Source organism: Planktothrix sp. PLAVEN19ND (genome assembly GCF_057220675.1).
This window is the reverse complement of the sequence record NZ_CM170132.1, coordinates 3,942,304-4,057,646: the sequence shown is the minus strand read 5'-3', so window position 1 is coordinate 4,057,646 and position 115,343 is coordinate 3,942,304. Positions and strand designations below refer to the sequence as shown.

At 39.8% G+C, this 115,343-nt stretch carries 82 protein-coding genes, 1 tRNA gene and 1 pseudogene (1 of these 84 running past the window's edge); 43 read left to right on the top strand and 41 right to left on the bottom strand.

Annotated features, from left to right (window positions below):
* Window positions 1-538 carry the 3' portion of a GGDEF domain-containing response regulator gene (locus AC2D3N_RS17365; RefSeq protein ID WP_079678373.1) on the top strand. Its footprint begins 1,370 nt before the window's first position, so 538 of the gene's 1,908 nt are visible here — the last part of the coding sequence; the start codon falls outside the window, past its left edge; its stop codon occupies window positions 536-538.
* Window positions 539-571: 33 nt separating this feature from the next.
* Here AC2D3N_RS17365 and hisA read toward each other — a convergent pair whose 3' ends face one another.
* On the bottom strand, window positions 572-1,345 hold the full coding sequence (gene hisA / locus AC2D3N_RS17360; RefSeq protein ID WP_079678374.1) for a 1-(5-phosphoribosyl)-5-[(5-phosphoribosylamino)methylideneamino]imidazole-4-carboxamide isomerase: 774 nt from the start codon (window positions 1,343-1,345) through the stop codon (window positions 572-574).
* 142 nt (window positions 1,346-1,487) lie between these two features.
* On the opposite strand from hisA, the gene AC2D3N_RS17355 reads away from it, so the two are divergent.
* On the top strand, window positions 1,488-2,045 hold the full coding sequence (locus AC2D3N_RS17355) for a Uma2 family endonuclease (protein ID WP_484691620.1): 558 nt from the start codon (window positions 1,488-1,490) through the stop codon (window positions 2,043-2,045).
* A gap of 3 nt (window positions 2,046-2,048) precedes the next feature.
* Here AC2D3N_RS17355 and AC2D3N_RS17350 read toward each other — a convergent pair whose 3' ends face one another.
* Window positions 2,049-2,669, bottom strand: a complete 621-nt coding sequence (locus tag AC2D3N_RS17350) for a Uma2 family endonuclease (protein WP_484691619.1) — start codon at window positions 2,667-2,669, stop codon at window positions 2,049-2,051.
* A gap of 251 nt (window positions 2,670-2,920) precedes the next feature.
* Window positions 2,921-3,763 carry a helix-turn-helix transcriptional regulator gene (locus AC2D3N_RS17345; protein ID WP_079678377.1) on the bottom strand — a complete coding sequence of 281 codons (843 nt, stop codon included), beginning with the start codon at window positions 3,761-3,763 and terminating at the stop codon, window positions 2,921-2,923.
* 91 nt (window positions 3,764-3,854) lie between these two features.
* Between AC2D3N_RS17345 and cas7d the strand changes: the two genes are divergently transcribed.
* Complete coding sequence (cas7d, locus tag AC2D3N_RS17340) at window positions 3,855-4,556, top strand: type I-D CRISPR-associated protein Cas7/Csc2 (RefSeq protein ID WP_484691618.1); 702 nt, start codon at window positions 3,855-3,857, stop codon at window positions 4,554-4,556.
* A gap of 121 nt (window positions 4,557-4,677) precedes the next feature.
* Here the strand turns inward: cas7d and hemH are convergent, their stop codons facing one another.
* Complete coding sequence (gene hemH, locus AC2D3N_RS17335) at window positions 4,678-5,841, bottom strand: ferrochelatase (RefSeq protein ID WP_079678379.1); 1,164 nt, start codon at window positions 5,839-5,841, stop codon at window positions 4,678-4,680.
* A 500-nt stretch (window positions 5,842-6,341) separates the two neighbouring features.
* Between hemH and AC2D3N_RS17330 the strand changes: the two genes are divergently transcribed.
* Entirely contained in the window at window positions 6,342-6,968 is a 627-nt protein-coding gene (locus AC2D3N_RS17330; protein ID WP_484691617.1) for a class I SAM-dependent methyltransferase, read from the top strand.
* A 217-nt stretch (window positions 6,969-7,185) separates the two neighbouring features.
* Here AC2D3N_RS17330 and AC2D3N_RS17325 read toward each other — a convergent pair whose 3' ends face one another.
* The 3 genes from AC2D3N_RS17325 to AC2D3N_RS17315 all read right to left on the bottom strand — a co-directional run bounded on the left by AC2D3N_RS17325 (window position 7,186) and on the right by AC2D3N_RS17315 (window position 9,742).
* Window positions 7,186-7,470, bottom strand: a complete 285-nt coding sequence (locus tag AC2D3N_RS17325; protein WP_079678381.1) for a GIY-YIG nuclease family protein — start codon at window positions 7,468-7,470, stop codon at window positions 7,186-7,188.
* A 345-nt stretch (window positions 7,471-7,815) separates the two neighbouring features.
* Window positions 7,816-9,030, bottom strand: coding sequence for an acetate kinase (locus tag AC2D3N_RS17320; RefSeq protein WP_484691616.1), 1,215 nt, complete (start codon window positions 9,028-9,030; stop codon window positions 7,816-7,818).
* Window positions 9,031-9,103: 73 nt separating this feature from the next.
* Entirely contained in the window at window positions 9,104-9,742 is a 639-nt protein-coding gene (locus AC2D3N_RS17315; protein ID WP_079678382.1) for a histidine phosphatase family protein, read from the bottom strand.
* A gap of 275 nt (window positions 9,743-10,017) precedes the next feature.
* On the opposite strand from AC2D3N_RS17315, the gene AC2D3N_RS17310 reads away from it, so the two are divergent.
* The 8 genes from AC2D3N_RS17310 (at window position 10,018) to AC2D3N_RS17275 (ending at window position 22,279) form a co-directional block, all read left to right on the top strand.
* Window positions 10,018-12,426 (top strand): phosphoketolase family protein, encoded by a 2,409-nt coding sequence (locus tag AC2D3N_RS17310; protein WP_484691615.1) that lies wholly within the window; start codon window positions 10,018-10,020, stop codon window positions 12,424-12,426.
* A 259-nt stretch (window positions 12,427-12,685) separates the two neighbouring features.
* The gene (locus tag AC2D3N_RS17305; protein WP_484691614.1) at window positions 12,686-14,107 is read left to right on the top strand and encodes an AAA family ATPase; all 1,422 of its coding nucleotides are present in this window, start codon (window positions 12,686-12,688) and stop codon (window positions 14,105-14,107) included.
* A gap of 1 nt (window position 14,108) precedes the next feature.
* Window positions 14,109-15,125, top strand: a complete 1,017-nt coding sequence (locus AC2D3N_RS17300) for a hypothetical protein (protein WP_484691613.1) — start codon at window positions 14,109-14,111, stop codon at window positions 15,123-15,125.
* Between the two features lie 426 nt (window positions 15,126-15,551).
* Window positions 15,552-16,997, top strand: coding sequence for a family 2B encapsulin nanocompartment shell protein (locus AC2D3N_RS17295; RefSeq protein WP_079678384.1), 1,446 nt, complete (start codon window positions 15,552-15,554; stop codon window positions 16,995-16,997).
* Complete coding sequence (locus AC2D3N_RS17290) at window positions 16,984-18,780, top strand: SufS family cysteine desulfurase (RefSeq protein ID WP_484691612.1); 1,797 nt, start codon at window positions 16,984-16,986, stop codon at window positions 18,778-18,780. Before AC2D3N_RS17295 ends, AC2D3N_RS17290 begins: the two co-directional genes overlap by 14 nt.
* A gap of 376 nt (window positions 18,781-19,156) precedes the next feature.
* A complete protein-coding gene (gene cysE, locus AC2D3N_RS17285; protein ID WP_234996661.1) occupies window positions 19,157-19,879 on the top strand; it encodes a serine O-acetyltransferase in 723 nt (240 codons plus the stop codon).
* Window positions 19,880-19,930: 51 nt separating this feature from the next.
* Entirely contained in the window at window positions 19,931-20,428 is a 498-nt protein-coding gene (locus AC2D3N_RS17280; protein WP_079678387.1) for a DUF1269 domain-containing protein, read from the top strand.
* A gap of 321 nt (window positions 20,429-20,749) precedes the next feature.
* Window positions 20,750-22,279, top strand: coding sequence for a carboxypeptidase M32 (locus AC2D3N_RS17275; protein WP_484691611.1), 1,530 nt, complete (start codon window positions 20,750-20,752; stop codon window positions 22,277-22,279).
* 161 nt (window positions 22,280-22,440) lie between these two features.
* Here AC2D3N_RS17275 and AC2D3N_RS17270 read toward each other — a convergent pair whose 3' ends face one another.
* The 4 genes from AC2D3N_RS17270 to AC2D3N_RS17255 form a co-directional block, all read right to left on the bottom strand.
* Window positions 22,441-23,376 carry a DUF1517 domain-containing protein gene (locus AC2D3N_RS17270; RefSeq protein ID WP_484691610.1) on the bottom strand — a complete coding sequence of 312 codons (936 nt, stop codon included), beginning with the start codon at window positions 23,374-23,376 and terminating at the stop codon, window positions 22,441-22,443.
* Between the two features lie 585 nt (window positions 23,377-23,961).
* Window positions 23,962-25,164 carry a DUF4336 domain-containing protein gene (locus tag AC2D3N_RS17265; RefSeq protein ID WP_484691609.1) on the bottom strand — a complete coding sequence of 401 codons (1,203 nt, stop codon included), beginning with the start codon at window positions 25,162-25,164 and terminating at the stop codon, window positions 23,962-23,964.
* A 54-nt stretch (window positions 25,165-25,218) separates the two neighbouring features.
* Window positions 25,219-25,944, bottom strand: a complete 726-nt coding sequence (locus AC2D3N_RS17260; RefSeq protein WP_484691608.1) for an HAD-IA family hydrolase — start codon at window positions 25,942-25,944, stop codon at window positions 25,219-25,221.
* A gap of 43 nt (window positions 25,945-25,987) precedes the next feature.
* Window positions 25,988-27,208 (bottom strand): NAD(P)/FAD-dependent oxidoreductase, encoded by a 1,221-nt coding sequence (locus tag AC2D3N_RS17255; RefSeq protein WP_079678391.1) that lies wholly within the window; start codon window positions 27,206-27,208, stop codon window positions 25,988-25,990.
* A 180-nt stretch (window positions 27,209-27,388) separates the two neighbouring features.
* Between AC2D3N_RS17255 and psaK the strand changes: the two genes are divergently transcribed.
* Complete coding sequence (psaK, locus tag AC2D3N_RS17250; protein WP_445260731.1) at window positions 27,389-27,649, top strand: photosystem I reaction center subunit PsaK; 261 nt, start codon at window positions 27,389-27,391, stop codon at window positions 27,647-27,649.
* 211 nt (window positions 27,650-27,860) lie between these two features.
* Here the strand turns inward: psaK and AC2D3N_RS17245 are convergent, their stop codons facing one another.
* Window positions 27,861-29,429, bottom strand: coding sequence for an NAD(P)/FAD-dependent oxidoreductase (locus tag AC2D3N_RS17245; protein WP_079678392.1), 1,569 nt, complete (start codon window positions 29,427-29,429; stop codon window positions 27,861-27,863).
* A gap of 376 nt (window positions 29,430-29,805) precedes the next feature.
* On the opposite strand from AC2D3N_RS17245, the gene AC2D3N_RS17240 reads away from it, so the two are divergent.
* Genes AC2D3N_RS17240 through AC2D3N_RS17230 form a run of 3 tightly spaced genes read left to right on the top strand, consistent with a single transcriptional unit; the run spans window position 29,806 to window position 35,907 of the window.
* Window positions 29,806-32,691, top strand: a complete 2,886-nt coding sequence (locus AC2D3N_RS17240) for a PAS domain-containing hybrid sensor histidine kinase/response regulator (protein WP_079678393.1) — start codon at window positions 29,806-29,808, stop codon at window positions 32,689-32,691.
* Window positions 32,688-34,529, top strand: a complete 1,842-nt coding sequence (locus AC2D3N_RS17235) for a two-component system response regulator (protein ID WP_484691607.1) — start codon at window positions 32,688-32,690, stop codon at window positions 34,527-34,529. Before AC2D3N_RS17240 ends, AC2D3N_RS17235 begins: the two co-directional genes overlap by 4 nt.
* Window positions 34,519-35,907, top strand: coding sequence for a hybrid sensor histidine kinase/response regulator (locus AC2D3N_RS17230; protein ID WP_484691606.1), 1,389 nt, complete (start codon window positions 34,519-34,521; stop codon window positions 35,905-35,907). The genes AC2D3N_RS17235 and AC2D3N_RS17230 overlap by 11 nt, the downstream gene beginning before the upstream one ends.
* A gap of 17 nt (window positions 35,908-35,924) precedes the next feature.
* Here AC2D3N_RS17230 and AC2D3N_RS17225 read toward each other — a convergent pair whose 3' ends face one another.
* Window positions 35,925-36,554, bottom strand: a complete 630-nt coding sequence (locus tag AC2D3N_RS17225) for a histidine phosphatase family protein (RefSeq protein ID WP_079678396.1) — start codon at window positions 36,552-36,554, stop codon at window positions 35,925-35,927.
* A gap of 67 nt (window positions 36,555-36,621) precedes the next feature.
* Complete coding sequence (locus AC2D3N_RS17220) at window positions 36,622-38,124, bottom strand: CHAT domain-containing protein (RefSeq protein ID WP_484691605.1); 1,503 nt, start codon at window positions 38,122-38,124, stop codon at window positions 36,622-36,624.
* 514 nt (window positions 38,125-38,638) lie between these two features.
* On the opposite strand from AC2D3N_RS17220, the gene tatC reads away from it, so the two are divergent.
* The gene (gene tatC / locus AC2D3N_RS17215) at window positions 38,639-39,427 is read left to right on the top strand and encodes a twin-arginine translocase subunit TatC (RefSeq protein ID WP_484693771.1); all 789 of its coding nucleotides are present in this window, start codon (window positions 38,639-38,641) and stop codon (window positions 39,425-39,427) included.
* 176 nt (window positions 39,428-39,603) lie between these two features.
* Here the strand turns inward: tatC and AC2D3N_RS17210 are convergent, their stop codons facing one another.
* The gene (locus AC2D3N_RS17210) at window positions 39,604-40,968 is read right to left on the bottom strand and encodes a hypothetical protein (RefSeq protein ID WP_079678397.1); all 1,365 of its coding nucleotides are present in this window, start codon (window positions 40,966-40,968) and stop codon (window positions 39,604-39,606) included.
* 446 nt (window positions 40,969-41,414) lie between these two features.
* Between AC2D3N_RS17210 and AC2D3N_RS17205 the strand changes: the two genes are divergently transcribed.
* Window positions 41,415-41,543, top strand: a complete 129-nt coding sequence (locus AC2D3N_RS17205) for a hypothetical protein (protein WP_255377581.1) — start codon at window positions 41,415-41,417, stop codon at window positions 41,541-41,543.
* A 45-nt stretch (window positions 41,544-41,588) separates the two neighbouring features.
* Window positions 41,589-42,470 carry an NAD(P)-dependent oxidoreductase gene (locus tag AC2D3N_RS17200; protein ID WP_079678399.1) on the top strand — a complete coding sequence of 294 codons (882 nt, stop codon included), beginning with the start codon at window positions 41,589-41,591 and terminating at the stop codon, window positions 42,468-42,470.
* A gap of 40 nt (window positions 42,471-42,510) precedes the next feature.
* Here AC2D3N_RS17200 and AC2D3N_RS17195 read toward each other — a convergent pair whose 3' ends face one another.
* Complete coding sequence (locus AC2D3N_RS17195; RefSeq protein WP_484691604.1) at window positions 42,511-42,795, bottom strand: NUDIX hydrolase; 285 nt, start codon at window positions 42,793-42,795, stop codon at window positions 42,511-42,513.
* A gap of 190 nt (window positions 42,796-42,985) precedes the next feature.
* On the opposite strand from AC2D3N_RS17195, the gene AC2D3N_RS17190 reads away from it, so the two are divergent.
* Window positions 42,986-43,057: transfer RNA gene (locus tag AC2D3N_RS17190), tRNA-Gln, on the top strand.
* Between the two features lie 133 nt (window positions 43,058-43,190).
* Here the strand turns inward: AC2D3N_RS17190 and AC2D3N_RS17185 are convergent.
* Together AC2D3N_RS17185 and AC2D3N_RS17180 are read right to left on the bottom strand one after the other, a co-directional pair.
* Complete coding sequence (locus tag AC2D3N_RS17185; RefSeq protein ID WP_484691603.1) at window positions 43,191-43,868, bottom strand: lecithin retinol acyltransferase family protein; 678 nt, start codon at window positions 43,866-43,868, stop codon at window positions 43,191-43,193.
* A 72-nt stretch (window positions 43,869-43,940) separates the two neighbouring features.
* Entirely contained in the window at window positions 43,941-45,824 is a 1,884-nt protein-coding gene (locus AC2D3N_RS17180) for a putative bifunctional diguanylate cyclase/phosphodiesterase (protein ID WP_484691602.1), read from the bottom strand.
* 141 nt (window positions 45,825-45,965) lie between these two features.
* Between AC2D3N_RS17180 and mutS the strand changes: the two genes are divergently transcribed.
* The 4 genes from mutS (at window position 45,966) to AC2D3N_RS17160 (ending at window position 50,891) form a co-directional block, all read left to right on the top strand.
* Window positions 45,966-48,629 carry a DNA mismatch repair protein MutS gene (gene mutS / locus AC2D3N_RS17175; protein WP_484691601.1) on the top strand — a complete coding sequence of 888 codons (2,664 nt, stop codon included), beginning with the start codon at window positions 45,966-45,968 and terminating at the stop codon, window positions 48,627-48,629.
* 151 nt (window positions 48,630-48,780) lie between these two features.
* Complete coding sequence (locus tag AC2D3N_RS17170) at window positions 48,781-49,137, top strand: SH3 domain-containing protein (protein ID WP_484691600.1); 357 nt, start codon at window positions 48,781-48,783, stop codon at window positions 49,135-49,137.
* Between the two features lie 193 nt (window positions 49,138-49,330).
* Window positions 49,331-50,134, top strand: a complete 804-nt coding sequence (locus tag AC2D3N_RS17165; RefSeq protein WP_484693770.1) for a MotA/TolQ/ExbB proton channel family protein — start codon at window positions 49,331-49,333, stop codon at window positions 50,132-50,134.
* 67 nt (window positions 50,135-50,201) lie between these two features.
* A complete protein-coding gene (locus AC2D3N_RS17160; protein ID WP_484691599.1) occupies window positions 50,202-50,891 on the top strand; it encodes an ExbD/TolR family protein in 690 nt (229 codons plus the stop codon).
* Window positions 50,892-51,069: 178 nt separating this feature from the next.
* Here the strand turns inward: AC2D3N_RS17160 and AC2D3N_RS17155 are convergent, their stop codons facing one another.
* A complete protein-coding gene (locus AC2D3N_RS17155) occupies window positions 51,070-52,323 on the bottom strand; it encodes a tetratricopeptide repeat protein (RefSeq protein WP_484691598.1) in 1,254 nt (417 codons plus the stop codon).
* A 60-nt stretch (window positions 52,324-52,383) separates the two neighbouring features.
* Here AC2D3N_RS17155 and AC2D3N_RS17150 point away from each other — a divergent pair, with 60 nt between their 5' ends.
* On the top strand, window positions 52,384-57,531 hold the full coding sequence (locus AC2D3N_RS17150) for an FkbM family methyltransferase (protein ID WP_484691597.1): 5,148 nt from the start codon (window positions 52,384-52,386) through the stop codon (window positions 57,529-57,531).
* A gap of 75 nt (window positions 57,532-57,606) precedes the next feature.
* Here AC2D3N_RS17150 and AC2D3N_RS17145 read toward each other — a convergent pair whose 3' ends face one another.
* The 7 genes from AC2D3N_RS17145 to ctpB form a co-directional block, all read right to left on the bottom strand.
* Window positions 57,607-58,581: a methyltransferase domain-containing protein gene (locus AC2D3N_RS17145; protein ID WP_484691596.1), complete on the bottom strand. Its 975-nt coding sequence runs from the start codon at window positions 58,579-58,581 to the stop codon at window positions 57,607-57,609.
* A 24-nt stretch (window positions 58,582-58,605) separates the two neighbouring features.
* Entirely contained in the window at window positions 58,606-59,580 is a 975-nt protein-coding gene (locus tag AC2D3N_RS17140; RefSeq protein WP_484691595.1) for a methyltransferase domain-containing protein, read from the bottom strand.
* A gap of 73 nt (window positions 59,581-59,653) precedes the next feature.
* Window positions 59,654-63,118 carry a tetratricopeptide repeat protein gene (locus AC2D3N_RS17135; RefSeq protein WP_484691594.1) on the bottom strand — a complete coding sequence of 1,155 codons (3,465 nt, stop codon included), beginning with the start codon at window positions 63,116-63,118 and terminating at the stop codon, window positions 59,654-59,656.
* 212 nt (window positions 63,119-63,330) lie between these two features.
* Complete coding sequence (locus AC2D3N_RS17130) at window positions 63,331-65,295, bottom strand: glycosyltransferase family 2 protein (protein WP_484691593.1); 1,965 nt, start codon at window positions 65,293-65,295, stop codon at window positions 63,331-63,333.
* A gap of 158 nt (window positions 65,296-65,453) precedes the next feature.
* Window positions 65,454-67,982 (bottom strand): tetratricopeptide repeat protein, encoded by a 2,529-nt coding sequence (locus AC2D3N_RS17125; RefSeq protein ID WP_484691592.1) that lies wholly within the window; start codon window positions 67,980-67,982, stop codon window positions 65,454-65,456.
* A gap of 155 nt (window positions 67,983-68,137) precedes the next feature.
* On the bottom strand, window positions 68,138-70,969 hold the full coding sequence (locus AC2D3N_RS17120) for a tetratricopeptide repeat protein (protein ID WP_484691591.1): 2,832 nt from the start codon (window positions 70,967-70,969) through the stop codon (window positions 68,138-68,140).
* 326 nt (window positions 70,970-71,295) lie between these two features.
* Window positions 71,296-72,594: a carboxyl-terminal processing protease CtpB gene (ctpB, locus tag AC2D3N_RS17115; protein WP_079678415.1), complete on the bottom strand. Its 1,299-nt coding sequence runs from the start codon at window positions 72,592-72,594 to the stop codon at window positions 71,296-71,298.
* A 483-nt stretch (window positions 72,595-73,077) separates the two neighbouring features.
* On the opposite strand from ctpB, the gene AC2D3N_RS17110 reads away from it, so the two are divergent.
* Window positions 73,078-73,923 carry a hypothetical protein gene (locus AC2D3N_RS17110; RefSeq protein ID WP_484691590.1) on the top strand — a complete coding sequence of 282 codons (846 nt, stop codon included), beginning with the start codon at window positions 73,078-73,080 and terminating at the stop codon, window positions 73,921-73,923.
* A 133-nt stretch (window positions 73,924-74,056) separates the two neighbouring features.
* Here AC2D3N_RS17110 and AC2D3N_RS17105 read toward each other — a convergent pair whose 3' ends face one another.
* The gene (locus AC2D3N_RS17105) at window positions 74,057-75,802 is read right to left on the bottom strand and encodes a protein kinase domain-containing protein (protein ID WP_484691589.1); all 1,746 of its coding nucleotides are present in this window, start codon (window positions 75,800-75,802) and stop codon (window positions 74,057-74,059) included.
* A 552-nt stretch (window positions 75,803-76,354) separates the two neighbouring features.
* Between AC2D3N_RS17105 and AC2D3N_RS17100 the strand changes: the two genes are divergently transcribed.
* The 7 genes from AC2D3N_RS17100 to AC2D3N_RS17070 all read left to right on the top strand — a co-directional run bounded on the left by AC2D3N_RS17100 (window position 76,355) and on the right by AC2D3N_RS17070 (window position 83,138).
* The gene (locus AC2D3N_RS17100; RefSeq protein ID WP_079678419.1) at window positions 76,355-77,785 is read left to right on the top strand and encodes a form I ribulose bisphosphate carboxylase large subunit; all 1,431 of its coding nucleotides are present in this window, start codon (window positions 76,355-76,357) and stop codon (window positions 77,783-77,785) included.
* Window positions 77,786-77,906: 121 nt separating this feature from the next.
* Window positions 77,907-78,311 carry a RuBisCO chaperone RbcX gene (gene rcbX / locus AC2D3N_RS17095; RefSeq protein WP_484691588.1) on the top strand — a complete coding sequence of 135 codons (405 nt, stop codon included), beginning with the start codon at window positions 77,907-77,909 and terminating at the stop codon, window positions 78,309-78,311.
* Window positions 78,312-78,376: 65 nt separating this feature from the next.
* On the top strand, window positions 78,377-78,712 hold the full coding sequence (locus AC2D3N_RS17090; protein ID WP_026786015.1) for a ribulose bisphosphate carboxylase small subunit: 336 nt from the start codon (window positions 78,377-78,379) through the stop codon (window positions 78,710-78,712).
* Window positions 78,713-78,877: 165 nt separating this feature from the next.
* Window positions 78,878-80,500: a glycosyltransferase family 39 protein gene (locus AC2D3N_RS17085; RefSeq protein ID WP_484691587.1), complete on the top strand. Its 1,623-nt coding sequence runs from the start codon at window positions 78,878-78,880 to the stop codon at window positions 80,498-80,500.
* A gap of 85 nt (window positions 80,501-80,585) precedes the next feature.
* Window positions 80,586-82,169 carry a peptide ligase PGM1-related protein gene (locus AC2D3N_RS17080; RefSeq protein WP_484691586.1) on the top strand — a complete coding sequence of 528 codons (1,584 nt, stop codon included), beginning with the start codon at window positions 80,586-80,588 and terminating at the stop codon, window positions 82,167-82,169.
* A gap of 163 nt (window positions 82,170-82,332) precedes the next feature.
* Window positions 82,333-82,698: a type II toxin-antitoxin system HicB family antitoxin gene (locus AC2D3N_RS17075; protein ID WP_484691585.1), complete on the top strand. Its 366-nt coding sequence runs from the start codon at window positions 82,333-82,335 to the stop codon at window positions 82,696-82,698.
* Between the two features lie 5 nt (window positions 82,699-82,703).
* On the top strand, window positions 82,704-83,138 hold the full coding sequence (locus tag AC2D3N_RS17070) for a type II toxin-antitoxin system VapC family toxin (RefSeq protein WP_484691584.1): 435 nt from the start codon (window positions 82,704-82,706) through the stop codon (window positions 83,136-83,138).
* A gap of 41 nt (window positions 83,139-83,179) precedes the next feature.
* Here AC2D3N_RS17070 and AC2D3N_RS17065 read toward each other — a convergent pair whose 3' ends face one another.
* From AC2D3N_RS17065 to AC2D3N_RS17050, 4 genes are all read right to left on the bottom strand, one after another.
* Window positions 83,180-83,887: a DUF1036 domain-containing protein gene (locus AC2D3N_RS17065; protein ID WP_484691583.1), complete on the bottom strand. Its 708-nt coding sequence runs from the start codon at window positions 83,885-83,887 to the stop codon at window positions 83,180-83,182.
* 13 nt (window positions 83,888-83,900) lie between these two features.
* On the bottom strand, window positions 83,901-84,977 hold the full coding sequence (locus AC2D3N_RS17060; RefSeq protein ID WP_484691582.1) for a protein kinase domain-containing protein: 1,077 nt from the start codon (window positions 84,975-84,977) through the stop codon (window positions 83,901-83,903).
* Between the two features lie 37 nt (window positions 84,978-85,014).
* Window positions 85,015-86,466, bottom strand: a complete 1,452-nt coding sequence (locus tag AC2D3N_RS17055) for a PP2C family protein-serine/threonine phosphatase (RefSeq protein ID WP_484691581.1) — start codon at window positions 86,464-86,466, stop codon at window positions 85,015-85,017.
* Window positions 86,467-86,605: 139 nt separating this feature from the next.
* Window positions 86,606-87,292 carry a vWA domain-containing protein gene (locus AC2D3N_RS17050; protein WP_484691580.1) on the bottom strand — a complete coding sequence of 229 codons (687 nt, stop codon included), beginning with the start codon at window positions 87,290-87,292 and terminating at the stop codon, window positions 86,606-86,608.
* 295 nt (window positions 87,293-87,587) lie between these two features.
* On the opposite strand from AC2D3N_RS17050, the gene AC2D3N_RS17045 reads away from it, so the two are divergent.
* The 3 genes from AC2D3N_RS17045 to AC2D3N_RS17035 all read left to right on the top strand — a co-directional run bounded on the left by AC2D3N_RS17045 (window position 87,588) and on the right by AC2D3N_RS17035 (window position 90,760).
* Window positions 87,588-88,094 carry a helix-turn-helix transcriptional regulator gene (locus AC2D3N_RS17045; protein WP_484691579.1) on the top strand — a complete coding sequence of 169 codons (507 nt, stop codon included), beginning with the start codon at window positions 87,588-87,590 and terminating at the stop codon, window positions 88,092-88,094.
* Between the two features lie 133 nt (window positions 88,095-88,227).
* Window positions 88,228-90,171, top strand: coding sequence for a DNA primase (gene dnaG / locus AC2D3N_RS17040; protein ID WP_484691578.1), 1,944 nt, complete (start codon window positions 88,228-88,230; stop codon window positions 90,169-90,171).
* 385 nt (window positions 90,172-90,556) lie between these two features.
* Window positions 90,557-90,760: a hypothetical protein gene (locus tag AC2D3N_RS17035; RefSeq protein ID WP_484691577.1), complete on the top strand. Its 204-nt coding sequence runs from the start codon at window positions 90,557-90,559 to the stop codon at window positions 90,758-90,760.
* Window positions 90,761-90,831: 71 nt separating this feature from the next.
* On the opposite strand, the gene AC2D3N_RS17030 is transcribed toward AC2D3N_RS17035, so the two are convergent.
* From AC2D3N_RS17030 to AC2D3N_RS17020, 3 genes are all read right to left on the bottom strand, one after another.
* Window positions 90,832-91,287 carry a WD40 repeat domain-containing protein gene (locus tag AC2D3N_RS17030; RefSeq protein ID WP_484691576.1) on the bottom strand — a complete coding sequence of 152 codons (456 nt, stop codon included), beginning with the start codon at window positions 91,285-91,287 and terminating at the stop codon, window positions 90,832-90,834.
* Window positions 91,271-95,671, bottom strand: coding sequence for an nSTAND1 domain-containing NTPase (locus AC2D3N_RS17025; protein ID WP_484691575.1), 4,401 nt, complete (start codon window positions 95,669-95,671; stop codon window positions 91,271-91,273). The genes AC2D3N_RS17030 and AC2D3N_RS17025 overlap by 17 nt, the downstream gene beginning before the upstream one ends.
* A 288-nt stretch (window positions 95,672-95,959) precedes the next feature.
* Window positions 95,960-96,304 carry a hypothetical protein gene (locus AC2D3N_RS17020; RefSeq protein WP_079678432.1) on the bottom strand — a complete coding sequence of 115 codons (345 nt, stop codon included), beginning with the start codon at window positions 96,302-96,304 and terminating at the stop codon, window positions 95,960-95,962.
* A gap of 371 nt (window positions 96,305-96,675) precedes the next feature.
* On the opposite strand from AC2D3N_RS17020, the gene AC2D3N_RS17015 reads away from it, so the two are divergent.
* Window positions 96,676-98,040 (top strand): FAD/NAD(P)-binding protein, encoded by a 1,365-nt coding sequence (locus AC2D3N_RS17015; protein WP_484691574.1) that lies wholly within the window; start codon window positions 96,676-96,678, stop codon window positions 98,038-98,040.
* A 170-nt stretch (window positions 98,041-98,210) separates the two neighbouring features.
* On the opposite strand, the gene AC2D3N_RS17010 is transcribed toward AC2D3N_RS17015, so the two are convergent.
* Window positions 98,211-99,095, bottom strand: a complete 885-nt coding sequence (locus AC2D3N_RS17010) for a calcium-binding protein (protein WP_484691573.1) — start codon at window positions 99,093-99,095, stop codon at window positions 98,211-98,213.
* 176 nt (window positions 99,096-99,271) lie between these two features.
* Here AC2D3N_RS17010 and gor point away from each other — a divergent pair, with 176 nt between their 5' ends.
* From gor to AC2D3N_RS16990, 4 genes and pseudogenes are all read left to right on the top strand, one after another.
* Window positions 99,272-100,618, top strand: coding sequence for a glutathione-disulfide reductase (gene gor / locus AC2D3N_RS17005; RefSeq protein WP_484691572.1), 1,347 nt, complete (start codon window positions 99,272-99,274; stop codon window positions 100,616-100,618).
* Window positions 100,619-100,820: 202 nt separating this feature from the next.
* Window positions 100,821-102,060 (top strand): annotated as a pseudogene (locus AC2D3N_RS17000) (J domain-containing protein); the annotation flags it as partial.
* A 618-nt stretch (window positions 102,061-102,678) separates the two neighbouring features.
* On the top strand, window positions 102,679-103,125 hold the full coding sequence (locus tag AC2D3N_RS16995) for an ARC6/PARC6 family protein (RefSeq protein WP_484693769.1): 447 nt from the start codon (window positions 102,679-102,681) through the stop codon (window positions 103,123-103,125).
* A gap of 241 nt (window positions 103,126-103,366) precedes the next feature.
* Entirely contained in the window at window positions 103,367-106,270 is a 2,904-nt protein-coding gene (locus AC2D3N_RS16990) for a DUF4912 domain-containing protein (RefSeq protein WP_484691571.1), read from the top strand.
* Between the two features lie 69 nt (window positions 106,271-106,339).
* Here the strand turns inward: AC2D3N_RS16990 and AC2D3N_RS16985 are convergent, their stop codons facing one another.
* From AC2D3N_RS16985 to tmk, 3 genes are all read right to left on the bottom strand, one after another.
* Window positions 106,340-108,580, bottom strand: a complete 2,241-nt coding sequence (locus tag AC2D3N_RS16985) for an FUSC family protein (protein WP_484691570.1) — start codon at window positions 108,578-108,580, stop codon at window positions 106,340-106,342.
* A gap of 126 nt (window positions 108,581-108,706) precedes the next feature.
* Window positions 108,707-109,669, bottom strand: a complete 963-nt coding sequence (gene holB, locus AC2D3N_RS16980) for a DNA polymerase III subunit delta' (protein ID WP_484691569.1) — start codon at window positions 109,667-109,669, stop codon at window positions 108,707-108,709.
* Between the two features lie 15 nt (window positions 109,670-109,684).
* Window positions 109,685-110,329, bottom strand: a complete 645-nt coding sequence (gene tmk / locus AC2D3N_RS16975) for a dTMP kinase (RefSeq protein ID WP_079678440.1) — start codon at window positions 110,327-110,329, stop codon at window positions 109,685-109,687.
* A gap of 108 nt (window positions 110,330-110,437) precedes the next feature.
* On the opposite strand from tmk, the gene AC2D3N_RS16970 reads away from it, so the two are divergent.
* Together AC2D3N_RS16970 and AC2D3N_RS16965 are read left to right on the top strand one after the other, a co-directional pair.
* Complete coding sequence (locus AC2D3N_RS16970; protein ID WP_484691568.1) at window positions 110,438-110,611, top strand: hypothetical protein; 174 nt, start codon at window positions 110,438-110,440, stop codon at window positions 110,609-110,611.
* The gene (locus AC2D3N_RS16965; protein ID WP_484691567.1) at window positions 110,583-110,786 is read left to right on the top strand and encodes a hypothetical protein; all 204 of its coding nucleotides are present in this window, start codon (window positions 110,583-110,585) and stop codon (window positions 110,784-110,786) included. Before AC2D3N_RS16970 ends, AC2D3N_RS16965 begins: the two co-directional genes overlap by 29 nt.
* 31 nt (window positions 110,787-110,817) lie before the next feature.
* Here AC2D3N_RS16965 and AC2D3N_RS16960 read toward each other — a convergent pair whose 3' ends face one another.
* The 3 genes from AC2D3N_RS16960 to AC2D3N_RS16950 all read right to left on the bottom strand — a co-directional run bounded on the left by AC2D3N_RS16960 (window position 110,818) and on the right by AC2D3N_RS16950 (window position 115,219).
* Window positions 110,818-111,417 (bottom strand): PPC domain-containing protein, encoded by a 600-nt coding sequence (locus AC2D3N_RS16960; RefSeq protein ID WP_484691566.1) that lies wholly within the window; start codon window positions 111,415-111,417, stop codon window positions 110,818-110,820.
* A gap of 68 nt (window positions 111,418-111,485) precedes the next feature.
* Window positions 111,486-112,976, bottom strand: a complete 1,491-nt coding sequence (locus AC2D3N_RS16955; protein WP_079678443.1) for a trypsin-like peptidase domain-containing protein — start codon at window positions 112,974-112,976, stop codon at window positions 111,486-111,488.
* Between the two features lie 380 nt (window positions 112,977-113,356).
* Window positions 113,357-115,219: a hybrid sensor histidine kinase/response regulator gene (locus AC2D3N_RS16950; RefSeq protein ID WP_484691565.1), complete on the bottom strand. Its 1,863-nt coding sequence runs from the start codon at window positions 115,217-115,219 to the stop codon at window positions 113,357-113,359.
* Between the last annotated feature and the right edge of the window lie 124 nt (window positions 115,220-115,343).

Genomic DNA, 115,343 nt, shown 5'->3' with positions numbered 1-115,343 from the left:
AATTAATGTTAATGTTTCACCTCAACAATTGATGATCCCTTGTTTCTCTGAACAAGTCCAAAAACTATTATTAGACTTTAAGATTAAAAGTGATCAAATCAAATTTGAGATTACAGAAAGCTCATTGCTGAAAACAGGATCTCATTATATAGAAGTCCTGAGACAGTTAAAAAAATTGGGGATTCAATTTTGTATTGATGATTTTGGCATGGGATATTCTTCTCTAAATCGTCTCCATGAGTTTCCGATTGATACCTTAAAAATTGATCGCTCTTTTATCAATCGTATTGGTTCAAATCAAAAAGAAATTGAGTTAATTAGAACAATTATTACCTTAGCTCATGGATTGGGAATGGATGTGGTAGCTGAAGGGATTGAAACCAAATCTCAACTGAATCAACTCTCCCTATTAGGCTGTGAATGGGGGCAAGGATTTCTATTCTCAAAACCTTTAAATACCATCGATGCCACTCAATATATTGCAGAGTTTTTCCCGTTTCAATGGCAACAAGAACGGGTTAAAGCCTGGCCAGTCTAAACCCGTTCTGTAGAAATATTTCAACCCTAAATTTTAAGCAAAAGTCGAGTTACCGAAATCTGGGGGAACATCTTGCCATCGTCCTTGACCGACGGCTTGAATTGCCTCCTTTAAATTAATATCTCCGGTATAGATCGCCCGTCCGACAATTACGTCCGTGACCCCTAACGGTTCCAGGGATAATAAACTTAATAAATCCGTAATCGAACTGACTCCCCCAGAAGCAATCACGGGAATTGCAACAATATTGGCAATTTCTCGTAACGCCTCCAGATTCGGCCCCGTTAGGGTTCCGTCCCGGTGAATATCCGTATAAATAATAGCAGCCACCCCTAATTGTGCCATTTGTTCGGCTAAATCCGTCGCTAAAACTTCCGAGGTTTCTAGCCATCCCTTCGTGGCAACTTTGCCATTTCTCGCATCAATTCCCACCGCAATATGACCCGGAAATTCTGCACATAATTCCGCGATTAATTTTGGATTTTCAACGGCAACAGTTCCTAAAATTGCCCGTTCCACGCCTAAATTTAAGAGGGTAGCGACGTTATCTCGATTGCGTAATCCTCCCCCGACTTGCACCGGAATTTTAATGGTATTAGCGATCGCTTCAATCACATGATAATTGGTGGGTTGTCCGGTTTTTGCCCCATCTAAATCCACTAAATGTAGACGGGTTGCTCCTTGTTCTACCCAGTCTTGAGCAACCGCAATCGGATCTTCATTAAAAGTTTGAGCTTGGTTATAATCTCCTTGATATAACCGTACACAGCGTCCGTCTAATAAATCAATGGCTGGAATAATATTCATCGGATAGCTTTATGATTGACAGTATCCAGTTTCCCACAGGTTAAAACATAAGGCTACACCAACAAAAGCCATTTGAAGTAGAATAATGAGTTAATTGAAGCGATCGCCAATTGAAGATAACTACTCACCTGCAAGGAAAACTATGATTCAAACAACCATTAAAAATCAACTAACTTTTGAAGAATATCTAATCTATGACGACGACACAGATAACTGCTATGAATTGGAAGATGGAGAATTAATTCTGATGAACCCACCCACATTTCGTCATGCGTTTATCGTTAGCTTTTTAACCGATGTGTTGACCACACAAATTAAACAGCTTAGTTTACCTTGGAAAACATTATCAGGGATTGGAGTTAGAACTTCTGTTAATCGTTCCAGAATTCCTGATCTTTGTGTGATTAACCGAGAGAAAATCTCCAATTTTGATCAATCTGCGGTGATCGAATCCGCTATCATAGCCGTAGAAATTGTAAGTCCTGAATCTCGAACCCGAGATTATCGGTTTAAGCGTTCGGAGTATGGTGTGGTCGGTATTTCTGAATATTGGATTGTTGATCCCACCGAGCAAAAAATAACTATTTTAACCTTAGTGGAGGGATTCTATGAACAGATAGAATTTAGAGGAAATGAAAGAATTGTCTCTCAGATATTCCCAGAATTAGTGTTAACGGTGGAACAAGTATTGGAAGCTTGATCTTCATTGTCTTGCCCAATTTCTGATCGCCCGCCGTACTGCCAGCTTCCCATCAAGACGATATTGCTCAATTATAGTTGGAATTTCTTGCACCCGCAGTATCGGAAATACCGAACTTGTTTCTACTTCTCTATAGGTTTCCTGTTGGAGTTGGTAAATTTTTAATTCGCCGGAATCATAACACCAAATTTCCGGTATTCCCAAGCGAGCATAAATCGGAAATCGATTTAAAGATTTATGGGTCATATCAATTTCTAAGGCTAAGTCTGGAGGGGGATCTTGATTCAAATTAAGCTCTAATCTGCCCCGAATTTTAGCTTCATTCTGAAAATAAAAGCAGTTGTCAGGTTCTATTCCGGCTAACCGTGCTTCCCGTTTCCAAGTTGTTGAACCATAACTTTCATAATTGATGTTTAGTTCTTCGGCAATATCTTGAATAGAAATTCCGATTGCTTCTTTATAATATTCGTGTTCGGGTAAGGGGGTCATAATTTCAAAAGTTCCGTTATCATAGGCAATTCTAGTGGCGCGAGTTTGTCCTAAATCAATCAGGAGATTTTCAAATTGCTGCCAACTAATATTGTATAAAACAACGCGATCTGCATGATGTTCAGTGAGTTGCATAGGTTTTTTTAAGCAAGTTATGAAAACTATAATTGTAGTATAACCCCGTAGTAAGCCCTTCAGGGCTTTCTTCCATTCCCAAAATTATTGTTAACACTAGAATATCCCTATTTCCGAACAAAAAAAATCCGAAAAATTCTGGCACTGGGATATTCTTCTATCCCCGTATCAGTGGAAGACCCCATTTCCACACCGGAACTAATATAAAAGTACGACGGGTGAAAGGAATCTCGCTTCTACCCGTCTGATTGCTAATCGTATTGTTGACAGATGGCCTGCGCTTCTTGCTTGAGGCGATCGCGCACACTTTCGGGGGCAACAATTTCACACAGGGAGCGATAGGCCAAAATCTCGCGGATCAGCCAAAAGGTGTTCGACACCTGACGCACCACAATCAGGATATCACCCTCTCGTTTTTTGCTGAGGTCGTCCCGTTTGGATTCGTAGCTATTCGCCAGTTCCCCCTTGAAGTGCAAGTACACTTCGATAAAATCTAAATCGTCTCGCCATGTCCCCTCCCCGGGGAGGATATTCAGATCCGTAATCCGATCCAGACGCAAAGAACGGTTATGAGCTAATTCGGGTAAATCCCGGTTGCCCTCGGTTTCCTCGCTCCAAATCTCCAAATAGAGGCGTTTTTCCCTGGGCCAAATTTTGGCATAACGGACGGTATACATCCAATCTCGCTGTTGGGCATCTCGGTAGAGGAGGCGAAAGGGTTGGCGACGGGCAATTTGCTGATCGAGTAACACCCGCCAAGCCGGGAGGGAGTGACTGATCTGTTGGACAAAGGACTGACGCAGGGGGGAAGCCAGATTTCCCCGTTCCAGGAGCAGGGCCATTAATGCTTGGGCTTCGCTAATGTAACCGGAATCAATTAGAGCTTTCGTCCCTTGCTCCAAAGATTGTACTTGCACTGAACTGAGGGTAAAGCGATCGCCGACTTCCAATTCTGAACGGGCGATCGCCACTAACAAGCCCGATATACTAGGGCGATCGCCCCATAGAATCTGAAATTTAGCTGCGATCGCCTCTAATTGCTCCTTCGTTCCTGGGGGAATAGACAGTGTAATGGTTTCTTTTTTCCGAGCCATTTTAATTTTTGTACTTGCACATTGAATAAGCCTGTGCCATAATCGGTCTATTAACAACTATAAACGACCCGTCACCATTCTAGGGGGAATCGTGAAAATTACCCTACTTCCTTTATATTCTCAGCAAAACACCGATGCCCAGGGCTGTCCCTTGGGATGCCGGGGTGAATGCAAAGTCGAACAGCAGGCCCCGAACTTTGGTAAAAATCCAGAGGTTCCCTGTCCTTTGTCCGTACACCAGGTGAAAACCTGCGCCCAAGTGCTTGATGGCCCCGCAGAGATTATTTTTAACACCTCAGCCACCGGAGATGGCAAGTCCCTGGCGGCTTACTTAGCAGGGCGTTTTCATTTTCCAAAATGCGATCGCTATCTTCAAAAAAAATCATCAAGTGAAGGGTTTATTTATGTGTTAGGAAACTTGTTAAGAACGCGGCGTTATGGCGCACAGGAATCGCGCACAGGAACCATGACTAATCATCTAGTGGGACTGGTGTTTTGTGATGGGGAAATTTTCAGCAATCTGCATTTTACCCAGGCAATTTATGATCAGTTAAAGCCAGATATTAATGCTCCGATTAGTGATATTTTGACCAAGGCGACGCAAGTGGCTGATACCTTACTTCAGGGGGAACCTGTGCGAAAAAGTCAAGTAATTTTGCGTCCTCCATTGGATGAGTTATTAACAGAAGTCAGTGCAATTTATCAGGATGAAACGCGCTTGCGGGAAACTTTGACGACTCTCTATCAACAGACGAAAAGTTATGCCGAAACCTATGGTGCTTTTAGGTTGTAAACTATTAATACGTTTCAATTAAAATAATCCCGCTTGCGGGACTGAAATTCTTAAACTAAGGCGGTTGTCAAAGATGAACTATCAACCGCCAACCCACAACAGCCAAACGCCCAAACCCCTTTTACAGCAACCCAATGAAATGTAAGGGGCCTTGTCCGGTAATAATTTCTAATAATATGCCGATCATTCCTAACATAGCTAACCGACCATTCCAAACTTCGGCGGTGGTGGTGAGTCCCCATTCCCAACGTTCTTGAGGATACATCTTGGTTTTTTTGCCCGGATGTGCCACATCGGAGAACTTAATATTAGGAGCATCTAAGGCTTCTATTACCATTTCTGCTAAATCATTAATAAATATGGGATGGGTATTTAATGCCGGAACTCGATGGAATTTTTCAATCCCAGCTTCTTCAGCCAGTTCTCGATATTCCATATCAATTTCTTCTAAAGTTTCGATATGTTCCGATACAAAACTAATGGGAACTACGACTAATTCCTTAACCCCTTCTTTGGCAAGTTCCAGAATAGCTTCCTCGGTATAAGGCTGTAACCATTCCACCGGGCCAACTCGACTTTGATAGGCGAGAACATGGGGGTTAGGACGGTTTAAAGTCTGCATAATGGCCGCCGTGCAGCCTTCTATTTCATCCCGATAAGGATCTCCAGCTTCCTCGACATAACTCACCGGAACACCATGGGCGCTAAAGAAAATGGGTACCTGTTCGGGTTGTTCACAATGTGCAATTTCCTGCCCAATTAATTCAGTCATGGCTTGTAAATAACCCGGACGACTATACCAAGAGGGAATCACTGTATAATCAATTTTTTGTAAACTGGGATCTTGTTGCCAAAGTTTTTCTAAAACTCGAAAACTAGAACCACTGGTACTAATTGAAAATTGTGGATATAAAGGTAAAATAACTAACTGTTCGATTTGATCCCGTTTGATTTTGGTGACCGCTTCTTCGGTAAAGGGGTTCCAATAGCGCATCCCCACATACACCCGGATATCGTGACCTTTTTCCTGTAAAGACCCTTGTAAGGCAATGGCTTGTTCTTCTGTAATTCGCCGCAGGGGAGAACCGCCCCCGATCGCCTTATAATTTTCTTGGGACTTCTGATAGCGCAGAGTCGAAATTATCCAAGCCAGAGGTTTTTGCATCCAAGCAAAGGGCAAACGGATAATTTCTGGGTCTGAAAATAGATTGTACAAAAAGGGGCGAACATCTTGCAGTTGCTCTGGCCCGCCCAGATTTAGCAGTAAGACTCCGACTCGTCCCATAGCGGATACTTCCTATCCTAAGATTTGTTAACTCTCTTAATAATATAGTGTCCTTGTGGGTTAGTCGATCTTTTCATTATCGAAAATTTTGGGTTTAAAACCCCGTCGTTCAACGACGGCTTTTTACTCGGTTTTGTGCTAGAGTAGTGTTGGTCTTAAAAAACCCGCCCAACTTTGCAGTCGATATACCATCTACAGAGATGTGAAACCGAGCCTGAAGGAGACTGGGGAAGCGGATGTAAGGCAATGGTAAGCCCAACCTTGAACGCATTAATCAACAAATTCAACAAAAAGTTTAACTTAGTGAACGAGGTTAAACTTAAGTCGCGGGAGGGCATTCCGAGACTTAAAACGGACGTGGAGACAGTGTAAGACTGCTTTTAAAGTAGCAACAGTCTGCGAAGCGTCAACCCCATTCAGCGACCATCCTAAAAAGGTGGCGTGGTGAGGAGTCCCCGTCCGTTTACGGCGGGGAGGATGTCAAAAAAATTGTTCTCAATATGGCAACTATCCTCAGAAGTCTAAGTTACCGCTATCAATGGCTCTATGATACCATTTCCCGACTGGCGGCATTGAGTGTGGGCGGTGAACGTCGGTTTCGGGAGTTAGCTTTAACGGGGTTGACCCTGACACCGGAAACCCAAATTCTGGACTTGTGCTGTGGAAGTGGGCAAGCAACGGGGGTGTTAGTTGAGTATTCCCGAGATGTCACTGGCTTAGATGCCTCTCCGTTGTCCCTCAAACGCGCCCGAAATAATGTTCCTCAAGCCCAATATGTTGAAGGGTTTGCGGAAAATATGCCCTTTACAGATCACAGCTTTGATCTCGTTCATACCAGCGCTGCGTTACATGAAATGAACCCGGAACAGTTGCAACAAATTCTCAATGAGGTTTACCGGGTACTTAAACCGGGGGGAATTTTTACCCTGGTTGATTTCCATTCCCCCACTAATCCAATATTTTGGCCGGGGGTAGCCATGTTTCTTTGGTTATTTGAAACCGAAACAGCTTGGCAATTGTTAAAAACAGATATGGTTCAATTACTATCACAAATTGGCTTTAATGTCAATTCTCCAAAACTTTATGCGGGGGGAAGTTTACAAGTTATTCATGGGGTTAAACCCTAATAGAAACCTGGTTTGTTGAACATAGATTTTATCTTGTTAGGAAAGATAAACCTTCATCTTTTTTTGAGAATATCATGCTTTGAGAATATCATGCTTTGAGAATATCATGCTTTGAGAATATCATGCTTTGAGAATATCATGCTTTGAGAATATCATGCTTTGAGAATATCATGCTTTGAGAATGTCATTCCCGCGAAGGCGGGAATCCAAAACAGGATCATAATTTTTCATACAGATCCTCCCAAGTTGGATTCATATTTTCAATCAGGGTAATTTTCCACTCTCTACGCCATTTCTTAAGTTGTTTTTCTCTAGCAATAGCAGTTTCTATACTTTCAGTTTGTTCATAATAAACTAGTCTATGGACTTTGTATTTCTTGGTAAAGCCTTCAATGAAGTCATTCTTATGTTCATAAATTCGCCGGATTAAATCGTTGGTTACACCTATATAAAGTGTACCGTTTCTTTTACTGGCAAGTATATAAATAAAGTAGTTTTTCATGGGTGTTTGTGGATTCCCGCCTTCGCGGGAATGACAGGATATTGGATAGTTGGGAATTGCAGGAGATTGGATAGTTGGGAATGACAGGAGATTGGATAATTGGGAATGATAGGAGATTGGATAGTTGGGAATTACAGGAGCTTGTTATCAAATATTATGTGATTTATTATGTCATTCCCGCGTAGGCGGGAATCCATCTGCATTTTGAGCGATCACGATAATTGGATTAGATTATCTCCTTATTTAATCAGCAATAAAAAATAGCAATTTTCAGGGAATTTAGGACATAAACCGATGCTCAAACCCATCGGTTAAAATCTTTTATTCCCTGTGGATTGTAGCCTACTATAAATTAAAAATATGCCAACATTCAGTAGCGATCGCCCAATCTTCTTCTGTATGAACTACTAATACTTTCACTTGTGAATCAGGGGTTGAAATCTCTTGATCTACCGGGTGAGAGGCATTTTTTTCTAAGTCTAATTTTAAGCCTAAAAACTCCCATCCTTGACAAACAACTTCTCGAACTTTTTCGGCGTGTTCTCCGACTCCGGCGGTAAAAACTAACGCATCTAAACCGCCTAAACTGGCTAACATTTGCCCAATTCCCATTTTTAAGTGATGAATATACATCTCAAAAGCAAGTTTTGCTTGAGCATTTCCTGCGTTGATTTCGGTTAAAATATATCTCAGATCTCCCGACTTCCCAATAATACCTTTTAACCCCGATTCTTTGTTTAAAATTTGATTAATTTGATCAATATCATATTGATATTTTCCCTGTAAATATAATACAATAGATGGATCAATTGAACCGCTTCGGGTTCCCATCATTAATCCTTCTAGGGGGGTAAATCCCATGGTGGTATTAATACTAATCCCATCTTGAATCGCGGCTAAGGAACATCCATTACCTAAATGACAGGTAATTAATTTTAAGAATTCTAAGGGTTTTCCCAGGATTTTTGCCGTTTGTTTAGCGCAATATTTATGGCTAGTTCCATGAAATCCATAACGTTTGATTCCCTCTTGAAAATATTGATAAGGAATGGGGTAAATCGTAGCATAATCGGGCATTTTTCGATGAAATGCCGTATCAAAAACCGCTACTTGGGGAACATTTCCTAATAGGGTTTCTACGACTTCAATTCCTTCTAAATGGGCGGGGTTATGACTGGGGGCGAGGGGAATTAAGGCTCGAATTGTTGACTTTACTTTTTGATCAATAAATGTTGCTTCTGAATACTCTGAACCTCCATGCACAACTCGATGACCAACTATTGTAATTTCGGAAAGATTATTTAAAACTTTTGTTTCTCCAGTAATTAGGGTATTAAACATTTGGGTGATCGCCTCTGGTTTAGATTTTAAATCTAAGGAATATTCTTGTTTCCCCCCTAGAGTTTTGACCGTCATTAAACCCAATTCTGTGGAAGCTGTCCAATCAATATTTGCTTCCCAAATCGGGTGTAACGGATAGTCGGGTAATGCTGATTCTTTAATTTCATACAGACAACTTTTTTGAGAACTTGAACCCGCATTTAATACTAAGATTTTCATAGGATAAGTTAAGTAAAATTTTGATTGTAATTTAACCTTTTTTGTCATTAGATTAATCCTTTAAATCCCTATTTTAAGTCCCAACAGAAGACCGTAAAGTTTTATCTAAATGACAACGATCCGCTAAAGTATGTAATAACGGCCCGCGATCAGATAATTCTACTACACTAACGGCTCCTGTCGGCATAGCAAGGCGATCGCGGAATCTGCCAATATCAATTCCCAATAATTCACATAACATAATTCTAATCGTGGCTTTATGAGATACAACTAGAATATTACCCGATGGATAACGTTCTTCAATTTCTTGAATGACCTGGGAAGAACGGCGAGCAATATCAATTCCTTTTTCTCCTCCCGTCGGTGCATTCCAACCCGGATCAGTTAACCAGCGAACATAATCATCATGGTAATTTTCATTAACGGTTTGGGGAAGTTTTCCTTCCCATTCTCCATAGGCAATTTCTTTTAAACCCTCTCGAAATTGCATTTCTAAACCCACCGCATCAGCTAAGGGCTTTGCTGTAGTAATCGTTCGTTTCATTGGACTGACAAAGGCTGCCGTCCAAGATAAATTATGATAAGATTGGGCAAATTGCTCCGCCATTTTTAAGCCATTTTCGGTTAATTCGGGATCTAAATTTCCACAATAACCGCCTTGTTGACTATAGGTGGTTTCTCCGTGTCGTAAAAAATACAATGTAATAGTCATAATTTTGATATGATTACTGGCTTAATATATCAGATGATCAAAGAATCCTTAACCTTTCCAGCTTAAATGTTAATCTTTTGTTAACATTTAAGCTGCGATCAAATCTTAAAAAAATAGTAAGAATAAAAATAGGCTCTCTCTAAACTCAAAAACCCGTGCTATCATTTAAAGCAATTTTGACCTAATGGTATCAATCAAACCGCAAATCGCCGTTTAACAATATCTTATGGTCTCAATTTTTAAACAACGAAAACCCTTTATAACAGTCAGGACTTATGGTATCTGCACCAGATAGACCCATTGAGACGAGTAACTCCTTGAGTGAGGACGAACTGCGTAAGATTGATGCCTACTGGCGAGCTTGTAATTACCTAGCCGTGGGCATGATTTATCTACGGGAAAATCCCTTGTTACAAGAACCGCTAAAACCCTCAGATGTCAAACATCGGTTATTAGGACATTGGGGTTCGAGTCCCGGGTTGAGCTTTATCTACATTCACCTCAACCGACTGATTAAAAAGTATGACCTGGATGTGATTTATCTAGCTGGCCCGGGTCATGGTGCGCCCGGAGTCCTGGCTCCAGTTTACCTAGAAGGAACCTACTCAGAAATTTACCCCAATATCAGCGAAGATGCCGAGGGGCTGCAAAAATTCTTTAAACAGTTTTCGTTTCCCGGCGGTATTGGCAGCCACTGTACCCCGGAAACCCCCGGTTCCATCCATGAAGGGGGCGAGTTAGGCTATAGTTTATCCCACGCCTACGGTTCTGTGTTCGATAACCCCGATTTAATCTCCGTTTGCGTGGTGGGAGACGGAGAAGCGGAAACCGGAGCCTTAGCCACCGCTTGGCATTCTAACAAATTTCTCAACCCGATTCGGGATGGGGCGGTGTTACCCGTTCTGCATTTGAATGGCTACAAAATCGCCAACCCCACGATTTTATCGCGGATTAGCCATGAAGAATTAGAAGCCCTGTTTAAAGGCTATGGCTATAAACCCTATTTTGTCGAAGGGTCAGACCCCGCCTTGATGCACCAAAAAATGGCCGATATCCTGGAAACAGCCATTGCTGAAATTAAAGCCATTCAAGCCGAAGCTCGGTCAACGGGAGTGGCTAAACGTCCCCTGTGGCCGATGATTGTCTTCCGCAGTCCCAAGGGCTGGACAGGCCCGGCATCGGTTGATGGTCATAAAGTAGAAGGGTTCTGGCGGGCGCACCAAGTCCCGATGGCCGATGTTACCACCAACCCGCCCCATCTCCAGGTGTTGGAAGATTGGATGCGGAGTTATAAACCCGAAGAACTGTTTGATGAAAATGGCCGTTTAATTCCTGAACTAAAAGCCTTGGCCCCCCAGGGTACAAAGCGAATGAGTGCCAGTCTCCATGCTAACGGGGGTGTGCTGCGCAAAGACCTGCGGTTGCCTGATTTTCGGAACTATGGTGTGCCTGTGGAATATCCGGGTAAGTCCGGGGTGGAAAATACCAAACCCCTAGGACAATTCCTGCGGGATGTGATGGGGAATAATTTACAAAATTTCCGGGTATTTGGCCCGGACGAAACGGCCTCTAATCGTTTAAATGCGATATATGAGGTTAGCAAAAAAACCTGGTTAGGAGACTTTTTACCAGAGGATTTAGATGGCGGTGAACTGGCAACCGATGGCCGGGTAATGGAAATTCTGAGTGAGCATACCTTAGAAGGCTGGTTAGAAGGGTATTTACTCACCGGACGCCATGGATTTTTCCATACCTATGAAGCCTTTGCCCACGTCATTGATTCCATGTTCAATCAACACGCGAAATGGTTGGATATTTGTAAAAATGAAGTGTCTTGGCGAGCGCCAATTTCTTCTTTGAATCTACTGTTATCTTCAACGGTTTGGCGTCAAGATCATAACGGGTTTAGTCATCAAGACCCGGGATTTTTAGATGTGGTAACAAATAAAAGTGCCAGTGTCACCCGGATTTATTTACCCCCCGATGCTAACTGTTTATTATCCGTTGCCGATCATTGTTTAAAGAGTACCAATTATATCAATGTGATTGTGGCGGATAAACAGAAACATCTACAATTTTTAACCATGGATGAAGCCATTAAACATTGTACCAAAGGGATTGGAATTTGGGAATGGGCCAGCAGTGATGACTGTGGAAAAGATCCTGATATTCCTGATGTAATTATGGCCGGTTGCGGGGATGTGGCAACGATGGAATCTCTCGCAGCTACGGCAATTTTACGCGAAGAAATTCCAGATCTAAAAGTTCGGTTTGTCAACGTTGTCGATTTATTTAAGTTACAACCGGATACGGAACATCCCCACGGTTTATCCGACCGAGATTTTGATAGTTTGTTTACCACAGATAAACCGATTATCTTTAATTTCCATGGCTATCCTTGGTTAATTCATAAGTTAGCCTATCGTCGGAAAAATCACGCGAATATGCACGTTAGAGGGTACAAAGAGAAGGGGAATATTAATACTCCCTTGGAGTTGGCAATTAATAACCAAGTTGACCGTTTTAATTTGGTTATAGACGTAATTGACCGAGTTCCTAAATTGGGTTCGGCGGCGGCTTATGTCCGGGAACGGATGAAAAATGCGATCATCGAAAATGTCAATTATGCCCATGAACATGGCATTGACAAAGATGAAATTGTTAACTGGAAATGGCCGTTTTAAGTTTCTGAGGGTGAATTTAACCCTAGAAATCCTGATTACATCCTAGATTAGATCCCCCTAAATCCCCTTTTTTAAGCGCGGGTTAGGGGGATTGAATATTAAGTGCTAAAAGCTAGATTGTCCGTTCGCTTGACTTTGTATGGTAATCTGCTGTAATGTATCGTTTAACATACGGAATATGAGGATGTTGTATACAATCTAAGTTGTGATAATAATTTTTTAGCCAAATTTTAAATACTTTCATAAACACAAAAAGACTATGTATATACGAAAAATTGAAATTAAAAATTTGTGGGGAAAAGATTTTTCATGGATACTTAATAAAGACGTAAATGTTTTGATTGGCAAAAATGGTTCAGGGAAATCAACAATACTAAAAATGCTTAACGAAGCCGTATTGCCAATTGAAGACAGTAAATTGAATTTTAGGTTATTTGATCCTATAGATGAGATGATCATTGAGTTAGAAAATGATGTTGTCATCAAAATTGATAGTGAAAATAGAAGTATAACAGGGCTGAAGGAAGGTAGTGATTACACATTGAATACAACATGGGTTAGCACTTTTGATGTAATTGAAAAAAGTTTAAATCCAAATATTACATTACTTGATTACCAAATTGATAAGTTAAAACAAGAATTTGTTACTTACCAAAGAGATTTATCAAATCAAGTTGAAGAAGCATTTAAAGAAAATGACGATGAAACAAGACGAAATAAATTAGATAGAATCAAAGATATTTATGAGCCAAAGAAAATATTTATTGATATCCTAACTAAACTATTCAGCGATACCGAAAAAATTTTTGATGAGAAGGAATTTCACTTTCTAAAACCAGGTATGCAGACACCAATTTCACCAGTAAATCTGTCATCTGGCGAGAAACAAATATTGATTATCTTATTAAAGATTTTACTGCAAGACAGAAAAGAATATGTATTATTAATGGATGAACCTGAAATCTCATTGCATATTGATTGGCAAAGGCTTTTGATTGAACATATAAGACAAATAAATCCTAATTGTCAAATTATTACAACAACCCATTCACCAACTATTTATTATCAAGGATGGATTGAAAAAATAACAAGGATTGAAGAAATTCGATCCCCTTTGGGAGCAGCAATAGAAAGTCCTAGGATTACAGAAAAAACTACACAATCAGAAGGGTGTGTAGAAAATATAAAAAATGATTTTAAATGTTTTTCAGGAAGTGGATTAGCTAAGCTTTATCAATTTAATCGCAAAATCAATACATATACTTCTTTTACAAAAGATGAATGTATTGAACTGTTAGGTTTTTTGAGAGACAATCAGATTTATCCTGATGTAATAACATTTACTACTCTGATCTCAAAAGTTAATAGTTATTCAGATGCAAAAGATATTTTCGACTTAATGGAACAACAAATTTACAGTCTATTATCTCATGTAAAGCCTAATGATATAACTCTTAACACTTTAATGAAAAAAGTTAGTACAGTTGAAGAAGGTATTAAGCTTATTCAAAATGTAAGTAACAACGAAACACTGCAATTATATCCTGATATTATAACTTTCAGCACCTTGCTTGGGAAAGCCAAAAATAAGGATGAAATTACATTACTTGAAGAAACCCGAAACTATTATGGAATAAAAACTAATGATATATACTTAAATAAATTAAATTTTAAGAGGTAAGATGATAAGAGATCAAGATTATCAAGAACTTGCTGAAAGAATGAAAGCAGATGCTTTTCATAAAGGATGTGATCTTTCTATATTGGTTGAAGATATTTATGATGAAAGATTTTGGGAGTGTATTATTGAAAATGTCAAACCGAATTTAAAAGATAAAATTGATTTCCCGAATCCCACGCCAAAAGGGACACGAGGAAAAGATATTTTGAAAAAGTTTAAAAATTTTGTTGATAAAAAATTTATTATTTGTATTGATAGTGATTGTGAATATTTGTACGAAAATAATGCTTGGTATATTGCTGACTATATTTACCATACTTTTGTTCATAGCAAAGAAAATTTCCAGTGTAATCATATATCATTAAATGAAATATGCAAAGATTTAAGAATAAAAAGCTATGATTTTAAGAGTTTATTTGAAAATATTTCTCTAAACATTTCTCTTATATTTTACTTTTGGTTATACTTCAAAGAAATTAAATGCAATAAATTTGATCATCTGATAAATAATACAGAATTTGAAAAAATCTTGAGTTTTGAAGGTACTCAATTTGATCATATTGGAGATGAAAGTATTTTATATCAAAGTATTGCAGATAGAGTGGATAGTAAATTACAAACTATTAAAAGTCAAATGGGTGAAATTTGGTATAACTCAACCGTTGAGAATGATATTCCTGAAATAAAAAAACGATTAACCGAACAATATTTGATAGATGAAAAAGAAATTTTAGAATTTTGCTATGGACATGGTGTATTAGAAAAATTTGTTGAACCCTTTATGGTCAAACTGATTGAAATATTAAAAGATTTAAAAATAGATGAGGTAAAACAGACTCTAAGCCACGCATCAAAAGAGGTTATTGAAGACACAATCAAACGAATTGAAAATAATTATGCAAAACAAAATATTCCAACCAAATTGAATGACAGTTTTAAGTGTCTGGTTGTTGATAGTAATTTTGACAATAAACAGATGCAAAAAATTAAGGAAAAATTAGCTAATGAACTGAATTAGTTGGTTCTCGTTTCATGAGAGTTATTTAGATATTTGTTCCCGATTATAGTAAGAATATTGACCGATTACAAACTATCATAATCCGATGGGAATGAAGTAAAAAGTTGGGAAGGATACACTAGATTTATTTAATCAGGGTAAAACCCGTATAATTAGTCAGTTTTTACTGCCAAAAAGCCTATTTAGCAAGGCTTTGCATTCCTCGATACAATCGTAATTTTTTTTAATATTATATTTCAAATAAAAGCTATGAATGGTTTGATTTTTATTAATAGATAATTATGATGATTAATTTAGATTATTTGCTATAAGCTGTTAGTTGTCAGAAAAAACAATAAAGAGTTTCCGAACAAAAACACACCTGTAAACATCAAGTTTTAGGCAGATTTTTGGAAACTTTTGTTACTCAAAAAACAGTCACTTATTATGGTAACAATCAAAACGAACGAAACCCGTCAGGGGCGAAGCATCGATACAAAAGCCGCCCGCAATCTAGCAATTACCACCAATACCGTGCCTCAAATGGCCGGAATTACTCCTCGGTGGCTATTACATTTTCTGCCTTGGGTGCAAGTGCAATCGGGAACCTACCGGGTGAATCGCACCAAAGTTGTGCTTAAACCCACCCCCAAAGTTCGCGTCATTAATAATAACGGACATTCGAGTATTTCCCCTGAAGAATTGCGAACCATTCCAATGTTATCCGTCCTCGATCCTTCAGACGCAGCGACGATCGCTAACCGTTTTCAAAGCGAAGCCTTTGATATCGATCAAACCATTATCCAACAGGGTCAACCTGGGGAAAAATTCTATATCGTTGTTCAGGGGAAATTAGAAGTTTCCACCTCCGGTGATGAAGGTGAAAACCTGCGAATTGCGGTTCTGAGTGCCGGAGACTACTTTGGAGCAGTGGGTTTAGCCCCGGAAGTGATCAGTAATTCCACGATCCGCACGATCACTCCTTGCCGTTTACTGGCCCTTTCCAAACCCGCCCTAGACGAAATTCTCAGTCAGTCCCCAGAAATTCGGCCAACGCTGCAAAAAGCCCTAGAAGAACAAACTCGGTTAAAATCCGTGGTTAATCTCTATGGCGAAGAAAAAATTCCGGTAGCCTCCGATTATCAAGGAGAAATCGAATTACCCGCTTCCTATATTGACTATGAAATCGAGCCGCGAGAATACGATCTGAGCCTTCTCCAGAATATCCTGCGGGTTCATACCCATGTCACCGACATTTATAATGAACCCATCGACCAACTGCGGGAACAAATTCGCCTCACTGTCGAGAATTTAAAAGAGCGTCAAGAATGGGAAATCATCAATAACCCCAACTTTGGCCTACTCAACTCCATTTCCCCCCTAATGCGGATTCAACCTCGCTATGATGTTCCGACTCCCGATGACCTGGATGAATTGTTAGCACGGGTTTGGAAAAAACCCTCCTTCTTCCTGGCCCATCCCCGGGCGATCGCAGCCTTTGGGCGGGAATGCACTCGTCGGGGTGTACCACCGGTGAGTATTAATTTATTCGGATCGCCCTTCCTGACCTGGCGAGGTGTGCCCTTAGTTCCCTGCGACAAATTAGAAGTTAAAAGCTATAACGGCAACCAACAAGGCCCCGGGAAAACCAGTATTCTGTTAGTACGAGTCGGTGAAAAAGAACAAGGCGTAGTCGGTTTGCATAAAATCGGCATTCCGGGTGAACAACTCCCTAGCCTGTCCGTGCGGTTTATGGGGATTGACTCCCAATCCTTAGCCTCTTACCTCCTGACCTTATATTTCTCCTGCGCGGTCTTAACCGACGATGCGGTGGCCGTTCTGGAAAACGTCGAAGTGGGATACTATCATGAGTACGAATATGCCAGGGTCTAAGGGCGAAAACCTCGATTATTTGCCCGAACCCACCGAGGGGAATCCGCCGTTTGACCTCCTCAGTGTGGCGACGTTGGCAAATCAGTTTTATACCGCCCTACCCATTGAAAACAGTATTGCCCCTGTAACTCCGTCTCAGTCGGCAATTCTCACCCATCCCCCTTTGCCACAACCGGAAAGCCGGGGGGCGGATGCCAGTGGTGTGCTGTTCCTGGGAAGTGCTGCTCCGAGCCAAGTTGTGAGTGAAGAAGCCTTAACCCAGATAGCAAAACAGTTTGCAGCGGCTCTATTGCCTACGGAACTCGCAGCCAGTCTCAAACAAGCCTTTGCCCCACCGGAATCCGTCGGAACTGAGATTCCATCCTTGTCGGCGATCGCACAACCCGATCCTAGTATTCCTACTCCTCCCAAGCCACAAGCCCTCGCACCGTTCAGCGATTTGGATTTAAAACAGGTATTTACGGAGATTAAATCTCGGAATAGTCTGCCTCCTGCCCAGGAACCATCTCAGCCATCCTTCTACTTTCTATCGACTCCAACGGTAGATAACCTAGGCTTAGAATCAGGGGAAATCTTTGACGTGCAGGCAATTCGCCAAGACTTTCCCATCTTGCACCAGAACGTCAACGGTAAACCCCTGATCTGGATGGACAACGCGGCTACCACTCAAAAGCCCCAAAGCGTTATTGATAGTTTATCGCGGTTCTATCAGCGAGACAACTCCAATATTCACCGCGCCGCCCATACCCTAGCAGCCCGGGCAACGGATGCCTATGAAGCCGCCCGAGAGAAGGTACAACGGTTTTTAGGAGCGAGTTCTGCCTCGGAGATTATCTTTGCTAGAGGAACAACCGAAGCGATCAATTTAGTAGCTCAAACCTATGGTCGCAAATACATTGGCAAAGGAGATGAAATTCTGCTTTCCACCCTAGAACATCACGCTAATATTGTCCCCTGGCAGATGTTAGCCCAGGAAACCGGAGCCGTGATCAAAGTAATTCCGGTCAGTGATAGTGGTGAAATTCTGTTAGAAGAATACGCTCAACTTCTCACTCCTCGGACTCGCTTAGTGGGAATTACCCAGGTATCTAACGCCTTGGGAACCATTCTACCCGTGCGGGAAATGACGGAAGTGGCTCACCGCCATGGGGTTCGGGTGTTGGTAGATGGCGCTCAGGCCGTGTCCCATACCCCGGTGAACGTTCAAGACTTGAATTGTGACTTTTATACCCTTTCCGGTCATAAACTGTTTGCACCGACGGGTATTGGGGCGATCTATATCAAACGGGAAATCCTCGAAGATCTTCCTCCTTGGCAGGGCGGTGGCAGTATGATTCGCAGTGTCAGCTTTGAGAAAACGGTCTACAGCGACCCTCCGGCTAAATTTGAAGCGGGAACTCCCAATATTGCGGATGCGGTGGGACTCGGGGCGGCAATTGATTATATTAGCCGTCTGGGAATGCACAATATCGAACGGTATGAACACCAACTCACCTGTTATGCCACAAAACGCCTAGGGGAAATTCCGGGTTTGCGTCAAATCGGTACGGCCCCCCATAAAGTCAGTGTACTATCGTTTATCCTCGATGATATTCCCGTGGAACAGGTGGGGCAACGCCTCGCCCAAGAAGGAATTGCGGTGCGGGCAGGTCACCATTGCGCCCAACCCACCATGCAACGCTATGGTTTAACGGGTACAGTTCGACCGTCCCTCGCCTTCTATAACACTTTTGCAGAAATTGACACTCTGATAGATGTCTTACGCACCATCCGTTTTCGTTGACATTAATTAATATAGAGACGTGCCAACAGCAAGTGATCGGCATCGCTGCGCCCTTGACACGTCTAACCACTGATAACTGATTACTGGTACGGGCGGGTTCTTTTAGATATGAGTTAATCATCTAAATCTCGATGAACCCGCCCCTACAAATGTTACGGGCGGGTTCTTTTAGATATGAGTTAATCATCTAAATCTTGATGAACCCGCCCCTACAACTGATTACTGATTAAACGCCATGTCTAACCGTAGTTTGTCGAACCATCATCAGGCCCCGGCTGAAGTTGCTCAAAGCAATCAGAATAGCCCAAATTTTGATAATTCCTCTTTACCGGAAAACCGTTTTCACCCCGAAAGCACTAATTTTTTCCGAGTATTAATGACGGATTTACAAACAATTTACCAACGAGATCCCGCCGCTCGCAATTGGCTAGAGGTACTGTTTTGTTATCCTGGATTACAAGCGATTTGGTGGCATCGAATTGCTCACCGATTACATCGCTGGGGAGTTCCATTTTTGCCCCGTTTTCTGTCTCAACTTAGCCGTTGGTTTACGGGTATTGAAATTCATCCCGGGGCTAAGATGGGAAAAGGAGTTTTTATTGATCACGGTATGGGAGTTGTGATCGGCGAAACCGCTATTGTCGGAGATTATGCCCTGATTTATCAGGGGGTAACTTTGGGTGGCACGGGGAAGGAAAAAGGCAAACGACATCCGACTTTAGGTGATCATGTCATGGTGGGGGCAGGTGCTAAATTATTAGGCAATCTCTATATCGGTGATCATGTTCGCATTGGTGCGGGCTCGGTGGTGTTGCGGGATGTTCCCAGTCATTGTACCGTTGTAGGTATTCCCGGGCGGATTACCCGCAATGCTAAGGAAACTGAGGATTTACAATTATCCGACCGTTTACCCGATCCTGAAGCTATGGTGATTCGGAATTTGTTTGAACGAATTAAAATCTTAGAACAGGAATTGTCAAGTTTAAAGGCTTTAAGCCCGATTGCTGAAATTGATAATAGTCAAGAAGAAGATGAAGCGATCGCTAGTTTTGATATTAACGAAGTCATTGAGGAATTTCTGAATGGGGCGGGGATTTAGTTAATAATTTTGTGGTAGGATTCTAAGGACAAATTTTATGATTGATCTACCATGAGTGATTTAATTGCGATCGCCTACGACGACGAATACAAAGCCGAAGAAGTCCGTATGACTTTGATTAAATTACAAAAAGAACATTTAATCGAATTAGAAGACGCGGCGGTGATCGTCAAAAATGCTGAAGGAAAAATTAAACTCAACCAAGCCATTGATTTAACCACTGCGGGTGCAGTCAGTGGCGGGTTTTGGGGTTTATTAATTGGAACCTTATTCCTTAGCCCCTTGTTAGGTGCCGCCGTGGGAGCCGCTGCTGGAGCCGCCAGTGGCGCCTTAAGTGATATTGGGGTCGATGATAAATTCATGAAATCCCTTGGGGAAACCTTACAACCGAGAACCTCTGCCCTCTTTGTATTAGTGCGGAAAGTCACCCCCGATAAAGTCTTAGAAGAAATTGCCCCCTATGGTGGAACGGTGTTAAGAACTTCTTTAACTAAAGATGAAGAAGCTCAATTACAAGAAGTTCTGAGTACCCGAGGAGTAACGGTTTAACTGAAGATGGGGAATTACGAATTACGAATTACGAATTACGAATTACGAATAGGTAATGGGTAATGGGTAATGGGTAATTACGAATGGGTTTTGGGTGATATTCAGCGAGCGAGGACGCTCGCACTGCTTGGTGCTCCCCCTACCCCCCCTACCTCCCCTGCCCCCCCTGCTCCCCCTGCTCCCCCTACTCCCCCTGCTCCCCCTGCTCCCCCTACTCCCCCTGCTCCCCCTGCTCCCCCTACCTCCCCTGCTCCCCCTGCTCCCCCTACCTCCCCTGCTCCCCCTGCCCCCCTACCTCCCCTGCTCCCCCTGCGTTTCCTCATGTCCGTTTCTTCCTGTCCCAACCCCAAATTCACAGAACTGCTTAATCGCCTCACGGAAATTAACGATATTAAATCGGCAATTTCCCTATTGCATTGGGATCAAGCCACCTATATGCCACCTGGTGGTGCTCAGGCCAGGGGGCGACAAATGGCGACCTTACGCCGCCTCGCCCATGAAAAATTCATTGATCCCGTTTTGGGAGAACTTTTAGAGGATTTACGGACTGAGGAGGCTAACCGTCCCTATTCCTCCCTCGAAGCCAGTTTAATCCGGGTCACCCGTCGAGATTATCGGCGGGCGGTGCAGGTTCCTTCAAAACTGATGGCACAGATATCCCAGCATCAATCCGCCTGCTATGATGCCTGGGCTAAAGCAAGGGAAGCCCAAAGTTTTGCTATTGTTCAGCCTTATTTAAAAACCACTTTAGAATTGAGTCAGGAATATGCCAGGTGTTTCCCCTGGTATGAACACATTGCCGATCCTTTAATTGATCAACAGGATCAGGGGATGACGGTGGCGAAGGTGCGATCGCTATTTGAACCTCTGCGTGAGCAATTAGTGATGATCGTGGAAACTCTCGGCAATTGTGTTCCGTTAAATAACTCTTGTTTACATCAAGATTTCTCTCCTAAAGAACAAATCAAGTTTAGTCTTGGGGTAATTCAGGCTTTGGGTTATGACTTAAATCGAGGACGCCAAGACAAAACCCTGCATCCGTTTATGACGAAATTCTCAATTAATGACGTGAGGATTACCACCCGTGTTTATGAACACCATCTGGGACAGGCCCTATTTAGTACCATTCATGAAGCGGGTCATGCCCTCTATGAACAAGGAATTGCACCGGAGTTAGAAGGAACTCCTTTAGCGGGGGGGGCTTCCTCGGGTTTGCATGAAAGTCAAGCTCGTTTATGGGAAAATGTCATCGGTCGCAGTCGAGGGTTTTGGGAATGGTGTTATCCTCGATTACAGGGGGTGTTTATGCGGCAGTTAGGACAGGTAACAACAAATCAATTTTATCAAGCCATTAATCAGGTAACTCCCTCTTTAATTCGTACCGATGCAGATGAAGTTACTTACAATTTACATATTATGATTCGCTTTGATTTAGAGTTAGCGATGTTGGAGGGAAAATTAGCCATTTCCGATTTACCAGAAGCTTGGAATGAACGGTATAGAAATGATTTAGGTGTTATTCCGAAAACAGATTTGGAAGGGGTTTTACAGGATGTGCACTGGTATATTGGATTAATTGGTGGAATGTTCCAGAGTTATACGTTAGGGAATTTAATGGCGGCTCAAATTTATAATACTGCTATACATCTCGATCCTGAAATTCCCTTTGAAATTGAACGGGGCAGTGTGAAGCGGCTGTTAGAATGGTTGCAACAAAATATTCATCAACATGGCCGAAAATTCACAACCCAGGAATTAATTGAACAGGTCACGGGTTCCCCTTTGAAAATCGATCCGTTTCTTCATTATCTACATAATAAATATGAATATCTCTACAATTGTAAATTCTAATATGAAATCCTTAAATTAGTGCTAGAGATGGCAAGGGAACAGGGAACAGGGAACAGAAATAATACTTCTAGCTCTTTCATATCAGTATTAAAATGTTACAACCTATTTAGGATTGCTATATTATTTAAGACTTAAAAAGGTGGCTTACGCCACCCGAAAGCTTAAACCAAGGTTAAATCAGGATAATAAGCCAACATATCGTCGGTGCTGAGGGTATCCCCACTAGCTTGAGGTGTCCAGAGAATTTCTACAGCCAATAATTGTTCACTACCAACGGAACCTAAACGACTTAATGCTTGACGTAATGTTTCAGGACTATTTACTTTAGGAAGTTGAATTTTTCCCAAAGTTCCTACCACCAATGTCACCACAATATATTCGTTGTCCGTGGTGGTTAAATCTCCCGTTTGACTGACTAAGGTTCCCTGATTTCCCGGCAAAGAAGGGGCTACCCCACCAATTAACTGATTATTAACATTAGACAGGGTTTCTTCAGCAAATTTACTCCGTTCGGCTAAAGCCCATTGATTGAATTTAGCTTCAGCCGAATTCATGCCCGTTTGTTCCGACTCCGCAGACCCATAGGCCCAATATTCAGGATGGCGTAACAGGGCTAAGGTGGCTTCCTGCAAAACTTGGGCGCGACCGGCGGCGGAACCCGTATCGGCGGTTTGGGCCATGCGGTCTAAATCCCCTTGTAAATTTCGAGCTTGGGCCAGTAACCCCACTTGCAAACGGGCCACAGAAACCGTCGGGTTACTGCCATATCCCGGTTCATCCTGTCCTTGTCCGATGGCCGACCGGATACTATTGAAGATGAACCCGGCGAGCGCCATAAAAATTAGGAGGGAAAATAACCCACCCCCACCAAAGCCAAAGAAGGGGATGAGGAAAGGAAATCCAAAACCGCCTCCGCCGTAGTAACCCCCTCCAGAACGGCCAGGACTGGGATTATAACTGCGACTGGGAGAGGATCTAAAGGAGCCTCCCCCGATGCGTCCCCCGCTTCTAGCGGCTAATACACCATCGACTTGACTAAAAAATAAAACAGCAACTAAGCTAAAGATAGCTAAGGGTTTTAAAAGTTTTTTGAACATAAATCACATCTCATTTTTTTAGGACATCGAAACTGGAAAATTCTCTTGAGGAAGACAACAGAGGCTCTGTACTTCCTTGATTGTGGGAGTTTTTCTGCAACTTTACCTATACTGTAACGTTTTTTTAATTTTGCTTCAGCCAGATTCGGGTTCGGGATTTACCCTCAAGGGTAGGGAATTTTCTCCTGGTCTTTCTTGCCAGTTTCCATTACCTTTTGCCGTCCTTGAGGTTATCGAGTCCGACGCCCGCCAGAATATTTATCCCAGGGGGTAGAAAAATTTTGCGATCGCTGTTATAATCAAAAATAACTGATAACTGATAACTGATCTAGCCACAGCCACTATTCTTTAGTGACTGTGGCTTTCTTTTTTGGTTGGGATCAACCTTCAAACTCATTGGCAGTCGGGGAATGGGGAATGGGGAATTACGAATTACGAATGGGTAATGGGTAATACTTCGACTTCGCTCAGTAACAGGGTAATGGGTAATGGGGATGCCCAGTGTTCCCAATTATGATCACAAAATATTAAGTCATCCAAACCCCCAAACCCTGGAGATGGCCGAAGTTCTTGGGGTTTTTCTCCTTAAACTTTAGGTTTAGAGGGTGGTGTAATCTTAAATTTATTTAAAAGATGATTAATTTCTAACAGTAACTCAAACTCTGATTCGGGCAATAAATCATAATGACTATTTTTTTCTAAAAAACTAAATGCCTGGCGAAATTGCTCCGGTGTTGCCATAATCGGGGAATCAAAATGACAAGGAATAATCCGGTTAAACTCCCATTTAGAAACTTGATTTGCCCAATTTAAGGTTTCTTCTGGGGCGCGATTTAAAATTAAAGTTTGTAAAATGGGAGCCACAAATAACTGCCCATTTCTGCTTAATGCTTCAAAGGTTTCTTGCCAATTGGGTTTCCATTTAAACGGATAAATTCCAAAATAGGCTTTTTTAGAACGGTCGGGTGCTTGCCACGATTCCCGCACCGCATCCCCCAACTCTATCGTATCTAAAACACTCGGACGAAAATAAAAGGAAAATAACGAGATTCTCTGCCATCCTCGGCGACGGGTAATTTCTGTATCTTCTACTTTATGAAAAGTATCATCTTTGGCGTGGAATAGTAGGGGATAGGGATCGAGTTGTACAATGGCCGGAGGGGTGTTAGGAATGGAAACAATGGTATCGGTTACTAATAGGGTATGCGATCGCTTATGTAAAAAAACTACCTCGGCAAACCGTCCAATTCCTAACGCTAAGGGCCCTAAAATTTTATAGTCAAATTCATCGGCAAAGGGTGTATTGCGACTATCCTGGGGCAGAATATGGGTGCGTTTTGCAGGTAAACCTAACCAACTTAGGGGTAAATTAATCGGAAAACTCCACTGTCCGGGGGCAACAAAAACTTGGGCGTTGGGAAATTTTCGGGCAAAGGGGCCAACAAATACCTTATGTTCAACTCCTGAAATCGTAGGTAGAATAATATATTTTACATCGCCATATTCTACGATTAATTCTCTGATTAAATTCAGACATTCGGAGGTGGGAGCCACGGGAGCATAAACCAACAAACCCCCCTGTTCTAGTCTTACCACGGTCATCCGAATGGGCACCACCACATACAGAATCCCCTGCACCTGCTCAAATGTCCAAAGGGTATGGGGAATGACTTCCCGGCGGAGGGTGCGTCGCTGACCGTAGGGATAAATGGGGACAACGGGCCACAGGGGCCATGAACAGTCCGGCAATGAACGGGGTTCTTCTGGGGGTTTCCGAAGGTGCTCCACTGTTTTTGTAACTCCTGTGTCCTGTAGACAGACGCGCCGTGGCTCGTCTCTACTTTAGAATATCGGAATTTGTTCTAAACTTTCAAATTCATCTAAAATCCCTTTTGGGGATTCGTCTCGATGGACTAAAATGCCTCGTATTCCTAGGGCTTTTGCACCTTGATAATCGGCTTTAAAACTATCACCAATATGCCAAGTCTCTTGGGGTAAACATTGATGTTTGGTTAAGGCAATTTGGAAGATTTCCGAACTGGGTTTGGCGGCTCCTACTTCTGTGGAAATGGTCACGGTTTGAAAAAATTCAGCTAAATTTAAAGCATCTAAAACTGGATATAATCGGGAATCAAAATTAGATAATACTCCTAATTCTATCCCTTGCTCTTGCCAATCTTTTAATTTAGGGAGAACATCGGGATAAACAAACCAAGGTTTTTCGGTTTCAAAATAATGATATAGAGCTTGAAAGAAGGCAGAAAAATCTGTAAAGTTATTATAGAGTCCAACGGTTTTAAAGGTTTGTTCAGCGATCGCTTTCCACCATTCAAATTCTAAGGGGGGAATTTCACTGGGATCAACCCCCGGAAATGCCATACTCGGAGCCGCTAAAAAACAGTTAAAAAACACTTTATCCAAAATTTCAGCTTCAGCATTGACCCCAAATTGTTTTGCTATGATACGGTAGGCTTCCCCCACACTCTGACGCACACCAAATAACGTCCCAACGGCATCTAAAAAAATGACACGGGGTTTTTCAATTGTAGAATTTTGCGGGTTAGTCATAATTAGTGAGTCAAAAGTCAGGTTAACAGTGGAGACTTGATACTTATTCTCTATCTTCCATTTTTTGATCAATTGAAATTAATAAATCCTGCAAGGGTCGGGTTATCCAATTAAACGCCACCCGAATTTGATGGTCAAAGGTGGGGAAGCGATATAAATAGATTAAACGACGGGTTAAATGGGCAAATTGACCGTCTAATTTGATCCCTAAACCTGTTAAGGTGGCGTTATCAGTTCCTAATGTCATTATTTCCCCTAAATTAATATATCGGAAGGGTAATAAGGGTCTTCCTGTTAATAACGCCCAAAGATTCCATCCGGTATAATCGGCTTGTTGAAAAGCGGCTTGGGCTGTGGTCGGAACTTTTTGACCATCAGCGTCTTGAGATTCTGCTAAATCTCCTAATGCAAAAATTTCAGGATGATCAATTACTTGTAAGGTTGATGTGGTGACAATTTGACCCCGTTGATTGTGTTTTAAAGGCAGTGATCGCACCACCGGAGACACCTGGGTTCCCACCGTCCATAATACTAAATCCACTGGAATTTCATCAATTTCACCTCGATATTCTAGGGAAATTTTATTTCCTGCAACCGTCGCCACAGTGGTTTCTAAATCGATCCAAACCTGGCGATTTAATAAGGCATTTCTAGCCGATTCTTGATTAAATTCAGGAGAGGTTTTTAAGATTTCTTCCGCTTGTTCAATAATTCTAATCCGTCCTTTTGTTCCCAGGCGATCAGCTAATTTACAGGCGAGTTCCACCCCACTATAACCGCCACCTACAATGGCTATTCTAATTTTATCTTGATCTAAGGTTTCTAATCGTCGCAACTGTTCTTCTAAACGATAAGCATCGGCAATAGTTCGGAAGGGAATGGCATATTCTTTCGCCCCAGGAACTAAATCTAAAGGTGTTTCTCCTCCCATTGCCAAAACCAAATAATCATAGGAAATAACGGTATTATCTTCTAGTTTAACCTGTTTACTATCGATCTCAATTTCACTAACCACTCCTTGACAAAATTGCACCTTAGTATCTTTTAATAGGTCTTCAAATGCGGGAGCAATTTCCCAGGTTTGCAGTTCATTGGTCAGCAATTCATACAGCAGAGGTAAAAACAAAAAATGGTCATTTTGATCCACCAGAACAATTTCCGGTTGTTCCGATTTTTGCCAAGGAAGTTGACTCAAACGTAAGGCGGTGTACAGTCCACCAAAGCCTCCACCAAGGATACAGATGCGGGTTTGCGGTTCAGTCATATTAAAATTGGGGGTTTGGTGAGTTGGGCTGTTTCTTTCAACTAGGATAGCAATTTTAGTCGAAAAATGTTAAGTATTGCTACAAGGGCGAAAATCAATTGCCTTTGTTTGGTACAACATCTTAGCTATAACGATTAATTTTCCTTGAGTACAGTTTAAAAAATTTTAGGAGATCATTCCATGATGTTGTTAGCCGCCACCGTCGCTACCCCCGTTACTCACGCCTGGAGTCCTACCATCGCTATTGTGATGATTGTGTGTAATATTGTGGCGATCGCCATTGGTAAATTCTCCATCCAACAGCCTAATGCTGGCCCTCAATTACCCTCACCCAATCTGTTTGGTGGTTTTGGCTTACCTGCGGTTTTAGCAACCACAAGTTTTGGTCATGTTTTAGGGGCGGGTGTGATTTTAGGATTATCCAGTTTAGGAGTTATTTAACTCATTTTAGATGTAGGGGTAATTCCTGAATCATTGGTGTTAACTTAAATAATTAATGCCCTGAACTCAAGTTCGGGCTAAAAGCGATCGGCATCTAAAGATGACTCAACACTGGTCTTTATTAACCCGTTTTAACGGGTTTGGGCTTTTAGCCTGAAATTTATTTCAAGGCTTTTGGCGTTAAGTTGACACTGATATTCATGAATTACTCCTACTCATAATCCTGTCCCGAACCATATTTCCAAGCCTCTAACCAACGATAATAATAGTATTGAGAAGAAAGGGGTAATTTCTTAAACATCGGTTCTAGGGTTTTTCCTAAAGGATATAAACCCGTATAAAGCCCCAAATTCCAGTAGTGAATTGTCCAATCTATTAAACTCATTAACCCCACCTGGGGAATAATTTTAAAAATTAAATCAGGATGAGTCATTGCTGTTTTTGATAGGGTTTTAGTTAAAGCAGAAAACTGTACCACATCTTGTAAAAATGGCTTTAAAATTGGTTCTCCCAATTGTTCCATTCCTTGAAATACGGTAGTTAATAATTGATTAATTTGTTCGGGGTTAATTGTTTGTTGAATTCCCACACTCATCGACCTTTGAAATAACCAAGTTACGGACAAACTGGGCTGATAGGGTTGCAATAAAGATAAGGCATTTTGACTTAATTGATCGGTGGTTAAGGCGTGATCAATTCCATCCGTTAACCGTTGTAAGTGACGTACCATCGCCCCAAATCCCCCAAAACTTAAAGGAGATTGATTTCCGCTACTATCCCCCACCGCCAAAACACGATTCCAGGGCATTTTTAACGGACTATCTTTATAACAGGGAAAGAAACCAAATAACGCCCGTTTAAAGGTTAATTGATTTAACTCAATCTGTTGATATTCGGGTAAAAGTTTAAAATAGTCTTCAAACAAAGATTCTAAACTAAACCGTTGGGGGTTAGCATCTAAATAAGTAAATAAATAAGTTGTTCTTCCATCCCTGGCTGGAAACGCTTCCCAAAAATATTGACATTGATTTTTTAAAGGAGTAAATGAGGCAAAAATATCCCCCGTTTGATTATTAGGATATCCCGTCGCACAGGTTCCCACCACTAAACAAACCGCATCGGGTTTTTTTCCTTGTCTAGCTTGTCGAACTAGGGGGGAAAAATGACCCATTGCATCTATTAATAAACGGGTTTTGATCGTTTCTGACCCCTCTGCTACAAGGTGAGAGGAGTTAACGATTTCTACCCCATTAGGATGAATAATAGATCCTTGATAAGCCGTATTTTCTAATAATATTCCTCCGGCTTCTAAAAATTTAGTTTTGAGTGTTTCTAATAAATAAACTGGGTCAACTCCAATATTAAGAACATTTTTAACCCAAATATCATCACTATTAGGAAAACTTAAACGAGCGGGGTTATATTCCGTAGAGATCGCTGTTTTTAATTCTACTTCTGATAATAAATTTAATTCGATAAAAACCTCTAATTCCTTCCTGGAAATATTCCATTCCTGTTCCCGTCCTTGGAGTTTTCCCCGTTCAATTAATGCCACTCGCCACCCTTTCATCACTAAGGTAGCACCGATTAAAATTCCCAGAGTTCCCCCACAAATAACTACATCATAATCCAGACTTTCCAAGGATTGATCATCCTGTTTAATGGTATGAGGAAGGGGGAGAGTATTGTTTTTTAACTCCGTCCAAAGTTCATCTACTTTTTGTAGACTCTTGAAAGGATTTCCATGAATTTGAGATAAAATTTCTTCCGTGAGAGACATATAGAGTAATCCTATTAAACTTGTGTTAAAAATTTTCTTATAAAAGGCAAGAGGCAATAGACTTTTAGGTATTTTATCAATATGATCCTGTTCTATAACATCTAATTTTTGATGCCCTAATGTAATCAAGACGACATTAACTGGACTTGCCTTTCCAATACCATGGACTTTTTGCTCAAGATAGCATAAATTGATATTAACCTATAGCACTACGCACTCTTAGAACACCGGAACACCAGAATACCGGAACAGTAAGCATTAAAAGGGTTTCAGGACTTAAAAGTGTCCTAACTGTAATGCGCAGCACTATGGTACCAGGGAAAATTCTCAACAAGTCTCAATTGATCATTTGATCATTATCCCATCCCATTAGATCATGAATAAACCCTTCTATCAACGCCTAGCAGAGACTATCAATTTAAGTACATTGCTTTTAATTTTTATTTTCCCCTTTGCTTTGGTCGTTTATCAATTAATTGCGGAAATTGATAATAAAATTGAATTTGCCCAAAAAGAAAAACAAGGTTTGGCTTATAATTATCCCTTAAAAAATTTGCTAGTCAGTATGATTAATCACCGCACCCAAGTTGAGCGGTATTTTAATGGGAATAAATCTTTAGCTCCAGAAATCATCACCCAAGGAGAAAAGATTGAAACCGCAATCCAAAACCTTAATACAGTCGAACGGCAGTTAGCACCCCAACTAAAAGTTAGCCCCCAATGGATAGAAATTAAAACTTCTATCAAGGACAACTGGAAAAATTTACAAGCAGAAAAATTTAATTTATCTCCAGCTAAAAGCTGGGAAATTCATACAACAATTATCAATGATATTTTAGCTTTAATTGATCATATCGGAGATATTTCTAATCTAATTCTTGATCCCTCTTTAGATAGTTACTATTTAATGGATGCCGTTATTAATCAACTGCCCTTAGCCCTGGAAAATACGGCTCAAGCTAAAGATTTAGGGATCAAGATCACCACTAAACAAAAGATGACAGAAAGTGAACAAGCCAGACTGTTGATTATTCAGAGTTTAATTGCACCGCCTTTACAACAAGTTAACAGAGGTTTGCAAGTTTCAGCCAATACTAATCCTCTAATTAAACCGCAGCTATCGGCAAATATTGACCCAAACTTCAAGAATATTCAAAATTTTATTAACTTACTCAACCAAGAAATTATTAATTCTCAGATTATCAACTTGTCTCCCAAAAAATATCAACAAATAGCGGAAAATGCCCTAGAATCACAACTAAAAATTTATGATACAGCCTTTCCTATATTAGATAATTTATTAGAACAACGGATTAACCAGTTATTGAATAGAAAATATCAAATTATTGGGTTTGGATTGTTAGTATTAGGGGTTGTGCTTTGTATTTTCATCGCCTTTGTCATTAACCGCCAACAACGTCAAGCATTTGAAAAAGAATTGCAAGTGGCTGAAAAAAAATATCGTAGTATTTTTGAAAATGCGATTAATGGGATTTTCCAAATTACCCCAACGGGTCAATATCTGAATGCTAATCCGGCCCTTGCTCAAATTTACGGTTACAACTCTGTAGCCGAATTGATTACTGACCTAAACCATATTAAAAAGCAACCCTATGTTAACCCCAATCGCTGGAATGAATTAATTCAAATAATTAGCGATCACCGCAGTATTACCGACTTTGAATCTCAAGTTTATCGCCGCGATGGGAGTATAGTTTGGATTTCAGAAAATGCGGGTGCAATTTATGATACAAATGGTAATATTATCTACTATGAAGGCACAGTAGAAGATATTACTGAATATAAACGCGCCGAACAAGAAATTTATGCCGCCAAAGAAGCCGCCGAAAATGCCAACAAAGCCAAAAGCGAATTTCTAGCTAATATGAGTCACGAATTACGAACCCCTCTGAATGGAATTTTAGGCTACGCCCAAATCCTCAAACGTTCCCCGAAATTAGAAGAACGGGAACAAAATAGTGTCGATATTATTTACCAGTGCGGTTCCCACCTTCTAACTTTAATTAATGATATTCTTGATCTCTCAAAAATAGAAGCTCAAAAAATGGAGCTTTACCCCACGGATTTTCACCTTCCGGCTTTTCTGCAAGCTGTTGCTGAAATTTGTCGGATTCGCGCCGCCCAAAAAAGTCTCCAATTTTCCTATCAACCCGATCCTGATTTGCCAATTGCCATTCATACGGATGAAAAACGCTTGCGACAAGTATTAATTAATTTGATTGGCAATGCGATTAAATTTACGAAAACTGGAGAAGTTAGTTTCAGCGTTATTTTAATTGAAAAAACGGTTAATATTGTTAATAAAGTGAGTTACAAAATTCGCTTTACGGTTAAAGATACAGGGGTGGGGATTAACCCCGAAGAAATTGAAAGAATATTTCTACCCTTTGAACAGGTGGGATCTCGCCAGATTCGATCTGAAGGTACGGGCTTAGGACTAGCTATTAGTCAGAAAATTATTCAACTGATGGGTAGCAATCTTCAAGTCACCAGTCAATTGCAAATGGGCAGTATTTTTGGATTTGATTTAGAGGTATCAGAAGCTAATGACTGGGTAAATACGGTTTCCAAAAATGATCAAGGTAAAATTATTGGGTTTCAAGGAAATACCCAAAAAATTCTCGTGATTGATGATCGTTGGGAAAATCGCTCGGTTATTGCTAATTTATTGACGCCCCTTGGATTTGAAGTGATTGAAGCAGTCAATGGTCAAGAAGGATTAAAAATAGCAATTCAGCATCAACCCAACTTAGTAATCACCGATTTAGTTATGCCGGAAATGGATGGATTTCAACTCATGAAAACTTGGAAAAATATTCCAGAAGTCAAAGATATCAAAATTATTGTTTCTTCCGCAAGTGTGTTTGAAGAACATCAAAATCAAAGCCTAGAAGCGGGGGCTATTGATTTTTTGCCCAAACCAGTTCAAGCCGAAGAACTGTTAGATAAGTTATCGTTGCACCTGCAAATTCAATGGATTTATCAAGCTGAATCCTTGACAGTTGCCGGGATTACGCCCACTTCGGATAAATTGATTCTTCCCCCATCCGAAGTCTTAGATAAACTGTTTAATTTGGCGTTGCGAGGAAATTTGAAAGAGATCATTAAACAGACAGAAATCCTCGAAGCAACCGCTCCCCAATATTCACAATTTGCGTTAAAATTGCGAAAATTAGCACGGGAGTTTAAAGAGAAAAAAATATTAGAAATGCTCAATCAATATAAAGAGGTCAACTCATGAAAGATTTAATTCCTGAATCGGGTACAATTCTGGTGGTGGATGATATCCCGGCTAATTTAGGCGTGTTAACGGATGTTCTCAGCGAGGCGAATTTCACAGTCTTGGTGGCTGAAGATGGAGAAAGTGCGCTGCAAAAACTTGAATATGTGACTCCCGACTTAATTTTATTAGATGTGATGATGCCGGGCATTGATGGATTTGAAACCTATAAACGCCTAAGAGAAAATCCCTTAAATTCTAAAATTCCTGTCATTTTTATCACCGCTCTTTCCCAACCGAGTTATGTGATCAAAGGTTTGTCTTTAGGCGCCGTTGATTATATTACCAAACCATTTCAAAAGGAAGAAGTTTTAGCCAGAATCAAGACCCATTTAGAACTGCGACGTTTAACTAAAATGCTCGAGCAAAAAAACCAGCATTTATCCGAGGAAATCTATGAACACGCCAAAGCCCGTGCAGACGTACAACGGCTCAATCAAAAATTAGAAATCCGAGTGAAAGAACGAACGATTGAACTGTCTAAAACCCTAGAAAACCTGTATAAAAGTCAAGATTTATTAGAATATAATGCTTTGCATGATTCCTTAACGGGCTTGCCCAATCGGGATTGGTTGATGCAGCGATTAAAATATTTAATTGCTACGGATTCAAGCTATTCGGTTTTGTTTTTGGACTTAGATCGCTTTAAAATTATTAATGATAGTTTGGGGCATTTAGTCGGAGATGAACTGTTAAAATGTGTTGCCCATCGCATACAAGAGTGTTTAACGCCACCTCAAACGGCAACCCGCATGGGGGGAGATGAATTTGTCGTTTTAGCTGATACAGAAACACCAATTTCCCTGACCGAAAAACTCCTGGAACAGTTTAAGTTTCCCTTTAGTTTTAATGGCTATGAAATGATTATAGAAATTAGTATCGGTATAACTTCGAGTGCCATGGGTTATCAGGAACCGATGGATATTCTTAGAGATGTAGATATTGCCATGTATCGAGCCAAAAAGTTTGGTAGTGGTAGTTATCAGATTTTCAATCCCCAGATGCAAGCGGAGGTCACTGCACGGCTGCAATTAGAACAAGACTTAAGAAAAGCCATCCCGCAACAGGAATTTTGCTTATATTATCAGCCAATTGTTTCCCTGGTAACCGGAAAAATTAAAGCGGTTGAAGCCTTAGTTCGTTGGAAACATCCTCAAGGTATGATTGCCCCGGATCAATTTATTTCTGTGACTGAAGAAACCGGATTAATTAATCCTTTGGGCTGGTGGATTTTACGCGAAGCCTGTAGTCAGTTAAAAGCTTGGCAAGAGCAATTTCCTGACCTTCTTTTGAAAATGAACGTGAATTTTTCCTCCGTCCAATTCCAGCAAATTAATTTATTGGAACAGGTGGCAAAAATTTTAAAAGAAACGGGTATTTCTAAAAATACTTTAAGTATAGAAATTACTGAATTTTGTTTATTCCAAACGCCAAATTCCAACTTTCAATTATTAGAAGAAATTGGTGTTGGTTTATGTCTTGATGATTTTTGTACAGGCTATTCTTCTCTCAGGTTACTGAGGGATTTACCGATTAATACCTTAAAGATTGATCGTTCTTTTGTGCAGGATTTAATCAATTATCCCAATGATACAACCTTAATTGAAACTATTATATTGTTAGGAAAAAGTTTGAATTTGGAAGTAATTGCAGAAGGTGTGGAAACTCAAGAACAAGCAAAAATTCTTCGAGAATTAGGCTGTATTTGGGCGCAAGGGTACTTATTCTCTTACCCATTAGACTATCAAGGTGCAACTCAATTTATAACTGAAAACCAGGAAAAAAATTATGACCAATAATTTATCTTTTTCAGGAAATACCATCCTAATTGTAGATGATAACCCCACCAATTTAGGGGTAATCTTCAATGTCTTAGATGAAGCCGGGCTGGAAGTTTTGGTCGCGCAAGATGGAGAAAGTGCGCTGCAAAAAACAGAATACGTCATTCCCGATTTAATTTTACTGGATATTATGATGCCCGGAATTGACGGCTTTGAAACCTGTTCTCGACTCAAAACTAACCCTTCAACCTCTGATATTCCGATCATTTTTATGACGGCTCTAGGGAATACCGAGCAGAAAGTTAAAGGCTTAAGTTTAGGTGCTGTTGATTATATCACAAAACCCTTTAAAAAAGAAGAAGTATTAGCGCGAATGAAAGTTCATTTAGAATTGCGAAACTTGACTAAAGCATTAGCTAGTAAAAATCAATTACTCGAAGAAAAAATTCAAGAAAAAACCCGTTTAGAAGAAACTTTACAACGATTGAATCAAGAATTAGAAACCCGGGTTGAAGCCAGAACTACCGAACTCAAACAAGCATTACAAAACCTCCAACAAACTCAACTCCAATTAATTCAAAGCGAAAAAATGTCTACCCTGGGTCAATTAGTAGCCGGAGTCGCCCATGAAATTAACAATCCCGTGGCTTTTATCCATGGAAATCTCAATCATACTGAAAGGTATATTCAAGATTTGTTGACAATATTTCAACTTTATCAACAGCAAACTCCCTCCCCAGATCCGGCGATTACAACTCTAGCGGAGGAGGTGGATTTAGAGTATTTAATCCAGGACTTACCCCAGGTGATTTCATCCATGAAAGTTGGGGTAGAAAGGATTCGTCAAATTAGTGTCTCTTTAAGAACTTTTTCCCGTACTGATAATACATCAAAACAAGAAACTAATCTGCATGAAGGGATTGATAGTGCTTTATTAATTTTAAAATATCGGTTAAAAGCAAATGAAAAAATTTTGCCCATAGAAGTGATTAAAAACTATGGAGACTTACCTTTAGTACCCTGTTACCCCGGACAACTAAATCAGGTATTTATTAATATTATTGCTAATGCTATTGATGCCTTAGAAGAAGCAGGATTTAAGCGGAATTCGGAAGCAATTAAAGCCAATCCCAGTCAAATTATAATTCAAACAGAAGTTGACCCTAGTCAAAATAATGTTAGTATTCGGATTAAAGATAATGGTTTGGGAATGTCGGAGGAAATACGCAGCAAAATCTTTGATTATTTGTTTACCACTAAGCCCCCAGAAAAGGGTACGGGATTAGGTTTATCCATTAGCTATCAGATTGTTGTAGAAAAACATTGTGGCCAGTTAAATTGCTATTCACAACCGGGAGTTGGGACGGAGTTTATAATTAAAATTCCTTTAAGTTAAAGGGAGAGTATAGCAATTTAAACATTTTCCAATTCAGTCAGATGGGCGGTATCTCCGTTGAGTTCTAGTATCCATTCATCTCCATTTTGAACAATTTTTACTAAACAACAAAGAGAGGCTTTAATATCCATTTCTTCTAAGGTCGGAATTAGTCCCATGGCTGTTCCCAATACCGAAGCACCATGTCCAACCAATAATAAATTATCCTCGGGAAACGTGTTAACCAAACGTTGGGAAGTCTCAGCAGTTCGTTGTAAACAATCTTTCCAAGTTTCAGGATAATTAGGAACTCCCAGAGGATGAGATAAATCAATTTTAGGGAATTTTTGAGCTAAAAATTCTGGGGATAATGTTTCAGGATAACTCATCCATTCAGGGTTTAACCATTCTCCTAAACCCCAATCTAATTTGAGCGGTAAATCTAATTTTTTAGCCACAGCATGGGCGGTTTGTACGGTTCTTAAAAAGGGAGAAGCAATAATTTGGGTAATTCCTTCCCCCACTAAACGATTTGCTAATTGTTGGGCTTGAATTTGACCATCTTTGGATAAATGGGGGTCATAAGGTCGTTCTGCGGTATCAAACCAAGCGGGATTGACAAAATCAATCCGATTTCCATGGCGGGCTATCCATACAGTTTTAGACATAGGTTCGGTTTAGATTTTTCACCTAACTTACCTTACCTTAATTCCGGCACAATTAGGATTTTTTATTCTACCAAGGACTACCAATTAATGTAAACGCCGCCCAATAATAGGGATGGGAAAGATTGTCATTTCCCTCCGAGGCAATTTCAGGCGGTAAGGTCACTTCACCCCGGGATGATAATAATTCTCCCTTTTGCAAACGAACATTCCCTTTTAACATCTGAATTTGAGTTTTTTGCAAGGCTTGGGCTTTAGTAGAAGCGGTTTTTAACTGTTGATAAAACTCGCTCATTAAGGCTAAAGTTCCCGTGTCACTCACATACCATAAACTCGCTAAAGCTGTTTTTACCCCCGACTGAAAAGCTAATCCCGCAAATCCTAATTCCGCCTCCTCATCTCCAACGGCGGTTTTACAAGCACTTAAAACTAATAATTCAATTTGAGGATTTTTCCAATTAAACTGACCCATTTGATCTAATTTTAGCTGCTCATCCCAAAATTGAATATAGGAATTTCCAGGTTTTCCAGGTTTAAATTCTGCATGGGTCGCCAGATGAACAATTCTATAGGGACTGAAGGATAATAGCTGTCTTAAATTATCTACAGTAAACTTTTGATTCAGAAAAAAATTCCCTGGCCACTGTCCTGGATTTTCCTGATTTCCCATCGGAAATATTACCCCATTCATCCCATCGGAGTTGACAATTGTAGATAACTCAAAAGGAACCGCAGGTAAGGGATTTTGATTTTTAAATTCCGAGGCTCCCATAGCTAAAACTAGAGCATCTTTTACACTTTCATAATTGAGATTCATCAAATTAAAAGCTGGAATTCTAGTTAGGGCATATTTTTCAATTAAAAAACGTTCTCCATCATGTAAAACCGCTAGGGGGAGCGTTCTTAACCCATCACCCAAACAGAACAAGATTGTATCGATATTTTCTGCTTTTAATTGGGCTTCAACGGGCTTAATAATCACACTATAAAGTCGTTGAGCCGATTCCAGATAGGACTGATTTTGTAAATTTCGAGGATTAGTTATTTCTTGAAATAAATTAATCGCTTCAGCTTTTAAGGTTGCGGTTTGCACATTGGGTTGAATTAAACCTAAAGGTTCTTTTCCCGGGGTAATTAAGGCTAAAACTAATCCTTGGGGTTCAGGAACAACCCAGAGAACCGCGTGTTTGGTTTGGGTTTTTTGGCTAATTTCTGTTAAGATTTTAGCAATATCAGGAGGCTGTAGGTTGCTATCGGTTAGATTTCTCCCAAAATAGGTTTCATAGTCTAATTCCCATGTTTTTTCCATCTTGGTAATCGGATTATTTCCGTTAATACTGCGAATGATTTGTTGTTGGGAAGTGGGTGCAGGTTCGGTGAGCACCGGACGACCAAAAGATAATTTCTCCCCAGGGACTAGACTCCACCCCCAGAGTCCAATCACCACCAGACTGAATAGAAATATCGGAAGGGTTCGGCGCATCAGTTGATTAACCCTGGGATTTGTGAAACCAGAACTCAGATATTTTGAAATATCTAAAAATAGCAGACAATAACGTTGTATTATTTTCATAGATTCAAGATAAAAAAATAATTGGAGGAAATTAACATCAATCTTTGTTTATCTCGGTTTCCGCCTGGTGGTTGTCTAATCTAACGTTTAAATCCTAAAGTAGAATAGACGTTGGCTAAAAATTTATGATGAGTTTTCAAAAATCCCGTCCCTTGAGACTGGGTAGTTTCTAACCCTAGTTTAACGCTTACTGACAATTATGACGCCTCCCTCAAATTCGGAGACACCGGAATCTAACTCCAACTTAAACCCCGTTTTACCGGAAAATCCCGAACAAAATTATCCTAACTCTCCTTCTCCTCTCTCTAATCTTGATGCTATTTCTCAAGATATTAACTCATCGGTGATGGATGGGGTTGAGTCGGTTTCTGAATCTTTACAGTCAGATATTGAAGGTGAGGAAATTGGAAATTCCGCCGAATCTATCGCAGTAGATCCTATTAATTTGATATCTTCGGACTCGATCACTGAATTGGAAGAAGAAACGGAAAATCAGTTATCCTCTGAACCCCAAATCTCCCCACCTCAATTGTATCTTCCTGTCAGTAAAACGATAACCGATGAAGGAAATGAAATTCCCGATGAAGTTGAAATGGGTTTTTTCGACCATTTAGAGGAATTAAGACAACGGATTTTTTATTCTCTAATTGCGGTATTTATTGCGATTATTGGCTGCTTTGCTTTTGTTAATCCGATTGTACAATTATTACAACGTCCTGCATCGGGGATTAAATTTGTTCAACTCGCCCCTGGAGAATATTTCTTTGTTTCCTTAAAAGTAGCGGGTTATAGTGGGTTGGTCGTCGCAACTCCGTTTCTTTTATATCAAATTACGATGTTTGTTTTACCCGGATTAACTCGCAAAGAACGCCGTTTATTAGTCCCCACCTTATTAGGTTCGAGTGTTTTATTTTTATTCGGTTTAGGCTTTGCCTATATTGCTTTAATTCCAGCGGCATTGAACTTTTTTGTGAGTTATGGGGCGGATGTGGTTGAACAATTCTTTTCCATTGAAAAATACTTTGAATTTGTTTTAGTCCTATTATTCTGTACTGGAATAGCCTTTCAAATTCCCGTCATTCAAGCCATATTAGGCGGGTTAAAAATTGTATCTTCCCAGACAATGTTATCCGGTTGGCGATATGTTATTTTAGGAGGAGCCGTATTAGGGGCTGTGTTAACCCCATCCACTGACCCCCTCACCCAAAGTTTATTAGCTGGGGCTATATTAGGGCTTTATTTTGGCGGAATTGGCATTGTCAAAATGATTGAAAATACCTCAGAACATTCTCAAGATCAATAAAAAATAAAGCCCTATTACCTAAGTAGGTAGGCGGGATCAAACTTTTCCATGTAACAATATGTAAAAAATCCTTAGATCAGCCATGATAGAGCGTTAGAACGATTTACAATCGTTTACATAGGGAGGTTTTATACAGCCTACCTACTTATTCCCTGTTCCCTGTTCCCTGTTCCCTCTTATAAAGATTGACAAAGAGCAGCTTTCCGAGAGTCAAATAACTGAACAATTCCATCAGTAACAGCTTTTTTGACATCCGTATCAAAACCTGCCAAAAATTCTTCATGACCAATTTTATCTTGGAAAAATTCCTGGGCGCGGTTGCGTTGATGGATAATTTCATCAAACCCTAAACATTTGACCATATAAGTTGTTAATGGAGAATTTTTAATATCATAGGATGAACTTTGGGTGCGTCCTTCATCTAATAACGTTAAAACCAGTTTTTCTAAGTCCGTTGTCGGTTGGTGGGGGTGGGGAATGGGGGGCAGAAAATCCACTAAAGAAACCGCAGAAAATCCTTCTGAGGGCATTTCACCCATTAAAGTTGAAACCGGAATTACCCGGCCAAATCGTAAAGATAACGCCTCTAAAAAAGCAATCGTAAATAACTTACTGACCAAATAAAGTCGCCCTACCTCAATATTTTTTCTCGCCATCGCGACTAGATTGTTATAGGTGGCATCATCAGGATAGCCTTTAAACTGATGAAAAATAATTTCGGGTTTAATAAAATTCATAAACCCTTCCATTTTTTGCAAAGCTGTCCGATACTGATTAATGGTATAGGAACTGGAATTTTTGAGATAATGATTCGTTTCCGGTAATAAATTCCAGGTATTGTCTAAAAATTTTGCCGCACTCTCATGGGCAAAACTTCCCACATCCCGATTAGAAAGTCTCACAGAACGTTTAATAGTTTCAATTAACTGATCATCGGTTAATTTTAAATTAAACCGTTCACAAACATCCTGTAACCGTCCATATAAAATATCACTATTACTTCCCAATTCTGTTTTTGTTCTAAAGGGAATAGTCGCTTCAATACAAGCTACTACTTGTACTAATAATTCTAAAGATAACAAATCTTCTAATACTTTACTAGCAACTAATGCACTTAAAAACTCATTCTGTCCCGTCATGGGGGATAGAGTTTGACCTGGAGCAAAATCAAAGATTTGTCTGACCATTTCAAAGATCTGATCCTGGGGTAATTCCTCAGCATCACGGATGACTAAATGTACCCCCACTTGTCGCACAAAAGGAGCAATATAATAGGTCAAATTAAAATTAACACTCTGATCCACCTGCACATAGACAACATCATGAAACAAGGCGGCTAAAACTTCAATCGGGTCATCTTCCCCCCCCACCTCAAAAATATGATTCGGGGTGTGAAAATAGCGCCAAGGCCCGGTCATTGTTTGTACAATCAGTTCTGCTATTTTAGGCAGTTCTGTATAATCCATCTCAATTTTGAGCTTCTGCATCGCCCAAATTAGCTTTTCTAAGCACTGTTTGTTGTAATCGGTGTTCATACCCATTTTTACCAATAAACCTTATATACTGAACTTAAATTATTGATATCTTATTATGGCTTTAGTTTTATGGGGAGTAGTTGGTTAACCCCCTATATTCGGATTTCAAATCAGTTTAATGTGAATCAACCCCAAATTTTACATCCTCTATTCCAGAATAGCAAACCATCGGAGTTTGAGACCGACACGTTTACCCCATTACCTCCCAAACCGAATCACCAGGTGAGGGCTATATTGCCCGATATTTAGGGGATGGGATCTTAATCTATTTTGGTTATCCCATCGCCCATGAAGATGATGCTCAACGGGTTCTGATGGTCGCATTAGTGATTATTGCAGCGATGGCAGCCCTCAAAACCTACAATATGTAGAAGCCACGATCGCGATTTCCCAAGAACAAAACTTTGAATTTTGGCTGGTTCATGGTAGAATGTGGAGAGGTTGGGTATTAGTTGAACGCAAAACTCTATCGTTTATGCGGAAAACTGAATCTGAAAGTCACTCAAAGTTTAGAAGCAGCAAAACTTGATTTTCAAAAAGCGATTATTATTGCCCAAAAACAACAGGATAAAGTGTTATAATTGGGAGAAAAAAAGAATCACAAATTATGCTAATAAAATAGGGAAATGAAAACAGCATTTTTAGGTTTAGGAGTGATGGGTGGTTTCATGGGCGCCAACCTCGCAGCATCAGGATATTCGGTTAAGGCTTGGAATCGAACGAGCGATCGCCATGGTGTTAAAATAGCATCCGAAGCGGGTGCTAATATTGTTTTTTCTATTCAAGAAGCCGTTACGGATGTTGATATTATTTTTACCTGTGTTGGCGATATTCCTGACGTTGAAGCAGTGATATTAGGCGAAAAAGGTGTGATTCATTTTGCCAAATCCGGGGCAATTGTGATTGATTTTAGTACCATTGGTTCAGAAGCCGCCCGCCGCATTTCTCAACAGCTTGAATCCCATCAAATTAAATTCTTAGATGCTCCGGTTTCTGGGGGTGATATTGGAGCGAAAAACGGCACATTAACCATTATGGTCGGAGGGGATAAAAATACCTTTGAAACGGTAAAACCCCTGTTAGAAACCATGGGAAAAACAATTCGTTATTGTGGCAAAGTGGGGAGTGGTCAAGCCGTCAAATTATGTAATCAAGTTTTAGCTTCTTTAAATATGGTGGGTATTTGTGAAGCCCTATTATTAGCCGAAAAACAAGGAATTGATCCAAATTTAGTGGTTGAAATTTGTAGTACCGGAGCCGCCGGGTCTTGGGCTTTATCAAATTTAGGATCAAAAGTCGCTAATAGTGATTTTGCACCGGGTTTTATGATTAAACATATCCTCAAAGACCTCAGAATTGTTCAAGAAACTCTCAATTCCGATCCCACTTTACCTGGTACTGAATTAGCAGATCATCTATTTAAAATTGTCCAAAAATTAGACCAAGGATTGGGGGAAAATCAAGGGACACAGGCGATGATTCGAGCCTATAAAGAAGCCGATAGTTAAAGGTGATTTAATTGACAAAACTGAATCTTCTATTGACTCCCTAATTCTCGGGCATAATTAACTGTAAGGGGTAAATTTCTACCTGGGTTAATACTTCAGAAATAACTGAATTCTCAAAATCCCTTCCACCGATGATAGGAATTCCCGCTTCTTCTAGGGTTTCCCGTTGGGCCGCCGCCGCCGTAAAGGTTTCATCCGGTTCCACTCGTCCCCCTGGAAAATACCAGGGACTGTTTCTCGTGACCTCCTGAATCAATAAAAAGCGGTTGTCAGAACGCACAACAACCACAACAAACAACTCTGTTGAGATAGGATCACGAAGCATAAGCAATAAAGGCTTAAAATCAATTCTCTTTATTCTGACTCACATTGAGAATCAATACCAAGAGCAGAATGACTGAAAGGCTTATATATTAATGGTTTTAGAGAATTTTTCAAGAATGCTGAAAAATTTTTGGTAAAAACCCTTGACAAATACCAGGTAGGTGATGCTAATATTAATAACTGTGAAGCAATGGGGCGTCGCCAAGTGGTAAGGCATCGGGTTTTGGTCCCGACATCCAGAGGTTCGAATCCTTTCGCCCCAGTTATAAATATTATATCTGCAAAAAAGCCCTAGAAAGATGTTGTCTAAGGTTTTTTGTATCAGTTTATGAATTTCAGAGGATGACACAGATTAAAATCAGTGAAATCCGCGTAATCCTCTTAAATCCGCGATCCCTATTCCCCATTCCCTTGATTTTTCAACAGATTTTGAGTCATGGTGGCTAACTTTTCCAAACTTTCTTCTAATTCCGTGGCTCGTTTTTTGGAATTTAGTTTTCGTTTTAGGGCTGCTCGGGCTAAATCTTCTCGATTTCGTTTTAAGGCTTCCATCGCCACTTGATGCCAAGAATTCATTTCATCCAGGGCTTGTTTATACTGAGGATGAACGTCATCCCAAGCCACCCGAATTTCCCCTAAAGCTCGATTTAAAAGTTGGTTAGCATCCTGGGGTTGACCGCCCATAATAGCTTGTTTTAGAGGCTCAGATAAGGTATCAATATTAATATCACGAAGCAGGGGAATAAAATTCTCAATCTGTTGACTTTTACTCTCCCCAGTTACACACCAGGTGGCAAAATGTTCACAATTATTAAACAATAGATTATATTGATTTTCTCCTAAACGACTTTCGGCCCGGTTAATCACAGTCTCTGCAATATAACGAATGGGATACTGTCGGATATGAATTTTTTGACCTTTGGAAAAAACTTCTATGGAAGTTCGTTCGATAATTTCACTGGGTTTGCGATAATGAATTGCGGTACCATCACCACAATCAATACCATGGTGTTCATATAAACCCTCTAGGTTCCAAAATTCCCGAAAAATATAGATTTGGTCGCCTCTTGCCATAAAATGTTTAATGATTACTCCGCTTCCTCTTTTATCTTAACGGTTTTGATGGGAACATCTAGGGCGGTGATTTCAACGATTTTGGTTGAGAAAATTCATCACCTCTGTGGGGTTTAGGGGAGGCGAGAATAAATAGCCCTGTCCAAAGTCACAGCCCAGTTGCTCAAAAATTTCAACTTGTTGGGAGGTTTCAATTCCCTCGGCTACAACTTTTAAGCCCAAACTATGAGCCAAATTAATAATAGTTTTAGCAATCTCAAAATCCTTATTTTCAACTTCGATATTTTGAACAAAAGAACGATCTATTTTTAAGGTGTCTACGGGCAACTTTTGTAAATAGCTTAGAGAAGAATATCCCGTGCCAAAATCATCAATTAATAATCTAATTTTCAAAGATTTTAACTTTTCTAATAATCCGGTTGCATGGTTTATGTTCTCCATCAAACTACTCTCTGTAATTTCTAATTTTAGACTAAAAGGAGGAAGTTCTAAAGAATCTAAAACCCGTTTAACTTCCTGAATTAAACTCGGATGTCTTAACTGAATTTCCGAAAGATTAACACTCACATATAAATCAGGAAACTGGGTTTGCCATTCTAATAAATGTTGACAGGCTTGGGATAAAACCCATTGTCCCATCGAAACAATTAATCCCGCTTTTTCGGCTAAATTAATTAACTGAACTGGAGATACAAACCCACGGTCGGGATGATACCAACGCACTAAGGCTTCAAAACCCACCACTTTTTGAGTTTCTAGGGAGACAATGGGTTGATAATTTAAACTCAGTTGTTGACGTTCAATTGCCCGTTGTAAATCCGCTTCTAATTGCAGATGTTCAGCCATAACTGTTGCCATATTTGGTTCATAAAATACCGTTGCTCCTCGTCCTTTTTGTTTAGCATAATACATGGCAGTGTCGGCAGCTTGAAGATAATCTTCTGGACGTTGACTCTGGAAATCATCTAAAACAACACCAATACTGGTAGCTGATGAAATCGTCACCGTATCCAACCGAAAGGGAAAATCTAAAGCAGCATGAATGCGTTCAATTTTTTCGGTTAAAATATTACAATTGCTAATATCAGTAAATAAAATTGCAAATTCATCGGTTCCGACTCGGGCAACGATATCGCGGTGACTAACAAAGGTTTTCAGACGCTCGGCAACGGCAATTAGGAGTTGTTCTGCCAAGGCATGACCAAAGGCATATTTTAGAGGCTTAAATCGATCAATATCTAAGGATAAAACTGCAAAATTATTAGATTTTTTAAATGGGTGATTAATCGCAACTTGTAGGCGATCTAATAATAAACTACGATTGGCTAATCCGGTGATTAAATCACTAAAAGCATAGTGTTCTAATTCGGCTTTAGTTTGTAGCCGTTCTGTAACATCTTGAGCGAGAATGACTTCAGCAAATTGCCCTTTCCATTCTAAAGTATGACCTGTTACTTCTACGCTGATTAATGTGCCATCTTTTTTGTGATGTCGCCAAAGTCCCACTCGATTCAATCCTATCTGAATTTTAGATAGACTTTCTAAGAGTCGGGGAATTTCTTCAGGAGGTCGAATTTCTGTAATTTTCATCGAGAGAAATTCGGCCTCTGAATAGCCATAATTTTGAATTGCAGCTTCATTAACCGCTAGAAAGTTAAGGGTTTTGAGATCATAAACCCACATCGGTTGAGGATGGGCACAAAACAAACTTCGATATCTCTGTTCGGACTTTTCTAAATGATGAGTTCCTAACCGGATGAGAAAGTAGAGTAGGGTGCTTGTGATTGCAATAAAAAGTCCTCCTTTTATGCTATGAATCAGATTTAAAAATTGGGAATTAGGCACGAGGAAATACAGGAGTTGATCGGATGAAAACACCCAAATACTACTGATAAAGGCGTAAACACTAGCCAATTTCAGGGCTAGATTTTTGGATAAAATGCGATCGCGTGTCACTTTAAAAATACAGTCTGACGACTGTTATGGACTAAGATTTGCATGAATTAAAGTCTAAACTAAAGTGCTACCTATTGGCAGAAAGCCACTAAACGCGCTAAAGTCTTAAGGGTTAGTCTCGGCTTGCATCTTCAAAAAACTATGAGCGTTCCCTCCAGTGCGTCCTCTGCCCCTTCAGTTCCCGAAAAGTCACTTCCGCCCAATGCAGACTATCGCCAGCTTGATCGGGAAAAGTTATCGGAAATGATGCACCGTTATATTGAAGTCAAAGAACAATATCCCCATGCCTTACTATTATTTCGGGTGGGGGATTTCTTTGAGTGTTTTTTCCAGGATGCTATTACAATAGCGCAAGAATTGGAATTAGTGCAAACGGCAAAACACGGAGGGAAAGAAATCGGGCGAGTTCCAATGACGGGTGTTCCCCATCATGCAGTAGAACGCTATGCTACCATGCTATTAGAAAAAGGCTATGCGGTGGCGATTTGTGATCAAGTTGAAGATGCGGAAATTGCGGCTAGAGAAAAACGCCAAGTGCGTCGAGAAATTACCCGAATTTTAACCCCGGGAACTCTGACGGATGACGGAATGCTTAAAGGGCGTAAAAATAATTATTTAGCCGCAGTTGTGATTGCTGGAGATCATTGGGGTTTAGCTTATTCTGATATTTCTACGGGGGAATTTTTAACCACCCAAGCGCAAAATTTAGAACAACTGACCCAAGAGTTAATGCGTCTACAACCGTCGGAAGTGTTGTTTCCGATTAATGCCCCAGATTTAGGAAAAATGTTGCGTCCTGGGGAAAAATCTAGTCAGTTACCCGATTGTTTACCCAATTGTTTTTGTTATTCCTTGCGATCGCAATTTCCCTTTAGTTTAAATGAAGCTAGAAATAAAATTTTAGAACAATTTCAACTGCGTTCTTTAGAAGGTTTGGGCTGTGATCATTTACCCCTCGGAGTGCGTGCCGCCGGAGGATTATTAGATTATTTAGAAGATACTCAACGGCAAAATCAAGTTCCCCTGCAACGACTTCGTACCTATACCATTACCGATTATTTAATCCTAGATTATCAAAGTCGTCGCAATTTAGAAATTACCCAAACCGTTCGGGATGGAACTTTACATGGTTCTTTATTGTGGGCTTTAGATAAAACTAGCACCGCCATGGGGGGTCGGGCGTTGCGTCGTTGGTTATTACAACCTTTATTAGATCTGCGAGGAATTCGGGCGCGCCATGACACGATTCAAGAGTTAGTAGAAAATCATGAATTAAGGTTTCAATTGCAACAATTACTCCGACAAATTTATGATTTAGAACGGTTAACTGGACGGGCAGGAAATGGCACGGCAAATGCTAGGGATTTAGTGGCTTTGGCCGATTCCTTAGCCAAGTTACCGGAATTATCGGTTTTAGTTAGTCAAGGTCATTCTCCTTATTTAAAATCCCTACAAACCGTTCCCCCTATTTTAGAAGAATTAGCCCATAAAATTCAATCCTATTTAGTAGATTCTCCGCCCCAACATTTGAAAGAAGGGGGAATTATTCGGTCGGGAATGGATGAACAATTAGACGCGCTGCGGGTATTAGCAGAAGCTGATCAACAATGGTTAGCAAATTTAGAAGTTCAAGAACGGGAACGCACCGGAATTTCGACTTTAAAAGTAGGTTTTAATAAGGCTTTCGGCTATTATATTAGTATAACACGATCTAAATTAGATCAAGCTCCTAATGATTATATTCGGAAACAAACCTTAACCAATGAAGAACGATTTATTACCCCGGAATTAAAGGAACGAGAAGCCAGAATTTTAACGGCAAAAGACGATTTAAACCAATTGGAATATGAGATTTTTCTGCGATTAAGATTAGAAGTCGGAGAACACTCAGAATTAATTAGAGATGTGTCGCGGGCGGTGGCTGCAATTGATGTTTTATCGGGGTTAGCCGATATAGCAGTCTATCAAGGTTATTGTCGTCCTGAAATGGTGAATAGTCGAGAAGTTAAAATTATTGAAGGTCGCCATCCTGTGGTGGAAAAATCCTTACCGCCGGGGTTTTTTGTTCCGAATACGGCTCAGTTGGGAAGTCAAGAAGAAGGGTCAGAAACTCCAGGAGTTAAACCCTATGCTCACCCTGATTTAATTATTTTAACCGGGCCAAATGCCAGTGGGAAAAGTTGTTATTTACGGCAAGTCGGCTTAATTCAATTATTAGCTCAAGTGGGTAGTTTTGTTCCGGCTAAATCGGCTAAATTAGGAATTTGCGATCGCATTTTTACCCGAGTTGGGGCAGTGGATGATTTAGCCACAGGTCAATCTACGTTTATGGTAGAAATGAATGAAACCGCTAATATTTTAAATCATGCGACCCCTAAATCCTTAGTCTTACTCGATGAAATTGGTCGCGGGACGGCTACCTTTGACGGGTTATCGATTGCTTGGTCAGTGGCGGAATATTTAGCCACAGAAATTCGGTCTCGGACAATTTTTGCTACCCATTACCATGAATTAAATGAACTGGCTTCAATTATTCCCAATGTAGCAAACTATCAAGTTACGGTGAAAGAATTACCCGATAAAATTATATTTTTGCATCAAGTTCAACCCGGAGGAGCCGATAAATCCTATGGAATTGAAGCGGGACGGTTAGCGGGTTTACCGGATGTGGTAATTCAACGGGCTAAACAAGTGATGCGTCAAATTGAAAAGCATAGTAAAATTGCCATGGGATTGAGAAAAGGAATTAAGAAACAGGATAAAAAAGATGATTCTGTAGAACAGTTAGATATTTTTGAGGATTAATTTCAAAAATAGCTTATAATAGGGTTAGGCTGTTAGGTGTTTGCATCTTATTACCCTAATGTTCTCAAGGATTATAAGATAAAAAACCGCAAAGCAACAGCCTAGGGGTGCAACTTTAAATCAATGAATTAAATTGAGGCATAGAAACCCCATGAATACAATATCTGGAAATAGAATTTGTAAATTAGCTATTCTAGGATTAGTTCCCATTACCCTAAGTTTTACGACCCCTGCAAATACGGCAGTTCAATCTTATCCCACTCTTTCTCAAACTAATAATCAAGTCCAATTAGCACAGAATATTATCGGTTATTGTATCGTGGCTGACCCCACGGGAACCCCCCTAAATGTTCGACAAAAACCCAATGGAAAAGTGGTTGGAACTCTTAAAAATGGAACCATTGTCGCATTAGGAGAAACCGATGGCAGTGAGGGAGAGAAATGGACAAAAATCATCAAACCCTTACAAGGTTATGTTTGGTCAGATTACTTAAAAGATTGTAAATAGATGAGGAAAATCTGACCGGATTTCAACTGGGCGATGGGACGATCTTTGATTCCTGATTCTAACATTACCTATTAATCCCTAGGGATTCACCGAGAATGGCAGAATTGAAAGGGTTTGGCTTTTTGTTCGCCAAATGACCTGTACATCTAATACAGTTGTAGGGGTGAAGTTTTTAGGAGGTTGCGCGAGTTCGATGAATATTCAAGAGATTTTTGCCAAGGGTGGGCCAGTAATGTGGCCGCTGCTGATCTTGTCCATTTTGTCGGTGAGTGTGGTCATAGAAAGGATTTGGTTTTGGAGTACGACCCTGACCAAAGAAAAACAAATCGTGAACCGAGTCATTGACTCAGCCCGACGGGGACAATGGGGGAAAGCCCATCAAATTGCTAAACAATCTAGCAATCAACCAATGGGACGGTTTCTCTATGCACCCCTACGGTTGCAGTCTCCAGACCCCGAACTGTTTCGTTTGGCCCTAGAAGCGGCGGCGGATGAAGAATTAGCCTTGATGCGTCGGGGAGATAAAATTCTCGAGGCGGTGATTGCCATGGCCCCTCTATTGGGACTATTGGGAACGGTGTTAGGGTTAATTAACTCCTTGGGTTCTATTCGTTTGGGTGATATTGGAACTTCATCGTCTGCGGATGTGACCTTGGGGATTGCAGAAGCCTTAATTACAACCGCAACGGGAATGATTGTAGCGATCATTAGTTTAGCATTTTATCGATTGTTTCAGGGGTTAATGTTTGGTCAAACCAAAATATTTCGGAAAGCGGGAAACGAATTAGAATTGATGTATCGTCAGAATTGGCCCCATGCAAAATCTCAGTTACAAATTCCTGAAACCGATGAAGAAGAAGCCGAAGAACCAGAAGAAATCGACGAACCGCTTTTAAAATTTCCCCTAGTTGATGAAGACAATAATAACTCTATTCCTGAACCGGAAAAAAAAGCTAAACCCGTAAAAAAATCTGAGTCTTTAGATGAGGAGAAATAAATTTTTTCAACAGATAGGGTTACTATTTTCTCCTAGAAAACTCTAAAACATTAATCACAAAATTTTTATGAAAATTAGAACAGATTCGACCGCCGATGAAGCCAGAATAGAGTTAATTCCCTTAATTGACGTGGTGTTTTGTATTCTCACGTTCTTTATTTTGGCGTCTCTACAATTAACTCGTCAACAGGCGATTAATGTGGATTTACCCAAGGCGAGTACGGGGGAAACCCAAATGCAAAAAATGTTAATTGTGGGAATTGACACCGCCGGACAAACCTATATTGAACAACAACCTGTTAATCAAGATCAATTAGACCGATCATTATTACGATTTCGACGTTGGAATCCTAGTGGATTAATCGTACTCTATGCTCCGAAAGAAGCCCGTTATAATGATGTGGTTCAGGTTTTAGACCGTTTGCGGGCTATTGGTGGAGAACGGGTCGCTCTGGCTACATTACCCAGTTCTCAGGAAATCAAACTGCCAACAAATCCTTTAAATCCCACGGTAACGCCCCCGGGTAATCTCACCCCTCCTTTTGCCCCTACAGCACCAAATTCAGGGGATATGCTGCCTCCGATTTCTCCCCTACCCCCAACTTTACCTAACCTTCCCAACAATTCTCCGGTTCAGGATAGTCCGGTATCAACTCCTTCAATTCCCCAGGCGGACAATGCTAATCCCTTTGCCCCTCAAATTCCTCCTTCTGGCAATAATATTCCCTCCGATGGGCAGGGACAGAGAAGCTTTTAATGGAGGAACGGAGTTTGTTTAAATCCTCCTGAGCAAACTAAATTGAGAATTAATTTTTATAGCAATGAGCAGGTTAGTGTTGACAACTTCTTTGTGTTTTTGTGGTTAAATTAGACTTTACCGTTGTCAACATACCAGAGCTAACTGCTATAATTTTAAATTCTCAATAATTTGCTCTCTAATTTCTGAATTTAGACGCCTGATTAAGTTGAGCTAAAGCCTGATTTAACTGTTGGGAAATAGCCTCTTGGTTAGGGTTTAATTCCAGGGCTTGACGATAATAATTCACCGCATCTTCGAGATCGGTACGAGCATCTTTTTCTAGGGGTTGAACATGGGAACGCTGTTCCAGAGCATCCCCTAGATGTCCATATACCACATCAGATAAGCTCACCTCTAAAGCCCGACGATAGGCCAAAATTGCATCATCCCAGCGTTGGAGTTGAGCCAGGGCAAACCCTAGGTGATCTTGACCTTCTAGGGAATGGGGTTCTAAATCTACGGATTTCCGGTAAGCGGTGGCCGCCTGTTCCCAACGCCCGAGGGTGGAGAGAGCATCCCCTAAGTGTTGATAAATAATCGCTGAAGTTGGTGCAAGATCTAAGGCTTTCTTGTAAGCGGCGATCGCATTTTCCCAGTCATGAACCAGGGATAGGGTATGTCCCAAGAAATGATAATAAATGGCGGATTTTGGGTCATGTTCGGTGGCTTTGCGGTAGTAGGCGATCGCTTCTTTATATTGACCTTGATCTCGGAAAATCATCCCTAATTGATAATAACTCCAAGCGGATTTAGGGTTAATCTGAATCACATTTTGGTAAGAGGCGATCGCTTCCTTAATTTGATTATTTGCCTTTAACGCTTCGGCTAACTGTTGATGGAGTTCTCCATTATGGGGAGTTGCCGTCACCGCTTTGTGTAAATAGGCTATGCCCTCGCGTCCCTGTCCCTGTTGAGCAAAGGCATCCCACAGATATTGATAACAGGCAGTGGCCTCAGGTTCGAGTTCAATGGCTTTTTCCAGGGAACTAATGGCTTGGGCAAACTGTCCCTGTTGGCAGAGTAGTTTCCCCAGACTCTGCTGAAACTCATAAAAATCAGGATTGAGTTCCACCGCCCGACGATAGGCCTCCGTTGCTTCGGGGAGTCTACCCTGTTGCTCTAGGAGCTCCCCCAGGTTATAGTAAGACCAAGCGGAATTGGGGTTGAGTTCGCAGGCTTTTTGGTAGCTGGCGATCGCTTCCTCCACCTGACCCAGTTGAGTTAGGGTGTCCCCCAAGTTGTGGTGATACAAGGAGAAGTTAGGCTTTTCGGTGATAGCTTGGCGGTATGCAGCTATGGATTCCTGAAGCTGGCCTGATTGCTTCTGTTTATTGGCTTGGTCAAAATGACTCATAGATACTTGCAAAGTAACTTTTAATAAGGTATTCATCTTAGTGTAATAGATAATCTTTAGTAAGTTTTTCAGCAAAATTAGAAAAGGGATAAAAAAATGGGATTAGGAAATTGCCAAAATCTGATGAGTCTCCTCCAAAAGGAATATAACATTGAAACCTTTATTGAAACCGGAACCTTTCAAGGTGGTACAGCAGTTTGGGCATCTAATCTGTTTAAAAATGTATTCACTATTGAATTATGCCAACAGTTCTATGAAAGCACATCAAAAAATTATGAACATATTCAAAACATCCAATTTCTCTACGGTCACACCACAGAACATTTAAAAGCTATTGTTCCTCAATTGCAAGGATCAGCTTTGTTTTGGTTGGATGCCCATTGGTCAGGGGGAATTACAGCAGGACAAGAAGAAGAATGTCCTATACTTGAAGAATTGCAAATCATCAAAGCCTCAGAATGGGAACACTTCATATTAATTGATGATGCACGGATGTTTTTATCACCTCCTCATGCTCCCCATCAATTAGACCAATGGCCAGCTATTCATGAAGTCATCGAAGAACTACTTACGTTTAAACGTCAATACGTTATCGTTATCGAAGATGCGATTATTTCAGTTCCAGAAAGGGCAAAATCGGTATTAGGCAGCTATTGTCAAAACGGAATTACAAAAGTTTGGGAAGAATATGCTCGTTCTTTTCATACGTTGGGTTATCCTATCTCTTTTGAAAACCCCCAACCCACCCCAGTAGTTCAGACAGCAATAGCACCGAAAGCTGAACCCGATAACCCTCAATTTGAGGGAAGTGGAGAAGCTCAAGTGATCAGAAGATTTGTTACCCCAGGTTCAGTTGTTCTTGATGTGGGGGCTAATTTAGGGGATTGGACAAAAGCAGTTTTAAGCATTTGCCCCGATGCAGAAATTCATTTATTTGAACCGATTCCAGTCGTTTACAAAGACTTAATTAAAAACTTAGGGGAAAAATTCTCAACAGCCCAAATCATCCCTAATAGTTTTGCCATTGGGAATCAAGCAGGAGCACAAACATTTTATCACTATCGAACCCAATCTGTATTGAGTACATTTCATCGACGCTTAGAAGTTGAAAAAACTGGAACTCTACAACAGCCCCAGGAAATTCAAGTGCTGAAAAATACTGTAGATAACTACTGTATTCAACAAAATTTAGAGAGAATTAATTTCCTAAAAATTGAGGTAGAAGGCGGAGAATTAGATGTTTTAAAAGGGGCAGAAACCTACTTAAAGAAGGGGAAAATAGACTATATTCAGTTTGAATATGGAGGCACTTATTTAGATGCTAAAATAACTTTAAAAGAGACATTTGAATATTTGCATAAATTTCGGTATGCGCTGTTTAAAATTCAGGCAAACAGCTTGGAATATAAGCCAGTCTTTGAACCCTCGGATGAAAACTATGAGTATAGTAATTATTTGGCAGTAAATGAGCGCTTTCGCGCGAATGTATTAGGTGAACCCCTAGGGCTATTAGATGTTCCTGAACTGTGTCGCCAACATTCCATTACACCCAGAGGTATTATTCACGTTGGAGCGCATGAAGGCTCAGAAGTCGAATACTATTTAGCGATGGGAGCGCAAAGGGTACTATTTATTGAAGCTAACCCCACTGTATTTGAACGTTTACAAACCAATATTGCTCAATATCCAAATGTGCAGGCGGTTAACTATGCGATTAGTCATGAAAATGGGACTGTTACCTTGCGAGTGACTTCTTTTGATCAAAGTAGTTCAATTCTCCCTTTAAAGCACCATTTAGATATTTATCCGACCATTCAAGAAACAGAACAAGTAATTGTTCCGTCCCGAACCTTGGATACCCTATTACAAGAATTAGGACTGAATCCTGCTGATTTTAATATTCTCAATATTGATATTCAAGGAGCAGAACTTTTAGCGTTACAAGGTGCAACCAACTGGCTGCAATATGTGGAGGCGATTAATACAGAAGTTAACTATAAAGAATTATATGAAGGCTGTGCATTGATTGATGATTTAGATGAATTTTTAGATCAGTATGGCTTGCAACGGGTGGCAACTACAACACCCCATCCATTCTGGGGGGATGCTTTTTATGTGAAGAAGCCACTCGTTACGATGTCAATTTTGAGTCGCGCTCGCTTTGGAAATCAAATATTTCTCTATGCAGCGTTGAAAATTCATCAAAAAGAACATGATATTCATGTCGAAACAACACCTTGGCTGGGTCAATATTTATTGGGTCATCATGATCCTCTCATTTCCAAAGATTTACCTATAGAATTAGACTCAGGACTTTCAATTCTTAATACTAAAGAACCCTTTAAAAATGTAGAATTTGGCGGGCCAACTTATCAAGTACATACCCAATATTATGCCCCCTATAAAGACTTTTTCCGTTCTTTATTTAAACCAATCCCTACAATTGAAGCAAAACTGAAAGAAGCACTCCAACGTTTGCAGGAACGTGGGAAAACGATTGTTGGCTTACATTTGCGACGAGGAGATTATAGAGAACCTTATGCAGATTTTATGTTTTATGCGCCCAATTCTTGCTATAGAAATTGGTTAAGAGGGTTGTGGGAAACTTTAGAATCTCCTGTATTATTTATTGCTAGTGATGATTTGGAATCCATACTGGAAGATTTTGCAGATTATCATCCGGTTACCACAAAAGATTTAGGGATTGAACTACCAGAGGCTAGTTTTTATCCTGACTTTTATCTATTAAGTCACTGTGATGTATTAGCAACCTCCAATAGTACGTTCTCTTTCACCGCAGCAATGCTAAATGAACGGTGTAAATTTTTCTTCCGTCCTCATTTATCCAGTCAAAAACTAATTCCTTTTGATCCTTGGGATAGTGAACCTTTATTGTGGCAGGGAAGAGGGACTTGGGTTGAGAGTGAAGAATTAGACAACAAGACAGGTCAAAACCCAGTTGGAATGGTTAACATTTCTGCCGTGGAATCCTTTCTTCCCGATGCAAATCTCCTTTGGGGATCTCATGTTGATTTACCGACTATTGGGATTCAAGACAACAATGATGAAATTTTCTTGAAGGGTTGGGTGATAGGCAAAGAATCTTCTGCTGTAGCCATAGAACTGATTTTTCAAGGAGAAGTGGTTCATCGGACTGCTGTTAATCGAGAGCGGATGGATGTTACTCATGCTTTCTCTACTTTTCCTTCAGCAGAAACAGCAGGTTATTCAACAGCAGTTAAATTAAAAAAATTTCCTATAGGTTTTACGGAAGTTACTATTCAGGCAGTATTTTCTAATAACAACAGATTGCCAATTGGAGTAATTAAATTAGAAAGAATTTCTGAAGTTGCTCAAACTTCGGAGCCGCAAAACTTGTATCAGCCAGAACCTAATTTAACACAAGTTCATCAACTTAAAAGTCAGTTAGAAATATCTTCAAAAAACCTGTCTCAATTATATAAAGAACGATGGAAACTTAAACGGCTTTTGGGATTCAATCAAAAGTCTGCTGTTAGCCGAAAAACTACATCTAAACTGAAATGGTTTTTTGCTATTAATGCTGAAAGTCCAGGCTTTAATAGCTACAGTCAAATGCTCAAGGTGGCTGTGCAAACTGCTCAAAGGAACACCAGTTTGGAACCTTTTTGTATTTATGATGGCTCCGAAAACGATGTAACAAAATGGCTCAAACAGAATGGAGTGACTGTCATTCATCACAGAAGCCCTCATTATGAACAATTCAAACGAGAGTTTCCGGGTTGTTACACCGTAGCGGCGGGAGCATTTTTAAGGGTGGAAATTCCCAAAATCGTAGAAATGTATGGAATGTCGGATGAGTATGTTTTATACACCGACTGCGATGTGATCTTTCAAAATGATTTTGTGGACACATTAAAGGGATTAACTTGCAAATATATTGCCGCTGCACCAGAACACGAACCTGATAACTGGAGTTACTTCAATAGTGGGGTACTCTACATGAATATTAAAAATCTGCTCAATATTCATGAAGAATTTAATGATTTCATCAAGAATAATTTAGATGAAATTATGAAGTATGCTTATGACCAAGGAGCCTACAACTTTTTCTTTAAAGAGCGATGGGAAAAACTGGATATTGGTTTGAACTGGAAGTCCTATTGGCCTTTGAATTCTAATGCGTCTATTATTCATTTTCATGGCCCTAAACCTAATCAAACTCATGAAATTATTAATGGGACTGCACCAGCAGGAGTAATGTTATTTGTCAATGATTCATATTGGCAAAATACTGAAGTCTGGCAAGACCACTATGAAGAACTTAAACATCAAGAATTTGTAGGTTTTATGGGTTCCTTTTTGAAGGAGGGGGACTTAGTATTTGATGTGGGTGCTAATCTTGGACAAACAACGGATCTATATTTAGCTTGTGGTGCAAATGTTGTGTGTTTTGATCCCCAACCTTATTGCGTTGAAAATTTGCAGCAGAAATACAAAGAGAATCCCCATGTGATGATTCACAATCAAGGTTTAGCAGACCATTTTGGTGAAATGCCACTCTCAATATGCAGTCAAACCCACGTACTATCAACATTTTCTGACAAATGGAAAACAGGCCGATTTTCAGGATTTAGTTGGGATCAAAGCATTCCCGTTGAAGTCACTACATTAGATGCAATGATTGAGCAATGGGGATGCCCTAAATTTTGCCAAATCGATGTAGAAGGATTTGAATATCAAGTCTTAAAAGGGTTATCCCGTCCCATACCTTATCTATCATTTGAGTTTACACAAGAATTTTTAGATGAGGCTAAGAAGTGTATTAAGTATCTCGAATTGTTAGGATACCAACAGTTTAATTGGACTCAAGGATCCGTTCAAAAGCTGGTTTTTTCTGAGTGGCATAGTGCAGATTCAATTTTAAAAGTAATTGAATCTAATACAGAAGAATCTTTATGGGGATTTATCTATGCGCGATGTGAAATATCTTCTGAGGTTGAACTGGAAGACACTCAAGTTTCTAGTCCTGTTAACTCAGCAGACTTCGCCCAACTCAAGAATCAACTAGAATACCAACAAAAAGAATTACAACAACTCCAACAGGAATTAGCAACGGCTAAATCTGAATTGCATACAACAAAAGAAGAATTCGAGCGATCGCAATCTCAATTCGATGAAGTTCTAGCAGAATTAGAAGAAGCTCACTGGCAACTTCATCAACGCCAATTATCTCAAACCGATACATCTGTTTCAGTTCAATAGCTCAGAATAAAGCCCAAAACCGTCTTCGCTATAAATTAAGCTCGGACGGTTTTTTATTTTTATGATCCAAATTTGCTAAGGTTGTGGTTTGGGATAATGACTAGAAGGATCTAAAATATCATCTAATGTAATATCCCATCTAAATTTATCATAATTCACTTCTCTAACTTTCTTAGCTAAAATAGCAACCCCTCCAAAACCTGGCTGGGTTGCCAGTAATTCTTGGGGTGAATTAACCTGATCTAAATGAAGGCGTAAAGGCGCAAAAAGACCGGATTTGATAATTTCAAATCCTAAAGCTGGAGAAAATAGTACCCTTAAACCTTCATCGGAAAAACGCCAAAAGTCCCAAGGTTTTTCATGGATAGGCCAAGCAAAATGACTACTATGATAAGTAATACTACCAACTTCAAGGAGTTTACTAATTTCTCTAGCAACGATCCAAGGCATGGCTAAATGTTCAAAGACAGAGATAGAAAAAATTGCATCAAACTTTTGATTTCCGAAGTATTGAGAAAGTTTATGAGCATCTCCAACAACATCCGTATTAGAGTCTGGATAATAGTCAAACCCAGTATAAGATTTAGAACCCGGAAATAAAGGTCGCTTGCTGGCACTCCCAGGAGAAACAATGCGTGAACCAATTTCTAAAGCATTAAGATGATTTTGGTTAACTAAATTAATAAAATCATTAAATAAACTACTGGCATCAATATAGTCTATGGGAGGCTGGGGCAACGATCCATCAAAAACCAGTGTTTTTTGATAAGTTTCACCTTGACTGTGAGTATTAAACGTGACTTGATGTTGGCTTAAACGTGGGAGATGAACTACAAAACCACAATTCTGAGTTTGATACTGGGGATAAATAGCAGTTACATCAGGACGAGGATACCATGCAGTAATCGGGACACTATTACCCCCGACAAAAATTTCTACTTTGTCTAATCTCCCTTTTTTAGAAATCAGCCAGCCTCTAATTGTAATAGAGTAGTCATTTGACCAAGATTCATCCACTGCCAAGATTATTTTTTCATCTTCTAAAATCATCAACTTTTTCCTTTATATTTTTAATTAAGGTTGGGGATAATGGCTATTCTGATCTAAGAGATCTTCTATTGTGACATTCCACTTGAAATTATCGTAATTTACGGGTTTAACTTTTCTAGCTAAAATTGAAACATGAGTAAAAACAGGAAAACTTGGTAAACGTTCAAGATTAGCACTTAACTGATCACTATACAAACGGACGGGTTCATGAAAAGCAGATTGAATGACTTCAAATCCCAAAGCAGGTGAAAACAAAATCTTCAGACCCGCATCACAATACCGCCAAAAATCCCAAGGAAGCTCGTGACTGGGAAAAGCAAAATGGGTTTGATGAAATGTTATACCCCCTACTTTAAGTAGTTTACTAATCTCTAATGCTACAACCCAAGGCATGGCTAAGTGTTCAAATACAGCCAGGGAAAATATAGCCCCAAATTGTTTATTTTCAAAGTATTTAGATAACTGGTGTGCATCCCCTACCACATCTGTATTACTATCTGGATAATAATCAAATCCTGTATAGGAAGATGCTCCTGGGAAAAAAATTCTTTGGCTATTAGTTCCAGAAACCACCATGCGCGATCCAATTTCTAAAACTTTTAAGTGATTTTTATTAACACGTTCAATAAACTCATTGTAAAGACCAGAGCCATCGGGGAAAATGGTAGGATCGGGTGGTTGAGGTAATGACCCATCAAAGAAAACAGTTTTATTAAAAGTTTTACCTTGACCTTCAGCATTAAATGTAACCTGATGTTTTGCAATCCGAGGAAAATGAACAACAAAACCACAATTTTTTGTGTAATATAGGGGATATACTGCTTCGACATCTGGACGAGGATGCCAGGAGGTTATGAGAACACTATTACCCCCGACAGAAATTTCTACTTTGTCTAAAGCACCTTTTTTTGAAGTAATCCACCCTCTTAAACCAATTGCATGATCATCCGACCAAGATTCATCTACTGATAAAATTAAGTTTTCGTCTTCTACCAACATATCCCCATTCCTTGTATTTAAGTTTCACGAATCTACGAGATCAGAATTAATTAAAGGATTTATATATCTGTATTTAATCCTGCACTTTAATACTAAAGTTTTGACAAACTCTTGTCAAGTGAGGACTATAACAAGGATCATTATCAATATACTTTTGCCAACGTCCTTCAATAATTTTTGATTCTCGGTTTAGACGTTCTTTCTTTTCCGGTGTATCTTCATAACCTCGACTTTTAGATTCATGATGATAAAGGATAACATGAGGTAAGTACAAATTACGATAACCTTTATCTAGCATCTTTAAACACAAATCCACATCATTATAAGCCACCGTCAACTGTTCATCAAAACCCCCTATTTGTTCAAATACTTCTCGCCGACACATCAAACAAGCTCCTGTAACCGCAGAGACATTATTAAACCCCACAACATTACCAAAATATCCAGGGATATTAGAAGACATCCCATAATATCCATGACCAGCAACGCCCCCTAATCCCATGACAACGCCAGCGTGTTGAATCGTATTATCTGTGAATAATAATAACGCTCCTACCGCACCAATTTGAGGACGTTGAACTTGTTCTACCATCGCATTCATCCAGTCAGGATTGAGCACTTCGGTATCATTATTTAAGAATAGCAGATAATCTCCCGTTGCTTGACTGACTCCGTAATTATTAATGGTGGAGAAGTTGAAGGGAATATCTAAACGATAACATTTAAACCGTGAGGGTTCTTGATCACTCCACTTAGAAAATACTTTAAATGTATAGTCTTGAACACTGCCATTGTCAATGACAATTACTTCATAGTTAGGGTAGGTTGTTTGAGTAAAAATAGACTCTAAACATCGGTCTAATACTTCCCCTAAATCTCTTGTTGGAATAATGATGCTAACTTTTTTATAATGAGTGATTTCATACCGGACTAAATGATGTCCTAAAAACCCTGGAACTCCTGTTACTATTCCTGTTTCTCCTCGTCTATCTATAGCATCCTGAATCGCTTTTTCTGACGCTTCATAAGCATAGGGTTTAGCTTCGCTTCCCCCTGCGGTGGAACCAGAGTGCATTCGCCAGTGATATAAAATTTTGGGAATATGGGCAATTTTTTGAGTTTTTTCGGTAAATCTCAAGACTAAATCATAATCTTGAGCACCTTCATAACCGATTCTGAAACCTCCAATTTCTTCTATAATAGAACGTCGGTAAGTTCCTAAATGGCAGGTATACATCCGAGATAAAAATGATTCAGGACACCATTCGGGTTTGAAGTAAGGATTAATTAAGTTGCCATTGGGACTGATTTTATCTTCGTCGGAATAAATCATATCTAAATCGGGATTCCGATTCAATAATAAAGCCACCTCATACAACCCATCGGGAGTTATCAAATCATCATGATCCAATAAGGTAATAAATTCCCCTGTTGCTAATTCTAATGCTGAATTAGAGGATGCAGAAATATGACCATTTTCTGTTCGATAAATGACTTTAATTCGGGAATCTTTGGCTTGATATTCTTCTAAAACTTTCTTAACATGGGGAGAGGGAGAAGCATCATCAGCAATACAAAATTCCCAGTGGGGATAAATTTGATTAATCACAGATTCTATGGCTTCTCGGAGAAATTCTTCTGGGGTATTATAAACAGGCATAATCACGCTGAATACGGGTTTATACCTGAATAATTCCATCGTTTCTGCCATTTTTCTTAAATCTGCTGCTCTGGGAAAGTTCTTTTCTCGCCAGAGTTTGTACATATAATCTTCAACTAAAATATGCTCTAAAAGTGCTGTTTTTAAGCCGTTGAAATCAATTCCTAATGCGGGATCAAGTTCGGATGCTCGTCGATAATGATGTAGAGAATCTTCTATTTTACCTTGTTTAGCAAGTGCTGTTGCTAAGTTACAATGTGACCAACCAAAATGGGGGTTAATTTCTAAGCATTTGCGGTAAGTTGCGATCGCTTCTTCTGCATTACCTTGTTTTTCTAAAGTATCACCTAAATTATGATAAGACCAGTAAAAACCAGGATTGAATTCAATCGCTTTTTTATAAGATAAAACCGCTTGTTCAAATTTCTTTTGGCGTTGTCGAATATCCCCTAAATTGTGATAGGAACCAAAAAAATCAGGGTTTAACTCAATCGCTTTTTGATAGGTTTTTGCTGCTTCTTCTAACTTACCAATTTTTTCTAAAGGTTCTCCTAGACGATGATAAATATCCGATGAATTTGGGTTAATTTCTAAGGCTTTCTGGTAAATCGCGATCGCATCTTCAAACTCACTCATCCTGACAAATGCTTCTCCCAACTTTAGTAATAGTTCAAAGTCTCGGGGGTCAGCATCTTTAACTTTTTTATAATAAATCAGAGCTTGTTCACGCTGATTTTTATTCCATAATAAATTAGCGTATTTCCAACATAAATCTAGGTTATCTGGCTGGGATTTTAATAACGTTTGATAAGCTTCAATATCATCACCATTAAGTTCTATCGTTTTTTGATAATATTGATTTGCTTTTTGTAAATCGCCTGGGGTTCCTCGGTGTTTTAAAGCATCGGCTAACCGAGGATAAATATTGGTTAAATTAGGGTTCAATTCTAATACTTTGGAATAGGAAGCGATCGCAGCGTCCCATCGTTCTAATTTAGCTAAAACCTCCGCAAAACTCTGATGACATTCGGCTGAATCAGGATTTAATACAATTGCTTGGGAATAAGCAGAAACTGCATTTTCCCATTGATTGAGTTGAGCAAAAACATTACCTAAACCGTGATGAAATATCGCTGCATTAGGTTTAATTTGAATAGCTTGGGAATAGGCATCAATGGCTTGATTTAACTGTTGACAATGACAATAAACATCTCCCAGTGCATGATAGATTTCTGGTGATTTAGGATTAAATTCTACAGCTTCTAACAATATCTTTAAGGCATCTTCAAACAAACCTTTTTGAACTAATATTTTACCTAATATTCCATAAGCATCTCCTAAATTGGGATTGAGATCAATCGCTTTTCGACAAGAATCTATGGCCTCATCCAGTTGACCCCTTTGGGCTAAGGCTTCTCCTAAATATTGATAAGCGATCGCATCTTCTGAATTAAGTTCCAGAGCTTTCTGATAGCAACTAATTGCTTGTTCTAATTCACCTTGTTTAAATAGGGCTTTCCCTAAACTATTATAAAATTCAGTTACATTAGGATTAATAGCGATCGCACATTTTAACGCCTTAATTGTATCTGGTAAATTTCCCAATTTTAATAAAACTTCTGCTAATTGATAATGTGACCAAGCTGAATCATTATTTAATTCAATAGCACGCTGAAAAGCTTGCATTGCCTCTGATAGTTGATTATTTTCTGCTAACACTTCCCCTAAATTATGGTAAACCCAATGAAAATCAGGGCTTAATTGTGCGACTCTACGATAAGCAATAATAGCAGCTTGCAATTGACCCGATTGTTTCAGTTGATTGGCTTCTTCAAGTAAATTCGTAGCTGTTTTGAAGTTGTTGGATTTAGATAGCATTTTTGATTTTTCCTGAATTTAACTGAGTCATGATGTTGTTGCGCTTTAGCGCTCTGGGTAGGGGCGATTACTCCTTTGTGTATGCGAGGTCATTATCAACACCTACTTATCTGTAAAAAAATGACGGCGTATATAGTTGATTAACTGTTAACTTTCAACTCTTACACTAATTACTGATTGGTGCGTGCGAAAAGCTCTTACGCACCCTAAATTTAAGGGTTAATCTTTAGTTTTACTTTTGCAAATTTAGCATAAGTTCCCTCTTTTAGAACAGCTTGGAATAACAATTCTGTTTGTTCAGACAAATTTCTGAGTTCAATTGTTTCGCAAAATCCACAAAACTCTGAATTTAGGTTTTCAGGATGTAGTAAACCAACATCAGGACGGGGAAAGTTAGCTGGAATTTCCTTTATTAACTGGCCATGATTCCCAATAATTTGAACTGCGGTTATTTTCTCCTGCTGTCCGAGTACCCAACCTTTAAAATTAATTTCGCTAATTCCCCAATAAGTTTTAATTTCAGGTTTATCTATCGCACAATCCTGTAACACTATATCATCAAATTCTATAAAATTACCAAAAATTTCTACTTCAGCAAATTGCCTTAAACTATAATCAGATGCGGATAACGTTAAATTATGATTATAGCAAGGATCGTGATCAACATAGCGTTGCCATCTTTGCCGAGTAATTGTCACTTCCTGCATAAATCGTTCTAGCTTATCTGGTGTTGTATCATAACCCCGACTCTTGGATTCATCATGATATAAAACAACGTGGGGTAAATAAATATTCCGATAGCCCTGTTCAACTATTTTTAAGCAGAAATCAACATCATTATAAGCCACGGCTAACTGTTCATCAAACCCTCCCACCTGTGTAAATATTTCTCGCCGACACATCAAACAAGCTGCCGTCACCGCCGAATAATTACTAATAGAAATAATTTGACCATAATATCCGGGGTCTGTTTCCGATGCCATCCGGTGACTATGGGCGGCAAAATGACCAATTCCCACCACAACACCAGCGTGTTGAACGATTTTATCAGGATAACGCAATAACGCACCCACCGCACCAATAGAAGGCCGTTGTGCCTGTTCTACCATGGCATTAATCCAATCAGGATAAATCACTTCGGTATCATTATTTAAGAATAGCAAATAATCCCCGGTGGCTTTACTAACGGCGTAGTTATTAATCTGAGAAAAATTGAAAGGAATATCTAAAGAACAATATCTAAACCGATTCGGTTCTTTTTCTTGCCATTTTTCTAAAATTTCCTGGGTTTGGACTTCCGTACTTCCGTTATCAATGACAATCACTTCATAATCAGGATAGATACTTAGGGTAAAGATAGATTCCAAACAGCGATTTAAGATTTTTCCTAAGTCTTTAGTCGGAATAATAATACTAACCCGTTTGTAATCTAAAATTTTATAGCGAACTTGATAATGTCCTAAATACAGCGGCACATCTTTAACAATTCCGGGTTCTCCCCTGCGGTTAATTGCATCTTGTAACGCCCGTTTAGCGGCTTCATAAGCATAGGGTTTCGCCTCAGTACCTCCGGCGGCAGAACTATTATGAATCCGCCAATGATAGAGGATTTTAGGAATATGAAAAATCTTATCGGTTTTTTCGGTAAATCTCAAGACTAAATCATAATCTTGACTGCCTTCATATCCAGTTCTAAATCCTCCAATTTGATTAATAATTTCCCGGCGATAAACTCCAAAATGACAGGTATACATCCGAGACAAAAAGGAATCAGGACACCAATCAGGTTTAAAGAAATGACCCGTTAATTCTCCCTTTTCATTCAGTTTATCCTCATCGGAATAAATCATATCCGCGACGGGATTTTGATTCAATAAACTCACGACTTCATATAAAGCATCGGGAGTTAAGACATCATCATGATCTAATAAACCGATAAATTCTCCCGTTGCTAACTCTAAAGCAGAATTAGAAGTGACGGAAATATGACCATTTTGGGTTCTAAAAACCACTTTAATCCGGCTATCTTTCTGTTGATATGCTTCTAATATGGGTTTGATATGGGAAGCAGTTGAAGCATCATCCGCAATACACAATTCCCAATTAGAATAAACCTGATCTAACACCGATTGAATCGCTTCATGTAGAAACGTTTCAGGGGTGTTATAAACAGGCATGATAATACTAATCAGGGGTTGATAGCTAAAATCCGTCGTAGTAAGCCCTTCAGGGCTATAAGGCGTGAACGCCTCACTACGGGTTGTGTTGTATTTTAGCCATGCCTGATAGAGTTGATCATACTCGGATTGAGATTGGGAGACGGAAAAGTAGGGGGTTAACCTAGCTTTTTTTTTTCGACAATTCCCTCTAATTTTTCAATTACTTCAGGATGATCGGGTTCTAACTGCAATGCCATTTGATAGAATACGATCGCCCCATCCAAATGATTATGATTAACTAAAGTATTCGCTAACTGAATATACAATTGGGGATCATCGGGTTTAATCTCAATAGCTTTATGATAAGCCGCCACATGATCGGGGTTTTCTTGAATTACTTGATAATAATAATCCAAGGATTCCTGTAAATCTAATTTAGCTCGATTTCTCAACGCATCGGCGAGTTTTTCTTGAATATTCGGTAAATCGGACTGAACTTTAATTGCACCGCGATAGGCGACAACCGCTTCTTCCCAATTCTCTAATTCCGTTAAAACTTTCCCTAAATTATAATGAGACCAAGGGAATTCAGGATTAAGTTTAATGGCATTTTGATAAGCAGGAATTGCTTCTTCCAACCGTTCCAAACTCACTAAAGCATCAGCCAAACTGTTGTATGACCAAGAGTAGCTAGAATCTAAAGCGATCGCATTTTGATAAGCAGAAATCGCGGCTTCCCACCGTTCTTGTTTAAAGAAAATATCCGCTAAATTGTTCTGTGTCCAGAACACACTTGGATTCAGTTCAATGGAACGTTGATAAGCAGCAATAGCAGATTCAAACTGTTCTTGATCTCGGAGTAAATCCCCTAATTTTTGATAAACTTCTGCTTGACTATTATCAATTTCGGTTGATTTTTGATAGGCTTTAATTGCTGCTTCTGCTTCCCCAACTTTCGCCAGGGCATCCCCGAGCCCTTTATAGGCTTCTGCATCTCCACTGGGGTTCATTTGCACCGCCTGACGGAAGACTTGCACCGCTTCTTGCCAATTTTCCTGTTTAACTAAAACTTTTCCTAGCCCATAATAGGAAGAAACCAATTTAGGATTCAAGGAAATGGATTTTTTGTAAATGTTAACCGCTTCTTCTAACCGCCACTGACGGTTGAAAATCTCTCCGATTTTATAATAAGCAACGGCTTGATTCGGGTCTAATTCCAAGATTTTGTTATAAACTCGGATTGCATCATCCCAACGTTCTTGACGGCTGAATAAATCGGCAAACCCATAATAAAATTCTAACTTAGAGGGTTCTAATTCTAAGGATTTTTGATAGGAAAAAATTGCAGATTCAGTTTCCCCTTTTGCTTGATACAATTGCCCTAATTGATAATAGATTCCTGCCCACTGAGGATTGAGTTGTAACGCCTTTTGATAGGCTGTGAGTGCCTCATCAAATTTACCTTGTTTAAAGCGAGTATTACCTAAATTAAAATGTTCCTCCGGTGTGGCTTTTTCCGGTTCCAAACTATAGGCTTTTTCTAAACATTGGGATGCCTGTTCTAACTGCCCCATTTGGGTGAGAATCTTAGCATAATTACGATAAACTCCGGCAAAATCTGGTTTTAAACTAACAGCTTGTTGATAATAGGAGGCAGCTTTTTCTAACCGTTCTTCCTGAGCATATACACTGCCCAAATTCGCATAAACTTCTGCATATTGGGGTTGAATTTCTAAGGCTTTTGAATAACACCGAATTGCCGCCGACATTTCCCCTAAAATTTGTAACGCATTCCCTTGAATTTTATAGGCTTCTGCTAAATCGGGCTGTAATTTTAAGGCTTTTTGACAGGTCGCGATCGCTTGATCCCATTCCTTCAATGCACAATAGGCTTGAGCTTGTTTCAAATAGGTTTGGGGATTATTGGGATGATTCATCGGGGGTTTCGTATTATAACTCACCGTTTGCTGACGAGTTGCCCCGGCTAAAGTTTCTTGGGGTAATAATTCCCTGGCTGTGGCGGCGGCTAAGGTATCCGAGGGGGCTGACCCGATGGTCGGAGGAGTATTCAATGCGATCGCTTGACGGTAGACCTGGGTTGCTTCCTGGGCTTTTCCTTGGTCTTTGAGCAGAGTAGCCAAAGCTTGATGGGCCGTCGTCAAATTGGGATCAAGTTTAATTGCATTCCGATAGCAGATCTGCGCTTCCTTGACCTGTCCCTGTTGTGCTAACTGCTGGCCAAGGTTAAAATGTTCTTCTGCGGTGGCTTGATTCGGTTCTAATGTCAAGGCTTGATAGAAGGCCTGTGCCGATTTTTGGGGGTCGCCCAGTTGTGTCCAAACTTTGGCTAAATTCCGATACGCCCCGGCGAAATCCGGTTTCAGGGTGACAGCTTTTTGATAACAAGCGATCGCCTGTTGCCATTGTTGTGATTTGGCATACAGACTTCCCAAGTTAGCATGAACTTCTGGCCAATTAGGTTGAAGTTGCAATGTTCGGCTATACCAGTCTTGCGCGTCCTGTAATTTCCCCTGTCTTTGGAATATATCCGCCATCAGTTTATAACCGGGGGCATAATCAGACTGAATTTGCAATAACTGGTTACAAGCCTTAATTGCATCCTCAAATTGCCCTTGATTAATATAGATTTCTGTTTGTTGATGGAGAAACTGTACACTGCGGGCGCGAATTTCGTTAGGTGACATAGTTAGTTTCAGTTCAGACAATTGAAATTTTATCACTAAGTGAACCACGAAGGCACAAAGGCACGAAGATTTACACCCAGTCTGTCCACATCCTCACTTCTTAGCGTCTCCGTGTCTTTGTGTTTATAATCTTCTATCTAACTTAATATTAATAGTCATTTCAACATTTTTAATAGCCGTTTCAAAGAAACAAGATTCACCCAAATATCTTCTGTCAAGGAATTTTGATACATTAACCCCCGTAGGGGATAGCAAGAAAATCCTTCCCCCGTCAGGCAATAATGTTCCAATTCCAGATACTGACTAATCACCCAATAATAATGACGATTATAGTGGGCAGACATCCACTCAATTACTTGGGTTCCGGGTTGACAAAACAGAATATTGGTTAAACCGCTACCATGGGCTCCCATAATTACCTTAGCTTGAGCAAACAAAGCCACCTGTTCCGTAAAGGATAGGGTTTCGAGTTGCACGGTCACAAAACCCCAAGGACGAAGGGTTTCAATCACCTCTTTCTCATTTAAAACCCGACGATATCTGGCATTTCCCCGACTAATATAAATCCGTTCGGGATAATTCCTCCCCGGAGTTTGACCATCAGGAAGAAACCAACGGCGTAAAGTATCAATCGCCCAGGGTTGTAACCATCCCATATATCCCGCCCAGGAGGGAACAATTAATTGCTGTGCCTGAATATGGGGAAACTGATCACTTTCGAGGATTTTAAACTCTGGAATTCCTAAGCGAGTTAGGGTTTCCCGTTGAAAGGGCGCTTGGTAACTATTCACCAAAAACCAATCGATTTGATTGAACTTAATCCCACTTTGGCGCAAGAGTTCCAGTCGCGGTAAAATATCCACCATCCAATGAAAATAGACATTCCCCGATAACCCCGACAATACCGCGACCCGACCTTCAATCTGTTGCAGGGGGGGTAATTGTGACTGTTGAAACACTTGATGCTGTTGGGGGTCATAACTGGGACAACAGGGAAGGGGAGCGGGATATTCCCGGGAGACATCGGCTAATAGTTGATTATCGGGTGTAATAATGGCGATCGCTTTGCAAACCAGCCAATAATTCTGTTGGGGAACAATCCAGGCTCGTCCATTGGGAATGACCGCCACAAATAAGGGCGTTGAGGCCGTATTGTTTTTGGACGCCAAACCTTTTTCAATCCCATGTCCCAAATTCTGCCACTGAAACGATTTGAACACACCTTTAAGACAGGGTTCACAATCCAACCCCCCGCATTGATTGGGTTTAGAGGGTGTCTGTTTCCAGTTATCCAAGTTTTGGGAACCCAATAATTCTGATAGATCACAATAATGACTATCGCGTAAATTATTATTTGTCAGCCATGTTAGGGTTGAATCACAAACTCCTTGGGGAATATTTGTCCGTTGAATATAGGGCGCATTAGCCCATTCTTGCAGTAGGTTTAAGGTGGAAGGAGAGTTACTAACCCAGGACTGAAACCGACTATCTTGCTGTATCTGCAAAACCTGACTATAGTAATCGGTCGCAGATTCCCAATTGCCTTGTTTTTCCGTAATTATCCCCAATTGTAAATTCACTTCAAGGAACTGACTAGGGGAAAAAACAGACGACCGTTTGAGTAAAATTCGAGCCGTTTGATAAACTGTTAATGCGGCATTTAGTTGTTGGTTTTTCAATAAACAATTGCCCAATTTTAGATAAACTTCTACGGATTGAGGTTGAATTTGTGCTGCTTTTTGGTAGTAGCTCACTGCTTGATCAAACTTTCCGTAAATAGCTAAAGTATTTCCCAGGTGAAGATAGGTTTTATAGAGATGTTTATAGACCGTTTTACCCCCCCTAGCTCCCTCCTGGTCTGGGATAGGGACAGACACTTTCCCCTCCTGTTCATCAGAGTTATCAGTATCTGCCCCCCATTGGTAAGGGGGGAATAGGGGGGTATCATCCTGTTGTAATGCCGTGAGAAAATCAGCACAGGACTTTCGGGCTAAAGATAATTCATCTGATCCCGAAAGCTGCTGCATTCCCTGACAATAACCCTCTACAAATTTAGGTTCAAGGGAGATGACTTTTTTAAAACAACTCAACGCAGCATCCAGTTTTCCTAAATTGAGTAAAGAAGCTCCACAGTCAATATAGGCAAATAGATTATCGGGTTCTAAATCAATAACTTTTTTAAAGTAATAAACAGCATTCTTATGTTGATTTTGTTGCTGGAGAATCTTCCCTAAATTATTATAAACCAGAGGAAAATCTTCTTTGGTTTCTAGGGCCTGACGATAGGATTGAATGGCTTCTTTTATTTTACCTTGGGCTACAAATACTTGACCAATATTATTATAGGTTAAAGAATTTTCACTTTCAGTTTCATTATAAGTTAGACACCTATTCCATGCTGCTAAAGCCCCGTCATAATCATTTGTTGCAAACAATAAACACCCTAAATTATTATAGGCATTTGCTAAATCGGGCTGAAGCTGAATCACTCGTTGATAGAGGGCGATCGCTCGTTTTGTATCTCCCAATTGTCCATAGGCCATGGCTAAGGCAAAATAGGAATGAACATGATTAGGATTTTGTTCTAAGGTTTTTTGATAGCATCGAATTGCTCTGGGAATATCCCCACTCCAGAAATATGCCTGACCCCATTGAAAATATAATTCTGTCCAACTAGGACGAAAATTTAGGGCTTTTTTATAACAGAAAAATGCTGGCTCAAACTCTCCTGTATTCCGTAAAACCTGAGCTAAATAGGCATAGGCTTCTACAAAATCCGGTTGTAATTTAATTGCCTTTTTATAGGCAGAAATTGCTTCTGGAAATAGTCCTTGCACTTCATACCAATCCCCTAAAATTTTATAAGTTTGAGCCTGATCGGGATCTAGTGCTAAAATTTGCGAGATTGTCTGATGAGCTTCTCGCAGATTTCCCACATCTAAGTCAGCGATCGCCGATTGGATTAAGTCTTCAAGGCTTGGATTCACAGTGTTTTGGGCTGCTTGATTGACAAATAGGAGGGGTAGAAAGTTTCAACAACAGTTAGGATTTCATTCTAACATAGAGACTACCATATTCGTTCAACTAGCTTGAGCATCTAAAAGCTCAGTTTATTGGCTATTTTTTATAATTACACTTTTTTGAATGATTATTATTAAGTCATTTTATTTCATTCCCAATCTTCAAGTTGTAAATTTTTAATTCTTTGGAACTCTTTAGTATTATGAGTGACTAAAATAAAATTGTTGGCTAATGCAATAGCAGCAATATTGAACCAATAATCCCCCGAATTGTATTCGGGGGAATGTCAGTGTTACTTAGACTCGTTAATGGCTAAGGGTCGATTGCCACCCACCCCCGCCAAAATAGAAACGGCCTTGGCGTAAAAAGGGTCTTGGGCTGTCCCGATTAACTTCGGATCGGTAGCCAATTGTTTTTTCTGATCATCGGAGATATCGACCTTAACATCGGGAGTGACCCCTTTATGGCTAATATCAATACCATTGGGCGTGTAATAATGGGCGATCGTCACCGCCAGCCCGGAACCATCGGAGAGGGAAAACACCGATTGGACTAAAGCCTTGCCAAAGGTTTGAGTTCCCATCACCACACCGCGTTGATTATCCTTCAATGCTCCGGCTAAAATTTCACTCGCACTGGCGGAATTACCATCAACTAACACGACAACAGGTAATTTTGTGATCGAGGTGCGGTTATTGCGAATTTCCTGGGTTTTGCCATTGCGATCAACGGTACTCACAATTGCCCCCGTATCCATCCACATCCGAGCAATATCAATACTGGTACGCAATAATCCCCCGGGATTTCCCCGTAAATCCAGAACAAAAGCCTGAACATTTTCTTTGGTTAAGGCTTGAATTGCGGCTTGCATTTGTTCGGCTGCATGGGAATTAAATTCCCGCAGTTGAATATAACCAATTTTGCGATTTCCTTCGTTATTGACCCGATAGGTGACGGTTTCTAATTCAATTCGGGCGCGAGTCAGAGTCAAATCAAATTCTTTTTGTCCTTCCCGTCCAATGCGCAAATTGACATTGGTGCCAATCGCCCCCCGAATCTTATTGGCCGCTTGTTCAACGGTCATGCCCGTGGTGGAGACTCCATCAATAGAAAGCACCCGATCCCCTGAAAGAATTCCAGCTTTGATAGCAGGAGAATTTTTAATCGGTTCGACAACGGTAATGGCTTTGGTTTTTTCATCCAGGGTCAACTGCATTCCTACCCCGGAAAGTTCCCCCGCCGTTTGATTGGTTAATGCTTCATACTGTTTGGGATCCATGAAGCGAGTATAGGGATCTTGGAGTTTTTCTAGGGCTTTTCGCAGGGCTGTATAGGCTTCTTCCCTGGAAGTATAGTTCTTGCTCAGGAGTTCTTCCCTTTGGGCTTGCCAGTTGACTTGGTTAAACTTGCCATCAACAAATTCCCGAAAAACAATCTGCCAAGCCTCATCCAATACGGCTTTGGGACTATCTTTGAGGGGGGTACTGACGCTACTACTCCAAGCGGGCATGACGAAAGCGGTAACGGCTGCGATCGCCCCTGTAAATAAAGCCTGACGGAGCACAGAAAAGCTTTTAACGTTTTGATTCATTGAGTCTCCCTATATCGCTTGATATCCTTAACTCCTCTTTAGAGTTGGGATGGAAAGCCTAGATTTAATTTTAAAGTGATCTGATTCTGAAATTTGATGGGCAAAAGGAAAAAACGGCTTAAGATTAGCGATCTTTACCATTTTCCCGTGCAATTTTTCCTGATTTGAGGGGGATGGACAAAAACAAGTTATGCCCCACCTCAACTTGACTCGATTGCCAAATATAGAGGGTGCAGAACCGTTGCCAAAAAAAAGCCTCTAGTGATCCTTCATGATAGCGCGGGGATTTTCCTGACTTAATTGTTTTTCTGCTCCGATTATAGCTTGAGGTATAATTAGATGGGTGGGTTTGCCGTTAATGATAGATAAAATCATCACTCCCGACCGATTACACCCCCAATAAAAGTTTAACTTGAGTTTTTCAAATCTGGTTAAAAAATTCGTGATATCATTGCCAGGGCGCAAGGAGTTTTAGCAAAAATTGTGGTTCATCTTTTAGTTAAGTCTGCTTTGCCGAAAGGATTGTCTTTCCTAATGCCGATGGCGATCGCTGGAATCGCCTTAGTCAGTATTATTAGCATACAACTTCATGCTCCGGGTGGGTTAGAGGTTTCTCGGGTGCAAACACCACGACTGGATAAGGAAGCTAGGATCGCAGCCCAACAAGAAAAAGAACGGGAGGCGGCACGGTTAAGATTACTCCAAAAATTACCCACATTGGGTTATGGGAATTTACTGGCGAGTTGGACATTTTTAAACTTTCTGCAATATTTTGGGGATGATTTGGCGCGTGAGCAAACAGATTATGAACTGTTAGATGATTATTTCGAGGTCATAGTTACTCACGATCCCCTTTGGGTAGAAATGTACAATTTTTTATCGACATCGGTTTCTTTTTACCAAGCCCGACCTGATTTAACTATTAAACTGATAGATAGGGGGTTGAAATCTCTTTCTCCAGAAAAGAATCCTCAATCTTGGTTAGTTTGGAGAGTTAAAGGCGTTGATGAATTATTATTAATTGGAGATACTCAGGCTTCAATTAAATCTCATGAAATGGCAGCAAAATGGGCAGAAGGAACACCGGATCAAAAAATTTCCCCCCGTTTACGAGAATTTGCTGAAGCTTTAAGAAAAAATCCCGATAATAAATTAATCCGCATTCAATCTTGGTTGATGGTTTATAGTGCTACACAAGATAAGCTAGTCAGAAAAAGAGCGATTCAAGAATTAATTAAATTAGGAGTTAAAGTGGAAGTTCAAAAAGATGGGGAATTAAAGTATACCATTCCTCCTGAATCTCCCAAAAATAAAACTAAAAAGAAATAAAATAGTTTTGTAGTTAAACTATATAGTCTAGCTATATATAATCTAGTGAGGAATATTTGATTTCAAAACCCGCGTCGGCGGGTTTCGTCTGTGTAGCGACAGATTTCAATCTGTCGGAATCTGAAAACTATAACTAATTTCTAAACCATCGAAATAGGGGAAGAATGAAATAGTGAGTTATTCCTAAACAGAAAGCTGTTGTGCCACTGAGTAACGCCATAAATCCTAAATTATGCCAAAATTGGGATAGATTAGGGTGTTGAATTTTAGTAGGAAACTGTAACAGTTCTTGAGGCAAAATATGAAATTGATTAAAACCTAAAAATAGAGTAGTAACGGTTAATAAAACAAATATCCCCTGAAATATTTGATCATTGCGTAACCCTAAACCTAAAGTTACTAACCCGGCGGCTATTCCTAAAGGGAGTTGATTAAACAATTCTAATTCCCATCCCTGAAGACCTATATTTCCGAATTGATTGATCAGTTGTCCACTAGCTCCCCCCACAATATAGCCTAACATTCCCATAATCCCAGCTAACCAATAACGGCGACGTTGACCGAAACCTCCCGCATCGGTTAATCCAATTCCAGCGCCTAATCCGGCTAATCCCCAAACTAACACTTCCGCACCTAAAGTTAGGGGAACATTCGGTAAAATCTGGGGTAATTCTTGGGCTAAAACCACAGTAATTTTTTCTCCTAATCCCGAAAAATAAATTAATATTGATCCAATTACTGTTCCGACAATTGATCCAGTTCCAGCTAAGGCAATTTCCCAACTGGTTTCGACTAAACCCCGCACAGAATGTATGGTTAATTTTCCTAGTCCAAATACCAGTTGAATTAATTTTTTATCCCATTGAATTAAAGTCGTTGTCACGGTATCAAAAAACCGTTGATGGGAAGACATCATCCGTCGAGGATGTTTTTTCTGTCGAATAATTCTAAAAATATCTGTTTGAATTTCTTTGGCGGTTTGGGGACGTTGACGGGGATCGAGTTGCACCATTCGCTCTAATAAATTAGCAAATCCGGCACTAACCAGGGCTTTTTCTCGCCAACGCAATTCCCCTGTGTAGGCATCATCTAAGTCCCCGGGAAATTGACCCGTTAATAAATGAATACAGGTGCGCCCCAAGGCATAAAAATCCGTTGCTGGCCCGACCATCGCCCCCATCACCTGTTCCGGGGGACTATATCCGGCGGAAATTAGGCGGGTACTACTGCGGGGGCTACTTTCGCGATCGCCATGGGGGACAGAGCCAATTTGTTTAGCCCCTCCAAAGTCAATCATCACCAGTTGGGTGTCCGAAACCTGACCCCCCTTGCCGCCGGATGTCATCCGTAACATCACGTTTGAGGGTTTGATGTCTCGATGAATGATTTGATGGCCATGCAATTCCCTTAATATATCTAAGGCTTGGGATAGCCAACTGATCACCCAGTCTTCGGGACAGCCTTGGGGATATTGCTCTAAAATTTCCTGTAGGGTGGGGCCATTAATTTTTTCCATCACCAAACAGGGGAGATGGCCTTCGGAGCCGTTGCGTTTTTTTAAATAAAAATAGCCATCTGCCTCGACCCTAGGAACTCCTGGATGGCGTAATTGGGCTAAAACCGCCGCTTCGTGTTCAAAGAGTTCTAAGGCTTTCGGGGAGGGTTCCACCAGGACTTTTAAGACTTTTTCGGTTTGGGCTTTGAGATCCCAGACGGTATAAAGGCGGGAAAATCCCCCGGTTCCTAAATTGTGTAAAGGAATATAGCGTTGGTTCAGTTGTAGGGGGGCGCCACAACTCTGACAAAATTTATTCCCCCAAGGTTGATTTGAGGGATGGGAGCATTGGGGATTAATACAATGGATAGTGGGTGAAGTCACAATGGGCGGTGAACAGTCGCGGTATTGGGTTAATAACCATCTTAACGAACAGTTCCACCCATAGCCCAGTTTTATTATGATTGACTTAAATCAATTGCTAATAAATTTACTATAGACTATATACTATCTATAGACCTTGAAACTTAAAATTAGGGATGAAACTGTATACCCATCGAAAGTGGACAAGACCCAATTTCCCTAGCCTAACTTTAAATTTGAAATCCGAAATTACCGATGATGTTCTGCTTGACAATGGACTATGATTATGCAGTCTAAATTTCAGAAAATAGTTAAGTAAAACCACTTATTCTGTTAACCAGAATTTATTTCATAAGACTTAATATAAAAAAGATCGTTTTAGTGATATACACGCGAAAAAACACAGGGGATCTGAGGGAAATATTCCAAAATAAGAAGAAATATAAACAAATGTTATAAAAATATTAAAAAGATTCAACGTTGCAATGACTCGTTTCTTGATACTATTTTAATCAATTGCCAATCCGTGCATAAAATAATCGATTCCTAAACAAAGGGAGCTTTAAGGGAGATATGTCTTACTCTCAAACACAAACCAAGTCCAAATCTGGCTACAAAGCCGGTGTACAGGACTATAAACTGACCTATTACACGCCTGACTATACACCAAAAGATACAGACGTTCTGGCTGCTTTTCGGATGAGTCCTCAACCTGGAGTTCCTCCCGAAGAAGCTGGCGCGGCTGTTGCTGCTGAATCCTCCACTGGAACTTGGACAACGGTGTGGACGGACTTACTGACTGACCTCGACCGCTATAAAGGTCGTTGCTATGAAGTCGAACCCGTTCCTGGTGAAGATAACCAATATATTTGCTACGTCGCCTATCCTCTGGATCTGTTTGAAGAAGGTTCCGTCACCAACCTACTGACCTCTTTAGTCGGTAACGTGTTTGGTTTTAAAGCCCTGCGGTCATTGCGTTTAGAAGATTTACGCATCCCCATCGCTTACCTGAAAACCTTCCAAGGCCCTCCCCACGGGATTACCGTTGAGCGGGATAAATTAAACAAATACGGTCGTCCTCTCCTCGGCTGTACGATTAAGCCTAAACTCGGTCTGTCTGCCAAAAACTATGGCCGCGCCGTCTATGAGTGCTTACGCGGTGGCTTAGACTTCACCAAAGACGACGAAAACATCAACTCCCAGCCCTTTATGCGCTGGCGCGATCGCTTCCTGTTCGTTCAAGAAGCCATCGAAAAAGCTCAAGCAGAAACCGGGGAAATTAAAGGTCACTACTTAAACGTGACCGCCCCCACCTGCGAAGAAATGATGGAACGGGCTGAATTCGCTAAAGAAATCAAAACCCCGATCATCATGCACGACTACCTTACGGGTGGTTTCACTGCTAATACCACCTTGGCCAAATGGTGTCGTCGTAATGGCATTCTGCTCCACATTCACCGTGCTATGCACGCTGTGATTGACCGTCAGAAAAATCACGGGATTCACTTCCGCGTGTTAGCCAAATGCTTACGGATGTCTGGTGGTGACCACCTGCACTCCGGTACCGTTGTGGGTAAACTGGAAGGGGAAAAAGGCATCACCATGGGCTTTGTTGACCTGATGCGTGAAGATCACGTTGAGGTTGATCGCTCTCGTGGGATTTACTTTACCCAAGATTGGGCTTCTATGCCTGGTGTAATGCCCGTGGCTTCCGGTGGGATTCACGTTTGGCATATGCCCGCCCTGGTGGAAATCTTCGGCGATGACTCTTGCTTACAGTTCGGTGGTGGAACCCTCGGACACCCCTGGGGTAATGCTCCTGGTGCTACCGCTAACCGTGTGGCCCTCGAAGCTTGTGTTCAAGCGCGTAACGAAGGTCGCAACCTCATGCGTGAAGGCGGCGACGTTATCCGTGAAGCTTGCAAATGGTCTCCTGAACTGGCCGTTGCTTGCGAACTCTGGAAAGAAATCAAGTTTGAGTTCGAGTCGATGGATACCGTCTAATTGATTTGAGATTCAGGATTTTGGATTTTGGGTCAGACTTGACAAGTCAGGTCGGTTGTAGTTACAACTCAATCCAAAATCTAAAATCTCAATCCATCATCAAGAGGGTTAGGGTCAGCCTATGGATATCAAACAAGTTGCGAAAGAAACATCGAAGGTGCTGGCAAGTTACCTGACCTATCAGGCTGTAAGAATTATCACGAATCAACTCCGGGAAACGAACCCTGGACAAGCGATCTGGCTGAGTGAGTTTTCCTCAACAGGGAAAATTCAGGACGGGGAGGCCTATCTACAGGAAATGCTCCAAGAAAGTCATGAGATGGCGTTTCGGATTATGACGGTACGGGAACATCTGGTACAGGAAGTTTCTGATTATTTACCGGAAATGGTTCGTGAAAATATTCAAAAAGCTAATATAGATTATCGCCGTCAGTATTTAGAACGAATTACGCAACTGAGTAGTGTTGAATCTAACCCAGAAATCGAATTACAAACGGACTCAGAACCGAACCCCGACTTGCGGTGAGTTTAAGCATGATGACCACTGCGATCGCCTATTAACCTTTAGTGGATTTAACTTTAGAAACAACAATGCGGACATTACCAAAAGAACGTCGTTTTGAAACGTTATCCTATCTCCCCCCCTTGACTGATGCTCAAATCGTCAAGCAAGTCCAATATATTCTGGATCAAGGATATATCCCCGGTGTGGAATTTAGTGAATCTTCCGAACCCACCCAACATTATTGGACGCTGTGGAAACTGCCTTTGTTCAATGCTACTACTTCTCAAGAAGTGTTGAATGAAGTTCAAGCTTGCCGCCAAGAAAATTCTAAATCCTATATCCGTGTGATGGGTTTTGATAACGTGAAGCAGTGCCAAGTGTTAAGCTTCATCGTCCACAAACCCAGTAGCTCTTTATACTAAGTAGGGTTTGAGATTGAATGAGTTAGGGCGACATGAATCATCCCCTAACTCGCTAATTTCTTAAAACTATTTTAGAACTTGAGCCAAATTTGAGCAGGGAATCTCCCTGCTTTTTTTAGTCATAAGCTTTAAGATTAAATTTTATACTTAACTTAAACGGATGTTATGCCCCGTCTCTGGAACTTTTTCAAAGGAATTCGCCCTCAAATTCTGAGGTTATTTTTAATTGTTGTTATTGTTATTGGTATTGCCTTTCGGTTTGTAGCTTTAGATGGAAAAATCTATTGGCATGATGAGGTTTATACTACCTTGCGAGCTGCTGGATATACGGGTCAAGAATTTACTCAGGAATTCTATCAGAATCGCATTGTTTCCCCCGTTGACCTCCTCAAATATCAACAACTGAAACCTAATAGTACCCCCCTAGATACCCTCAATTCTCTAGCCACAGAAGATCCTCAACATTCTCCGTTTTATTTTTTATTAGCACGGGTCTGGATGTTTTTGTTTGGGGGTTCTATTTTTGCTTCTCGGTTTTTACCTGCTTTAATTAGTTTAATTTCCCTGCCATTTATGTATTTATTGGCTTGGGAATTATTTCAATCTTCCCAAACCGCTTTACTGGCTACAGCTTTTTTAGCCCTATCTCCCTTTGATATTTTATTTGCTCAAACTGCCCGACAATATAGTTTACTTACCTTAATGGTAATTGCTGCTGGTTATGCCTTACTAAAAGCGATTCGTTGGCGTCATCCTTTATTTTGGGCAGGTTATAGTTTAGCCTGTATTTTTGGACTCTATACCCATATTTTATTCGGGTTAACAATGATGGGGCATGGGGCTTATATTCTGTTATTGAGTATGGAGTCTTCACAATCTTTTAGAAAACGAAAACGCTTTACTTTTTCTCCGTTATTATTGGAATTTTTAGGGGCTGTTGCGATCACAATTTTAGCTTTTAGTCCTTGGCTAATTATTTTAATCAATAATTTACAACGGGCGATGGATGTTACCAATTGGTCAAGCAATTCCATCAGTTTACTAAATTTAAGCAAGTTTTGGATTTTGAGTTTTACTTCTGTATTTGTTGATATAAATTTCGATTTTAATAGTATTCAGATGTATTTACTCAGACTTCCTTTTGTGATATTAATTCTGGCGGCATTATTTCAAATTAGTCAACAAACGAATCGACAAACTCGCCTATTTATTTGGACATCTATTTTAGTTCCCTTTTTAATATTAGCCCTACCCGATGTGCTTTTAGGGGGAGGACGTTCAGGGGTAACACGCTTTTTAATTCCCTGTTTTCCCGCGATTCAATTAGCTGTTGCCTATTTATTTTCTACCCATATTAAAAGTAATAAAAATTCCTTAATTGATGGAGAAATAGTTTGGCGATCGCTCCTAGCTATCGTTTTTACATTTAGCCTAATTTCTATTAGTATGAGTGCCAATGCTCAAAGCTGGTGGCATCAAATTCCCAGTTTTGAAAATCCTCAAATTGCCCAAGAATTAAATAAAAATAAATCCGCCACTGTCATCGTCGATCACGGTAGTTATTATACAAATTTAGGGAATATTATTTCTCTGAGTTATGAATTAAACCCTGATATTAAACTACTGATGGTTAATTCAAAACCCAATCTATTATTACTCCCCATAGGGCCAAAGGTTTTTGTTCTTAACCCCTCTGAGGAATTACGCCAAACCATTAAAAATGAAAACTATCAATTAGAAAAAGTAGAAAAAGTTGATCAAAAATCACGACTCTGGGAACTCAAGTAACAAAATCTTGCAATTCTTCTCGAAACTGCTATCCGGTTAATCACCTGAACTAACATAGAGATATCGGGTTCAATAGGTTAGAGTTATGGTTGTAGTGCATCATTCCCAGGAAAACACAATTCAACGGTTTCGAGAACTGCAAACTCAACTTCGGCAACGCTTTCAAAGTTTAAGCGATCAGGAATTAGAGGATCAAGATGTCGTTGTGATTCCGTCATTGAGTTTAGATAGCCACCAATTAGAAAAAATTCCAGGTTCCCATCAGTATGAAGAACGATTACTCTTTTCTTTAATTCGATTACGCAATCCTAGAATGCGGTTAATTTATGTGTCTTCCCAACCCATTCACCCCACCGTAATTGATTATTATTTACACCTAATGCCCGGAATTCCTATTAGTCATATTCGGGATCGTTTATTGTTATTTTCAACCTATGATACTTCCCCTAAACCCTTAACCCAAAAAATTTTAGAACGTCCCCGTTTAATTTCTCGAATTCATCAAGTTTTAAGACCCAATCAATCCTATATGATTTGTTTTAATTCCACCCCCCTAGAACGGGAATTATCTGTACAATTAGATATTCCGTTATTTGGGGTTGATCCTGACTTAAATTATTGGGGAACTAAAAGTGGCAGTCGGCAAATCTTTACCGAAGCAGGTATTCCCCATCCCGACGGTAGTGGTTTAGTTTTTAATACGGAAGATTTAACTAAAGTAACCTTAGAGTTATGGAGTCGTCAACCGAACTTAAACCGAATTGTGGTTAAACTAAATCAGGGATTTTCTGGAGAAGGAAATGCCCTATTAGATTTAAGACCTCTGCAAGATTTAAACCTTGATGAAAGAGAGAAAATTCTCAAAAATTACTGGAATAAATTAAGTTTTCAAGCCCCGAATGAAACCTGGGAAACTTTTCGCGATCGCATTTCTGAATTAGGGGCAATTGTAGAGGTTTTTATTGAAGGAGAGATCAAAGAATCTCCTAGTGTTCAGTGTGAAATTACTCCCAATGGCAAGACTCAAATTATCTCCACCCATGATCAAATTTTAGGCGGCCCCGATGGTCAAATTTTCCAAGGTTGTCGATTTCCAGCCCAAGCCGCCTATCGATTAAAATTGCAAGAAATGGGAGAAAAAATTGGTCAAAATTTAGCGAATAAAGGGGCTTTAGAACGGTTTGGTGTAGATTTTATTGCGGTCTATCAACCGGAGAGTTTAGATTGGGATTTACAGGCGATAGAAATTAACCTGCGTCGAGGGGGCACCACCCATCCATTTATGACTTTAAAGTTATTAACTAATGGGTATTATGATTTACAAACCGGGTTATTTTATAGTCGAAAATCTCAACCTAAATTTTATATTGCTTCGGATAATTTGCAACATAACAAGTATCAGGGTTTATTACCTAATGATTTAATGGATATTATTGTTAATCATCAATTGCATTTTGATAGTAGTACGGAAACAGGAACGGTTTTTCACTTAATGGGGTGTTTATCTCGTTATGGAAAGTTAGGATTAACTTGTATTGGTGATTCTCCTGAACAGGCGCAAGACATTTATGATCGTGTCGTGGATGTTCTCAATGAAGAAACGGAAATTCAACCCTTTAAAAGTTGGGAAAACTATTGTTTATCCACCGCTATTCCTCTGGTTTTTTGACATTATTAAGTTACGATCTAAAACGGTAACATCCTGACCCAAAGAATGCAATCTCAACGCTAATTTCTGAGCTAAAAGCCCAGTTTCTCCCGTGAATCATACCTTTTTCATAACTTAAAATAGTGTATAATAAAACTGAATTAGATTATAAAAGGATAGTTCTATGACTGCCAACTTAATTCAATCGTCATCTCCATCTATTGCCAAATTGACTTATCCTGTGTTAATTCAACAACAAAATCAGGAATATATAGTAACAGTATTAGGTTTAGATTGTAAAGCTAAAGGTGCAAGTCGAGAAGCAGCACTAGAACAATTATTAGAACAAGTTAATGCTATTCTGAAACAAGGTGAAATTGTGCAACTGGAAATTCCTCTACCCAAACCCGAACATCCTTGGATGAAGTTTGCAGGAATGTTTAAAGATGATCCGTATTTTGACGAGATGCTCAAAGATATTGAAGATTATCGTCGTGAAAGAGATGCTGAAACGGAAGAATATTATCGTCAACTTGATGGAGAGGAGTAGAAAAAGTGAGTTTTTGGATATTAGATACTGATCATATTTCCTTATTTCAACGACAACATCCTGTTGTAACACAACGAGTGATGACAATTAACCCTGAAGAAGTTGCAGTTACTATTGTTACGGTAGAAGAACAGTTTTATGGGCGTTTAAACCAAATTAAAAAAGCAAAATCTGCTGATGAGCTTCTATTTGCTTACGCAAGATTAGAAGAAACTTTAAAGTATTATCAAACTATTAATGTGATAAATTTTGATCAAGAATCTTATCATTGTTATTTTGAGTTATTGCGTCAAAAAATTCGGATTGGTACGCAAGATTTACGCATCGCGGCTCTTGTCATGGCAAATAATGGAATTTTAGTAACACGAAATCGACAGGATTTTGAACGAGTTCCTGGGTTGAGGTTTGAAGATTGGAGTATTGAAAATAGGAGTGTTTAAATTGTGCGATCGCATTTTTAAAACAATAATTTTTAGTTAAATTATTCACCTAAATTCCATAGCGTTATACCAGGAGCTACTCCAACAGATTTCATCATCACTTTTTTCTCACCTATTTCATTACAAGGCATTTGATTAGCATTGATAAAATCAAATCCTTTTAAGCTATTAACACAAAAAGATAAATCAGGCAAATTTGAATTCCAAAATATAGTTCCGCTTTGTCCGTACACATAAACATTACCTGTATAGCTTCTTTCTAAATCAACCTCTTCACAGCCACTAGGATAAATAATCAACCATCCTTTTGTTCGCAGTTCGGTTCCCTTATTTCCATCCCAGTAACCCAGTGCAAGATTAATTGTTTTGTCACGAGTTTGATTACAAAAACGAACAATTGTTGTTTGACCTGATTGGTTAAGTTGTGCTTGTAACTCATCTTTTTCTCGCTGAATATTTTGAATCTTAAGGTTAAGTGTATTATTATCTAAACCCCGCGTAAAACTAACGAAGAAGATCCATAAGAAGACCCAAATACAAACTATTCCTAAAACCATTCCTAAAAAAATAGCTGTAATAAAACTCAACTTACTTTGCTTCTTTTTGGCATCAGAGATTATTGGTTTTTTTACAGGTTTTGAAATTGGTTCTAAAGCAACTAAATTTTTACCTCCACAAATATCACATTCTAAAGGTAATACATCTACTCTAAACTCATGAGTGCAAGTCTTACATTTATAAAGAGGCATAACAATTTTTAAATTAATCTTTTCTTAAATTTGTTTTAACTCGAGTTTCACCCGTTTTTCTTTCTGCACTAGATGAAGTTGTATCTATAGTTTCTTTTGGTAAGGTATCATGATGATAAAGATGTTTTAAAATCCTATGAACTTCTACAATAGACGGGCGATTTTCTGGCTTTAAAACCAACATTTTTTCAATTAATAGTTTGAGTTTATTATGGGTGGGATTAGAATAGCTTTTACTGCGTGTCAAACCCTTGCCAATAGTGAGGCGACTTGGGCTTGGTGGAGGAATTTCACCGCTTAAACACTCAGGAAGTGTTAATATTGGATCGGTAGAAACTGTTTGATAAGCGTATTGATAACGGTTGGGATAGTTTGGGAGTGAACCTGTCCAGTATTGACAAAAGATTAAACCTAGTGAAAAAATATCAGATTTTTGATTGGGTGCTGGAGTTTTACCTTCTGTATTAATATATTCAGCAAACTCTGGTGAATAGTAGACTTGATCTCCTACTAAAAATTCGGGTGTTGTGGGTTCTCCTTCTAATATACTATTGTCAAAATCAATAATCTTAGCGATTAAACGATTTTCCCATTCTTGAATCAGAATATTATCAGGTTTTAGATCAAGGTGAATAATTCTACTTCCATGAAGAATCTTTAAAGCTCCTGCTGCTGTTAACATGACAAACAGCCGTTTTTTCATTTCCAAGTCATGGACTAGATTAGATAAGGTGCTAGTATCAACTTTTTGAGAAACTTTAAAGTAATGACTTCCATGATCATCACCATGTTTAAAGAAGTCTATTGTCCTGACGACTAACCCGCCATCACCACAAGCGGAAAGAGCTTTCATAATAGCTAACTGTTTTTTTTCAAAAACTTCACATTGATCTCGTCTTTTTTGTTTCCCTTTTTCACTTCCTGGTGCAGAGTTACCTGGATAAACAGGACTTAAGAATTTTTTAATAAAAACCTCCTCTGCTCCCGCTTTTGCTTTTGCAAATCCCCATTGACACTGACCGCCATTAGTGCTGTCAAAATCACGACTGACGGTATATTTACCAATAACATCGCCTGTTTTGTAAGACATAATTTAGTTTTCTCCTTCTGAGATTTGTGTTAAATTGTCAATTTTTGTCAATTTTACGGATTAATTCTTGCATTTTCCTCTTTTTTTCATTGTCGTTTGCTGTAGGACTCACTCGAAGTTTATAATATTGACTCGCTTTATTGCAATAATCCATGGCTTTCTCTAGGTTATTAGATAGGTAGTTAATCCATCCTATAAAATAGTGGAAATTTGCTCTAAAATCAGGATCACTTATATTCTGTAAACATTCTTCTAGTAGTTGTTCTAAATCTTGAATCAACCGAGAATCTTCTTTAACCAGAGAATCAATATTTTCATCTGCAAACGCTGTTTCTAAATCCTGAATAGCATCTTTAATATGATTGTTTTCTAAGTTTACTTTAGCTAATTCTAAGTTATTGGGGATTTTGTTTTCTTCATCACTATGTGGGATTATTTCTACTACAGGATCTACGGTAGGTTCATTATTTTCAGAAGGTTCATAAATTATTTCTGGACTTGGAACAGAATCTGTATTTATTTCTACAATAGTTTGAACAATTTGCTGTTTTTCTTCCTGTTCTAAATAGAATTCATAATTTTCTCTATATTCCTGCCATAACGTTTGTAATTCCCCCAAATTTTTGTTTTTGAAATCAAATTTTTCTGTTAAATAATCAAATCTTTCTTGATAGGATTGTTTTAAATCATCAAAACCATTATATCCCATTGAGCAAAGAATAAGAGATACATCATCTTGCTTAATATCTTGATACCGTTGAAACAATGAATCTTCCCATTGTTTCATATCCTCAGATTGACTCAATGTATTTAACAATAACTTTTCAAATTCCCAAGGCGTAGGTAAATATTGAAAGCATCCGTCAGTACAAGCAAGAATACATCCAGGTTGATCCAATTCTTGTAATTTAAAATGAATCTGCCAATTTTTCTTCATGTCTGCACTTAAATATTGGGACATAGGTGGATCTTCTCGAATCATTTCAAACGCATCTTTTTTTACTTCTAAATCATCTTGAGTAAGTTGCTGTAAGCCTTTTTCTGGGCTGAGGAAATATAATCGTGAATCTCCAATCCAAGCCAAACTAACTTCATATTTTGTTGGCAATTCACCTAACTTTGGAATGCTGGCTAGTGCCATTGTTGTACACAAACGCTGACCCGCTAAAGAACCTCCCAGACGCGATGGCTTAATATTTTTATCGGCTGCTTCTTTTAAAGTTTTATAAACTTCATCTTGGATTTTAATAACGATTTGAGGATCGAGTTTTCCCGACCATTGAAGCAAAAAATTTCCTACCTTTTCTGAAGCTTTTTGTGAAGCAATTTTTCCACCTGTCTGTTCATCATAACCGGCTGAACGTCCTCCTAAACCATCAAAAACTCCGATGACTATAACATCAAAATAATCATCAGCACAAAATAGATGAGCATCCTCACCTTTGTCAAGAACAATTTCTATATTGACAGTTATCGACAAGGATTTCATAGCTTACAAATAGAGGTTGATCATCCTAGATTTTGAAAAATTAGAAACTAAATTAACTCAAGAAAATCTTAAGTATTTTCATCTTGAAGATTTTCTTGATTTTTATAAACAGCGTGAAGAAGTTCAGTTTTTAAGAAATTTACACACTATTAGCAATGACATCTAAAATTTCATCCATTTCAAATTCTTCTAATCCTTGACCTGCTTTAGAGGCAAAATGTATTGTATTATCCCAACTACTGGCAATCATTGTCCAAGGAGAAGCATCAGGAGTAAACAATAGTAATCGTTTAGCAGGGCTTGACATTTCTGACCAATAATCAGTGAGATCATCTAAAGTTGAAGAAATTTCTTTAGGATAATGGGCAGGCTTAGAACTTTTTTCTAAACTATGGGCACTGGCATCCGTATAAACAATAATGACATACCGTTGTTTAGCAAAATCTTGTGCTTTTTCCCATTTTGATTTTAAGGCTAAATCCAAACCTTCTAAGCCATTTTCTGGCTCGTCGCCTCCTCCCTGCGCTTGAATTTTAGAAACAAAATCAGCAAATTTAGTGTTTTCTGTCCGAAGATTAAAGAACTCAGACTGTACCATTGCTTTATCAGGTGCATCAGCCCAGTAATCCCGAAATACGATCACTTTAGCCCTAAGTTGATCAATTTTTTTCTGTTTAGTCTCCATCTTCGCTTCTAGTTTGGGATAGAAGTTGAGGGCTGTAGACTTGACTGCATCAATTAAGTGGCCCATTGAACCTGTGCCATCAATGCACATGACTAAATCAACGGCATACTTGACATATTTGTCCTCTGGTTCGTTTGCCATACTGAGTTTTAACCTCCAGACGATGATGGATAATCAAATTTGACCTAAATATCTATAGGCTAGACTTGCGAACTTTACGCAAATTTCTCAAAAAATTTTTTAACCTGGATTTTGTGAGCATTGGGGGATGATGGGACAACGGAAATCCAAATCAAGATTATTTCCTAAGTAGTAGCGAGTTAGAGATCAAGTAAGCTAGCTCATTGCTAAGTATAAATTGATTAATCCTATTTGTTCCCTGCATTTAAACAGGATTTATGTTAGGATAAAAACAGGATATTGAGGACGCGACATCATGACTTCCCTTGATCAACAGTTCAACCAGGCTGCACTCCATTGGGACTTAGAAACCCTTTATACTGACCTCGCCTCTGCTAAGGGAAGACGCCTGACGCCGATGGAAAAGCTGCATTTGCGGGGGTTGTTGTGTGGGTTTAGTCCGGCGGAAATTGCCGAACAACTGGGAAAAAACGTTAAAGGAGTGAAAACTGACCTCTGTGTGACGTTATATCGATATGTGAAAAGTTTGGTAGATAAATTAGATGCTCGGATTGAAAGTTGGCGAGAAGTTACAGAATGGTTAGAAGAAGCCGGATATAAACGACAGACACCCCCAGAGATTCCCGTTGATAGTTTGCTTACTGAAAAAAGTGTTGTTAATGTTAATAATATTCATATTGAAAATCATCAGTTAGTTGTTGTTTTTAGTTTAAAAATCCCTACAACATCCGCCACTTCAGAATCAAAGAAATATTCAGAGATTACAGAAAATTCAATAATTGCCGAGAATTTAGTTAATTAACAGTTGAATATCAATCCTTGAAGGTTTGCTACACATTCCCCCTGTAGAGACGTTGCATGCAACGTCTCTACAGAAGGATCATTCAGGATATTTTATGGCAAAATAAAGACTGATCATTCTAGTTTAATCCCCAATGCTGACTCCCCGAATTCATCCAGAAACCATAGAAGAAGTCAAAGAAAGGGCGGATATTTATGATATCGTGTCCGAGAAAGTTTCATTGAAACGACGGGGGAAAGATTTTGTGGGGTTATGTCCTTTTCATGATGAAAAAACCCCTAGTTTTACCGTTAGTCCCACGAAACAAATGTTTTATTGTTTTGGATGTGGGGCGGCAGGAAATGCGATTAAATTTATTATGGATTTGGATAAAAGTTCTTTTAGTGAGGTGGTTTTAGAGTTAGCTAAACGGTATCAAGTTCCAGTGAAGACTTTGGAACCGGAAAAACGTCAGGAATTACAAAGACAGATTTCTTTACGAGAACAATTATATGAGATTTTGGCGATCGCTACGGGTTTTTATCAATATACTTTAAGACAACCGGAAGGAATTCAAGCCTTAGATTATTTAAAATTAAAACGAAATCTCAAAGAAAATACTATTCAATATTTTCAGTTAGGATATGCCCCCCAAGGATGGGAAACACTCTATGATTATTTGGTAGAACAAAAACATTTTCCGGCGGAATTAGTTGAACAAGCAGGGCTAATTGTACCTCGAAAAACTGGCAATGGATATTATGATCGATTTAGAGATCGATTAATGATTCCCATCCATGATAGTCAGGGAAAAATTATTGGATTTGGGGGCAGAAGTTTAGGGGATGAACTGCCCAAATATCTCAATTCTCCCGAAACCGAATTATTTGATAAAGGCAAGACTTTATTTGCCTTAGATAAAGCCAAAAATGCCATCGGCAAACAAGATCAAGCGATTGTTGTCGAAGGCTATTTTGATGTAATTGCGTTACATACCGCCGGAATAAAAAATGTTGTAGCTTCTTTAGGCACTGCGTTAAGTTTAAATCAAGTTCGGCAGTTAGTTCGTTACACAGAATCTAAACAAATTATTCTCAATTTTGATGCAGATGTTGCGGGGAATAAAGCAGCAGAACGGGCGATTGGAGAAATTGAAGATCTGGCTTATCAAGGTTATATTAATTTACGGATTTTAAATATTCCTTCTGGTAAAGATCCCGATGAGTTTTTAATTCATAATTCTGCTGAAGATTATCAAAAATTATTGGTTAATGCTCCATTTTGGATTGATTGGCAAATTCAACGTTTATTAATTGGAAAAAACCTAGAAACCGTTTCCCAGTCGCAGCAAGTCTCAAAACAAATGGTAGAATTATTAAAAAAAATTGAAAATGGAATGCAACGCACCCATTATATTCAATACTGTGCTGAACTTCTGAGTCAAGGACAAAATCGGTTAGTTTCTCTCTTAGCTAAAAATTTACAAACTCAAGTAAATCAGCATCATTTAGAAATAGGAAAAAATAAACCATCTTCTGATAATTTACTGAGTATTAACTCCGAGCGCAGTTTATTAGAAGAAGCAGAAGTTAAACTCCTCAGAATATACCTCCATTGTCCCGAATATCGCCTAACCATTGTTGATGGGTTAGAAGCGAGAGATTTACAGTTTAGTTTAGCTCATCATCGGTTTTTATGGCGAGAAATTGCCCAAATTGAGGAAAGATCTGAAAAGAGTTTAGATACGGTGGATTTAATTCTGGAATTGCAACAAGTTTGTTTGGAAAAAAATCAACAAACCAAACAATTTTATCATCTATTTTATTTGGACGAACATACGGAAATTGATATTTGTCGCCCCCAGTTAGTTATTCGCAGTTCTATTGCGTCCATTGAAACCGTTATTTGTCAAAAAAGACGAGATATGGCATTAAAATTATGGGGGGAAACCGATATTGCTCAACAGCAGAATTTAGCTCAAAAATATTATCAACAAATTGACGCAGAAACCAAATGGATGTGGGAATTAAAACGCATTAGAGATACTCAATTTCATGATTTAATTTCTGTTCCCTTGGGGGGAATGAATATGAATTAAGGGTAATTACGAATTACGAATGGGTAATAAACTGATAAATAATAACTAATGACTAATGACTAATATCCTCACCTCTTTTATTAATCATCATTAGCAAATATTTAAGTATTTCATAAAAAAAATCATACATAAATAAAAAGTATTCCTGATTCACAAATTTGAACTAGAAAAGTAGAGTGTTAAGACTGGAAAACTAAATTATTCATGAATTGGGTAGTTTAGGTTGAAGTCAATAACACCCCAGCTTATTTTAGAGGAATTAAATCCGTTTATTAACCCCCTCTTAATTAAAATTTTAAGCCCGTTAAAACCCTTATTTGTGTGCATTAATTCATGGGTTTAATAAGCGGATTTATTCTGTTATTGTACCAACAGGAGTCTAATTATGTTACGCCAAAGTCTGATCTCTTTAACCCTAATCGGGTTATCGGTGATTACAACAACTCAAGCAAAAGCTTCAGAGTTGACTGTTTCCAATTCTATTGTTAAATTTCCCTGTAGCATTCACAATAGTATTAGCCTTTGTCCTCAAGCTAGGGAGGAAGGTCAAGAAATAATCAAAGATACGGGTAGACCGCCACGAGATTAATATAAATCCATAATTAGGTGCAAATCCACCTTTTAGTAGAGATGTTGCATAAAACGTCTCTACTTAATGTTTTAGCGAGAGGGATTAAACTCATCACAAATTTTTTGATTGATACTGTTAACATTAGGGCTAGTTTCTAAATAATCATGAAGTTGAACACAAGCCTTTTTTAACAAATTATTAGTATTTTCATTAACTTGATTCGTGTCAATTGACCAGACACCAATTCGACTGGGTTGCGTTTTTTGAATCCCAATCAAAGTTTTGCCATCGGGACTAAAATTAACTGATAAAATAGGTTCTAAACTTGGCTTTAAAGTTGTAATTAAACTTCCATTAATATCCCAAAGTTTAATAGTACCATCTACACTTGCAGAAGCTAATATTTTACTATTGGGGCTAAAATTGACCTCATAAATTGGTTTCCAATGTTTGCCTAAAATAACAGAAGTTTGTAAAAGTTCCCAGTTTAAATTTTTATTTTTCCAAATCGCGATTGATTCCCCATCTTTAGTCGCTGCAATCAATTGTCCATCGGGACTGAAACTGACAGAAACTAAACCGAATTTTAGCTGCAATTAAGGAAGTGATAAAACGCCCTTTACTGACATCCCATAGGTTAACAGTTTTATCATTACTCGCAGAAGCTAAAATTTTACTATCGGGACTAAAACTTAAATCATTGATTTGTTTTTTATGACCCTCCAAAGTCTGTTTTAAAGTGCCATCAATTGCCCAAATCCGAATTTTATTGTCATTACTGGCGGTGGCAATCAACTGATTATTAGGGCTAAAAATCACACTCCAAACAGCCGATGGATGGACAATAGTATTAATTTCCTTACCTTCTAAATCCCAAATTTTTACTGTTTTATCATCGCTGGCTGATGCAATCATTTTTTGGTCAGGACTAAAACTGACATTATTAACCGTATTACTATGACCTCTAAACGTCCGTTTTACTTCTCCATTTAAAGTCCATAATACAACAACATGATCATTGGTTTTTAAATCTCGGCCAGGAGAAGCAACTAAATCACTATTTTTACCCAAAAAATTACTACTATAAATTTTATAATCTTTCAGTTGAATCATTCGAGGTAGGGCTTGTAAATTCCAAACTCTAACGATGCCGTCTTGACTGGCAGAAACCAACATCTCTTTTTGCTTAGAAAAACTGACTTGATTAATCCCACCCCTATGTCCTTGCAGAGTCGAAATCAACAAACCTTCCTTTGTCCAAATTTTAATCATTTCATCCGTACTTCCCGTGGCAATTAAATTACCATCTCGACTAAAATCAACACTATTAACTGCCTGTTGATATCCTGCTAAACTTCTAATTAATTGACCATCTCGACCCCATAATTTCACGGTTTTATCATCACTCGCCGAGGCAATTATTTGACTATCGGGACTAAAAACAATACTCCAAATCGGCTTAGCATGGGCGGGAATTGTTTTAATCAGTTCCCCCTGGCGAGTCCAAATATTAATTAAGCCATCTTCACTCGATGAAGCAATAAGTTGACCATCAGGACTAAAAACAACGCTGAGAACGGGTGTTTTATGTCCGTTTAAAGTTTTAATTAAGTTACCGTTTAAACTCCAAATTTTAACCGTTTTATCTCGACTCGCGGAAGCAATTTGTTGACCATCGGGACTAAAACTAACCCATTTGACTTCATCGGTATGTCCCTTTAATGTTCTGATGAATTTTCCATCTTTTTTCCAAAGTTTTATGGTTTTATCCCGACTCGCAGAAGCCATGATTTGACTATTAGGACTAAAGGTAACAAACCAAACGGAATCTTTATGTCCTTGTAAAGTATTAATTAGTTTTCCCTCACGAGTCCATAATTTAATAGTTTTATCAATACTCGCAGAAGCAATTAGTTGGTCATCGGGACTAATACTCACACTTAAAACATTATTTTTGTCATGTCCATCTAAAATATTTTTTTCTTGAATCACTTGAACTGCAATACTTAATTTACTCTGAGTTTCTTGTTCAATAGCAGATTTAGCCATTTGATTGGATAGAAATTTTCCGGCGGTAACTAAGGTTAATAAGGCTTCAAGCTGATTATTTTCTGTGGTTAAAGCTGTGTATTTCGTATTTTCTAAAGCTAAGTTAACTTGTTTATTTTTAACTTCTGAAATCCTTAAAAATCCTAATGCTAAGGTTAATAAAAGTGCCATACCACCACCAATAATAGTGGAACGGGTAAAAAGTTGCCAAAGTTCTTTATTTTTTGCTTCTGCTTGTTGGCGTTTTTTTGTTTCTATTTCTAACTGTTCTAAAATCACAGAACTGCGATTTTGACGAATTAAACTGACTAAATAATCATGTACCAGTTGATACCGTTCGGCGGGAATTTCGGGTAAAAGAAATACTAAACCTGAGAGGACAAAAATCTTCAGAACCGTATCTAAATTTTGATTAATATTGTCAAAATGATTCGCTATTTCTTTAATTCCTCGGACTAAATCAGCGCGGGTTTTTAAAGGACGAGTATTATTTTCATCCGTCAGCAGATAAAGCACCAACTCAGCCAAACTTTTATTACTTAAACCACAATCTTGAATCACTTCATCTAAATAATCTTCGACTAATTTTTTCTTTTGTCCCGCTTGTTGATATTGTTGTAATGTGTTAATATTTTGAGCCTGTAACTGAGAACCTACAACTTGTAATTCTATCGGTCGAATTTCTCCTAAATCTTCAGCTAAATCTTCAACTAATTGTTCAATCAGAGCAGGTTCAAGAAAAAATTGTGTTCTTTCTGTTAAACTTTTAATCACGGATTTAGCTTCTTCTCGCGTAAAGTTTCCAATATAAGATAGGATATTACGGTCTAAAATATTATTCCCAATACTTTCTAAATAGCCCTGACGAGTACATTCTAATAAATAGTGTAAGTAATCTTCTCGTAAGGATAAAACAATTTTGACATAGGGAATATCTAAGCAATCTTTGATAAATTTATAACAGGTTTGTCGCTGTTGATTATCTTTACAAGCAAAGAAAAATTCTTCAAATTGGTCAAAGATAATAATAACCCAAAAATTTTGCTTGACCAAAGCTCTAATTTGCTCTAAAATTATCTCTTGATCATTTAAAATAGAAGAATCTAATTCAATATTTTTAAACTCCCTAATTCCCTTAGCTAAAGCCCGAGAAAATTCTCGACTAAAATTCGTATAAACCTGAATTAATACTGGGATACAATAACGTGTCTCAATCGAGGTTTTTTGTAACTCTGGAATAAAACCAGCTTGCAAAATTGAACTTTTACCCACTCCAGATTGTCCATAAATCACTGTTAATCGACAATCATTTCTTCTAATACGTTCATACAGCCAATGTACCACGGATAAACGACCGGAGGCACTAATTTCTGGATTAATAATTTTGGGGTAGTTAACTGGTGGTAAACTGGGATTAGTAATACTTTGAATATGTCCGAGTCTTCCGGCTCCGATAAACGCTCTTAATCTAAATTGTTGTTCAATTTCCCGACGTTTTTGTTTGATTTCATAAGCCATTAAATATTCGCTTTTTTGGAAATATAAATCCTGTAAAAGTTGTAAAATTTTAATATAGAGGTCTGGGTCATAGTGAGGTTTAGTTCTGGCTTTGGCTTTTTCCAGAATATTAATCGCTTCTTGCTGTTGATTCAGTTGTTGATGGGCGTGAGCTAGGGTAAATAAATACCATCCTTGATGATAGGAGGTTTCCCAGTCTAAAATCGACTGTTGCTCCGGTGTTTGAGCTTGATAAGTGGAGCAGGTTTTAGTTAACAAATTCTGAGCTTTTTCTGCTAAAGTTTTAGCTTCCAAGGGAGAACTTTTAGTTAAAGCAACCTCTGCCAAAAAATGATATCCCCGAGCTTCTCTAAAAGGATAGGCGTAAATTCGATTATAATGAATCGATTCTTGAGCAACTTCTTCTAATTCTTGCCATTGTTTTAATCCAAACAAGATATCGGCTAAAGCATTAATAAATTTAGCCACTAAATCCCCACGGTCGGCTTGTTTAAACTTCTGGATGGATTCGGTATAATAAGTTTTAGCCTGATGATAAGCCGATTCTTTTTGAAATCGATGTAAAATTCCGTGGCTGTGCCACCAAAATCCTACATAAAATAATAATTGACTGTGACGAATTAAATTATTAGTTTGTTTCCAAAGCTGCAAACTTCGTTCATAATGTTGTAAAGAAACTTGATTATAATGGTCAGAAATTCGACCCAATATAAACTCCAAACCAGCCTCTAGTTCGATATCTAAAGGTTCTCCCCGTTTCTGTAACTCTTGGCGAGCCGATTCTAATTCTAATCTTAACGGCGAACCTAACTCTAAATCAAAACAAGAATTTTCTAAAAAAATACCAGCACCACTATCTAATACTTTGACAGAAACTTGCTCTGTCATTTGTTTGATAAACTGTAATAAATCCTCCGTACTAATTTCAAAAGAAACTGAGGTTGACCAACTATGGAAATCAGGAGCCAAGCGAATTAAAGATTGTAAGAGAGAATCCGTCACCCACAATAGCAAAGGAAAGTGAAATTTTCGACGAAATTCCTCCCGCATTTGATTCATAATTTTAATCAAAATTTCCAGTTGTTCGTTTGACTCTAAACCGGATATGATTAAAGCTATCGGGGTATTTTCTTCTGTTTCAATGGCTGTAACTAAGGCATTATAAAGATTAGTAACATTGGCATCTATGACAATATTTTTAATTAAGTTAGGATGTTGTTCTTGTAATTGTGTAATAAATTTTTCTCTAACCATTCTATAATTACAGTGAGCCAAAATCAGAGAAAAATCGTGATTAAATCTGGTGAAAATTCGATTTAAAGTTTTTAAAGAATTTTGGTTAATTGCTTGTATTGCTTTCATAAAATTTGGCTGGCTTCCTTTCCCACAAGGTAAAAACTGTACTCAAATTTTTATAGCAGTCGCGATTACGCTTAGGACAATGACAAGCGTATATTTTGTGCTAGTAGCTATGTCCGCTGCTATAAATAGATGGATAAAATTAATCTGTAAACCTTCACTATGTAACGTTTACATACTCCACAAGGATGACTCTTGTAGGTTGATTAATCCCTATCTATTGAGTACAGCAATTAATAATTCAATTCAGGAATTCGGAATGCACCCAAAACTTTAGACTTTCTATATTACCTATTCACCGGGTTTAATATAAGTTGACACACAACTATTGATGGCATTTTGAATGGCTGAATCTTGCTTAATTTGTTCTTCGCTCAATTGTCCTAAAGACTGCAATTTTTCATCAGGAAGTTGTAGCAAATTATTCAGGGTACAACGACAATACTGTTCCCCTTTTTCGGGATCAAGACCGAATTGACTCACCCCTTGTAAACAGCCTTTCATATATTCGGCACTAAAGGCTTGCGCTTGTTCATTCGTTAAGGATAACGCCTGATCAGCCGGAATGAAAAAACCAGCACCTAGCAATAATAAAATTAGAGGCTGGAAACGACGAAAAGCAAAATAACTAAACATTCAGATCAACAATTGTAGAGGTGGATTCAGCAATTACTTTCAATTCTAGCTTAAGTCGGAAAATGAAGAATTAACAAACAGGTTTGTCGATACGGAAAAATCAGAGGACGCAAACCCCTGAATTTATCATGGGGTATAGACGGCTAGGGACATCCCTTCGCGCTTGGTATCCTAACTCTTACGCAGAAACCCGGTTTCTTTGGTCTTGTGCGATAGATGACTTTTTAGGGCTTGACATCTTAAATGAATTGCAATACAATTACAATTCAAGTAGGTTCAAACTCAGCCTATCAACTGCTTTCGGTGCCCAAAAGAGGGCAGTTGATTTTTATAAGCATCTAAGAATTAATCATCAGAATTAACTCCTATTTATGACTCAAAAGATTGCAATTATTGGGGGCGGTTTTAGTGGGGTTATGGTGGCAATTAATCTCCTGCAAAAAGCTAACCGTCCTTTAGAGATTCATTTAATAGAACGCAGAAATAAATTGGGGGAAGGGATTGCCTATAGCACTCCTTCAGACCATCATTTACTCAATGTTCCTGCGGGGAAAATGAGTGCTTTTGGGGATCAGCATGATAATTTTTTACAATGGCTGAATATTAATTATCCCGATCAGTTAATTACGGCGGATACCTTTGTTCCCAGAAAATTTTATAGTGAATATCTGCGCTCAATTTTGCAAGATGCTGAACAAAAAGCCCAGGCTGGAGTTCTTTTGTATCGGGTTTTAGATGAGGCGATCGCTATTGATCAAACACTCAATAATCTAATTATAACCTTAAAAAGTGGAGAACAACTATTCGTTGATCAATCTGTTTTAGCCCTGGGTAATTTTCCTCCTCAAAATCCGGCTATTTCTAACCCTTCATTTTATCAAAGTTCCCGTTATGTTCCTTGGGCTTGGTCTGAACCCCAATTACCCTTAAAATCAATCCATGAACCCCTATTATTAATCGGATCGGGATTAACTGCTATCGATATTATTGCCACCCTAAAAGCACAAAACCATCAAGGTAAAATTTATGTTGTCTCTCGACGCGGTTTATTCCCCCAACCCCACGCCAAAGTCGAACCATTCCCCCCATTTTTAACCCTAGAATCTGCCCCAAAAACCATACGGGAATTAGTGCATCGAATTCGGGAAGAAATTGACAAGGCTGATCAAAAAGGGTATAATTGGAGGGCAGTAATTGATTCTTTGCGAGTTGAAACTCAATCAATTTGGAATCATCTTTCACCCCCAGAACAGGCTCGATTTTTGCGCCATGTTCAACCCTATTGGGACGTTGTGCGCCATCGAATTGCACCTGATGTTCACCAACAAATCCAAGAGTTATTCAATCATCAGCAGTTAATTTTATATGCAGGTCGAATTTTAGAATATTCTGAAAACCCCGATCATGTAGAGGTGATGATTCGTCAAAAACACAATCAAGAATTATTAAATTTACGAGTGAGTTTAGTCATTAATTGTACTAATTCCGTCGGTGATTATCAGAAACTTTCCTCTCCTCTACTGAGTAACTTATTCAAAAGCGGTTTAATTCGTTCCGACTCATTAAATTTAGGTTTAGATGTCACAAAAACCGGGGCATTAATTGATCAAAAAGGTGAAATTTCTCAACAACTATATACTTTAGGTACAGCCTGTAAAGGACATCGCTGGGAAACCACCGCAGTCCGAGAAATTCGAGAGCAATCTGAAAACTTAGCAACAGGATTGTTAAACTGAATCTAACAATTTTATAGCAATCCTATTTGAGTTGTATCCAAGATTTCGGCTTAAAAGTAAACACCGGCTGTTTCATATATCAATCCGCGTCAAGATTGTAATATTTTAATACTGATATGAAACAGCCAGAAGTATTATCCGGTGTTCCCTGTTCCCCGTTCCCCGTTCCCTTAAATACTATCTGAAAAAGAGACAAATTGAAGTTGTGCGGGTGAAACTCCTTTGACTAAACCTAAAACATTCCCGGTTTTGGCTTCTGTAATTACTGTCACCGATGCAGATTCAATTTGAAAATCCAAAGTTCTAATCTGACCGAGGGGGAAAGGGCCACTACTATCATAATCTCGGCGATCGCCATAGGTAATGGTTTTTTCGGTTAACACAATATCATTAGCCGTTAACCCCCCCGTCAAGCCAATTTTATCCCCTTGGGCGCTATTGTAATCGAGGATAAAATCCGAGGTAATCTCATCAAGACCATCAACATTACCACAACCACAGTCCGGCGTTGCAGGAGTCGCCGTATCGGTACGCAGAACAAAGACATCCGCCCCCTCACCGCCCCAAAGACGATCCACACCCAAATCACCGATCAAGGTATCATTTCCCGCCCCACCCACTAAGGCATCATCCCCTCGACCCCCTCGGAGTAAATCATTATCTGCATCTCCAAACAGATAATCATTGCCCAAATTGCCACTGAGCAGATCATCCCCCGTACCTCCGTAAAGCACATCAGGGTCTTGACCCCCCCACAGGTTATCATTTCCCCCTTGACCCTCGAGGGTGTCATTTCCCCGATTTCCCCTCATTGCTTCCGGGTCTGTGGAGCCGCGAACATAATCATCTCCCCCCAAGGCGGCTAACCCGTTAGGATATCCAGAAAGAAGCACTCCGGGGGCAATTTCAACGGTATCGGCATTTTCTGTTAATAGGAATAACCCTGATAGCAGGTCACTAGGTGTTAAGGGTTCAGAGATCACGGAAATATTCAAATGATCTTCCCCGACTTGTCTGGGCTCTCGGATGCTAAGGGGTTGTATTTCTGATTGCATATTGTTTGACCTGAGAATATCAACTCTATTATAGGATTACCCAATTTATAAGTGATTTTGTCCCTTGTTCACAAAAGATTTTATACCTTCCCCATTCTCTATTTCCTATCCCTGGTGAAAAGCCCCTATAATTTGATGTGTATTGAACAGATGAATATTAAAGGGTCATAAAAAAGATGAGTTATGATTATGATTTGTTTGTGATTGGTGCAGGTTCTGGTGGATTAGCTTCTTCAAAACGGGCGGCATCCTATGGGGCAAAAGTGGCGATCGCCGAACATGATTTAGTGGGGGGAACCTGTGTAATTCGGGGTTGTGTTCCTAAAAAATTAATGGTTTATGCTTCCCAATTTTCCTATATGTACCAATATGCTCAGGGTTACGGATGGGGAGAAGTTGCACCTACATTTGATTGGAATAAGTTAATTACGGCCGTTGATACGGAAGTCAAACGGTTAAGTCAATTGCATATTAGTTTTTTACAAAAAGCCGGAGTTGAACTCATTTCTGGTTATGCTAAATTTATTGACCCCCATACGGTAGAAGTGGGCGATAAAAAAATAACCGCCGATAAAATTTTAATTGCGGTTGGTGGAGAAGCGGTTAAACCCGATATTCCCGGTATTGAACATAGTATTACCTCCCGAGAAATGTTTTTACTCCCAGAACAACCTCAAAAATTTGCTGTTTGGGGTGGGGGTTATATTGGGGTAGAATTTGCCAGTATTCTCAAAGGATTAGGCAGTGAAGTTACCCAAATTATTCGCCGAGATTTGATTTTACATGGGTTTGATGAGGATATTAGAAATAATATTCAATCGGGGATGGCGAGTCATGGGATTGAGTTTTTAACCGAAAAAGTAATTAAAAAAATTGAAAAGACCGAAGCCGGATTAAAGTTATTTTTTAAGGGGAAAAACTCAAAATCTATAACCGTAGATGCCCTACTTTGTGCCACCGGACGTAAACCCAATTTAGCCGGATTAAGGTTAGAAAATGCCGGGATAGAAGTTAACGAAAAAGGAGCAATTGTAGTCACGGCGGATAGTTGTACAAATCAACCTAATATTTTTGCCGTGGGAGATTGTACCGATCGGATGAATTTAACCCCCGTGGCGATCGCCGAAGGACGGGCTTTTGCGGATACGGAATTTGGTCATCAACCCCGATTTATTACCCATGAAAATATTGCTACAGCAGTTTTTTCCTATCCCGAAGCTGCCACAGTTGGTTTAACAGAAACCCAAGCGCGGGAAAAATTTGGGGATAATATTAAATGTTACACGGCCCGTTTTCGTCCCATGTTCCATAGTTTTACCGGATCGGAAGATAAGGTATTCATGAAATTAATTGTAGAAACAAATACCGATCGGGTTTTAGGTGCTCACATGGTGGGAAAAGATGCGGCGGAATTAATTCAAGGAGTAGCGATCGCAGTTAATATGGGAGCGACCAAAAAAGACTTTGATAACACCATGGGAATTCACCCGAGTAGTGGAGAAGAATTTGTTACCCTGCGTTGATATAGGGAATAGGGAATAGGGAATAGGGAATGGGGAATAGGGAATAGTAAGCATTCAATGAGTTTGCAGAGATTTAGTAGAGACGTGCCATGGCGCGTCTCTACTGTAATGGGTAGTGCTATAGATGCCTCTAGGTTCTTCCCATTCCGCCATTTCCTGCTAATATGGCTAAATCAGTTTCTCACCGTTGGGGAAGTTGCCCGTGCGTATTCCACTCGATTATTACCGAATATTAGGCTTACCGATTCAAGCAACTCCAGAACAACTGAAGCAAGCGCACCGCGATCGCACTTTGCAACTTCCGAGACGGGAGTATTCTGATGTAGCGATCGCTGCGCGCAAACAGTTGATTGATGAAGCCTATGCTATTTTATCGGATGCCGATCAGCGAAATGCTTATGATATGGGGTTTCTAGCCAAAACCTACGAACCCGAATCAGAAGTCAAAACTCCGGCTTTTGGGAAACGGGCCAGCCCCGAATCCACCGCCCTCGAACCCGTGATCGATGCTCATACCCCCAGTATTGAGATTGAAGATCAACAATTTGTGGGAGCTTTATTACTCCTCCATGAACTGGGGGAATATGAATTGGTGGTGAAACTCTGTCACCCCTATTTGAATACGGGCAGTATTGGCCTCAAAGATGGCCGTTTTGGGGAAGCGTCCCTAATTGTTCCCGATATTGTTTTAACCGTCACCAGTGCCTATTTAGAACTGGGTCGAGAACAATGGCAACAAGGACAATATGAAAATGCCGCTTCTTCCTTAGAAGCTGGACAGAATCTATTATTAAGGGAAAGCTTATTTGCCAGTTTAAGAGGTGAAATGCAAACGGATCTCTACAAACTCCGTCCCTATCGGATTTTAGAATTACTCCAACTCCCCCTAGAAAAAGCCGCAGAACGTCGAAAAGGGTTGCAACTCCTTCGAGAAATGCTCCACGAACGCGGCGGAATTGATGGTCAAGGGGATGACGGGTCGGGTTTAGGTGTGGAGGACTTTCTGCGGTTTGTGCAGCAACTCCGTCGCTACATGACCACCACCGAACAACAGGGGTTATTTGAAACCGAAGCCCGTCGCCCTTCGGCCGTGGCTACCTATTTAGCGGTTTATGCCTTAATTGCCCAGGGATTTGCTGAAGCCCAACCCGCCCTAATTCGCAAGGCTAAATTGATGCTGATGCAGTTGGGCCGACGGCAAGATGTACATTTAGAAAAGGCTGTTTGTGCCTTACTATTAGGGCAAACCGAAGAAGCCAGTCGTTCCCTAGAATTAAGTCAGGAACGGGAAACCCATTGCTTTTATCCGAGAAAATTCCCAGAATTCCCCCGACCTGTTACCCGGGTTATGTCTCTACGCCGAAAGTTGGTTACAGGATGAGGTATTTCCCCATTTTCGGGATTTGCTGGATAAGTCGGTGTCCTTGAAGGATTATTTTGCCGATCCCCATGTCCAGGCCTATCTGGAAGCCCTACCCAATGAAACGGGCAGTCCTTCTAATGAGTGGGTGGTCGTGCAACCGAGACGTCCGACGACGGCCGCGGGTTCTGCCTCAAAGTCCACCACCCCAACTACAACGGAAACTTCCCAACTCACCCAGGCTTCTTTAGACGCTTTAACGGCGACTTTAGCTGCTAGGGGGGTATCAAGTGCCAGTCTCCAAGAACCCTTAGCCCCCTCCCAACCCCCCCCAGCCAGTGTGCGGACTGCGGTAGAACCGGGTTCTACCGCAACCTCCTTACAGGGAAGTCGCAAAATTCCTGAATCTTCCCGTCGCGGTTCGTCCGAAACGGCCCCCCAACCGCTTCCAGACCCGACCGCGTCAGCCCATGTCCCGCCAACTCCTTCCCCAAAAACCGCTTCTGGCTCTGCCAATAGCAGCAGTAGTCTGCGTCGGATTCAACGGAAAAATGATTCTAGTCAATGGCGTCGGTTATTAATTCTGGGTCTGGGAGGGTTATTCGGACTGTGGTTGCTGTGGTTCTTACTCTCCCGGGTTTTGGGAGCCTTTGCCGATGTTTTAGGCTGGTCTGGGCCAACTTTGAAAGGGGAACAGGCGATGGTGCAGTTGAGCCAGCCTCCCTTACCCATTCCTGAACCAACACCCGTCACCGCCGAACCGGAAAAAATCACTCCAGAAGTGGCGGAAGCCAAACTGAATCAATGGTTATCGGCAAAATCCGCCGCCCTAGGGCCAGAGTATCGAGTTGAGGGTCTGCGGGAAATATTAGTTGATCCGGCCTTGGCCCGTTGGGTGGCTATGTCACAAAACATGAAACAAGAGGGTTCCTATCGCACTTACAAACACAACGTGAAAGTCAGTGAAGTCCAGATTGATCAGGCTAATCCTAACCAAGCTCTCGCAATCGCCAATGTTCAGGAACAAACCCAGTTTTTTAGTCGCGGTCAGGCCCAAAACACGGAGGATGCCTCTTTACAGATTCAGTATCGCTTGATTCGTAAGGATGGAGCTTGGCGGATTGAAGATTGGCAAGTGATTCGCTGATGGAAATATCCCTCTTTGATCCCCAAAGAGGTTTTTTTTACCTCCAAATGTCAGGGATTCATGACATAATGATCCCCATAATCCCGAAAACTGTGTATATTTACTCATCAATATTGATTTACCCCTTGACCAAACTTAATATTTTCTGCAATATGGTGAGTAATCAAGCGATCCCCATGATCCCGAAGAATTTCCACAGAGTTATCAATCTGCTGTTTAAGCCAATGGAGATCACTCTTTTATGTCAAAGGAACGCCCACCTTTAGAAACTATGACACTGCGGCAACTTCGCAAGGTAGCAAGTGAATATGGCATTTCTCGCTATAGTCGAATGCGTAAATCTCAGCTTTTAGAAGCTATCGAGGAAATCGAAAGTCAGAAGTTTGGAACCCCTAATCCATCTCGCGCATTGGAGGCACAAGAACAAGTGGAAGTTGCAAAGTTTTCTCTAGTCGGTCAGAACTATCAGATAGCTGATTCCCTATCCTCCGTGGATGAGGGTTTAGCTGACTTACCCGGTGGGTATGGTGAAAGCCAGATTGTGATGATGCCCCGAGATCCTGAATCTGCCTATACTTACTGGGACGTTTCTAACGAACAGAAGGAAATGTTTCGACGCCAAGGGGGACAACAGTTAGCCCTGCGGATTTATGATGTTACTGATATTGATTTGGACTCTCAAAGTCCCCATAGTATTCAAGAATATCCCTGTGATGAGTTGGCGCGGGAATGGTATTTACCGATTCCGGTCAGCGATCGCGACTATGTTGTTGAAATTGGTTATCGCTGTGTTGACGGTCGGTGGTTAGAATTAGCTCGTTCTGCGGCGACTCGGATTCCTCCGGTTTATCCCGCAGAATGGATTGACGATCAGTTTATTACCGTTTCTTGGGAAGAAGAATTACAGGGGAAAACCTTCTATGAGTTCCCTGTCCCCAAAAAATCCTATGTCCTTGCCGGGGTTCATAGCGATCTATTTGGGTTATCCAAGGAAACAGAAGCTAAACGGATTGCGGGTTCCCTCTTTGGTTCGATGCACCAAGTTGTTAAACCCGAAAAGGCTGTGAGTTCTTTTATTTTCCCCTCCGGCGTGGGAATTTGGGCTTCTGGAGTTGGTGAAGTTCAGTCTGGTGTCGGTTTGGGTTACACCACTTCCGGTGTTGGACAAACCCAGTCGGGTATTGGTATTGGTTACACTCAATCGGGTGTAGGTTACACCACTTCCGGTGTTGGACAAACCCAGTCGGGTATTGGTATTGGTTATACCCAGTCGGGTGTAGGTTATACGGAGTCTGGTGCTGGATTAGGTTATACCCAATCGGGTATTGGCCTGTCTGGTGTGGGTCTAGGTATTGGTTACACTCAATCCGGTATTGGTTACACTCAATCGGGTGTGGGTTATACGGAGTCAGGGGCGGGATTAGGTTATACCCAATCTGGTATTGGCCTGTCTGGTGTGGGTCTAGGTATTGGTTATACCCAATCTGGTATTGGTTATACTCAATCGGGTGTGGGTTATACAGAGTCAGGGGCTGGATTAGGTTATACCCAATCGGGTATTGGTCTGTCTGGTGTGGGTCTGGGTATTGGTTATACCCAATCTGGTATTGGTTATACTCAATCGGGTGTGGGTTATACGGAGTCAGGGGCTGGATTAGGTTATACCCAGTCGGGTATGGGCCTGTCTGGTGTGGGTCTAGGTATTGGTTATACTCAATCCGGTATTGGTTACACTCAATCGGGTGTAGGTTATACGGAGTCAGGGGCGGGATTAGGTTATACCCAATCCGGTATTGGTTACACTCAATCGGGTGTAGGTTATACGGAGTCAGGGGCGGGATTGGCCTATACCCAGTCGGGTGTTGGCTATACTCAGTCGGGTGTTGGCTATACTCAATCGGGTGTTGGCTATACTCAATCGGGTGTTGGCTATACTCAATCGGGTGTTGGCTACACTCAATCGGGTGTAGGTTATACGGAGTCAGGGGCGGGATTGGGCTATACCCAGTCGGGTATTGGCTATACTCAATCGGGTGTGGGCTATACCCAATCCGGTATTGGTTACACTCAATCGGGTGTGGGTTATACGGAGTCAGGGGCGGGATTGGGCTATACCCAGTCGGGTGTTGGCTATACTCAATCGGGTGTGGGTTATACTCAATCGGGTGTAGGTTATACGGAGTCAGGGGCGGGATTGGGCTATACCCAGTCGGGTGTTGGCTATACTCAATCGGGTGTGGGCTACACTCAATCGGGTGTAGGTTATACGGAGTCAGGGGCGGGATTGGGCTATACCCAGTCGGGTGTTGGCTATACTCAATCGGGTGTGGGCTATACCCAATCCGGTATTGGCTACACTCAATCGGGTGTAGGTTATACGGAGTCAGGGGCGGGATTGGGCTATACCCAGTCGGGTGTTGGCTATACTCAATCCGGTGTGGGCTATACCCAATCCGGTATTGGCTACACTCAATCGGGTGTGGGTTATACGGAGTCAGGGGCGGGATTGGGCTATACCCAGTCGGGTGTTGGCTATACTCAATCCGGTGTGGGTTATACCCAATCCGGTATTGGCTACACTCAATCGGGTGTGGGTTATACGGAGTCAGGGGCGGGATTGGGCTATACCCAGTCGGGTGTTGGCTATACTCAATCGGGTGTGGGTTATACCCAATCCGGTATTGGCTACACTCAATCGGGTGTGGGTTATACGGAGTCAGGGGCGGGATTGGGCTATACTCAATCCGGTGTGGGTTATACTCAATCCGGTGTGGGTTATACAGAGTCCGGTGCCGGATTCGGCTATACAATGTCCGGGATGGGAATGTCTGGTATCGGGATGGGTGCTTCCATGCCTCCCATTCGCCCTCGGGAATTCTGGTTAGTAGCGGATGCTGAACTAATTGTCTATGGCGCGACCGAACCTAGTGCTAACTTAACCATTGGCGGACGTCCGATTAAACTGAACTCCGATGGTACATTCCGTTTACAGATGTCTTTCCAAGATGGTTTACTCGACTTCCCGATTTTCGCCGTAGCCGCCGATGGAGAACAAACCCGTTCTGTCCATCTGAAGTTTGTGCGTGAAACCCCGGAACGTCGGACTAATACGAAAGAAGAAGCGATACCCGAATGGATTCATTAATTTGAAATCAAACTGTTAACAATATAGTTTTCAGAAATTATGCCCCCTCGATCTGATGTGAGGGGTTTTTTATTGGTTTAAACGCACAACGGTAGAATCAATAGAGTTGAGGGAATTAAGCATTTGATTGAGTTCGATGCCTAAAATGGTATAATCTTTTAAAATTTGACGGGTAGGGGTATAGTCTTGATCGGTAGCAAATTCTTGCAGGCGAGTTACTTGTAAGGTTTGTAGGTGGGTTTGTATGGCTTGAATTGAAGGTTCAAAAGTAGGTAAGGCAGGCGGTAAAGTTCCGGTTAAAATAGAGCTAATTAGAGGGAGAAAAAATTGATTGACTTGTTCAACAAAATTCGCTAGTTCAGGATGGGGTTCAGTGCCGCTAAAATGCTCAAGTTGTGCGAATAAAACACTTACAGAACGACTAAATCGGTGTAAATAAATTAATAGTGCCATTTTCGGTTCAATATCCGTAGCCGAGGTATTCGGATCACTACTTAACTGTTGTAAGGCTGCTTGAGCATTAAAATAAGCTAAACGGGTTTTTTGTCGTTGTTTAATAATTAGGTTTAAATCATAGGGGACGGTTCCTAAATAAACCGATAAAACCGCATTAAAGTAATCTAAAGAGGCGGAAATTGCTTTCACTAATTTAACCGATAACTGTTCTTTTTCATTGGGTCTAAATAACAAAAATGCCCCCACAAAAGCTAAGGCTGCCCCCACACAAGTCCAGAGAAAACGAATCATTGCAACTTGCCAATCTCCCCCCTGTCTACTCATTTCTGTTCCAATGGCAAATATAGAGATGAAAAACACAGATAAACCATAATGAAAAGGAATTAAAGAAAATCCAATCACAATTGAACTTAAACTAATGGTTTGTAAAATTAATTGACTGGGAATCAGTAACCAAAAAATAGGGGTAATTATTGCGCCTAAAATTGTTCCTAACATCCGATGAAAAAATCGTTGAAAGGTATTGCCAAAACTAGGTTGTAAAACCACTAAAATAGTCATTGTTAACCAATTTCCTTGGGGAAGTTCTGCTATACTATAAATAGCTACCCCAATCGTGATCATGATACTTAACCGGAGTCCGTGACGAAAAAAGCTGGAGTCAAAGGTAAAATTATCTCGTAAAGGATCAAACCAAGATGGGGTTTTACTTCCTGATAATAATTCTGATTCTGCGGATAAAATTTTGTCTTTTGGGATACGATTAATCGATTGATTATTTTTGATTTGAATGACAGTAGATGCGGTAGAATCTAATTGAATAATAATGGTTTCTAAGGTAGAAATAATGCGTTCTATGACAACCAAAGCCGGATAATCTTCAGCATGATCGGCTATGGTTTTTTGTTGGAGTTGTTTTTGTTGGGCGATCGCTGTTACAATAGATTGTAAGTAATCTGTATTAACATTAATCGATTTATTCCACAAAAGTTTGACTAAGTTTAGACAAAATAAAGCAATTTTTTCTAAGGCATCATTGACTAAAATACGGACGGTGACAAATTGAGGATCATGTTGATGAAGCTGGACTAATTCTATTACCGTAACAATGGATGTGATTAAATTATCCGCATCCTGAATTAAAATAATAGCTGATTCCCCTAACCTCGTATTTCCTAATCTTAATTTTCGGTCTAATGTCCAGGCTTGGCGGGCATTTTGTAGGGTTTCTCGTACTTGAATAACTTGTTTTAATTCTTGAGATTCAGATATATTCTTAGCTTGATTAATATATTTTGCAATAGCTTGATAACACTGACTAATTGATTTTTTTAAGGGAAGATAGGGATTTAATGGCCAAATACCCAAACACAATACCATTGTCCAAGTTCCAGCTATTAGACAAATAATCACTCTTTCACTGACAATTTCCCAACCTCCAGAGGGTAGATTTAGGGTAAATAAAGTAAACAAACCAATTACTATTCCCGACAAAACTCCTGGATGTCCATATAAACTGATATAGCCCACTAAAAATAAACTACAAAATGAAAATATGAGTTTGAGGAATAGAATATGTGAAACTAAGGTCGCCAAAGCAACAAATAAAGTGGAAACCAAAACTGTAAATAATAGAGAAATAGCCCGAGTCCAATAAAAGCCCCCAGTATCACTCAACAGAAAAAATAAGCTATCCAGACCCACATAAAAACCAATATCAGAATGACCAGTTAATTTTCCAACGGCTAACGCAACAGATAGGGCAATAGTTAATCTCAAAGCCCTTGCTGATTTTAGATTTCCACTAGGTTTCAATAGAAAACTAAATTGTGGATTTAAAAATGTTTTAGTCATAAGGAATTATATAGCAAGAGGGAATAGGGAATGGGCAATAGGTAAATACTTACTGTGAGCAGCTTTTAGCTTTCAAGAATGTCCTAATAGATGTGGCGACTGCTATATTGCCTATTTCTTATATTTTCAAAATCGACTCATTAATGTGCATTCCCAAACCAATCGAGGTTGAACATAACTTAATAAATATTGTCGAGTTTTTTCTAACTGTTTTAAGAAGGTTTGATCAATAATTCCGGTTTTTTGTTGATCTTGCCAATCACAATGTTGTAAATAATCAACTAACCAGAGTTGCGCTTCACTGTCCAAAGTTTGGCTAATTTCCTTTGCTAACTCTAAAGCCGATCTTAAATTAGAGGCAGGCTTTTTGACTTTATTTAAAAATTCTACAGGAATGGTTTGTAGTTGTTGCCAATGGGAAATTGCTTGTCCTGGGCTTCCTTGTGCCATGGCTAAAATTTCCGCATGGGATAGAATATCCTCAAAATTATGGCGTTTTAGGACTTGAATCATCCCTGTATCGGTTAACCGATAAAAGGGGATTTTAGCACAGCGAGAAACCAATGTTGGTAATAAAGAATCAATGCCGGGTGCTATTAAAATAATTGTAGCTTTTCCAGGTTCTTCTAAGGTTTTCAAAAGTCCATTGGCGGCGGATTCCGGCATGGATTCCGCGTGTTCAACTACTACCATTAACCGGGAGGCTTCTAAGGGAGGACGACTCAAAAATTGACTAATTTCTCGAATTTGTTCAATCCGAATTTGAGGGGGGGCTTTCCGTTTGACTCCAGCTTCTGTGGCTTCCTTGGCAGAAAGTCGTTTTCCTTGATGTAAATAGGTGGGTTCTACCCATAAAATATCGGGGTGATTTTTCTGTTGAATTCGAGAGTGAATCTGTTTTTGATTGACAGGTTTATCGGAATTTTGGCAAAATAGAAATTCAATAAAACAGTTAGCAGTTAATGTCCGACCAATGCCATCAACCCCGGCAAATAAATAGGCTGGAGCGATTCTATTTTGGGCTACAGCTTGGGTTAATAACTCTATGGCGGCTTGTTGTTCGATTAATTGGTCAAAAAAGGTATTCATTTTATTTTGATCACCTTAAATTGCGAATCCCCAGGCTGTTAATTTTTGAGTTAAAATTAATTGAATTGTTTCTGTGACTTGATCAAGATTTAACATCCCATTAATTGGTATAATTCGGTCTGGGTGATATTCAGCTAATTGTTGAAACCCCTGTTGTACACGCCGATGAAATTCCAAATTAGCTTGTTCCATCCGATCCATTTTACCTCGATTTCGAGTTCTGGCGAGTCCGATTTCCACATCAATCTCTAACCATAGGGTTAAATCACTTTCTAACCCCTGAGTGGCAATTTGATTTAACTGATGAATTAAATTGAGATCTAAACCTCGACCATAGCCTTGATAGGCGATCGTTGAATCGGTGTAGCGATCGCACAAAATAATATTTCCCTGATCCAATAAAGGCTTGATAAATCCCTCAACGTGTTGGGCGCGGTCGGCAGCATACATTAATAATTCCGCCCGATTCTGGATGGGTTCCTCCCCCTGATATTCTAATAATAACCGTCTTAACTCCTGGCCTAATAGGGTGCCTCCGGGCTCCCTCGTGATGATCACAGGGGTATCTATCAGACCTTGTAACCACCCTTGGATACGTTGCATTTGAGTGGTTTTCCCCCCTCCTTCAACTCCTTCAAAAACAATTAATTTTCCCTGCATCTGTTAATTATCTGTTGGTCTTCAAAAGGTTATGCAAATATGATAAGGTCTGGAATGGATTATTCCCTTTGAAGTTCTAATTAATTTATTGCACATCTGGAGTTCCCTATGGCCCGCTACACTGGTTTTTTTGTTGTTAATGTTGGTCTCGAAGATCTCGTACCGATGATGATTGATATTTTAGAATCCTGTAACCTAGAAATCACCTATCAAACACCAAGTTTCTATTATTGCCAGGGAAAATATTGGTCAAGTGAGCGTGAATCAATTAGTGATTGCTGAAATCGTTTTTGACACAGCCACTGCGATGATAGACGAAACTAAAATGACGGTTTTTATTAAAAATGAATCCCTACCCTTACAAAGCCATAATCACTGTCGAGAAATCTTTGAACAAATCAGCCAATTAATTATTGATAATCGCCATTGGGTACTATTAGAAAGTATTGCCTTGTAGTAGAGACGCACCCAGGGCACGTCTCCCTGATTTACTTGATTTTGAGTAAATATTTTCCTCTACCTTTACTATCATAAGCATTAACAATCACTCGATAGGTTCCGGTTTTGGGTAAAGTGATCGTAATTTCAGCATTGGAATTGGTTTGACTGATATCATCATGTTCTTGCAGTAATTCATTATCTGAATTAAACAGGGCAAGATAGGCGTCAAACTCAGAACTTTCTAATAAAATGGTGATTTGCTGACCTTCTTTTCCTTCAAAAGTGTATTCATCATACAAACTCTTATCAGATGCTAAAACTTGATCTCCTTCTTTGAGTTCACCTTGCTTTTCTAATAATAGAGGAGCAGATGCCGGAGGGGTAGGTTTTGGAGCGGGTTCAGGACTGGGTGGAGTTGTCGGTGAGGGTGTCGGGGGTTCAGGACTGGGGGTTGTGGTGGGGGCGGGGGTTTCCTGTGGTTCAGGACTAGCTGAGGGTTGAGGATTAGGGGTTTCTTGGGCGACAACTTTTTCAAGGACTAAACCCCTCAAGGGATAGGAATTAGAAACCTTTAGAACATCGAATAATGGGGTCTGAAGCACCGCCAATACACCCATTGTTGTTGTCCAGATTAACATTGATTGCATAAAAACCTCAGTATAGTTGGGAATAGGGAATAGGGGGAAACTTCGGGGTAAGTGGAATTATGGGGTCGCTAACGGACAGTTAATAAATACTGACCTCGACCTGTTTTATCATAAGCATTGACCACCACTCTATACCGACCTGTGGCGGGTAAAGTCACCCGAATTTCTGCGTTTTTATCAGACTGACTGGCATCATCATTTTCAGCTATTAATTTTCCCTTGGGATCAAATAATGCCAAATAGGAATCAAAATCCTGACTTTCTGAGCGAATTAAAATAGACTGTCCCTGTTTTCCTTCAAAAGTATATTCATCATACAAACTGCCATCGGATGATAAAACAGAATCCTGATTTTCTAAGACTCCTGTTTCATTTAAAATAAGTTGACCGGTTCCCGAACTGGAGGAGGATTCTGTTGCTTTCAAGCGTAAACGATAGACTCCTGCCTCTCCTGCTTCATAGGAATTGACTAATAAAAGATAAGTTCCATCCGTTGGTAAAGTGGTAACAATTTTGGCGTTTTTCTCTCCTCCCCCATCATCATCTTGAGCTAACTCCTCTCCATCTTCTGTTAACAAAATTAAATAGGAATCCACCTCGTTACTACTCATTTCAATTGTTACCTGTTGACCCGCTTTTCCCTCAAAGGCATAAACATGATAAAAACTATTATCAACGGGTAAAACTTCATCCCCCTGTTTCAAAGTATCCGTAACTTCCGGGCCATTTAATTGAATCTGTTTGGCATTTTCCTTTTCAAACGCCGGGGTTTCCGCCGTCGGGGTGCGAGATGCCCGTCCCTCTTTCACCTCTTGCAAAAATGGCGGAACCCGGTCAACGGAAATGGCAAAACCAATACCAATATTGCCTCCGCCCTGACCCCGGGTAAAAATCGCCGTATTCACCCCAATTAATTCCCCAGCACTGTTGAGCAGGGGGCCACCGGAGTTTCCAGGATTAATTGCCGCATCGGTTTGAATTAAATTACGGTTTTGGTCTAAACGACTAACAATTCCTACGGTTAAGGTGTTTTGGAATTGGCCAAAGGGGTTACCAATGGCAAAAGCCCGTTGACCCACTTTCACCGAATTGGGACGGGCAATGGGAATGGTGGGTAAGTTTTGAATATTGTGAATTTTCAGCACGGCTAAATCAAGTCCGGGTTCTCCAAAGGCGATGACCTCCGCTTCTAACTTGCGGCCATCGGCCAGGGTGACGGTGACGGTACCTCCGCCGGATACCACATGGGCGTTGGTTAACACGAAACCATCGGAACTAATAATGGTTCCACTGCCATTGGTTTTTTTGGTATCAATGGAAACCACGGCGGGACTTGCCTTTTCATAGACTTTAATATTGGTTTCTTCTTCTGTTTTATCGGCTGCCAAAATTAGGGGAGAATCAAAGCCGTAATTAGAGATTAAATCCTTAGAAGGAAGGGAGGATGGGGGGACAGGAGAAATTGTTTTTGAGAGGTTGGCATTGGCAACCGGAACATGAATTAAGGCTCCAATGGTCAACAGTCCAAATGTTGTTAATCGCAAAGATAAAAAATTCATTAATTCAGTTCTACTAGATATCCCACCTAAAGTTTAATCAATTGAGAGGCTCTGGTGGCATCTCCCAGGGGAAGCGGGGCAGGTCTACCGCTTCAGTTGTAGATTTAATCAACAGTTTACCCAAAGGACACAAGAATTAATCCCTGGCTTTCCTCGCACCTCAACTTCTGATTTTAACGGTTGTTGGGGGAGAATGGGTAATCACCCCAGAATTCATTCGTTCATCAATTCACTCTCACACTACTAACTAATAACCAATAACTACTAACTAATAATTGCTAACTGCTAACTGTTAACTGATTTCGGGTACGGGCGGGTTCTTTTAGATCTTTGTTAATCACTTAAATCTCGATGAACCCGCCCCTACAAATAATTACTAACTAAACTAAATAACCCAATTTATTCAACAATTCATCGGGTTTAATGGGTTTGACTAAACAATCATAATTTTCTAAATTTTTATAAAGTTTAGATTCGGGACAGGAACTTTCATGGGTTAATGCTAGAATTTTAATCTTTTGGGTCTCGGGTTTATCCTGAAGTTGATTCAGAATTTCATAGCTGATTTGTCCGGCTAAATGGAGGTTAATAATCACAGCATCCGGTTGTAACAATTTAATTTGCTGCCCGGCGGTAAATCCTTCAATTAACCAAACCACTTGATATCCGGCTGCGGTTAATAAATCACAAATTAAAGTCGCTGTTTCTTCATCATTTTCAATTAAAACACACTTGCGATGGGGAAAATTAAGATAAACCGAAGGGAGGGAAGTTTTTAAGGGTGATGGGGCAATTTCATCCTGGGAGAGTTTAGAATTTAGGGGTAAAGATGGTAAATAGACGGTAAAGATAGAACCTACTCCCACCTGGGATTGAAATTGAATCACTCCTCCATGTAATTCTACTAATTGTTTAGTTAAAGCCAAACCTAAACCCGCGCCTCCATACTGACGGTCATAGCTCGAATTTAACTGTTGAAATTTCTCAAATAGCAGGGATTTTTGATCATCAGGAATACCGATTCCGGTATCTTTAACTTGCAAAATCACTGTATTCTGATCAACTCTGATTTTTAGGGTGACTTTCCCTCCATTTGGTGTAAACTTTATAGCATTTTCTAATAAACTAAATAAAATTTGTAGAATCCGGTTATAGTCTCCAGTAAACAAGTTGTGATTGGATTTAATTTGCGGCTCATTAATGAGTTCAATTTGACGGTTTTTAGCTTTTTCTTGGAAAGTTTTGATCACTTGATTAGCTAATTTTGATAAAGAAAATTCACTAATTTGGAGAACTGTTTTTCCAGCTTCTACTTGAGATAAATCCAAAATATCATTAATCAGTTCTAGTAATTTTTCTCCACTATCATGAATTGTTTTTAAATACCCCCGTTGCTTATCAGGGGACAGTTGCTTCTCGACTTGTTTTTCCCCCGAATAGCGTAATAAAGTGGCTGAAATTCCAATCACACAGGTTAAGGGCGTTCGCAATTCATGACTCATAGTCGCTAAAAATTGGTTTTTAGCTACGTTTGCAGATTGCGCCCCTAATAAGGCATCATGGAGGGCTTCGGTTCGTTCTAGGACTCGTTGTTCTAGGGTTTGTTTTTGTTGTTGAACTTGGGCATAAAGTTCGGCTTGATGAATTGCAATGGATAAATGTTGGGTAATTTGATTTAAAAACCTTTTTTCTATGGTTTTCCACTGACGTTGTTCTAAACATTGGTGAGCAATTAATAACCCCCATAGTTCCTGTTGAACCACAATCGGAAGCACTAATATTGATTGGACTTGAAATTGTTTTAAAAATTCAATAAAACAGGGGGAATTATTATAATTATCCTCAATATCAGAAACGGACTGAATAAAACCGTGATAATATTTATCCTGAAGATTACAGCCATACTTTAAACAATCTTGCTCCTCAGATGTATTTAAAACAGAAATAATTTGATCAGAAGAACGAGCTTCGTAAGTTACTTTTCCAGGGAAGCAGTCTAAATTTAATTTTTGAATAAAATCGGGCTGCTTTTCCTGGTCAAAATCACTTGTATAATCCTCTAATTCTAATGGCTGTTGGATATTGAATTGATAAATTATCAATCTATCTACTAATAAAAATTGACGCAACTGTTCAACCGCCGTTGATAAAATTACCGATAAATCTAAACTCTGACGAATCTGAGTCGTAACTTGATTTAAGAGTCGCTCTTGTTGCAGTTGCTGATATAAAACATCGTCCACAGGCTTATAGAACCGTTACTCTAAAGAATAGGGGAGGAGGAAAAAAGCCGTAGCTATTAACGAGTTTGTGGCTGCTGAACTTGACAAAATAATCCAATGTGATCAATATGATCTTAGAATCACC

Excerpts from the sequence above, each read along its gene's own strand:
- hisA (WP_079678374.1), bottom strand. The coding sequence starts at position 1,345 with ATGAATATTATTCCAGCCATTGATTTATTAGACGGACGCTGTGTACGG.
- AC2D3N_RS17355 (WP_484691620.1), top strand. The coding sequence starts at position 1,488 with ATGATTCAAACAACCATTAAAAATCAACTAACTTTTGAAGAATATCTA.
- AC2D3N_RS17350 (WP_484691619.1), bottom strand. The coding sequence starts at position 2,669 with ATGCAACTCACTGAACATCATGCAGATCGCGTTGTTTTATACAATATT.
- AC2D3N_RS17345 (WP_079678377.1), bottom strand. The coding sequence starts at position 3,763 with ATGGCTCGGAAAAAAGAAACCATTACACTGTCTATTCCCCCAGGAACG.
- hemH (WP_079678379.1), bottom strand. The coding sequence starts at position 5,841 with ATGGGACGAGTCGGAGTCTTACTGCTAAATCTGGGCGGGCCAGAGCAA.
- AC2D3N_RS17330 (WP_484691617.1), top strand. The coding sequence starts at position 6,342 with ATGGCAACTATCCTCAGAAGTCTAAGTTACCGCTATCAATGGCTCTAT.
- AC2D3N_RS17325 (WP_079678381.1), bottom strand. The coding sequence starts at position 7,470 with ATGAAAAACTACTTTATTTATATACTTGCCAGTAAAAGAAACGGTACA.
- AC2D3N_RS17320 (WP_484691616.1), bottom strand. The coding sequence starts at position 9,030 with ATGAAAATCTTAGTATTAAATGCGGGTTCAAGTTCTCAAAAAAGTTGT.
- AC2D3N_RS17315 (WP_079678382.1), bottom strand. The coding sequence starts at position 9,742 with ATGACTATTACATTGTATTTTTTACGACACGGAGAAACCACCTATAGT.
- AC2D3N_RS17310 (WP_484691615.1), top strand. The coding sequence starts at position 10,018 with ATGGTATCTGCACCAGATAGACCCATTGAGACGAGTAACTCCTTGAGT.
- AC2D3N_RS17305 (WP_484691614.1), top strand. The coding sequence starts at position 12,686 with ATGTATATACGAAAAATTGAAATTAAAAATTTGTGGGGAAAAGATTTT.
- AC2D3N_RS17300 (WP_484691613.1), top strand. The coding sequence starts at position 14,109 with ATGATAAGAGATCAAGATTATCAAGAACTTGCTGAAAGAATGAAAGCA.
- AC2D3N_RS17295 (WP_079678384.1), top strand. The coding sequence starts at position 15,552 with ATGGTAACAATCAAAACGAACGAAACCCGTCAGGGGCGAAGCATCGAT.
- AC2D3N_RS17290 (WP_484691612.1), top strand. The coding sequence starts at position 16,984 with ATGCCAGGGTCTAAGGGCGAAAACCTCGATTATTTGCCCGAACCCACC.
- cysE (WP_234996661.1), top strand. The coding sequence starts at position 19,157 with ATGACGGATTTACAAACAATTTACCAACGAGATCCCGCCGCTCGCAAT.
- AC2D3N_RS17280 (WP_079678387.1), top strand. The coding sequence starts at position 19,931 with ATGAGTGATTTAATTGCGATCGCCTACGACGACGAATACAAAGCCGAA.
- AC2D3N_RS17275 (WP_484691611.1), top strand. The coding sequence starts at position 20,750 with ATGTCCGTTTCTTCCTGTCCCAACCCCAAATTCACAGAACTGCTTAAT.
- AC2D3N_RS17270 (WP_484691610.1), bottom strand. The coding sequence starts at position 23,376 with ATGTTCAAAAAACTTTTAAAACCCTTAGCTATCTTTAGCTTAGTTGCT.
- AC2D3N_RS17260 (WP_484691608.1), bottom strand. The coding sequence starts at position 25,944 with ATGACTAACCCGCAAAATTCTACAATTGAAAAACCCCGTGTCATTTTT.
- AC2D3N_RS17255 (WP_079678391.1), bottom strand. The coding sequence starts at position 27,208 with ATGACTGAACCGCAAACCCGCATCTGTATCCTTGGTGGAGGCTTTGGT.
- psaK (WP_445260731.1), top strand. The coding sequence starts at position 27,389 with ATGATGTTGTTAGCCGCCACCGTCGCTACCCCCGTTACTCACGCCTGG.
- AC2D3N_RS17245 (WP_079678392.1), bottom strand. The coding sequence starts at position 29,429 with ATGTCTCTCACGGAAGAAATTTTATCTCAAATTCATGGAAATCCTTTC.
- AC2D3N_RS17240 (WP_079678393.1), top strand. The coding sequence starts at position 29,806 with ATGAATAAACCCTTCTATCAACGCCTAGCAGAGACTATCAATTTAAGT.
- AC2D3N_RS17235 (WP_484691607.1), top strand. The coding sequence starts at position 32,688 with ATGAAAGATTTAATTCCTGAATCGGGTACAATTCTGGTGGTGGATGAT.
- AC2D3N_RS17230 (WP_484691606.1), top strand. The coding sequence starts at position 34,519 with ATGACCAATAATTTATCTTTTTCAGGAAATACCATCCTAATTGTAGAT.
- AC2D3N_RS17225 (WP_079678396.1), bottom strand. The coding sequence starts at position 36,554 with ATGTCTAAAACTGTATGGATAGCCCGCCATGGAAATCGGATTGATTTT.
- AC2D3N_RS17220 (WP_484691605.1), bottom strand. The coding sequence starts at position 38,124 with ATGAAAATAATACAACGTTATTGTCTGCTATTTTTAGATATTTCAAAA.
- AC2D3N_RS17210 (WP_079678397.1), bottom strand. The coding sequence starts at position 40,968 with ATGGGTATGAACACCGATTACAACAAACAGTGCTTAGAAAAGCTAATT.
- AC2D3N_RS17200 (WP_079678399.1), top strand. The coding sequence starts at position 41,589 with ATGAAAACAGCATTTTTAGGTTTAGGAGTGATGGGTGGTTTCATGGGC.
- AC2D3N_RS17195 (WP_484691604.1), bottom strand. The coding sequence starts at position 42,795 with ATGCTTCGTGATCCTATCTCAACAGAGTTGTTTGTTGTGGTTGTTGTG.
- AC2D3N_RS17185 (WP_484691603.1), bottom strand. The coding sequence starts at position 43,868 with ATGGCAAGAGGCGACCAAATCTATATTTTTCGGGAATTTTGGAACCTA.
- mutS (WP_484691601.1), top strand. The coding sequence starts at position 45,966 with ATGAGCGTTCCCTCCAGTGCGTCCTCTGCCCCTTCAGTTCCCGAAAAG.
- AC2D3N_RS17170 (WP_484691600.1), top strand. The coding sequence starts at position 48,781 with ATGAATACAATATCTGGAAATAGAATTTGTAAATTAGCTATTCTAGGA.
- AC2D3N_RS17165 (WP_484693770.1), top strand. The coding sequence starts at position 49,331 with ATGAATATTCAAGAGATTTTTGCCAAGGGTGGGCCAGTAATGTGGCCG.
- AC2D3N_RS17160 (WP_484691599.1), top strand. The coding sequence starts at position 50,202 with ATGAAAATTAGAACAGATTCGACCGCCGATGAAGCCAGAATAGAGTTA.
- AC2D3N_RS17155 (WP_484691598.1), bottom strand. The coding sequence starts at position 52,323 with ATGAATACCTTATTAAAAGTTACTTTGCAAGTATCTATGAGTCATTTT.
- AC2D3N_RS17150 (WP_484691597.1), top strand. The coding sequence starts at position 52,384 with ATGGGATTAGGAAATTGCCAAAATCTGATGAGTCTCCTCCAAAAGGAA.
- AC2D3N_RS17145 (WP_484691596.1), bottom strand. The coding sequence starts at position 58,581 with ATGATTTTAGAAGATGAAAAAATAATCTTGGCAGTGGATGAATCTTGG.
- AC2D3N_RS17140 (WP_484691595.1), bottom strand. The coding sequence starts at position 59,580 with ATGTTGGTAGAAGACGAAAACTTAATTTTATCAGTAGATGAATCTTGG.
- AC2D3N_RS17135 (WP_484691594.1), bottom strand. The coding sequence starts at position 63,118 with ATGCTATCTAAATCCAACAACTTCAAAACAGCTACGAATTTACTTGAA.
- AC2D3N_RS17130 (WP_484691593.1), bottom strand. The coding sequence starts at position 65,295 with ATGCCTGTTTATAACACCCCTGAAACGTTTCTACATGAAGCGATTCAA.
- AC2D3N_RS17125 (WP_484691592.1), bottom strand. The coding sequence starts at position 67,982 with ATGTCACCTAACGAAATTCGCGCCCGCAGTGTACAGTTTCTCCATCAA.
- ctpB (WP_079678415.1), bottom strand. The coding sequence starts at position 72,594 with ATGAATCAAAACGTTAAAAGCTTTTCTGTGCTCCGTCAGGCTTTATTT.
- AC2D3N_RS17100 (WP_079678419.1), top strand. The coding sequence starts at position 76,355 with ATGTCTTACTCTCAAACACAAACCAAGTCCAAATCTGGCTACAAAGCC.
- rcbX (WP_484691588.1), top strand. The coding sequence starts at position 77,907 with ATGGATATCAAACAAGTTGCGAAAGAAACATCGAAGGTGCTGGCAAGT.
- AC2D3N_RS17090 (WP_026786015.1), top strand. The coding sequence starts at position 78,377 with ATGCGGACATTACCAAAAGAACGTCGTTTTGAAACGTTATCCTATCTC.
- AC2D3N_RS17085 (WP_484691587.1), top strand. The coding sequence starts at position 78,878 with ATGCCCCGTCTCTGGAACTTTTTCAAAGGAATTCGCCCTCAAATTCTG.
- AC2D3N_RS17080 (WP_484691586.1), top strand. The coding sequence starts at position 80,586 with ATGGTTGTAGTGCATCATTCCCAGGAAAACACAATTCAACGGTTTCGA.
- AC2D3N_RS17075 (WP_484691585.1), top strand. The coding sequence starts at position 82,333 with ATGACTGCCAACTTAATTCAATCGTCATCTCCATCTATTGCCAAATTG.
- AC2D3N_RS17065 (WP_484691583.1), bottom strand. The coding sequence starts at position 83,887 with ATGCCTCTTTATAAATGTAAGACTTGCACTCATGAGTTTAGAGTAGAT.
- AC2D3N_RS17060 (WP_484691582.1), bottom strand. The coding sequence starts at position 84,977 with ATGTCTTACAAAACAGGCGATGTTATTGGTAAATATACCGTCAGTCGT.
- AC2D3N_RS17055 (WP_484691581.1), bottom strand. The coding sequence starts at position 86,466 with ATGAAATCCTTGTCGATAACTGTCAATATAGAAATTGTTCTTGACAAA.
- AC2D3N_RS17050 (WP_484691580.1), bottom strand. The coding sequence starts at position 87,292 with ATGGCAAACGAACCAGAGGACAAATATGTCAAGTATGCCGTTGATTTA.
- AC2D3N_RS17045 (WP_484691579.1), top strand. The coding sequence starts at position 87,588 with ATGACTTCCCTTGATCAACAGTTCAACCAGGCTGCACTCCATTGGGAC.
- dnaG (WP_484691578.1), top strand. The coding sequence starts at position 88,228 with ATGCTGACTCCCCGAATTCATCCAGAAACCATAGAAGAAGTCAAAGAA.
- AC2D3N_RS17035 (WP_484691577.1), top strand. The coding sequence starts at position 90,557 with ATGTTACGCCAAAGTCTGATCTCTTTAACCCTAATCGGGTTATCGGTG.
- AC2D3N_RS17025 (WP_484691575.1), bottom strand. The coding sequence starts at position 95,671 with ATGAAAGCAATACAAGCAATTAACCAAAATTCTTTAAAAACTTTAAAT.
- AC2D3N_RS17020 (WP_079678432.1), bottom strand. The coding sequence starts at position 96,304 with ATGTTTAGTTATTTTGCTTTTCGTCGTTTCCAGCCTCTAATTTTATTA.
- AC2D3N_RS17015 (WP_484691574.1), top strand. The coding sequence starts at position 96,676 with ATGACTCAAAAGATTGCAATTATTGGGGGCGGTTTTAGTGGGGTTATG.
- AC2D3N_RS17010 (WP_484691573.1), bottom strand. The coding sequence starts at position 99,095 with ATGCAATCAGAAATACAACCCCTTAGCATCCGAGAGCCCAGACAAGTC.
- gor (WP_484691572.1), top strand. The coding sequence starts at position 99,272 with ATGAGTTATGATTATGATTTGTTTGTGATTGGTGCAGGTTCTGGTGGA.
- AC2D3N_RS16995 (WP_484693769.1), top strand. The coding sequence starts at position 102,679 with ATGGTGCAGTTGAGCCAGCCTCCCTTACCCATTCCTGAACCAACACCC.
- AC2D3N_RS16990 (WP_484691571.1), top strand. The coding sequence starts at position 103,367 with ATGTCAAAGGAACGCCCACCTTTAGAAACTATGACACTGCGGCAACTT.
- AC2D3N_RS16985 (WP_484691570.1), bottom strand. The coding sequence starts at position 108,580 with ATGACTAAAACATTTTTAAATCCACAATTTAGTTTTCTATTGAAACCT.
- holB (WP_484691569.1), bottom strand. The coding sequence starts at position 109,669 with ATGAATACCTTTTTTGACCAATTAATCGAACAACAAGCCGCCATAGAG.
- tmk (WP_079678440.1), bottom strand. The coding sequence starts at position 110,329 with ATGCAGGGAAAATTAATTGTTTTTGAAGGAGTTGAAGGAGGGGGGAAA.
- AC2D3N_RS16970 (WP_484691568.1), top strand. The coding sequence starts at position 110,438 with ATGGCCCGCTACACTGGTTTTTTTGTTGTTAATGTTGGTCTCGAAGAT.
- AC2D3N_RS16960 (WP_484691566.1), bottom strand. The coding sequence starts at position 111,417 with ATGCAATCAATGTTAATCTGGACAACAACAATGGGTGTATTGGCGGTG.
- AC2D3N_RS16955 (WP_079678443.1), bottom strand. The coding sequence starts at position 112,976 with ATGAATTTTTTATCTTTGCGATTAACAACATTTGGACTGTTGACCATT.